79 protein-coding genes (1 of these 79 running past the window's edge) are annotated in these 103,251 nt (G+C 59.4%); 41 read left to right on the plus strand and 38 right to left on the minus strand.

Annotated features, from left to right (window positions below; all coding sequences use genetic code 11):
• Positions 1 to 641, plus strand: the end of a protein-coding gene (locus ACWR1S_RS06705; protein WP_454562902.1) for a DUF58 domain-containing protein. 691 nt of this gene lie to the left of the window's left edge; 641 of the gene's 1,332 nt are visible here — the last part of the coding sequence; the start codon falls outside the window, past its left edge; the stop codon is at positions 639 to 641.
• Here the strand turns inward: ACWR1S_RS06705 and ACWR1S_RS06710 are convergent, their stop codons facing one another.
• From ACWR1S_RS06710 to ACWR1S_RS06735, 6 genes are all read right to left on the minus strand, one after another.
• Positions 642 to 4,670, minus strand: coding sequence for a hypothetical protein (locus tag ACWR1S_RS06710; RefSeq protein WP_454562903.1), 4,029 nt, complete (start codon positions 4,668 to 4,670; stop codon positions 642 to 644). It abuts the gene before it with no gap.
• Positions 4,663 to 8,739, minus strand: coding sequence for a Tc toxin subunit A-related protein (locus tag ACWR1S_RS06715; protein ID WP_454562904.1), 4,077 nt, complete (start codon positions 8,737 to 8,739; stop codon positions 4,663 to 4,665). Before ACWR1S_RS06715 ends, ACWR1S_RS06710 begins: the two co-directional genes overlap by 8 nt.
• A gap of 44 nt (positions 8,740 to 8,783) precedes the next feature.
• Positions 8,784 to 12,350, minus strand: a complete 3,567-nt coding sequence (locus tag ACWR1S_RS06720; protein ID WP_454562905.1) for a Tc toxin subunit A — start codon at positions 12,348 to 12,350, stop codon at positions 8,784 to 8,786.
• A 264-nt stretch (positions 12,351 to 12,614) separates the two neighbouring features.
• On the minus strand, positions 12,615 to 15,743 hold the full coding sequence (locus ACWR1S_RS06725; protein WP_454562906.1) for a hypothetical protein: 3,129 nt from the start codon (positions 15,741 to 15,743) through the stop codon (positions 12,615 to 12,617).
• A gap of 327 nt (positions 15,744 to 16,070) precedes the next feature.
• Positions 16,071 to 16,430, minus strand: a complete 360-nt coding sequence (locus ACWR1S_RS06730; RefSeq protein ID WP_454562907.1) for a PilZ domain-containing protein — start codon at positions 16,428 to 16,430, stop codon at positions 16,071 to 16,073.
• Positions 16,431 to 16,660: 230 nt separating this feature from the next.
• Positions 16,661 to 17,047 carry a tetratricopeptide repeat protein gene (locus ACWR1S_RS06735; protein WP_242208145.1) on the minus strand — a complete coding sequence of 129 codons (387 nt, stop codon included), beginning with the start codon at positions 17,045 to 17,047 and terminating at the stop codon, positions 16,661 to 16,663.
• A gap of 172 nt (positions 17,048 to 17,219) precedes the next feature.
• Between ACWR1S_RS06735 and pyk the strand changes: the two genes are divergently transcribed.
• Complete coding sequence (gene pyk / locus ACWR1S_RS06740) at positions 17,220 to 18,671, plus strand: pyruvate kinase (RefSeq protein ID WP_016983110.1); 1,452 nt, start codon at positions 17,220 to 17,222, stop codon at positions 18,669 to 18,671.
• Between the two features lie 205 nt (positions 18,672 to 18,876).
• On the opposite strand, the gene ACWR1S_RS06745 is transcribed toward pyk, so the two are convergent.
• The 3 genes from ACWR1S_RS06745 to ACWR1S_RS06755 are packed head-to-tail and all read right to left on the minus strand — an operon-like array spanning position 18,877 to position 21,690.
• Positions 18,877 to 19,626 carry an enoyl-CoA hydratase-related protein gene (locus ACWR1S_RS06745; RefSeq protein WP_454562908.1) on the minus strand — a complete coding sequence of 250 codons (750 nt, stop codon included), beginning with the start codon at positions 19,624 to 19,626 and terminating at the stop codon, positions 18,877 to 18,879.
• Between the two features lie 29 nt (positions 19,627 to 19,655).
• On the minus strand, positions 19,656 to 20,591 hold the full coding sequence (locus ACWR1S_RS06750) for an iron-sulfur-binding ferredoxin reductase (RefSeq protein ID WP_454562909.1): 936 nt from the start codon (positions 20,589 to 20,591) through the stop codon (positions 19,656 to 19,658).
• The gene (locus ACWR1S_RS06755) at positions 20,584 to 21,690 is read right to left on the minus strand and encodes a diguanylate cyclase domain-containing protein (protein ID WP_454562910.1); all 1,107 of its coding nucleotides are present in this window, start codon (positions 21,688 to 21,690) and stop codon (positions 20,584 to 20,586) included. The genes ACWR1S_RS06750 and ACWR1S_RS06755 overlap by 8 nt, the downstream gene beginning before the upstream one ends.
• Positions 21,691 to 22,384: 694 nt before the next feature.
• Between ACWR1S_RS06755 and ACWR1S_RS06760 the strand changes: the two genes are divergently transcribed.
• The 7 genes from ACWR1S_RS06760 to ACWR1S_RS06790 all read left to right on the plus strand — a co-directional run bounded on the left by ACWR1S_RS06760 (position 22,385) and on the right by ACWR1S_RS06790 (position 38,949).
• Positions 22,385 to 23,908 carry a fumarate hydratase gene (locus tag ACWR1S_RS06760; RefSeq protein ID WP_454562911.1) on the plus strand — a complete coding sequence of 508 codons (1,524 nt, stop codon included), beginning with the start codon at positions 22,385 to 22,387 and terminating at the stop codon, positions 23,906 to 23,908.
• A gap of 202 nt (positions 23,909 to 24,110) precedes the next feature.
• Entirely contained in the window at positions 24,111 to 28,592 is a 4,482-nt protein-coding gene (locus tag ACWR1S_RS06765; protein ID WP_454562912.1) for a SpvB/TcaC N-terminal domain-containing protein, read from the plus strand.
• A complete protein-coding gene (locus ACWR1S_RS06770; protein ID WP_454562913.1) occupies positions 28,589 to 31,333 on the plus strand; it encodes an RHS repeat domain-containing protein in 2,745 nt (914 codons plus the stop codon). Before ACWR1S_RS06765 ends, ACWR1S_RS06770 begins: the two co-directional genes overlap by 4 nt.
• Entirely contained in the window at positions 31,279 to 34,155 is a 2,877-nt protein-coding gene (locus tag ACWR1S_RS06775) for an RHS repeat-associated core domain-containing protein (protein ID WP_454562914.1), read from the plus strand. Before ACWR1S_RS06770 ends, ACWR1S_RS06775 begins: the two co-directional genes overlap by 55 nt.
• Before the next feature lie 83 nt (positions 34,156 to 34,238).
• Positions 34,239 to 35,999 (plus strand): ATP-binding protein, encoded by a 1,761-nt coding sequence (locus ACWR1S_RS06780; RefSeq protein ID WP_454562915.1) that lies wholly within the window; start codon positions 34,239 to 34,241, stop codon positions 35,997 to 35,999.
• On the plus strand, positions 35,999 to 37,327 hold the full coding sequence (locus ACWR1S_RS06785; protein ID WP_454562916.1) for a sigma-54-dependent transcriptional regulator: 1,329 nt from the start codon (positions 35,999 to 36,001) through the stop codon (positions 37,325 to 37,327). Before ACWR1S_RS06780 ends, ACWR1S_RS06785 begins: the two co-directional genes overlap by 1 nt.
• 302 nt (positions 37,328 to 37,629) lie before the next feature.
• A complete protein-coding gene (locus tag ACWR1S_RS06790; protein WP_454562917.1) occupies positions 37,630 to 38,949 on the plus strand; it encodes an MFS transporter in 1,320 nt (439 codons plus the stop codon).
• A 149-nt stretch (positions 38,950 to 39,098) separates the two neighbouring features.
• On the opposite strand, the gene ACWR1S_RS06795 is transcribed toward ACWR1S_RS06790, so the two are convergent.
• Positions 39,099 to 39,854 (minus strand): COG4705 family protein, encoded by a 756-nt coding sequence (locus ACWR1S_RS06795; protein WP_093430527.1) that lies wholly within the window; start codon positions 39,852 to 39,854, stop codon positions 39,099 to 39,101.
• 341 nt (positions 39,855 to 40,195) lie between these two features.
• On the opposite strand from ACWR1S_RS06795, the gene ACWR1S_RS06800 reads away from it, so the two are divergent.
• The gene (locus ACWR1S_RS06800) at positions 40,196 to 40,471 is read left to right on the plus strand and encodes a hypothetical protein (protein WP_064119044.1); all 276 of its coding nucleotides are present in this window, start codon (positions 40,196 to 40,198) and stop codon (positions 40,469 to 40,471) included.
• 242 nt (positions 40,472 to 40,713) lie between these two features.
• Positions 40,714 to 41,343: a flavin reductase family protein gene (locus tag ACWR1S_RS06805; RefSeq protein ID WP_454562918.1), complete on the plus strand. Its 630-nt coding sequence runs from the start codon at positions 40,714 to 40,716 to the stop codon at positions 41,341 to 41,343.
• Positions 41,344 to 41,347: 4 nt separating this feature from the next.
• On the opposite strand, the gene ACWR1S_RS06810 is transcribed toward ACWR1S_RS06805, so the two are convergent.
• Together ACWR1S_RS06810 and ACWR1S_RS06815 are read right to left on the minus strand one after the other, a co-directional pair.
• On the minus strand, positions 41,348 to 41,590 hold the full coding sequence (locus ACWR1S_RS06810; RefSeq protein WP_093430528.1) for a hypothetical protein: 243 nt from the start codon (positions 41,588 to 41,590) through the stop codon (positions 41,348 to 41,350).
• 43 nt (positions 41,591 to 41,633) lie between these two features.
• Positions 41,634 to 41,987, minus strand: coding sequence for a putative quinol monooxygenase (locus ACWR1S_RS06815; protein WP_093430529.1), 354 nt, complete (start codon positions 41,985 to 41,987; stop codon positions 41,634 to 41,636).
• A gap of 338 nt (positions 41,988 to 42,325) precedes the next feature.
• Here ACWR1S_RS06815 and ACWR1S_RS06820 point away from each other — a divergent pair, with 338 nt between their 5' ends.
• Complete coding sequence (locus ACWR1S_RS06820; protein WP_093430530.1) at positions 42,326 to 43,255, plus strand: AraC family transcriptional regulator; 930 nt, start codon at positions 42,326 to 42,328, stop codon at positions 43,253 to 43,255.
• Between the two features lie 134 nt (positions 43,256 to 43,389).
• On the opposite strand, the gene ACWR1S_RS06825 is transcribed toward ACWR1S_RS06820, so the two are convergent.
• The 6 genes from ACWR1S_RS06825 to ACWR1S_RS06850 all read right to left on the minus strand — a co-directional run bounded on the left by ACWR1S_RS06825 (position 43,390) and on the right by ACWR1S_RS06850 (position 50,809).
• A complete protein-coding gene (locus ACWR1S_RS06825; protein ID WP_454562919.1) occupies positions 43,390 to 44,445 on the minus strand; it encodes an ABC transporter ATP-binding protein in 1,056 nt (351 codons plus the stop codon).
• 13 nt (positions 44,446 to 44,458) lie between these two features.
• Positions 44,459 to 45,307: an ABC transporter permease gene (locus ACWR1S_RS06830; protein WP_064119039.1), complete on the minus strand. Its 849-nt coding sequence runs from the start codon at positions 45,305 to 45,307 to the stop codon at positions 44,459 to 44,461.
• Entirely contained in the window at positions 45,304 to 46,212 is a 909-nt protein-coding gene (locus ACWR1S_RS06835; RefSeq protein ID WP_454562920.1) for an ABC transporter permease, read from the minus strand. Before ACWR1S_RS06835 ends, ACWR1S_RS06830 begins: the two co-directional genes overlap by 4 nt.
• Before the next feature lie 190 nt (positions 46,213 to 46,402).
• Entirely contained in the window at positions 46,403 to 47,506 is a 1,104-nt protein-coding gene (locus ACWR1S_RS06840) for an ABC transporter substrate-binding protein (RefSeq protein ID WP_093430534.1), read from the minus strand.
• A gap of 217 nt (positions 47,507 to 47,723) precedes the next feature.
• Complete coding sequence (locus tag ACWR1S_RS06845) at positions 47,724 to 49,175, minus strand: aldehyde dehydrogenase family protein (RefSeq protein WP_454562921.1); 1,452 nt, start codon at positions 49,173 to 49,175, stop codon at positions 47,724 to 47,726.
• Positions 49,172 to 50,809 carry a 5-guanidino-2-oxopentanoate decarboxylase gene (locus ACWR1S_RS06850; protein WP_454562953.1) on the minus strand — a complete coding sequence of 546 codons (1,638 nt, stop codon included), beginning with the start codon at positions 50,807 to 50,809 and terminating at the stop codon, positions 49,172 to 49,174. The genes ACWR1S_RS06845 and ACWR1S_RS06850 overlap by 4 nt, the downstream gene beginning before the upstream one ends.
• 139 nt (positions 50,810 to 50,948) lie before the next feature.
• Here ACWR1S_RS06850 and ACWR1S_RS06855 point away from each other — a divergent pair, with 139 nt between their 5' ends.
• Complete coding sequence (locus tag ACWR1S_RS06855) at positions 50,949 to 51,830, plus strand: LysR substrate-binding domain-containing protein (RefSeq protein ID WP_454562922.1); 882 nt, start codon at positions 50,949 to 50,951, stop codon at positions 51,828 to 51,830.
• 211 nt (positions 51,831 to 52,041) lie between these two features.
• Here the strand turns inward: ACWR1S_RS06855 and ACWR1S_RS06860 are convergent, their stop codons facing one another.
• Both ACWR1S_RS06860 and ACWR1S_RS06865 read right to left on the minus strand, forming a co-directional pair.
• Positions 52,042 to 52,656: an NAD(P)-dependent oxidoreductase gene (locus tag ACWR1S_RS06860; protein WP_454562923.1), complete on the minus strand. Its 615-nt coding sequence runs from the start codon at positions 52,654 to 52,656 to the stop codon at positions 52,042 to 52,044.
• Between the two features lie 46 nt (positions 52,657 to 52,702).
• On the minus strand, positions 52,703 to 53,581 hold the full coding sequence (locus ACWR1S_RS06865) for an MBL fold metallo-hydrolase (protein ID WP_454562924.1): 879 nt from the start codon (positions 53,579 to 53,581) through the stop codon (positions 52,703 to 52,705).
• Positions 53,582 to 53,695: 114 nt separating this feature from the next.
• Here ACWR1S_RS06865 and ACWR1S_RS06870 point away from each other — a divergent pair, with 114 nt between their 5' ends.
• Together ACWR1S_RS06870 and ACWR1S_RS06875 are read left to right on the plus strand one after the other, a co-directional pair.
• Positions 53,696 to 54,601 carry a LysR family transcriptional regulator gene (locus ACWR1S_RS06870; protein WP_454562925.1) on the plus strand — a complete coding sequence of 302 codons (906 nt, stop codon included), beginning with the start codon at positions 53,696 to 53,698 and terminating at the stop codon, positions 54,599 to 54,601.
• Positions 54,602 to 54,731: 130 nt separating this feature from the next.
• Complete coding sequence (locus ACWR1S_RS06875; protein WP_008085463.1) at positions 54,732 to 54,908, plus strand: hypothetical protein; 177 nt, start codon at positions 54,732 to 54,734, stop codon at positions 54,906 to 54,908.
• 71 nt (positions 54,909 to 54,979) lie between these two features.
• Here the strand turns inward: ACWR1S_RS06875 and ACWR1S_RS06880 are convergent, their stop codons facing one another.
• Positions 54,980 to 55,864 carry a helix-turn-helix domain-containing protein gene (locus ACWR1S_RS06880; RefSeq protein ID WP_454562926.1) on the minus strand — a complete coding sequence of 295 codons (885 nt, stop codon included), beginning with the start codon at positions 55,862 to 55,864 and terminating at the stop codon, positions 54,980 to 54,982.
• A 186-nt stretch (positions 55,865 to 56,050) separates the two neighbouring features.
• Here ACWR1S_RS06880 and pobA point away from each other — a divergent pair, with 186 nt between their 5' ends.
• Positions 56,051 to 57,235: a 4-hydroxybenzoate 3-monooxygenase gene (gene pobA, locus ACWR1S_RS06885; protein WP_454562954.1), complete on the plus strand. Its 1,185-nt coding sequence runs from the start codon at positions 56,051 to 56,053 to the stop codon at positions 57,233 to 57,235.
• Between the two features lie 79 nt (positions 57,236 to 57,314).
• Positions 57,315 to 58,832, plus strand: a complete 1,518-nt coding sequence (locus ACWR1S_RS06890; RefSeq protein ID WP_454562927.1) for an MDR family MFS transporter — start codon at positions 57,315 to 57,317, stop codon at positions 58,830 to 58,832.
• Between the two features lie 170 nt (positions 58,833 to 59,002).
• Here the strand turns inward: ACWR1S_RS06890 and ACWR1S_RS06895 are convergent, their stop codons facing one another.
• The 4 genes from ACWR1S_RS06895 to ACWR1S_RS06910 all read right to left on the minus strand — a co-directional run bounded on the left by ACWR1S_RS06895 (position 59,003) and on the right by ACWR1S_RS06910 (position 62,942).
• Positions 59,003 to 59,851 carry a cache domain-containing protein gene (locus ACWR1S_RS06895; RefSeq protein WP_454562928.1) on the minus strand — a complete coding sequence of 283 codons (849 nt, stop codon included), beginning with the start codon at positions 59,849 to 59,851 and terminating at the stop codon, positions 59,003 to 59,005.
• A 130-nt stretch (positions 59,852 to 59,981) separates the two neighbouring features.
• Positions 59,982 to 60,836 (minus strand): ATPase, encoded by an 855-nt coding sequence (locus ACWR1S_RS06900; protein WP_454562929.1) that lies wholly within the window; start codon positions 60,834 to 60,836, stop codon positions 59,982 to 59,984.
• Between the two features lie 116 nt (positions 60,837 to 60,952).
• Positions 60,953 to 61,945 (minus strand): NAD-dependent epimerase/dehydratase family protein, encoded by a 993-nt coding sequence (locus ACWR1S_RS06905; RefSeq protein ID WP_454562930.1) that lies wholly within the window; start codon positions 61,943 to 61,945, stop codon positions 60,953 to 60,955.
• A 97-nt stretch (positions 61,946 to 62,042) separates the two neighbouring features.
• The gene (locus ACWR1S_RS06910) at positions 62,043 to 62,942 is read right to left on the minus strand and encodes a LysR family transcriptional regulator ArgP (protein WP_454562931.1); all 900 of its coding nucleotides are present in this window, start codon (positions 62,940 to 62,942) and stop codon (positions 62,043 to 62,045) included.
• 96 nt (positions 62,943 to 63,038) lie between these two features.
• Between ACWR1S_RS06910 and ACWR1S_RS06915 the strand changes: the two genes are divergently transcribed.
• The 10 genes from ACWR1S_RS06915 to ACWR1S_RS06960 all read left to right on the plus strand — a co-directional run bounded on the left by ACWR1S_RS06915 (position 63,039) and on the right by ACWR1S_RS06960 (position 77,115).
• The gene (locus tag ACWR1S_RS06915; RefSeq protein ID WP_454562932.1) at positions 63,039 to 63,440 is read left to right on the plus strand and encodes an ACT domain-containing protein; all 402 of its coding nucleotides are present in this window, start codon (positions 63,039 to 63,041) and stop codon (positions 63,438 to 63,440) included.
• A gap of 5 nt (positions 63,441 to 63,445) precedes the next feature.
• Entirely contained in the window at positions 63,446 to 64,048 is a 603-nt protein-coding gene (locus tag ACWR1S_RS06920) for a LysE/ArgO family amino acid transporter (RefSeq protein ID WP_454562933.1), read from the plus strand.
• Positions 64,049 to 64,224: 176 nt separating this feature from the next.
• The gene (locus tag ACWR1S_RS06925; RefSeq protein ID WP_007918933.1) at positions 64,225 to 64,821 is read left to right on the plus strand and encodes a superoxide dismutase; all 597 of its coding nucleotides are present in this window, start codon (positions 64,225 to 64,227) and stop codon (positions 64,819 to 64,821) included.
• A 433-nt stretch (positions 64,822 to 65,254) separates the two neighbouring features.
• Positions 65,255 to 67,306 (plus strand): putative bifunctional diguanylate cyclase/phosphodiesterase, encoded by a 2,052-nt coding sequence (locus tag ACWR1S_RS06930; protein ID WP_137219158.1) that lies wholly within the window; start codon positions 65,255 to 65,257, stop codon positions 67,304 to 67,306.
• Positions 67,307 to 67,512: 206 nt separating this feature from the next.
• Positions 67,513 to 68,859: an imelysin family protein gene (locus ACWR1S_RS06935; protein ID WP_007918935.1), complete on the plus strand. Its 1,347-nt coding sequence runs from the start codon at positions 67,513 to 67,515 to the stop codon at positions 68,857 to 68,859.
• Between the two features lie 317 nt (positions 68,860 to 69,176).
• Positions 69,177 to 70,604 (plus strand): di-heme oxidoreductase family protein, encoded by a 1,428-nt coding sequence (locus ACWR1S_RS06940; protein WP_454562934.1) that lies wholly within the window; start codon positions 69,177 to 69,179, stop codon positions 70,602 to 70,604.
• Positions 70,605 to 70,631: 27 nt separating this feature from the next.
• On the plus strand, positions 70,632 to 71,696 hold the full coding sequence (locus tag ACWR1S_RS06945) for an imelysin family protein (protein WP_454562935.1): 1,065 nt from the start codon (positions 70,632 to 70,634) through the stop codon (positions 71,694 to 71,696).
• Positions 71,697 to 71,710: 14 nt separating this feature from the next.
• Positions 71,711 to 72,811, plus strand: coding sequence for a DUF1513 domain-containing protein (locus ACWR1S_RS06950; protein ID WP_454562936.1), 1,101 nt, complete (start codon positions 71,711 to 71,713; stop codon positions 72,809 to 72,811).
• Between the two features lie 109 nt (positions 72,812 to 72,920).
• Positions 72,921 to 74,069, plus strand: a complete 1,149-nt coding sequence (locus ACWR1S_RS06955) for an efflux RND transporter periplasmic adaptor subunit (protein ID WP_454562937.1) — start codon at positions 72,921 to 72,923, stop codon at positions 74,067 to 74,069.
• A 13-nt stretch (positions 74,070 to 74,082) separates the two neighbouring features.
• Entirely contained in the window at positions 74,083 to 77,115 is a 3,033-nt protein-coding gene (locus tag ACWR1S_RS06960; protein ID WP_454562938.1) for a multidrug efflux RND transporter permease subunit, read from the plus strand.
• 167 nt (positions 77,116 to 77,282) lie between these two features.
• On the opposite strand, the gene ACWR1S_RS06965 is transcribed toward ACWR1S_RS06960, so the two are convergent.
• From ACWR1S_RS06965 to colR, 5 genes are all read right to left on the minus strand, one after another.
• The gene (locus ACWR1S_RS06965; RefSeq protein WP_034153490.1) at positions 77,283 to 77,510 is read right to left on the minus strand and encodes a hypothetical protein; all 228 of its coding nucleotides are present in this window, start codon (positions 77,508 to 77,510) and stop codon (positions 77,283 to 77,285) included.
• 2 nt (positions 77,511 to 77,512) lie between these two features.
• The gene (locus ACWR1S_RS06970) at positions 77,513 to 78,229 is read right to left on the minus strand and encodes a lipopolysaccharide kinase InaA family protein (RefSeq protein WP_007916599.1); all 717 of its coding nucleotides are present in this window, start codon (positions 78,227 to 78,229) and stop codon (positions 77,513 to 77,515) included.
• Positions 78,230 to 78,233: 4 nt separating this feature from the next.
• Positions 78,234 to 78,902, minus strand: coding sequence for a class I SAM-dependent methyltransferase (locus ACWR1S_RS06975; RefSeq protein ID WP_093430559.1), 669 nt, complete (start codon positions 78,900 to 78,902; stop codon positions 78,234 to 78,236).
• A gap of 161 nt (positions 78,903 to 79,063) precedes the next feature.
• The gene (locus ACWR1S_RS06980) at positions 79,064 to 80,338 is read right to left on the minus strand and encodes a sensor histidine kinase (protein WP_454562939.1); all 1,275 of its coding nucleotides are present in this window, start codon (positions 80,336 to 80,338) and stop codon (positions 79,064 to 79,066) included.
• On the minus strand, positions 80,328 to 81,011 hold the full coding sequence (gene colR, locus ACWR1S_RS06985; protein ID WP_007953224.1) for a two-component system response regulator ColR: 684 nt from the start codon (positions 81,009 to 81,011) through the stop codon (positions 80,328 to 80,330). The genes ACWR1S_RS06980 and colR overlap by 11 nt, the downstream gene beginning before the upstream one ends.
• A 202-nt stretch (positions 81,012 to 81,213) precedes the next feature.
• On the opposite strand from colR, the gene ACWR1S_RS06990 reads away from it, so the two are divergent.
• Entirely contained in the window at positions 81,214 to 83,163 is a 1,950-nt protein-coding gene (locus ACWR1S_RS06990) for an LTA synthase family protein (RefSeq protein WP_454562940.1), read from the plus strand.
• Positions 83,164 to 83,217: 54 nt separating this feature from the next.
• Positions 83,218 to 83,961 (plus strand): phosphatase PAP2 family protein, encoded by a 744-nt coding sequence (locus tag ACWR1S_RS06995; RefSeq protein ID WP_454562941.1) that lies wholly within the window; start codon positions 83,218 to 83,220, stop codon positions 83,959 to 83,961.
• 130 nt (positions 83,962 to 84,091) lie between these two features.
• Here the strand turns inward: ACWR1S_RS06995 and groL are convergent, their stop codons facing one another.
• The 4 genes from groL to ACWR1S_RS07015 form a co-directional block, all read right to left on the minus strand.
• Complete coding sequence (gene groL, locus ACWR1S_RS07000) at positions 84,092 to 85,738, minus strand: chaperonin GroEL (protein ID WP_064391926.1); 1,647 nt, start codon at positions 85,736 to 85,738, stop codon at positions 84,092 to 84,094.
• A gap of 50 nt (positions 85,739 to 85,788) precedes the next feature.
• Positions 85,789 to 86,082, minus strand: coding sequence for a co-chaperone GroES (locus ACWR1S_RS07005; protein WP_007916610.1), 294 nt, complete (start codon positions 86,080 to 86,082; stop codon positions 85,789 to 85,791).
• A gap of 248 nt (positions 86,083 to 86,330) precedes the next feature.
• The gene (locus tag ACWR1S_RS07010; protein WP_160059232.1) at positions 86,331 to 86,807 is read right to left on the minus strand and encodes an FxsA family protein; all 477 of its coding nucleotides are present in this window, start codon (positions 86,805 to 86,807) and stop codon (positions 86,331 to 86,333) included.
• A 65-nt stretch (positions 86,808 to 86,872) separates the two neighbouring features.
• Positions 86,873 to 87,604, minus strand: a complete 732-nt coding sequence (locus tag ACWR1S_RS07015) for a HugZ family pyridoxamine 5'-phosphate oxidase (RefSeq protein ID WP_454562942.1) — start codon at positions 87,602 to 87,604, stop codon at positions 86,873 to 86,875.
• 163 nt (positions 87,605 to 87,767) lie between these two features.
• Between ACWR1S_RS07015 and ACWR1S_RS07020 the strand changes: the two genes are divergently transcribed.
• Positions 87,768 to 88,526, plus strand: a complete 759-nt coding sequence (locus ACWR1S_RS07020; RefSeq protein ID WP_454562943.1) for an SDR family oxidoreductase — start codon at positions 87,768 to 87,770, stop codon at positions 88,524 to 88,526.
• A 131-nt stretch (positions 88,527 to 88,657) separates the two neighbouring features.
• Here ACWR1S_RS07020 and apbC read toward each other — a convergent pair whose 3' ends face one another.
• Positions 88,658 to 89,752, minus strand: coding sequence for an iron-sulfur cluster carrier protein ApbC (apbC, locus tag ACWR1S_RS07025; protein WP_095123282.1), 1,095 nt, complete (start codon positions 89,750 to 89,752; stop codon positions 88,658 to 88,660).
• Positions 89,753 to 89,907: 155 nt separating this feature from the next.
• On the opposite strand from apbC, the gene metG reads away from it, so the two are divergent.
• The 8 genes from metG to ACWR1S_RS07065 all read left to right on the plus strand — a co-directional run bounded on the left by metG (position 89,908) and on the right by ACWR1S_RS07065 (position 96,934).
• A complete protein-coding gene (gene metG / locus ACWR1S_RS07030; RefSeq protein WP_454562944.1) occupies positions 89,908 to 91,959 on the plus strand; it encodes a methionine--tRNA ligase in 2,052 nt (683 codons plus the stop codon).
• Between the two features lie 132 nt (positions 91,960 to 92,091).
• Positions 92,092 to 92,661: an electron transport complex protein RnfA gene (locus tag ACWR1S_RS07035; RefSeq protein ID WP_454562945.1), complete on the plus strand. Its 570-nt coding sequence runs from the start codon at positions 92,092 to 92,094 to the stop codon at positions 92,659 to 92,661.
• Positions 92,658 to 93,866, plus strand: a complete 1,209-nt coding sequence (rsxB, locus tag ACWR1S_RS07040; protein ID WP_454562946.1) for an electron transport complex subunit RsxB — start codon at positions 92,658 to 92,660, stop codon at positions 93,864 to 93,866. The genes ACWR1S_RS07035 and rsxB overlap by 4 nt, the downstream gene beginning before the upstream one ends.
• Positions 93,853 to 94,836, plus strand: a complete 984-nt coding sequence (locus ACWR1S_RS07045) for an RnfABCDGE type electron transport complex subunit D (RefSeq protein ID WP_454562947.1) — start codon at positions 93,853 to 93,855, stop codon at positions 94,834 to 94,836. The genes rsxB and ACWR1S_RS07045 overlap by 14 nt, the downstream gene beginning before the upstream one ends.
• Positions 94,833 to 95,438 carry an RnfABCDGE type electron transport complex subunit G gene (locus ACWR1S_RS07050; protein WP_454562948.1) on the plus strand — a complete coding sequence of 202 codons (606 nt, stop codon included), beginning with the start codon at positions 94,833 to 94,835 and terminating at the stop codon, positions 95,436 to 95,438. Before ACWR1S_RS07045 ends, ACWR1S_RS07050 begins: the two co-directional genes overlap by 4 nt.
• Positions 95,435 to 96,016, plus strand: a complete 582-nt coding sequence (locus ACWR1S_RS07055; RefSeq protein WP_454562949.1) for an Rnf-Nqr domain containing protein — start codon at positions 95,435 to 95,437, stop codon at positions 96,014 to 96,016. Before ACWR1S_RS07050 ends, ACWR1S_RS07055 begins: the two co-directional genes overlap by 4 nt.
• Positions 96,013 to 96,651 carry an endonuclease III gene (gene nth, locus ACWR1S_RS07060; RefSeq protein WP_077574364.1) on the plus strand — a complete coding sequence of 213 codons (639 nt, stop codon included), beginning with the start codon at positions 96,013 to 96,015 and terminating at the stop codon, positions 96,649 to 96,651. The genes ACWR1S_RS07055 and nth overlap by 4 nt, the downstream gene beginning before the upstream one ends.
• A gap of 106 nt (positions 96,652 to 96,757) precedes the next feature.
• Positions 96,758 to 96,934, plus strand: coding sequence for a PA3496 family putative envelope integrity protein (locus ACWR1S_RS07065; RefSeq protein ID WP_007916654.1), 177 nt, complete (start codon positions 96,758 to 96,760; stop codon positions 96,932 to 96,934).
• Positions 96,935 to 97,023: 89 nt separating this feature from the next.
• On the opposite strand, the gene ACWR1S_RS07070 is transcribed toward ACWR1S_RS07065, so the two are convergent.
• A complete protein-coding gene (locus ACWR1S_RS07070) occupies positions 97,024 to 97,650 on the minus strand; it encodes a response regulator transcription factor (RefSeq protein WP_007916656.1) in 627 nt (208 codons plus the stop codon).
• 510 nt (positions 97,651 to 98,160) lie between these two features.
• Here ACWR1S_RS07070 and ACWR1S_RS07075 point away from each other — a divergent pair.
• A complete protein-coding gene (locus ACWR1S_RS07075; RefSeq protein ID WP_454562950.1) occupies positions 98,161 to 98,877 on the plus strand; it encodes a hypothetical protein in 717 nt (238 codons plus the stop codon).
• Between the two features lie 133 nt (positions 98,878 to 99,010).
• On the opposite strand, the gene ACWR1S_RS07080 is transcribed toward ACWR1S_RS07075, so the two are convergent.
• Positions 99,011 to 100,228 carry an argininosuccinate synthase gene (locus tag ACWR1S_RS07080; RefSeq protein ID WP_129395322.1) on the minus strand — a complete coding sequence of 406 codons (1,218 nt, stop codon included), beginning with the start codon at positions 100,226 to 100,228 and terminating at the stop codon, positions 99,011 to 99,013.
• A 129-nt stretch (positions 100,229 to 100,357) separates the two neighbouring features.
• Entirely contained in the window at positions 100,358 to 101,269 is a 912-nt protein-coding gene (locus ACWR1S_RS07085) for a flagellar protein MotY (RefSeq protein WP_454562951.1), read from the minus strand.
• Between the two features lie 160 nt (positions 101,270 to 101,429).
• Here ACWR1S_RS07085 and pyrC point away from each other — a divergent pair, with 160 nt between their 5' ends.
• The gene (gene pyrC, locus ACWR1S_RS07090; protein WP_007916661.1) at positions 101,430 to 102,476 is read left to right on the plus strand and encodes a dihydroorotase; all 1,047 of its coding nucleotides are present in this window, start codon (positions 101,430 to 101,432) and stop codon (positions 102,474 to 102,476) included.
• Complete coding sequence (gene rnt, locus ACWR1S_RS07095; RefSeq protein ID WP_007916667.1) at positions 102,473 to 103,150, plus strand: ribonuclease T; 678 nt, start codon at positions 102,473 to 102,475, stop codon at positions 103,148 to 103,150. The genes pyrC and rnt overlap by 4 nt, the downstream gene beginning before the upstream one ends.
• The last annotated feature ends 101 nt before the right edge of the window (positions 103,151 to 103,251 follow it).

A 103,251-nucleotide genomic window follows, 5' to 3' on the forward strand; every position in this document is an offset into this window, starting at 1 on the left:
GTGAATATCAGGACGAGCGCGACCAGCAGATTATCTTCATGCTCGACTGTGGCCGACGCATGCGCAGCCAGGACGATGAACTGTCGCATTTCGACCACGCACTCAATGCCTGCCTGCTACTCAGTTATGTGGCCCTGCGCCAGGGCGATGCGGTGGGTCTGAGTACCTTTGCCTGCGAACAGCCACGCCATCTCGCGCCGGTCAAAGGCAGCGGCCAACTGAACGTGCTGCTGAACACGGTTTATGACCTCGACAGCACCCAGCGCCCTGCCGATTATCAGGCCGCCGCCAATCAACTGCTGACGCGACAGAAGCGTCGGGCCTTGGTGGTGCTGGTGACCAACCTGCGTGACGAGGACGATGAGGAACTGCTGAGCGCGGTCAAACGCCTGAGCGCACAACATCGGGTGCTGGTCGCCAGCCTGCGCGAAGAAGCGCTGGACGCGTTGCGCCAAACCACGGTGCAAACGCTGCCCGAAGCGCTGGCTTACTGCGGCACGGTGAGTTACCTGAATGAGCGGGCAGAACTGCATGAGCGGTTGAGTGCTCATGGCGTTCCGGTGGTGGATGTTCGGCCCGCGGAGTTGGGGGCCGAACTGGTGACGCAGTATCTGAGCTGGAAAAGAAGTGCGGCGCTTTGATCAATTCACCACCTCGACCTGTACGCTGCCAGTGTCCGAAGAGCCGTCAGGATTTTCGACCTTGACCGTCAGGGACATGACTTGCGGTACCTGCACAGGCCTGCCAATGCTGGTGTATTTCCCCTCGCTGTCGGTAAACCCCGCGATAAAGGGCGCGGTGTTGCGTGACACCAGAATTTTTCTGAATGGCATGGGTTTTCGGGATTGCTTGTCGACGATCTGCGCGGTCATCGTCACCAACTGATTGACCGGAACCGGATTGGGTGTAGCGACAACCGACTGGACAGCCGCAACACGTGACTCGACGATATCCAGAATCAACGTCCTGACGTCCCATCCCGCTATCCCTCCCTTCACCGATGCCCACAGTGAACCCTTTTCTGGTTCGCCAAGGACGAAATGCACCTTCGTCTTGCCCTCGGCATCCGTCAGCGTTACCGGTAACGCTGTGTTGTCGTATTCCCACATCACTTCGACATTGGCCAGGGGCTCCCCGGTGTCAGCTGAAACCACCAAGGCCTGCGCTGTCATCTCTTGTCCTGGGTGTCCGGACAAATCATCGCTGACCAGTTCTCTTATTTTCCGGGGTTCATGCAGAAAAAACGGTAGCGAAATCGATTCCGAATACTGCGCATCCCCCACCGTCGCGGTCAGTTGCACCGATCCGGGAGTCTTGGGCACAAACCAAATTCGCGACTCGCCGTAGAAGTTGGTGGTCGTCCTTACCTCGCCGAGATCCGGGCTGCACCAGACAACATTCATCCCCACCATCGGCCTGCCGCTGATGGCCGAGACGATAGTGATCTGTTCCGACAACGCCTCGCCCCAAAGCAAGGTCTGACGGCCCCGCGAACGCTCGGCGATTTTCACCACTTGTGCGCCTTCGCCCAAAGACATCGCGTTGACGGGAGAAAGACTCGCCAATCGTTCAGAGGCAAAACACAGCCCGAAACGGCCATTCTTCAGGTCACCGACCGAATAGGTGTAGGAGAGTCCCTTCTGACTGAAAGGCCGGAATTCGCCGAGCATGGGTTCATCGAAACGAATATCCAGTTCTGCTGGCCCGGTCCCCGTCATCCCCAGTGCCAGGCCGTAATCCAGTAACGCGCTGTTAGCCGGGGCTTTCACCTCGAGCCGATGCTGGCCCTTGCGACGCGGGAAGCAGGTGTTCACACCCCATGTCTGTTCCGGCCTGCCGTCGAAACTGACCCTCAATTCGGTCCACGGATCGGTTACCAGCGATTTGACGGTTACCGTGCGAGTGTCTTCGTAGTTGTCAAAGTAGCTGTCGACCAGTGCCGTCACTGAATGCATGCCGTCAGTGTTCGGTCGAAAACCGAAACCGCTCCAGCCCTCGACGTCGGTCGATGTCGTCGTGCCATTCATACCGTCCCACCATTTCACCGGAACCTGCCCCACCGGTTTGTCGGTGAACTGCGAGTACACCTGAACCCACAACCAGGCCGGTGCCTGACCGACAACCGGATCCACAACTGCTTCGCGCACAGCGTGAATCCTCACTTTGTTATGGCCCAACACCAGTGGTTTGGCGTCGGCGACAAAATCCAGCTCAGGTAAGGCCAAGGTGAGCGCAAATCGACCGGGCTGCTCGCTCTCAGAAAAGTCCAGCGCCCAGACCGCGCCCCCATCGTTCAATGTCTGTGACGTATCCAGCGTGGGTCTGACGCTGGCGTCCAGCTCATCAATCGGATCGCCCGACCAGCTCAGCGTGGCCTGCAATCCCACCAGCGGACTTAACGCATTGGGCAACACATTGAAGGTGTGAATGGCGCCCAGACACGGATAAAGCGCTTGTTCGTCTGGCGCAGCCCGGATCTGATCCAGCAGCAGACTGACCTCCGTACTCAAATCGTCAGACAACAGGCGCCCGGACAACTCTCGAACACTGTCGACACCTTCCAGACGCAGCTCCAGCTCAAACAGACTGCTGATGCTGTCTTCTGCCGCTGAACTCAGCGTCCATTGCACCCCCGTCGTTGCCAAGGGTTTGCGTATTCCCAAATCGGAAGGCTGCAAACCGATGTCCGGATCATCGCCACGCCAGTGCAGGCTGATGTTTTTATTGACCCACGAACTGCCCGCGACGGGCTTGACGTTCAAGGTGTGCGAACGACCTTTTCGGCAAAGCAAGCCGAGCGTATTACGCTCGACGACCTCCCCGTCCAGACTGATCTCGACCTCGGTCTTCCATGGGCTGGTAGCAATCGCACGGACGTCGAACACCCGAACGACGGGAACGGCTTGCGGGTGTGCCTTGACGTAGGCGGTAACCTTCAGATCCCCGGCCTTTACCGGTGTGTGGAACAGGTTCGCCCAACCACCGTAGCCCGTATAGGTAGTGATAACGTCTTCAGGGGTGTGCCATTCGACCAGCGCGTTATGAACCGGATCACCGTCAGCGAATGCCGTCTCATGCAGCACTTGCACGCGCAACAACACGCTTTCCTGCTCATCGACCAGCGGAAATTTGTTGGCTTCGCGGGCCTCGCCGATCCTGACCCGATTGCGCGCCAGCGACATCGGTTTGCCCGGCGATGGCAGCAGCAATTTCGAGCAAACCAGCGACAGCAGGAAATTGCCGTCGAGCTCATCATCACAGCTCAGCGTCCAGTGCATGTCGGGCCGTGTGACCGGCACCCACTCCGCAAGGGGTGGACTGACATCGACGCCCAGTTGTTGATGACTGTCGCCACTCCAATGCAAGGACAGCTCAGTGTCCAGCAATGGACTGTTTTGCGGCAGACGCACCTGCAAGTCATGGATGCCACCGCGATTCGGATAACCGTTCGCCTCCCAGGCTGTCTCGTCAATCCCGACAACGGCGCGCAAGTCCTTCCACGGATCAGTGGCCAGTACGCGCACCGTGAACGGTTCGGTGTAAACCCCACTGGCGTAGTAAGGACTCTCGACCGACGCCACGATAATCACGTCTCCCGTCTTCGTCGGCTCAAAATCAAAGTAAGCCCAACCGTACTCATCGGACACAGAGGCTGCTGTCACCCGCTCTGCCGTCGACCAGTTGACCGTCAGGCCTGCGACACTCTGTTGGGTATAGAAAGACGCCACCTGCACGCCCAGACATACACTTTGCTGATATTCCAGTACCGGGTAGTACGCGGCCTCAAGCCTCTCGCGAAACTTGAGACGGTGGTGTCCCAGCGATACCGCAATCGTATAAGGCGCTGCGTTGTAGCGGTTGATCAGGTTCAGCGTGAATAAATAACGATCTTCGTCACCGACCACCGGACAGTCGAGCGACCATTGCCCTGTCAGCAACTGCTCAACCTCCGGCCCCGGTTTGACGATGATCGCTTGCTGTGGATTATCAATCAGCGTCAGGGCTGCCTCGGTACTCTCCCAGGCATTCTCCGGCTCAGGTTCGAACGTCAAACTGTGTGCGTTGTCAGCCGTTGCCCCCAGACAAAAATACACCGTGCTGTCCTCGTCCAGAACCTGATCATCCAGTTTCAGGGTGTGCAGTTTCAACGGATCCAGGTGCAATTGCAGGTTGATGCGGGCAATACGGACTTTCGAATAATAGTCGCCGTCGGCGTTGTTCGGGCTACTGATCTCTAAACGCAGCGTGTCGCCGGCAGCTAGAGATGAGTTCAGCGCTTGCTTGTATTCAAGCGGGACAAACTCCAAAGGTTGTCCGGCCGCCAATCGGGCCAGGTCCTGTTCATGGTTGCGGCCAATCGCGGGTTTCAGCTCTACCGTCAATATCTCCTCAGTGCCCTTGAAGACGCGCAGCCATCCCGACTGTTGGTGGATCGTCTCGCACAAGAAGCTCAGCCGATATTGCGCATCGCCGGCGGTTTTCCTGGGGACTTCCAACGCCTGGCTGACAGCACTGTTATGAGAGAGGTGCAGCAGCATGATCCGCTCCCCCTCATACCAGTCTTCCGCTATGCCGATCGAAGGACCGCTTTTCTTCCAGCCCTGTGTTCCTTCGCTGAAATCACCATTGAGCAGCAGATTCCGGTTCGCTTGAACGATCGGCTCATTCATGACTGCCCGCTCCTTTAACCCGACTGTTGCGCGCCGCACTTTGAAATTCGTTGACCAGATCCACCACTTTGCTGACAAAGGTCGGCTCGCCAACCTTGGCCGTGTAGCGAATCCGCACGATGCACTCGTTCATGGAGAGCAGCGTGTCTTTTTGCGGTTGATTCAAATGGAAAGGAAAAGACAGCTGCCACTTCGACACGGCGCCGGTGTTCTCGAAGGGATTGAGCAAACCTTCATCGGGTTTCATTGCCGTCAGACCGTTGTCGGCGATCCCTGCCGACAGGACGATCTGCTGGCCACTGCGCAAGTTGATCAACACGTCGCCAGGCGCCACGCTACCGGGATTGTGCAAGTACTGGACTGACTGCGTAGTGGCCCGGGTCGCCGTCTTGCTTGAGACCTGCAGCAGCTTGGCCCGTACATTCTCATACGGTCCGGTCAACACTGGCAGGTCGATTTCCATTGAGTTGATCTGCCGGCAGAAGTGTCCTGGATGATCACGATCGAAGAGCAATTGGGTCAGTTGGAATTCCAGTGTGCCGGTTGTCTGCAGCTGTGCGAGCGCAACGTCCCAGTTGGCGATGCCTGGCTGTGGCTCAACCTGGTCGTTGAACAATTGACGCAGGGAAACGGTTTTTACCAATTCCTGCCGGCGCTCGTAGCGCTGCAGATATTCGCGTTCCATCCGCAGCAAATGCGCGCGCAAATGCTCGCCGGCCGTCAGGCCATGACGCTGTTCCAGAAACACATTGGGCAAGGGGATCTGCGCATCATAATCGCCGGTTTCAGCATTCATCGACGCCTGAGCGCTGAGGCACAGACTGATCACGGCGTCATACGCCTGATAATGCAAAGCCTTGAGCTGGCCCAGCATCCAGCCAAACAGCTCGGCATTGCTTGCGCGCTTTTTCAGGAAGTTGTAAACCGCCAGCGCCTGAGCATTGGCCCGCAGGGTTTGTGCAAGGCCCGTGCGAGCCGCGGTGACCGCATGGCGTTGTGCCTCGATCTGCACAGTGAGGGCGCCGGCCTCGGACTCGGCCTGATCACGTTGCAGCCCCCATTCGTTGCGGCGGCGACGGTAACCTTCGGTAGTGGCCTGATCGTCGGCGTCGATTTGCAACATCGATGAGGCGATTTCCAGGCCGAAACACACTGCATCGATAGCGTTTTCGGGTTTCATCCCGCCATTGGCCACGCCAAAGATTTTTGGCAACGCCGCGATGACCGCTCCGGTGGGTTTGAGGATTTTGGCGGTCAAGGCATTGGTTTTCGACTGCTTCAAGCTCGCCATGACCTGGTATTCAACCGCCGACACGTTCTCGATATAGCGCTGCGCGTAGGCGTTCGCCCGCTGTAGCGCCACGTCCCGGCTCTGCTCCAGCGCCCTGACGCTGGCCTCCAGTTGAGCGATGGACTGCTCCTGCACGGTTCGGGCGTAGTCGCCCACTTCCACCAGATGCGCTTGCTGCATTTCTTCCTGCTCGGCACGCGCGCGTCGTTCGAGCATATCGCGTACCTGGTTGCCGAAATCCTGTAGCACCTGCACCGCACGGGTGGCGATGTCGTGAACGGTGCGCCAGCGAAACGCGCCGACAACCAACCGCCCGCCCATCGGCCGTGGCCCACCGACGCCACCCGAGGCCAGAAATTCCAGCAACGCCTTCGGATCGGACGGGGGGCTGAAAAGCGGGATATCCAGCGGTTTGCCATCGAGGGTGAGGTTGTTGCGCAAGTTGTGCAGACGTTGACCCGGAGCGTCAAACAAATCCCCCAACGCTTGATCGATGGGAATCCTGAACGGCCCGAAAGCCAACAAACCGAGCTTTGGCGCAATATCGGAACCGGACGGGACATCCGCCAGACTGAAGGCGAGCGACTGTTCAAACGCCTCCAGCGCCGGACGGCTACTGCTTGCGCCCAACAGGCTTCCCACAGTAGCGGTTTGCCAGCGATTCACCGCTCGGGCCAGAGGCGGCTTGCCCATCAGGAACTCGGCTTGCACATAACACAATTTGGCCGCCACCAGGCTGTCGCGGGTCAGTTGACGGTAATACCAGTCGCCCCAAGCCATGAGATTTTTCACGTACTCGCAGAAGATCAAAATCCTGAAGTGCTTGGGCGCTGAATAGCCGATGGCATCCGGATCGGCGGGGGCCAGTGCCTCACAGCCGGGATTGCCGGCGTCGTTCGCCAACGGCCGGCAGCGCCAGTACGACACTTTGGGGGCGGGCCTGTCGGGATCGGCGATGGCTTGCGGATCAAACACGTAGTGCAGCCATTTCTGCGCATCGGCAAAACGCTCTTCATCGCGCAGACGCGTGTACACCAGATGCGGCAGATGGAAAAACAACTCCCAGTAGAACAACCCGTTGGCGCCATCGAAAGCACCGTTGGGCTCGTCGAACTCACTGCCGGTTGGCGGTGGCTCCGGGAGAAACTGTGTATCCCAGTCCAGCACAGCTTCGACGGAGATACTGGAACGCAGCACCAGTTCGGGGCCGAAGTGTGAGTTCAGGCGACTGTACTTCAGGTAGGGAGCCGGCAATTCGTAGGAAAGAAACTGCGCGGCATCGGTGGTGTTTTTCAGCAGTTTTGGCGGAGTGAAGTCCGCCAGATTGACGATGTCGAGTTTGAATTCCTTACCGCCAAACCCCGTTTGCGTAGCGTTTAGAGTGAAGGTGGTGCCTCTGGGCCAAGTACCTTTGTCACGTTCGAATTTCAGCGATGCAGTGGCCCAGTCTCCGGCTTGCGAGAACGTCGCTTTTATCGGCCCAGGATCCGTAGCGGCACCGCCGACCAGGGTCAATTCGAACTCTGCTGAAGCGCCGGCGGGCAGCCCCGTAGGCCTGCAAAAACCATTGACGGTCAGCACATCTTTCTCGCCGACACGCTGGGCCGTGGCCCGGAGATCGAGATAACTCGCCATGGAACCGACAGTCTTGACCGCGCTGGTCATCGTCACCTGGAGGTTAAAGGAATGTTGCACCGTCTCGGGCGTTTTAAACCGGTCTTGCGCGACATCCAGCCAGCCACCCGCGTCAGTCATGTCGGGCCGCATCAGCACATCGTAAATCCTGTGAGTCACCTGTTTTACCGAAGTTGATTCGTTGTCCTTCACCGGAATCACCACCCCCAGCTTGCCTTTGGGCGAATCCATATCGATCCACACCGTGGCAATCAGCTGAAAATCCTTGGCATCCTTGGCCTCTGCCTGCGCACTGTACAAAGTCAGCGGCGCCGACCATTGACCGTTCTGCGTCATGAAGGCCAGGTTGACGCTCAGTTGTTCGGGGATGAAGTCGTCATCCGTTTTACCTTCGACCTTGTCACTCCACTCGGCCCATACCAGACACAACCGACCGTTCCAGAATACCGGGCGAATATCCAGCACCCGATACGCTGGCTGGATCCCCACTTCCCGCCATTCGCCCCAGGCCGCCGGATTGACAGCAACACAGGTGGGTGTGAGCTCAATCTCGGCCTTGCGCCAGAAGTACTGGAACGGCGGCACCCGCTGACGACCGACAAAATAGTAATCGGCGCGGTCAGGCGTGTGGCCGTCCATGTAGCAACTGATGACATCCAGATCACAGGTCTGCTCGAAGCCTTGCAGATAGTTCTGCAAGGCCGCCTGCACCGAATCGGCATTCAAGCGGGTCTGGTTCAAGTCGTTTTCGAGGGTCTTGAACAGGCTGCTCTTGCGTTGGCGGACAAACGGGTTGACGTATTTTTCCGGGTAAATCCTGATCAACTGAACGGCAGCCCAGTCAGGGTAGTTGTTGCACAGTTCCCACTCGGCCAGATCACTGGCGGAAAACTGGTGATGGGTATAACCGGGTTCTAGTTTGCGATACACCGCATGAATGTATTGCTGGGCACAACTGGTCGCTTCGGCCACCCAGGAACTTTGCACGGCATAGGTGTCCAGCGGATCCATGCGCAGCAGTTCGAACAAATCTGCCGGGCTTTCCACAAAAGGGTAAGCCACCCGGCTGGCATGGCCGATGCAGTATTCAAGCAACGCAGTACGCCGTTTTTCCTGCAGATCGCCAATGTGATTCAGTGCCATGATGCATGCTCCTTGATGGGGAATAAACGCTGGACGGGGGACTCTCACCTTGTTTGCCCACCCCCCTCGAACGTAATCTCATCGAAGATCGCCTTCTTTTCGCTACGCTGGCTGAGCACGCTTAACTTGAATGTGCCGCCCGTGACGCTGGAAACCACCACCCGCGTGAGTCCTTCCTGATTGGTACGCCCTTGTTTGCCCCGGAAGATCACCTTGTTTTCCTTGCCCTCACCACTTTCGACACTCCAGTCCACCAGCTCGTCTACCCCCAGGTTGCCAAAACCATCCATCAACGTTGCGTAGAGTTCGACTTCCTGGCCCGCTTTCACGACCCCTGATGGCACCGGCGAACTCAACATCGCGACGAAATCCAGCGTCTTCACGTCGGAAATGAGGGAGATGACCTTGGCGTTTTCAGGCTCAAACAGATCCAGCCAGAAAACGGGTGTGTCCACGCCCATTGCGGTGCCGGGTTTATAGGTCGCCTCGAAGGTGCCGTCGGGCTCGGTATGGCCTGACTGGATGTCGCCCAGACTGGCGCGAAAATGCACACGGATACCGCTCAATGCCTGCCCGTCGGGATCTGTGAGCGTAACCGTGTAAGTGGCTGTTTGGGTGGAGCGGGCGATAACCTCGGTGGGGTGCACATCGCAAGTCATGGTCACAAGCTGGCGCAGATCCCCCGCCACTTGCGCAAGCGGTGTACGCGCCTCGGACTGGCTCAGCAAGGCCAATTCGGCGGCCTCGGCGTAGGCTTCCTTGTCCACGGTTTCAGGCAAATGGCCCACCAGGAAAATCGTCAACGCGTCCATCCCCGTTATCGTCGACATCTCACGGACGCGGATAAACAGAGCCAGTTGCCCAAGGTTTCTCAGTAGCGGCCGCTGCGGATCCATGCGATTGATGCATTCGCGCACCTCCTGCACGCTCCAGTCGAAAAACTCGGCCAGTCTGATCGTAGAAGCCTGATGCAAGAGCCACGTGGCATGCTCGCCAAGGGATGCTTCCAGTGCGTTGACTTCGCGCAGGTAGTCGAGCAGCTTCTGCGCCGGTTGCGTGCTCAAGCCAAATGCCCGGTTGAGCGTGGTCAGGTGATAAAGGGTGCTGACGGTAAGGTCTTCCTTTTTGGCCTGCCCCATCCAGGCGTCATAACCGTAATCGAGATAATCCTCTAACAGGGTGGCACTCAGTTCCAGCGTTGAAACCACCTCAGCGCGTCGCCGTACATCGGCCAACAGCGTAAGCCACTCATCGGCATTCGGGTTGCGTCTGGATGGCTCGGTGCTCGGATCGTTACGTGATTTTACCTGGCGCAAAAACTGGTAAACCGTTTTGCCGGCCCAGTTCAGCACCGGTATTGCCTGATCCGGTTCAATCCCGGCATAGGCTGACAGCGTTTCCTTGACCAGTGACATCTGGGCATCCCGGGCCTCCAGCAGCACTTTGAGCAGGATGCCGGCCAAGTGCATGCGCAACCCGGGTTCCAGGGTAACGAGGGCATGATCGACTGCCCACTCAACCCTTTTTTGCGAATCAATCAAGTACTGCTCCGGCGTCCCGGTGGGCGCCAGCACCAGTCCATCGGTATCGATAACAGGCTTCAGTTCTGCACCGGAGTCCATTGGCGCAACATGCGCCACCAGGAAATCCAGCCAGCTAGCCGTACCGGCAGGCGGCAGGCCGGCCATCAACACCGATGCATTGGAGAATTGCGCCGTAGGCAGCAGATTGCGTATTTGCCTGAACAACGGTTCATCCGGCTCGGTGCCTTCACGCGCGGGGGGTAGGGTCGCCGTGTGTTGCAACACCCACAGCACCGGCAAGTTGTTTTGCTCACACCACTGCACGCACGATTGCAGAGCATCGATGATGTTCAGAGCGTCCGGTGTCGCGCTGTCGGTCGAGCCAATTTGTGGAGTGCCCGCCAACTCATTGAGCCAGGCCTCTCCCCCCACCAGTAGCAGCATCAACACGCCTTCGACGGGGGTGATGCTCAGCAATCGGGACAATCGCACCAGTCGATAAAAACTGGAAATGACCGGCAAGCTGCGCTTGAAACTGTTGTCGCTGACGCTGTGCGCCTTGGCCACTTGCACGGCCAGATACTGGTAAGTCTGGGTGTCGATCCCCAGGCCATTGCACAACTGGCTGATGGTCAGGTTGACTTCGCCCGGTGCGGGCGTCACCGGAAATTCACCGTCATCGAGTAACAACGGTTGACGATAGCTGCCTTGACTGTTGAACACCTGATCGAATTGCGATAACGCTTCGCCGCGCCCGTAAATGGCCAACTGATCGATGAATACCGCAAAATCCGCCGCCGTGCAGTTGTAGCGTTCGCGCATGGCCTGGAACAACCCGAGGGCATGCACGACGTTGTCCGTGATCCACCATTTGGTTTTATCCGCACCGCCGCGTACTTCAGCCCTGATTGCGGCAGCCAGCAGGGTGTCGACCTGGTCACTGGGCAGTTCCAGCCAGTTGCACAGACGCACCATTCGGTTCATCCGGTCGAAGGCGGCAAGCCCCTCGACATCGTCGTAAACAACAGACAATCGATGCAGAGACGCAGGGCCTTCATCGGCAACGTTGATGTTCACGCCGGGGTGTGCATTGGCGTTGATGTAGACCGATCCGAAACGCCCGCTTTCTGGCGGCGTCGGGACGGGATCTTCGGCGCTCCTCGCAGGGTTCAAAGGAGGATCCTTGGGGAAACTCACATTGGCCGAACGCACCGGGGCGAAATCACGAATGGACAGCAAACGCTCAATCGCCAGCGTGTCGAGCTTTGTTTGTGCGCCGAAATACGGAACCTGATTCAGATTCTGCGGCCCCGCACCCTGTTCTATGTCTGAGCCATAGTTATCCCGGTAAAACGCGTCAAGGTCTGCCAGCGCTACGGGCGACTCCGTTAACACTTTCCGCTGATAGGGTCCGAATCGCGTCGAATGTGCCAGCGCACGTTCGGCGAAATCAATCCAGGTGCCGGACTGCAAAAAGTAGGGGTAGTCCAAATGAACCGTGTGGGCAAAATCACCCACTGACAGATTGTTGAGTTGCGCAACACCGTCAAGGGTGACCCAGTGATGGTAGTAAGGCAGGCCATTGGGATAACGCGCTTCAATCATCGCGTCTTCGATGGTCTTTTGTGTCTGGTTTTTTATCGGATGCTCATTAATGAAACGTTCCAGAACCGAGACAATGATGTCCACCGAAGACACCAGCCGGAACACTGCACTGAAATCCACAGACAGATCCATCAGATCAGCACGACGCTTATTGAGCGGGTAGCCTGGCGGGTCGAGTTTTACCGATTCGATCCGGTCGCGGATCCAGAGCAACAAAAAGATCAGATAGGCTACCGGAGATATGAGGGACTCCAAAGAATCCGGCAGAGCCAGTTTTTCGAACTCGGTCTGGAAAAGCACCTCATATCGGGGGCCAGTCACCAGCGACAGCAACCCGTCCGCCGGCTCGGCAACGCCACCGCCACCGTGCAGTTGTTGCTCGATGAACTGACGGCTCAGGTAAGTAGCCATGCTGTTGGCACGCCGTAAAAACCGCTGGGCGTCCTGCCTGTTCATCTGATACTTGCTGGCCAGGTACTCCACGCCTTTTTCCACCAGCGGGAAAATCGAGCCGCCGTTTTCCAGGTAGGTTTTGAGCGGTTGCACACTCGCGTTCTGCGCGGTTGGGTCTTCAGGAAACAACTGCGCGTACAGTTGCAGGCCGGGACGGCGCGGATCAGCCATGATCAGATTCCTTGGGTCGAGAGCTGGCCTGAACCGCCCGATGTATTCATCAGGCGGCCCATTTCGTTGTAATCGATTTGGCGCTGGATAGTCTTAAACGTCTACTGTCATAAATGACAGGTTTTATGACCGTTCGTCGGCATTTCCTGACTGAGCGTCGCTGGGCAACCGCTCGACCTCGAAGCGTGCGCTCTCGGCCCAATCGGACAGCCCTGCTTGCGGTGTGAGCGCTTGCCGGAACCGGCACCACGTGCCGCCAGGTCGCAACGACACATCGGATTCACCGCGCCATTGGTTTGCGGCGACGGTCAGCGGCGGCGTCCATTTCAGCTCGGGATTGAACCAGCTCGCGATTTGCCCGACGCCCTCCTCGCCCGTGCCGGCAAAGGCCACCGGATCATGCACCCACCGCCCGGCTGCCGGTTCCGAAAGGAGGGGCAGGTACAGGCCCGCCACGATCTTGCGCGAGGTGGTGTCCGACTCGAAGCCATCCAGCACGGCCTTCACCTCCAGCCCCCCCTCGCCGTCAGCCTGAACCTCAACAGCGATCGACCAGGTGCGGTCCTCCAGCACGACAGTACTTTGCATGGCGCCCCCCAACGTCACCGTCACGGTGTCGCCCGGCACACCGAAACCTGACACCACCAACTGCCGGCCGACCGGTTCGTCCTCGACCGGGGTCTCGACAAAAGGCGCTGCCGGGACCACGTCATAGGTCAAATATTCTGTGAAGGCGGACTCATGTGTGTTGCCTTCGTCCGTGAATATTTGCCGGGCGTGGATGACGCAGGTGCCCACAGGCAACGTCACTTCCTGCTGCCAGTCGCCGCTCGCGGGCACCGCGATTGTGCTCAACCACGGCTCGGCCGCCCCCTTGAACCAGATCTCGACCCGCGCGCGCGGCAGACCAACGCCCTTCAGTGTCCCGGTGCGCGGCAGCTTGCCACCCTCCTGTGGAATGCTGATCTGCGGTGGTGCCACCACCACGTTGAAGCGTCGGTGGTCACTTCTGTCGGACGGACGTCCGTTGCGCTCCTGTTGCGCGAAGATCGTGAGTTCACCGTACTGCAAAGCGGTGAGCGGGATGGCCCATTCGCCGTCCCGGACCAAAGGCAAAGCATCGCCGATTTTTTGTTGAAACTGAGACTCGTACAGTTGCATCGTGGCGCCGCTCACACCGTCGCCGCCCTTGATCAGTACATCCGGCCCCACCTCCCCCCCTTCGGCCGGATACGTGATCACCGGTTTGAGCATGGCCGGGTAAAGCGTGAATTCTCTGGATTGCGGCTCCGAGTTCTGCCCTGCCACTCTCTGGGTAACGCTGATAATTTGGGCAACATCAGCAGGAAACGGCGCTGTTCGCTGGAACGTCCACGTGTCCTTATCCACACTTGCGGCATAGTCGTTGTTGTCGCCGCGAAAGGTAATGCTCACCGTGGCACCCTCTATGCAGGTGCCGCGGAACATCGGTCTCAGGCCTTCCCGGGGTGGTTCCTCCACCGTCGGTGGCAGGGGTGGAATCGAGACCTTCAACTCCACACGGTTGAGTGAACAATGCCCCGCCAGGCACTGCTGAATGTGGACTTGCCGCTCCAGCACCGGCCCCCACTCTTCATTGGCTGTGCTCGACCAGACTCCGCCGCTCACGACCGCATCAGGGGCAGCCTTGAGGTCACCACCAGGATGGTAAAAACTCACGGTGGCGCCGTTATATCCCTTACCACTGAAAACCGGCCGGTAGGCTTTGGTATGGGTCAGGTCGGTGACCTCCGGCATGTTGTTGCGGATTTCGAACTCATAAGGCTGCGACTCGATCCAGCCACTGGCGTTGTCCTGGATCTTCTGCACGACCTCGACTGAATAAACTCCAAACGTCCAGCCTGTGGATGTTGTCGCCCAGGAACCGTCGGCTCGCACAATGACATTGGCCGGCGTGTTCGGCGGCTTGTCGCCCGGGTAACGCTTGAGGGTGAACTGAACCTGCGTTTCGAGGTACTGGTCGTAATGACCGTGACCGGAAAACGTCATGGTTTCTTGATTGAGGGTGTACTCGACCGTCGGTTTGCCCGGGCGTACCCGTATGCCGAAGGGTTCGCTGGTTATTGAGGTTATTCCGGTGACTGTCTGCGTGCCGAAAATCGAATGAGGACCGGGTGTAAGGATGCCTTCCCGGCGCCATACACCCGTGTCGGGAAGTGGCCAGCCCACAGCCACGGCATTGCTCCCCATTTGCTCCGAATACACGTCGACCCTGTTCTGATAGAAACCGGTGGCACCGGTCCCCTCGAACATCGATTTCATTTCCACGATTGGCGGCGACGCGGGATTGGGCTTGGGTGCTGTAAACACGGGAGGGCCAATAACATAAAACTCTTGAGGGTCGCTCCAGTCGGAGTAGCCACCACCCAGATTCTGTCTGGCAATAATGGTGTAACGTGCCCCTCGCGCGAAAGTATGGCTACTGGTTGCGAGCCATTCGCCGTCGGAATCAACTGGATCGGATGTGGCCACAAGCATGGGGGGTTTTGCTATGAAAACACTGATGCGGGATCCCGGCAGCGCCCCGTTGCCCTTGAACACGGGTAGAACACTCTCGACGGGCAGATTGGTGCCCGGGGATGTGATTTTGACTATGCCTAGAACCGTGAACGTTTTCGTCTGGGTATATCGACCCAGTGTCCCATTGACGTCTTCGCGGATTTGTAGTTCATGAACGCCTTGGTAAAGGCCCGTCGACAATGTGACAGTCCAGCGCCTATCAGATTGAGTGGTGTGCGTGGTGCTCATCGTGGCTTTGTCGGCAGGACGCACAAGCCTTATCACACTGCCAGGACTTGCAGTGCCTGATACCCTGACGCCAACCACACTAACGGCATCAAACGCGGCAGGCTTCCTCACTTCAACATGCTGGGAAGTCCACGGAGCCCACTCGTCACCTCGCCTCCAGACACCATCAAATTTGGCCTTCCCTTCTACAAGTCCATTGACCTGAATAGTGTTCCAATGAACTGCCTGGAACCAATCTCCATCAAGAATCTTCCTGCTCGAGTTTGCGGAATGAAATTCCATCCACGCCTGATTATGTTCACCGGCATACGATGGAATACTGAATGTAATCGGCGTATCAGGGCCGACAAGAATCGTGCTGTTTTCGTATAGAAACTGGAGAGGCTTCCAAGCCTGAACATCTGAACTCCCGTCATCCTCGTTCGAAGCATGCTCAACCTCAGGAATAAAAGTACTCTCCGACATGATCGCTCTCCGTTGGCCAGGGGTCTGGCAGCCAGGTCTTGTTTTTACAGAACTCGTGAATACACAGGCACCTGTAAAACCTGACAGTCCCGACGAGCGGTAATAGCTACACTAGAGCAGGCTGAAAGCGCCCTGCACCGGCTAACGCCGCTTGGTCATATGCAGGGAAAACACTGGATGACGAGTGAACGATTGCAATGATTTGACGCTTGTGCGGGGGTACCCGAAAGGGTGCTTTCGCGGGCAAGCCTGCTCCCACGGGTTTCGTGCCCACCACAAATCGAAGGTGGGAACGAACCGGCTCGCGAAGCTTTTAGCGGGTTTGAATCAGGCAGACGCCGGCATCGGCTGAAAACTGAAATACTGCTGCAACGCCTGCACCAGTTGCCCGAATTCCGGCGGCGGTCGCTGCACGATGAAGCCGGCGTCGTAATGCAGCGGCGTGGCGTCTTCATGGCACCACACGCAACACGCGGTGAAGTCGATGACTTGCTGACAGCCATCGCTGGCAGGGATTTTCAGGCGTAACTGGAAGTCCACCCCGATCATCATCGGCAACTGACTGATCAGCATCAGCCCGTCTGCGGAGACGTTGCCGAGAAAACCGATGGGCTTGTCGGTGACGCTGTTGAACACTCTGAGGAAGTACGGCAATTGATGCCGTTCGATCCGGCGGTCGGTAAACATGCGCAGTTCGCCATGCAAGGCTCCGTCACAGAGCCGCACCTTTGCTTCGGAACGCGCCGGTATCGCCGGCACGCTCTCCCCGCTTCCGGTGTGACAGTCGCTACCTCGCTGTCACGTGACCACTTGCCAGTCGCAGGTGTTGCCCCGGATTAGAAACAATGCTCTAAACCCGGATCATTCGACTATAGCTCAGCCTGTACACAGGGCCAGATTTTGTATGACAACTGTCATCAGAAACGGGTCGGGCGCACCACGGCAGCAGCACTGCGCGTCGGGTAATGGCCCAGGCTCTGCAAGGTTTCCAGACGCGCGCGGGCGCGGAAGGCGTATTCGCTGTTCGGGTAAGACGCAATGATGAACTGGTAGGTCTGCGCGGCATCGACAAACATTTTCTGCCGTTCCAGGCACTGGCCGCGCATCATCGACACTTCCGGCCACACGTACGGGCGGGCACGGCTGGCGCGTTCGACCTTGGACAGCTCGAGCATGACCTGCTCGCAATTGCCGCGGTCATAGGCGCTGTAGGCGTTGTTCAAATGATGGTTCATCGACCAACGGGTGCAGCCCGTGACGGCGAGGACGCTGAGGGCAAGGGCGGCAATGGGTACGAATCGCATGAGGGTTCTCCTGTCTTGAGCAATGTATCGACCCAGAGTCGGAAATCTTCAGGCGCGTTTGTCCCAAAGTTGCCGCGTTCAATAAAGAAAACAGAAAGTAGTGCAAACGAACAATGACTACACCCTCCGAGCATAGTAGCCTTCGCTAGCGCTTGAACTCAGGAGTCTTTGCATGTCCGTCCGTCGTACCAAAATCGTCGCTACCCTTGGCCCGGCCAGTAACTCGCCGGAAGTTCTCGAACAGCTGATTCTGGCTGGTCTGGACGTTGCCCGTCTGAACTTCTCCCACGGCACCCCCGACGAGCACAAGGCTCGCGCGAAGCTGGTGCGTGACCTCGCTGCCAAGCACGGCCGCTTCGTCGCCCTGCTCGGTGACCTGCAAGGCCCGAAAATCCGTATCGCCAAATTCGCCAACAAGAAGATCGAGCTGAAGATCGGTGACAAGTTCACCTTCTCCACCAGCCATCCGTTGACCGAAGGCAACCAGCAAGTGGTCGGCATCGACTACCCGGATCTGGTCAAGGACTGCGGCGTAGGCGACGAGCTGCTGCTCGACGATGGCCGCGTGGTGATGCGCGTTGATACCGCCACCGCAACAGAATTGCATTGCACCGTGACCATCGGCGGCCCGCTGTCCGATCACAAAGGCATCAACCGTCGCGGTGGTGGCCTGACCGCACCGGCCCTGACTGAAAAAGACAAGGCCGACATCAAGCTCGCCGCTGAAATGGAAGTCGACTACCTCGCGGTGTCCTTCCCGCGTGACGCTGCCGACATGGAATACGCCCGTCAACTGCGCGACGAAGCCGGCGGCACTGCCTGGCTGGTGGCGAAGATCGAACGCGCCGAAGCCGTGGCCGACGACGAAACCCTCGACGGCCTGATCAAGGCCTCCGATGCGGTGATGGTTGCCCGTGGTGACCTCGGTGTGGAAATCGGCGACGCCGAGCTGGTAGGCATCCAGAAGAAAATCATTCTGCACGCACGCCGCCACAACAAAGCTGTGATCGTCGCGACCCAGATGATGGAGTCGATGATCCAGAACCCGATGCCAACCCGCGCCGAAGTGTCCGACGTGGCCAACGCCGTGCTCGACTACACCGACGCCGTGATGCTGTCTGCTGAATCCGCTGCCGGTCTGTACCCGCTGGAAGCTGTTCAGGCCATGGCGCGCATCTGCGTCGGCGCTGAAAAGCACCCGACCGGTAAAACCTCCAGCCACCGCATCGGCAAGGAATTCACCCGCTGCGACGAAAGCATCGCACTGGCGACCATGTACACCGCCAACCACTTCCCGGGCGTCAAAGCGATCATCGCGCTGACTGAAAGTGGCTACACCCCGCTGATCATGTCGCGTATCCGTTCTTCGGTGCCGATCTACGCGTTCTCGCCGCACCGCGAAACGCAGGCACGCGCAGCGATGTTCCGTGGCGTGTACACCGTACCGTTCGATCCGGCTTCGCTGGAACCGCACGAAGTCAGCCAGAAGGCAATTGACGAACTGGTCAAGCGCGGCGTTGTGGAAAAAGGCGACTGGGTCATCCTGACCAAGGGCGACAGCTACCACACCACCGGCGGCACCAACGGCATGAAGATCCTGCACGTGGGCGACCCGCAGGTCTGAGTGACGCGCTGAAAAACACGAGCCCCGCCATGTGAGTGCCGGGGCTTTTTGTTTTCTGATCTCGAAGCCGTGTTGACTGACCTGACCCCTTCGCGAGCAGGCTCGCTCCCACAGGGGTTTGCGCTGATCACAAAAATGACGGTTCGCTCAAATCAACTGTGGGAGCGAGCCTGCTCGCGAAGGGGCCAGTGCCGACGGCGATATTTCAGTGCCGTTTGATAAACCCGGTCAACGCCGCCAACGCTTCCTGCGAGCGCAGTCTTTGAGTGAACAATACGCCCTCCTCCTCGATCACCTTACGGATCAACGCGCGATCCGGCGCTTTCATCAATTGCTTGCTGATACGCACCGCCTCCGCCGGCAGCTCGTCAAAACGCAACGCCATTTCCCGCGCCTTGCGCAACGCCGCATCACCACTGCCCAACGCCTCAGTGGCAATCCCCCACTGCGCAGCCTGTTCACCGCTAAATCCTTCGCCGAGCAACAACAGCTCCGCCGCTTTGGCCTGCCCGAGCAAACGCGGCAAGATCAGGCTGGAGCCAAATTCCGGGCATAACCCAAGATTGACGAACGGCATGCGCAACCGAGCATCGCGGCTGACATAAACCAGATCGCAATGCAGCAACAGCGTGGTGCCGATGCCCACTGCGGCGCCAGCCACAGCGGCAATCACCGGTTTGCGACACTCGAGCAAGTTGAGCATGAAGTGAAACACCGGACTGTCGAGGTCGCTCGGGGGTTGCTGGATGAAGTCGGCGATGTCGTTGCCGGCGGTGAAGCATTCGGCGCTGCCGGTGATCAGCACGGCGTTGATCTCAGGATCGTCATCAGCCTGCTTCAGCGCCTCGGCGAGGCGGCTGTACATGGCCCGGGTCAGGGCGTTTTTCTTGTCCGGGCGGTTGAGGCGCAGGGTCAGTAAACCGCGTTCGCGTTCCAGCAGGATGGCATCAGTCATGGCGTGTCTCGCGTCTGAAAACTCAGCGCTCAACCACGGGACAGAAACACATCGGCCAGCAGTTGATTACGCGGTAATCCAGCCAGGTACAGACGTCGGGCAAAGGCGTCGACACTGGCCGTCGAGCCGCAGACTAAGGCCAGGGTTTGCCGGGAAACAAGGCGCAGTTGCGCCAAAGCGGCGGCTGACTCGGCCGCCGTCCACAGCTCGACGCTGAGGTTTTGGCGCTGCGCGGCCAGTGCGGCAAGGGGTTTGGCCAGATAATGCTCGCCAGCATCATGGGCTACGTGAATGACACGGATCGCGCCTTGGTGATCCTGGCGCAAGGCTTCACGCAGCACGCCGAACAACGGGCCTAAACCCGTGCCGGCGGCCAGCAGCCACAGCGGCCGGTTGTGCCAGTCCGGGTCGTAGTGCAAGGCGCCACCGCGCAGTTCACCGAGGCGGATCGCGTCGCCGATCTGCAAACGTCGGGCCGCATCACTGAATTCGCCGGGCTGGCGGCAATCGAGGTGGAATTCAAGCACGCGGTCTTCTTCCGGCAGGCTTGCCAGCGAATACGGCCGCGCAATGTGATTGATCCACAACACCAGATGTTGCCCGGCGCTGTAGCGCAAGGGCCGCTGCGGGGTCAGACGCAAACGCAGGACGCTGTCGCTGAGCCAGTCCAGCGCCTCGACCACTGCCGGGCGACCGTCGGTGATCGGGTCGAAGGTGTGCACCTGCAAGTCTTCGACAACCTGACACTGACAGGCCAGACGCCAACCTTGCTGACGCTGTTCGGCGCTCAAGGCGTCTGGGCGATTGTCGGCGGGCAGGCCTTGCACGCATTGCACCAGGCAGGCATGGCAACTGCCGGCGCGGCAGCTGTAAGGCACGGCCACGCCATTCTGATTGAGGGCATCGAGCAGATTGCTGCCCGTGGTCACTGACCATTGTCGTTCACCGACGCGAAGTTCAGGCATCGACGTTCTCCCACGCGGCCGCACAACGATTGCGCCCGTCACGCTTGGCCCGATACAAGGCCTGATCGGCGCGCTGCAAGGCATCGTCCAGATCATCGCCCAATGCCAGCAAGGTCATCCCCGCCGAGAGACTGAGATTGCGCACATTCAGGCCGACCAGTTCGACATCGGTGAAGGCAATGCGCAGACGCTCGCAGCACGCGGTCAGCCGTTCGGCATCGCAATCGGGCAACAGCACGACGAATTCCTCACCACCATAGCGCGCCAGCACATCGCCGTCGCGCAGACACGCCTGAGCAACGCCGGCGAAGGCCTGCAACACCTGATCACCGGCGGCATGCCCGTGCAGGTCATTGATGCGTTTGAAGTGGTCGAGGTCGATCAGCGCCAGGCCGTGCACGACATCGTCGTCCATTTCATTCAGCTCTCGCGTGGCCAGCCGCAGAAAGTGCCGACGATTGAACAGCCCGGTCAATTCATCGGTGGCGACCAGATCTTCCAACTGCCGCATCATCCCGCGCAGGGTGTCCTGATGCGCCTGCAAGGCAAACCGGCGCTGACGCTGGCGTTGCCGCGACACCTGGACGAAGCGTGCATAAAGCACCAGCCACGCCAGCACCATCGCCAGAATGCACACCTGCAAGGCGGCCAGCGCCGGCTCGCGCAAGCGGAAGTAGTAGCCGTCCCACAGCGTGATCGCGCAGAAACTGAAGAACACCAGCAGGGCACAGCGGATGAACGCCCGTCGACTGAGATGGAACAGGCCGAACAGCAGGATCAACACATAGAACACCAGAAAGGCGCCGCGGGCTTCATCCAGATGGGCGATCAGCCAGGTCTGCCAGCCGAGGCCGATCAATACCTGCGCTTCGGTCAGGCTGGGATCGGCAAAGCGCAGGTTGCGCCCGCTCCAGAACAGCACGAACAACACCGACTGGCTGATCACCACCAGCGCACTGCCGACGGCCACAGAAGTCAGGGACTGCTCGTAATGACCGGTGAAAAACGCCAGCCACAGCAGCAGCAAAGCCAATCCATAGGTGGCCGCAGCGAGGGCAAAGCGTTTGAGCAAAAGACGTTGAATGGCGTTATGGGTCAATCGTTGACTCACCGTGCGATAAGAGGCTGACCGAGTGTCCTACTCTACAGACCGGCTGCCACTTTAGAGGCGTAGTCGATAAATGACCACCGATTTTCGGGCTCGAAATTTGACGTCAAAAGTGTGGCCTGCGTATACCGCCAAAAGCCCCTCACCCTAGCCCTCTCCCGGAGGGAGAGGGGACTGACCGAGTTGTTTGTTGGCAATACGCCGACCTGAAATACCGAGCCGAACTCAGGTTAGAACAACATAAGATCAGCTCCCGCTCCTGAGCCGAACTCAGGTCTGAACAGCATGAAATTCGGCTCCCTTTCCCGAGCCGAACTCAGGTCTGAACAGCACGAAGATCGGCTCCCTTCCCCCCTCGCCCCTTGGGGGCGGTCCGACGTTTCGGGAGGGCTGGGGTGAGGGGGTAGATCCTGAAGTGCCAACCCGCTGGCCGATATTCGCCCAGCCATGCGACCAACGAATGACTGCCGGCGCGTGTACGCCCCACCGAGGCGCGGTATACTGCCGCGCCTTTTTAGCGTCGCGCCAGCAGCCCCGGCGTGCCCGGCCCAAAGGGCCAGCTTCAAGTTGCAAGCTCCAAGCCGCAAGCTCGAACAGTCCGCGTACTGCTCCAACTTGCCGCTCGAAGCTAGAAGCTCAAAGCTGCCCTATTAAAATGTTCCCGTCTTTTAGAGGAGCGCGACTCATGACCGTGATCAAGCAAGACGACCTGATTCAGAGCGTTGCCGACGCCCTGCAGTTCATTTCCTATTACCACCCCGTGGATTTCATCCAGGCGATGCACGAAGCCTACCTGCGCGAAGAATCGCCAGCGGCCCGTGACTCGATGGCGCAGATCCTGATCAACTCGCGCATGTGCGCCACCGGCCACCGCCCGATCTGCCAGGACACCGGTATCGTTACCGTGTTCGTGCGCGTCGGCATGGGCGTGCGTTGGGATGGCGCCACCATGGGCCTGGACGACATGATCAACGAAGGCGTACGTCGCGCCTACAACCTGCCGGAAAACGTCCTGCGTGCCTCGATCCTCGCCGACCCGGCGGGTGCTCGGAAAAACACCAAGGACAATACCCCTGCGGTGATTCACTACTCCATCGTTCCGGGCAACACCGTGGAAGTGGACGTAGCGGCCAAGGGCGGCGGTTCCGAGAACAAGTCGAAAATGGCCATGCTCAACCCGTCCGACTCGATCGTTGACTGGGTACTCAAGACCGTTCCGACCATGGGCGCCGGCTGGTGCCCACCGGGCATGCTCGGCATTGGCATCGGCGGCACCGCCGAGAAAGCTGCGGTCATGGCCAAGGAAGTGTTGATGGAATCCATCGACATTCACGAGCTGAAGGCCCGTGGCCCACAGAACCGCATCGAAGAAATGCGTCTGGAGCTGTTCGAGAAGGTCAACCAGTTGGGCATCGGCGCCCAGGGCCTCGGTGGTCTGACCACCGTGCTCGACGTAAAAATCATGGACTACCCGACCCACGCTGCCTCGCTGCCGGTGTGCATGATCCCGAACTGCGCCGCCACCCGACACGCGCATTTCGTGCTCGACGGTTCCGGCCCAGCCTCGCTGGAAGCGCCACCGCTGGACGCCTACCCGGAAATCGTCTGGGAAGCCGGCCCGTCGGCTCGTCGCGTCAACCTCGACACCCTGACCCCGGAAGACGTGCAGAGCTGGAAGCCGGGCGAAACCGTCCTGCTCAACGGCAAAATGCTCACCGGTCGTGACGCTGCGCACAAGCGCATGGTCGAGATGCTTAACAAGGGTGAAACCCTGCCGGTCGACCTCAAAGGTCGCTTCATCTACTACGTCGGCCCGGTTGATCCGGTCGGTGACGAAGTGGTTGGCCCGGCGGGTCCGACCACCGCGACGCGGATGGACAAGTTCACCCGGCAGATCCTTGAGCAAACCGGCCTGTTGGGCATGATCGGAAAATCCGAGCGCGGTCCGACCGCCATCGAAGCGATCAAGGACAACAAAGCCGTGTACCTGATGGCCGTTGGCGGCGCGGCTTACCTGGTTGCTCAGGCCATCAAGAAGTCGAAAGTGCTGGCGTTTGCCGAACTGGGCATGGAAGCGATCTACGAGTTCGAGGTCAAGGACATGCCGGTCACCGTTGCGGTGGACAGCAAAGGCGAGTCGGTGCACATCACCGGCCCGGCGATCTGGCAACAGAAGATCAGCGAAAGCCTGGCGGTAGAAGTGCAGTAAGCCCTTCGCCTCAATGAAAACGGCCGGTTCATCCTCTGTGATGAACCGGCCGTTTTTGTTTGTGCAAACCGATCGCGATAAAAAACCTGCCCAAGCACAGAAAATGATCTTGCGCACCTGTCAGATCTGACAGGTTCGCTTCCAGCCTTTTCTTGTTAGCGTCAATCCATACACGCCCACGTCAAGCGCGATGGATTTCCCTATGCCCGATCAAGACTTGAGCATTACTGCTCCTTCCATCGCCAAAAGCTCATCAATCGCCACCATTGGCAACAGTTGGAGCGCGGTCGGCCCGACCGGTACGGCTGGATTCGAACTGCCCGTCCCGACGACTCCCGGACGCGGCTATGATCCGCAACTGACCCTGCGTCACAACAGCAACAGCGGCAACAGCCCCTTCGGTGTGGGGTGGGACATCGCCACCAGCCGGATCAGCCGCCGCACCAACAAGGGTGTGCCGCGCTACACCGTTCACGATGAAATCGTCAATCAGAATGGCGAAGTGTGCATGGCCGAGCTGGATGAAAACGGCGATCTCAAATACCGTTTGGAGAGCACATACAACGGCCAGGACATTGGCCCACATAATGTGGTCCGGTACTGGCCGCGAATTGAAAGCGATTTCGCCCTGTGCGAGTGCTGGCAACGGCAGACCGGGAAAGCCGATGAACCGGTGTTCTGGCTGGTGCATGGCGCTGACGGCTCATTGCACGTCTACGGCATGACTGCCGCCTCACGCCTCGCCGCCCCCGACGATGCATCTAGCGTCAGCGCCTGGCTGCTGTGCGAAAGCATGAACGCGCGCGGCCAGCACATCTGCTACGAATATAAAGCTGACGATGCTGAGCCTGATCCGGTTCATGACTATCGCGCCCAGCGCTATCTGCGCCGGGTGTGCTACGGCAACGTCGTGGCAAGCAACCAGCTATTGAGTTGGACCTCCGATGACCCGGCGGCCACTGCGCGATGGTATTTCCAGTTGCTGTTCGATTATGGCGAGCGCGGAACATTGCTCACCGATAAGCCGGAATATGCCAGCACCAAGCCCTGGCCCGTGCGTGACGACTTTTTTCTGACCCACGGACAAGGATTTGAACTGGGCACCCGCAGACGGTGCCACCAGGTGCTGATGTTTCATCACTTTCCTGACGGTGCAGTCGCAAACGCCAAACTCGCGCGCCGGCTGCTGCTGGAATATGGACCGCTATCAGACGAGCAGCCCTACAGCCTGATCCGCGCGGCGTACTATCAAGGGTTCAATGCCGACGGTAGCGCCGAAAACTCACCGCCAGTAGAGTTCGAGTACTCGGCGTTCAACATCAATAAAGTCCCGCAGCGCTTTCTCGAATCCGACCAGCAAAATGGCATCGAGGACGGCCGTTTCTACAGCTGTATCGATCTGTGGGGCGAAGGCCTGCCGGGTTTGCTCTACCGCTCTGACCAGGCCTGGTATTACCGCCCCCCCAAGCGCGCGAAGCCCAACACCGACCAGGTCGATTATGAGCAATGGCAGTTGCTGGAAAAGATCCCGGTCGCCAACCGTAATGGCACCGTGCTGCAAATGCTCACCGACCAGATCGGTAGCGGACGCCTGCAATGGGTCACCGCACAACCGGGCTTCAGTGGTTTTCGTGAACTGACCGAGCAGCGTGATTTCTCTGACTTCATGTGCTTCGACGCCTGGCCGACGGAGTTTTTCTCCCCGCAGGCAGTCGTCGGCGACTTCGGCGGCGACGGTTTGCCTTCCATGGCGATCATCGCCAGAGACTACGTCCGCTACTACCAGAATCTCCGTGAAACAGGCTTCGCACCGGCTGAGGAGGTTGCTCATGACGACGATGACCCCTTGCCGGTGTTCAGCAATTCACGCAGTGAACTGGTCCTGCTGGGCAATCTGACCGGCAGTGATATTCCCGGGTTGTGCCGCATCCGCCATGACCGGGTGGATTATTGGCCAAGTCTCGGTCATGGCAAATTCGGCAGAGGTCGCAAGATCAGCGAGTTGCCGTTCAACTATGGAGAGTTCGACTCGTCGCGTGTGCGCCTTGCCGACCTTGACGGCTCCGGCGCACCGGCACTGATTTATCTGAAATCCGATGCTTTCGAGATCTATCTGAACTGCGCGGGTAACGGTTTCAGACAAACGCCCGTGATTGTCCCCTGGCCGGCTGGCGTGCGGTACGACTCGTTGTGCCACGTTATCTTCGCCGATCTGCAGGGGCTGGGTTGCGCCACGCTGATCCTGACCGTGACACACATGAAGCCGCAGCATTGGCGCTACGACTTCGTCTCGGCCAAACCCTATCAACTGATCGCCAGCAATAACAACATGGGTTGCAGCACCCGTGTGACCTATCGAAGTTCGGCACAGGAATGGCTGGATGAAAAGCGTGCCTTGCTCAAACGCCGACGCCAGGCAGATTGCGGTTTGCCGTTTGCGATGTCGGTGGTCAAGCAACAGCAGCAACTCGATGAGATCACCGGTAACTGCTTGACCCGGTTTTTTACCTGGCAGGAGGGGTATTACGATCCCAAGGAGCGCGAATTCCGCGGTTTTGGTCACGTGCAGCAGACCGACAGCGAAGCGGCCACGATCAATCCAGACCCAGGCTTCAGCCAGCCGGTACGGGTACTGACCTGGTACCACATGGGCCGCGCGATGAATCGCTCCCGCCTGCCCTATTTCAACAGAGATGAGCAGGCTATCGCGCTGGGAAAAACCTTGTTTACCCGTTTTGAGCACAAAGAAGGCGTCGATAAAATCGTCAAAACAACGCTCGATGCCGAAAGCGAATACCAGATTGCGCGGGCCTTGGTCGGCTCGGTTTTGCGCATCGAGACGTACGCCGACACGCCGCGCCTCACCACCCCGTACTCGGTCGTAGAGAGGCGTTTTCTGGTGCGCGAAGTTCGGCCCCAGAATCAGTATGCCGCCGCAGTTCTGCTGCCGCTGCTCGCAGAGGAAATCAACTATCAATACGACGGTTTCGTCAATGACCCGCGTTGTCAGCACAGCATCAGCCTGCTTTGGAACGACTTCGGACAATTGATCCATGGGTTCAACGTGAGTTACGCCCGCAGGCTGACGGCCGACAGTCCCCCTCCCTACGCCGATGAAGATGAAAACGATTTTTGGCGCGACGCCCACGACGAGGCACAGCAATCGTTCTATTTGAAGGAATTGTGTGCCCGATTCATTGATCTGCACACTCCACAAATATGGCGACTGGGCCTGCCCTTCCAACAACGTGAAAATGCGCTGGTGTTGCGCAAAGGCACGCTGCCTGCCGGGCTCGATCCGGCGCAGGCGTCCTACGAGAACTTTACGCAACATCAGGATTCGAAAACCTGGCACGACCTGCGCGTACTGACGACACAATCCGTGCAGCGCTATGTGGGCACAGACGGCAAGCCACTCAATGATGGTGAAGCCGGTTTCGAAGCCTTGTCAGGCCGGGTGGAAGTGGCGCTGCTGGACAAAACCGCACTGGAGGCCTACAGCCTGCCCGGCGTGGATATTGACGTGCGGGCTGAACTGGAAAAAATCGGTTACACCCCAATGCCGTTTCTGTTCGGGATAATCCCGCGAGGCAGCACAAATCAGGACTTGTGGTCTGCGAACTTCAATGATGTCGAATACCACGATAGCGACCACTTCCATCACGTCCGCCGTTATCGCGAAACACTCAGCCACGGTTGGACCAGCGCCGACTATGATTCCTTTGCACTGAGGATTATCCGCGTTGAACTGCCCGACGGTTGTGTGACGCAAACCCGCTACGATGATCACCATCTACTTCCCCGGGAAATCCTCGACGCCAATGAAAACGTCGAGGAAGTGGATTACGACGCCTTCGGGCAACCCACGAGGATCAGTTTTTACGGCAGCGAACGGGGGGAGTACGTCGGCTTCCGCCCACTGAGCGAATATAACCCTCTGCCGGATACCCACCCTGAATGGGCCATCGCCCATCCCGAGGACGCCGTGCAAAGTGCGGCGAGTACGCTGCATAAAGATCTGTTCAGCTGGATGGGACAGATTCCGCCCCGGGCGGCATTGTACTCAAAATGGATAGACCAGCGACTCCTGTTGCCCAGCGGGCATATTCGCGCCAGCACCCGCCATCGGCTGACCCACGGCAAAGACCTGACGGCTGATGAACTGGCATTGCTTGAGGCGATAAAAAAAGTCTGGCGCGGGCCGGTGCACACGCTGACTCTCAGCGTCGATCGCTACCCCTGCGACGTAATCAAGCCACAGATCCAGATGGTCAAGGCCTGTGTCGACGGTTTTGGCCGGCCGTTGCAATCCCAGCAACGGGTCGATCCGGGCGAGGCGTACGAGGTGGACCCGACAGACTGCTCGCTGCTCATTGATAAAGGTCAGTCGCCTGCCGATCCGCGCTGGCGCATCAGCGAACGCGTCGAGTACAACAACAAGGGGTTGCCGACGCGCCAGTACCGGCCGTTTTTTGCCAACAGGCATTGCTACGTCAACGATCAATCACTGCACAAACTCGGACTGTACGATCAGCTGTTTTATGACCCATTGGGTCGCGTGGTTAAAGTGCTCAACGCCAAAGGCTACTTTTCCCGAGAGACTTACCATCCCTGGTATCGCGCCTCCTACGATTTCAACGACACCGCCGAAGAAGCGCCGCCTTCCAAGGTGCCGAAACAATGAACGCCAGTGTGCATTCGCGCACGCCCTCGCTGTCGGTGATCGATGGCCGTGGCCTGCCGATTCGTCAGGTCGCCTACCTGCGCACGGTGGCTGGCGAGCCCCCTAGAGCACTCGTGACGCGCCAACAACACGATGTGGCCGGCCGTCTGGTGGCGCAACACGATCCTCGCTTGCCCATAGCGAACACCACAACCGTTTACGCGCTGGACGGCACGGCGGTGCTCACCGACAGCGTCGATAGCGGCAGGCGCCATGTGCTCGCCGGCCTGGGCGGCGAGCCGCTGCAACGTTGGGACGAGCGCGGCCATCACTGGCGCTCGACCTTCGACAGCCAACTGCGCGTGGTGGCGATGGAGGTCACGGGCAACGGTGAGAATCAGCTCGATACCTTCACCTATGCCGATGGGGCCGAGAGCGCAACCCACAACCGGCGCGGCAAACTGATCCAGCAGGTCGACCCCTCAGGTTCACTGGACATCCCCCGCTATGCCTTCACCGGCCAGCCACTGGACGAAACCCGTACGTTCCATGATGGCGCAGCGTTCATCAGCCAGCATGTGTTCAGCCCCCTCGGCGTTGTGCTGGAGCAGACCGATGCCGGCGGACATTGCCGACGGTTACGCTACGGCCTCGCCGGGCAACTCAGACAGGTGGACCTGTGGATAAACGGCACAGAATTGCAATCCGTGTTACTCGATGCGCAATACAACGCCAATGATCAGATCATCGAGCAACGGGCCGGCAACGGCGTGCTCAACCAATGGACCTACGATCCGGCCGACGGGCGCCTGCACACCCAAGGCAGCCGGGCAGGCGAAAAGTTACTGCAGAGTTTTGTGTATTTTTACGACCGGGTCGGCAATGTTGTCCGCATCGAAGACCCCATCTTTAAGCCCGTCTGGTTTGCCAATCAACTGATCGACGGTCACCGCGATTTCAGCTACGACTCGACGTACCGGTTGATCCGCGGCACCGGCTACGACGACGCTGCGCCTTCGGATATTCCCGGCTGGCCGACACCGACCGACCCGAAAAACCGCCTCAATTACATCCAGAGCTATACATACGACGACGGCGGCAACCTGATCGAACTCAGCCATGTACGAGAGGGCAAAACCTTCACTCGGCAGATGTACATCGACCCCCACAGCAACCGCGGCGTGCGCTGGAAAACCGGCGACGCGCCGCCGGATTTCGACACGTTATTTGACCCTCACGGCAATCAACGGGCTCTGAAGCCGGGTCCGACGTTGCAATGGAACGCGCGCGACGAACTGGAAAGCGTGCCTCTGGTGAGCCGAAAAAACAGCAACAGCGACGCCGAGCATTACCGTTACAGCCAGGGCCAGCGAGTCTTCAAATGCCATGAATGGTTTACCGACAAGACCCGCCACTTTCATCAGGTGCGTTACCTGCCCGGCCTGGAAATCCGCACCAAAGACGACGGCGAAGAACTGCACATCATCAGCCTCGGCAATGCGCGGTGCCTGCACTGGATCACCGGGCGTCCCGGCAGCATCGAAAACAATCAAATGCGCTACAGCCAGAAAGACCACCTCGGCTCCTGTGTCAGGGAACTTGATCAACAGGCAGACCTGATCAGCGAGGAAGGTTATTACCCCTTCGGCGAAACGGCGTGGATGGCGGCACGACACGAAGTGGAAGTGCGCTACAAATTTATCCGTTATTCAGGCAAGGAAATGGACGTCAGCGGGTTGTATTACTACGGTGCACGGTATTACGCGCCGTGGTTGCAGCGCTGGGTCAGCCCCGATCCGGCAAGTGATGTGGATGGACTGAATCTGTATGGGTTTGTGGGAAACAACCCGGTCTCTTTTATCGATGTGCATGGCAACAGCGGAGACAAATTCGATATCGTCAATTTCTCAAACTTCGTCACCGAGCTCAGTGATTACGCCGCTACTACGCAGGACAAGATGCAGAAGATATCAAAGAAACAGTACGGGACCGAGCTGCTGGGGAATGTTGTTGCAGAATCACTTACTGGCGTTGCCGGCTTCTTCGCTGGTTATTTCGGCGGCGGGTTCGCAGGCTCAACACTTACCGCCGGTATGCCCTCCTTCGTCGGCTACTTGTCCGAGATGATTGCCATGCACGTCAGCGGCGATATCGGCGAGTCGATCGCCGGCAAATACACGTCCGTTGCAAATATGACAACCCCATTGATTCCACAAACTTCGGTAATGAGCGTCGCAGCCATTGATCAAAAGGTCGGCATCACAGAGAGTTCATCGAGTTTTACGCCGGCCGATGCCGCCAACACCTTACTGACCCGCGGCGTCGGATCCTATCTTCCAGGCGTGGGCGCGGCACTTAATATCGGTGCGCGGGTGCAGGAAGTGGAGGACATTAAACAGGGTCTGGATCCGGTCAAGATTGAAAAAATCGAAACGATGCTCGCCGAATGGAAACAAGCCGTCACTTCGCGAATGGCCGATATGGAGAAAGCCTTCAGACGTTTAGGACAAGATACGGTCAATTCCGCTGATGTGCTACCTGCGAGCCGCCTGACGGCTGCCAAGACCATTCGGCTCGATACCTTGCGAGAGCAGACCCGTGCGACCGTGGGATTTATCGAAAGCAGCCAGACCATCATGCAGTGGTACAAAGAGGACATGCTCACAGACAACAGGTTTTTGCGCAAACAGGCGAAACCAGAGTCGCAATGGCAGAAGTTTCAGAAATTTGTCCTGCCCTTCACCAAACACAAATTCAAATGAAATACGACCCCGTTCACGGGCACACTCCAACGTTGACGGTGATCGACGGCCGTGGCCTGCCGATTCGTCAGGTCGCCTACTTGCGCACAGTGGCTGGCGAGCCCCCTAGAGCACTCGTGACGCGCCAACAACACGATGTGGCCGGCCGTCTGGTGGCGCAACACGATCCTCGCTTGCCCATAGCGAACACCACAACCGTTTACGCGCTGGACGGCACGGCGGTGCTCACCGACAGCGTCGATAGCGGCAGGCGCCATGTGCTCGCCGGCCTGGGCGGCGAGCCGCTGCAACGTTGGGACGAGCGCGGCCATCACTGGCGCTCGACCTTCGACAGCCAACTGCGCGTGGTGGCGATGGAGGTCACGGGCAACGGTGAGAATCAGCTCGATACCTTCACCTATGCCGATGGGGCCGAGAGCGCAACCCACAACCGGCGCGGCAAACTGATCCAGCAGGTCGACCCCTCAGGTTCACTGGACATCCCCCGCTATGCCTTCACCGGCCAGCCACTGGACGAAACCCGTACGTTCCATGATGGCGCAGCGTTCATCAGCCAGCATGTGTTCAGCCCCCTCGGCGTTGTGCTGGAGCAGACCGATGCCGGCGGACATCGTCAGCAATCGTGTTATGGCCTGGCCGGGCACCTGCGGCAGGTACAACTATTGATCAGCGGCCAGAGCCAATGGCAGCCCGTGATGCTTGATGCGCAGTACAACGCCGCCGACCAGATCATCGAGCAGCAGGCCGGTAATCTTGTCCTCAGTCGCTGGACTTACGACCCGGCCGATGGTCGTCTGCACACTCAGTCCAGTCGCAAAGACACCGGCGCAGTGCTGCAAGATCTCGAATATTTCTACGACCCCGTCGGCAACATTACCCGCATCGAAGACCACGCCTTCCAGCCGGTTTATTTCGCCAACCAGCGGGTCGACGGTCACCGTGATTTCAGCTACGACTCGCTGTACCGACTGGTCAGCGCCAGCGGCTACGACGACGGCCCGCTCTCGGACATTCCCGACCTGCCGAAGCCCACCGACCCTAACAATCGCCTCAACTACACCCAGACCTACACTTACGACACCAGCGGCAATTTGGAGAAACTGGTGCATGTACGGGCCGGCGCCAACCGCACCATGCAGATGCGCATTGATTCAGTCAGCAATCGCGGCGTGCGCTGGAAACCGGATGATCCGGAGCCTGACTTCGACAGACTGTTCGACCGCCACGGCAACCAGCAGAACCTGCAACCGGGACAGGCCGTGCAATGGAATGCACGGGATGAGCTGAAACGCGTGACGCTGATTGCCCGAGACAGCATTGACGAGGACGCCGAACTCTACCGTTACAGCCAGGGTGTGCGGGTGTTCAAACGCCATGAAACGTACACCGACAGCGCTGCGCATTTTCATCAGGTGCGCTACCTGCCGGGTCTGGAAATCCGCAGCAAGGACAACGGCGAAGAACTGCACGTCATCTCCGTAGGCGGTGCGCGTTGCCTGCATTGGGCAAAAAAACCACCCGAAGACATCGAAGACAATCAACTGCGCTACAGCCTCGGTGACCATCTGGGTTCATGCACGATAGAACTGGATCAACGTGCCCGGATCATCAGCCAAGAAGGCTACTACCCGTTCGGTGCCACCGCATGGATGGCGGCCGACTCTGTGGTTGAAGTCAGTTACCGGTTTATCCGTTACTCCGGCAAGGAAATGGATATCAGCGGTGTGTACTGCTTCGGCTCGCGCTATTACGCGCCGTGGTTGCAACGCTGGATCAGTGCGGACCCGGCAGGCGACGTGGATGGGCTGAATCTTTACGCCTTCGTCGGCAACGATCCGATTGGCCATGTCGACGTCAACGGGGAAACCAGGGTCCCGTTTTTGGACGATATTAATGCCGGAATGGATCGCATCATTGCTTCGGAAAACAAGAGCTATGCCAAAAATGCGCAACGCCTTGCAGAAAAGCGTATGGCCCGCCAAATGAATGACCAGATGATGCAGCACATTGAAATCCTGGGGATCACCCAGCGCCGCGCAAGCGATGCCGCCAAGCAACTCGCCAGAATGGGTTCAGGCAGCGACATTGCCTTGGCGACAACACGCAGAACGCTGGTATTGGTCGCAAGCAAAGCCCTCAGTTATGGCGTCGGTCTAACGGTCGGTGTCGGTGCTCAGGCACTGGGCGCCGCGGCACCCGGTGTCGGCAACGTGGTAGGCGGAGCGATGGGCTACGCCGCAAAAGTCGGGGTCAGCGCGCTCATCGACTATGCGGCCGAAAGAACCGGACTGAGCGCGTCGGTCAATTTGAAAACTTCCAAAGTGTCAGCGGACACTATTATTGAGAAAGCCCAACACAAACAACTGCAACCGCTTGAGTATTTGAACGCCAAACTCCAGGGCATGATTCCCCACGACAAAAAATCCGGACTCAAGTTGGTGAAGGAGGCCGGCGGTCAACTTACGGCGGCGGGTGTGAAGGGAACTCTCAATTCACTACCTCCCGCAGCGGCCGGCGCCATCGCTAGCGGAGCCGCGGCGTTATGGAGCTTGCCGGAAATTGTCAATGAAACGGCTAAGGCCATCGCTGGAAAATCCAGCGAAAAAATGCTTGCATTCGAAGGGGAAATTCTCGGACTTGCACAGGCTATCGAAGCGAGTAACGACACGGTCCATGAGTATGCTCACGCACTTGGCAGAACCAGCATGAACGGCGTCGACCTCAACGATCTAGACCAGGAAACAGCCCGAATCACCGACATGCTCCACGGTCTGGCGTTAACGGTGCAAAAGCATAGAACTGCTCACAACGCCGCCGCGTAAATGGGCGGCTTTCCAAGCGGGGACAATGTTCCCGCCTGCCGACATGCTATCGTGCCCGCCCGACTGCCATCCGTTTGCCCAGCATGCTGCCGACTTCCCGTACCTTGCGTCTGTCGTTGTATACCCTGCTGATCATCGCCGGCGCAGCGCTTGCCGCCACGCTTGCGATCCGCCACGCCGAACGTCAGGCGCTGGAAGAAGACGCCGCCCGCGCCAACCAGCAGCTGGCGTTGTACGCCAACTCCCTGCACACCCTGATCGACCGCTACCGCGCCCTGCCCGCCGTGCTGGCGCTGGACCCGCAATTGCGCTCGGCGCTGGCGGGACCGGTCGATGCCGACGAACAAACGGCGTTGAACCTGAAGCTGGAAAAGATCAACGGCGCGGCGCAATCCTCGACCCTTGAACTGCTCGATCACACCGGCCTCGCCGTGGCGGCGAGCAACTGGCGCTTGCCCAGCAGTTACGTTGGCCACAACTACGGTTTTCGCCCCTACTTCAGCCAGACCCGCACCCAGGGCACCGGGCGCTTTTACGCGGTGGGCGTGACCAGCGGAATTCCCGGCTACTTCCTCTCCAGCGCGGTGCTTGGCGACAACGACGAGTTCCTTGGCGCAATGGTCGTCAAGCTGGAGTTCCCCGAGCTGGAACGCGAGTGGAGTCAGGGCAATGACACGCTGCTGGTCAGCGATGCGCGCGGGATCATCTTCATCGCCAACCAACCCGGCTGGCGCTACCGCGCGTTGCGGCCGTTGAGCGCCAGCGACATGGCCGAGATCAAAGCCACGCGCCAGTACGACAAACAGTCGCTGCTGCCCTTGACCCACTTGTCGCTGCGCCGCTTCGATGACAACAGTGATCTGCGCCGTGTTGAAGGCCCCGAGGGCACGGCGGATTATCTGTGGGAATCGCTGCCACTGAGCGCCGAAGGCTGGACTCTGCATCTGCTGCGTCATCCGCAAGTGGCCTTCGAAGACCTGCGCAACGCCGGCCTCGCCGCCGCCGGCGTGTGGCTGGCGCTGGTGTTTCTGTTGCTGTTTCTCAACCAGCGCTGGCGCCTGTCGAAGATTCGCCAGCGTAACCGCGAAGAGCTTGAACAATTGGTGGAAGAACGCACCCGCGACTTGCGCACTGCGCAGGACGGTCTGGTGCAATCGGCCAAACTCGCCGCGCTCGGGCAGATGTCCGCCGCGCTGGCCCATGAAATCAATCAGCCGCTGACCGCTCAGCGCATGCAACTGGCAACCCTGCGCCTGCTGCTCGACCATGGCCGGGTCGACGATGCCTATAAAGCGCTGAAACCGGTCGACGACATGCTCACGCGCATGGCCGCCCTCACCGGCCACCTCAAGACCTTCGCGCGCAAAAGCCCCAGCGGTTTGCGTGAGCGGCTGGATCTGGCGACGGTGGTCGATCAATCCTTGCAGTTGCTCGATGCGCGGTTGCGTGACGAACAGGTCAGTCTGGTGTTGCACCTGACGCGTCCGGCGTGGGTGCGCGGTGATGCGATTCGTCTCGAACAGGTGCTGATCAACCTGCTGCGCAACGCCCTCGATGCGATGCAGGGCAAAACGTGCAAGCGCCTCGAAATTCGTCTGGAAGCCGATGAGCAACTGTGGCGCCTGAGCGTCAGCGACAATGGCGGCGGGATTGCCGAAGACCATTTGGGCCAGGTCTTTGATCCGTTCTTCACCACCAAACCGGTGGGTGATGGCCTCGGCCTCGGCCTGGCGGTATCCTTCGCCATCGTGCATGAATCCGGCGGCCGTCTGAGCGCCGAAAATGGCGACAGCGGCGCGGTGTTCAGCCTGACTTTGCCAATCGATCTGGAGGCACACATCTGATGCTCAATTCAGTGATGGTGGTCGATGACGAAAGCAGCATTCGCAGCGCCGTCGAGCAATGGCTGAGCCTGTCCGGCTTCGAGGTGCAGTTGTTCAGCCGCGCCGAAGAATGCCTCGCCGCCCTGCCCGCACATTTTGCCGGGGTGATCCTCAGCGATGTGCGCATGCCCGGCATGGGCGGGCTGGCGTTGTTGGCCGAAGTGCAGAAGCGCGACGCTGATCTACCGGTGATTCTGCTCACCGGCCATGGCGATGTACCGATGGCCGTCGAGGCAATGCGCGACGGCGCCTATGACTTTCTGGAAAAACCGTTCAGCCCGGAAACCCTGCTCGGCAGCTTGCGCCGGGCGTTGGACAAACGCCGTCTGATACTGGAAAACCGTGCCCTGCACAAGCAGGCCGACAACCGCGCCAAACTCGACGCGACGTTGCTCGGCGTGTCCCGTGGTTTGCAGACCTTGCGCCGGCAGGTGCTGGACCTGGCGACGCTGCCGGTCAACGTGTTGATCCGTGGTGAAACCGGCAGCGGCAAGGAACTGGTCGCGCGTTGCCTGCATGATTTCGGCCCGCGCGCGGCCAAGCCGTTCGTCGCGCTGAACTGCGCGGCGATTCCTGAGCAGTTGTTCGAGGCCGAGTTGTTCGGTCACGAGAGCGGCGCATTTACCGGCGCCTCGGGCAAGCGCATCGGCAAGCTGGAGTACGCCGATGGCGGCACCTTGTTTCTCGATGAAATCGAAAGCATGCCGCTGGCCCAACAGGTGAAACTGCTGCGCGTGCTGCAGGAGCAGAAGCTTGAACGGCTGGGTTCGAACCAGAGCATTCGTGTCGATCTGCGCATTGTCGCGGCGACCAAACCCGACCTGCTCGATGAAGCCCGGGCCGGACGTTTTCGCGAGGATCTGGCGTATCGCCTGAACGTTGCCGAACTGCGCTTGCCGCCGCTGCGTGATCGCCGCGAAGACATTCCATTGCTGTTCGAAACCTTCGCCCAACAATCCGCTGAACGTTTGGGCCGTACCTTTCCGCCTTTGAGTGGCGCGCAATTGAGCCATCTGCTCAGCCATGACTGGCCGGGCAACGTGCGTGAACTGGCGAACGTCGCCGAACGTCAGGTGTTGGGGCTGGATGAGCCGGCGCCGGGGATTGATCCGGGGCAATCGCTGGCGGCGCAGCAGGAGGCGTTTGAAGCACAGTGTTTGCGTGCGGCGCTGACCCGGCACAAGGGTGATGTGAAAGCGGTGCTTGAAGAGCTGCAACTGCCGCGCCGCACGTTCAATGAAAAGCTGCAGCGGCATGGGTTGAGTCGGGAGATGTTTCTGCCTGAGTGAGGCTGACTCGAGATTTTTGATCGTTCCCACGCTCCGCGTGGGAATGCAGCCTGGGACGCTCCGCGTCCACTCTAGAGCCGAACGCGGAGCGTCCGTTGAGGCATTCCCACGCAGAGCGTGGGAACGATCGGAGTAAGCGATATTTCGCTCATCGATACTCTGCGATAAGCGGATTTCCGCCCACCCAATCCCGTCACCCCCCTCTAAACCGGCCCTCCCCCCGTTGGCACACCTCCTGCTATAGCCCTCGCAGGCTGCGTTCCAACGCGCTCCACAAAAACAATTAAACGAAGGATCCTTCAATGGATAACTCCAACGCCCTGCCACTTGGGTCGGCTGCCGTGCCCACCAAAGAAAGAACCACCGCTAGCCGGATCAAATCGATCTTCAGCGGTTCCGTCGGCAACATGGTCGAGTGGTACGACTGGTATGTGTATGCCGCCTTCTCGCTGTACTTCGCGAAAACCTTCTTCCCCGCCGGTTCCACCACCGCCCAACTGATGAACACCGCCGCGATCTTCGCCGTCGGCTTTCTGATGCGTCCGATTGGTGGCTGGCTGATGGGCATGTACGCCGACAAGGTCGGCCGTAAAAAAGCCCTGATGGCCTCGGTCTACCTGATGTGCTTCGGCTCGCTGCTGATCGCCCTCAGCCCGAACTACGAAACCATCGGCATCGGCGCGCCGATCCTGCTGGTGTTCGCGCGCTTGCTGCAAGGCCTGTCGGTCGGCGGCGAATACGGCACCTCGGCGACCTATCTGTCGGAGATGGCGACCAAGGAACGTCGCGGCTTCTTCTCCAGCTTCCAGTACGTGACCCTGATCTCCGGCCAGCTCATCGCGCTGGGCGTCCTGATCGTGCTGCAGAACGTGCTGACCACTGAACAACTGTACGCGTGGGGCTGGCGTATTCCGTTCGCCATCGGCGCGCTGTGTGCGGTCGTGGCGCTGTACCTGCGTCGCGGCATGGAAGAAACCGAGTCGTTCACCAAGAAAGAGAAGTCCAAGGAAAGCGCCATGCGCACCTTGATGCGCCATCCCAAAGAACTGTTGACCGTGGTCGGCCTGACCATGGGCGGCACCCTGGCGTTCTACACCTACACCACCTACATGCAGAAATACCTGGTGAACACCGTCGGCATGAGCATCTCCGACTCGACCACCATTTCTGCCGCCACGCTGTTCCTGTTCATGTGCCTGCAACCGATCATCGGCGGCCTCTCGGACAAGATCGGTCGTCGTCCGATCCTGATCGCCTTCGGCGTGCTGGGGACGATCTTCACCGTGCCGATCCTGATGACCCTGCACACCGTTCAGACCTGGTGGGGCGCGTTCTTCCTGATCATGGCAGCGCTGATCATCGTCAGCGGCTACACCTCGATCAACGCGGTGGTCAAAGCCGAACTGTTCCCGACCGAGATCCGCGCCCTGGGCGTTGGCCTGCCGTATGCACTGACCGTGTCGATCTTCGGCGGCACCGCTGAATACATCGCGCTGTGGTTCAAGAGCATCGGCATGGAAACCGGTTACTACTGGTATGTGACGGCGTGCATCGCGGTGTCGTTGCTGGTGTACATAACCATGAAGGACACCCAGAAGCATTCGCGGATCGTGACTGACTGATCGGGTTTTCACAGCCACTGCAACGGTGGCTGTTCTGGCCCCTTCGCGAGCAGGCTCGCTCCCACAGTGGTCGGTGGTGTTCACATATTCTGTGGGCACCCCATTACCCTGTGGGAGCGAGCTTGCTCGCGAATGAGGTCAACTCGGTATTAAGTCAACTCGGCAACCTGCGGCTTGCCATAACGTTTCTGCGCATACGAAGCGCCGACAATCATCACCAGCAGAATCCCCGCCAGCACCGCCGACGAACCGATGGTGCCAAAGTCCAGCCCGCCCTTCTCATGGGGCTTGGTCATCAAGTCACCCAACGTCGCGCCAAACGGACGGGTCAGCACGAACGCCACCCAGAACAGCACCACCGTGGAAATCTTCGTGAAGTATTTCAGCAGCACGACCACGGCAATCGTCGAGCCGATCAGTAACGCACCACCGGCAAATCCCAGGCCCGAGTCGTCGGCCAGGTAATCGCCCAGCGCGGTGCCGAGGGTGTTGGAGAACAGAATCGCCATCCAGTAGAACATCTCGCCACGGAAGGTCTGCACCTTGCTGACGTTGAGCGAATCACCGCTCAGGCGCCAAGCGGCGAAGATCGCCAGCAGGATCGCGATAAGGATCATCGAGCCGGTGGCGTAACCGAGTCCGAGGGTGCGGTCCATGAAGTCCGACATGGTCGTGCCGGCGGTGCTGGTGGACAGGATCACGATCCAGTACAGCAGCGGCTTGTAGGTCTTGGCCATCAACTGCGTGATCAGCGTCAGCACAAACACGCTGATCAGGATCAGCGAGCTCATGGCGTAGCCGACGTTGAGGGTCATCGACAACAAATCGCCCGCGGTTTCCCCCAGGGTCGTCGCGCAGATTTTCATGACCCAGAAGGCCAAGGTGATTTGAGGCAGTTTATTCATCGCAGGCAACGCTCCAGTGTGTGACGGCCGGTTCTTGGTTTTCTGGCCACGGGCAGACTGGCGTTGCAACGGTGAAAAAGCGGTCGGCAAAGTATGAAAAATCTGTCATGCCGCACAAAACAGCGATTAATCGCTAATTAATGCTGCCCCCTCATTCTGCAATCACCTGATCGATGACCTGCGCGACGCTCGCTCCGACGACGAAAGCGAATTCAACGTGCCGCCCTTAACATCAAGTTAATCGATTGTTTTTAGCATTATTTTGCGCTTTTTAATCAATTTATTTGGCGTAGCATTAGACCCATGCAACACACATCGCCAACGAATCTGGAGTAACCGACATGAAAACCAAACTGATCCTCGCCCTGACCCTGTCCGTACTGGCTGCCAACACTTTCGCTGCCGATGGCTCGGACAAAACCAAATCCGCTGACTTCATCAACGGTGCCAGCGCCGCCATCGAAACCAGCCACACCGGCACTTACGCTGCTGATGGATTTGATAAAACCAACATCGGCAAAGCTGTTGCTGCCGATGGCTTCGATAAAACCAACCTGGGTAAAACGGTCGCTGCTGACGGCTTCGACAAAACCGGCACCGCCGCTGCCATCAGCTAAGTATCAGCAGTCCTCCCACAGCCCGGCTTTGGCCGGGCTTAGTCATTTCTGAATCCCACACAAACCCCTTGTAGGAGTGAGCCTGCTCGCGATAGCAGTGGGTCAGTCAAACATCTATCAACTGACACACCGCTATCGCGAGCAGGCTCACTCCTACAGGGGTTTTGCGTCTGGCTGGAAATATGCGGGGCGTCCTTGCACTATGGCTGCATCCGAAACTCAGCCTCAGGAATTCACCCGCCATGCCCGATGACATCCATTTCTACGAACCCGCCAACGGCCACGGTCTGCCCCACGATCCGTTCAACGCCATCGTCGGCCCGCGCCCGATCGGCTGGATTTCTTCGCAGGATGCCAACGGCCAGCTCAACCTGGCGCCGTACAGCTTTTTCAACGCCTTCAACTACATTCCGCCGATCATTGGTTTTTCCAGCGTCGGGCGCAAAGACAGCCTGAACAACATCGAGCAGAACGGCGAGTTCGTCTGGAACCTCGCCACCCGGCCGCTGGCCGAGCAGATGAACCAGAGCTGCGCGATGGTCGCGCCTGAGGTCAACGAGTTTGAATTGGCGGGTTTGACGACAGTGGCATCAAAAGTGATTTCAGTACCACGGGTCGCAGAAAGTCCGGTGTCCTTCGAATGCAAGGTCACGCAGATCATTCAATTGCAGCGCGCTGATGGCGAGACGGTGCCGAGCTGGCTGATCCTCGGCGAAGTGGTCGCCGTGCATATCGCCAAGTGGCTGTTGAAGGATGGAATCTACGACACCGCCGCGGCAGAACCGATTCTGCGCGGCGGCGGGCCGGCGGATTATTTCCAGTTGGGGCCTGAGGCCCTGTTCAAGATGTGGCGTCCGGGCGCCAACAAGTAACGCGTTACCAGATCAACTCGGCGTCTTCAGTGACGCCTTTGAGGTTATCCAGCTCCTTGATGGCCGCTTCATCAGCGGCAATGGCGCCGGGGAAGATCTGGTCATTCAACAGTTTGTGAAAGCGTGGTGCACCGCCATCGACCAGGGCCTTGACCGCGATTGCCGCGTGATAGCCCTTGTTGCCGCCCAACTCGACGGGGACGACTGCGGAAACTGCTTCGAAGTGTTCGAACTCTTTACGTGCCATGTCACATATCCCGGCTCAGACAAACAAGCCGGACATTAAACCCTCAACCGACGAGTTTGTGTACCGGCGCCGGGCATTGACCGAGGGCTTGCGCCGCCGACACGTCCTTGAACGTGTGGAAGTCGAGGCTGTTGACCACCAGTTCCTGCACCAGCTCGGCGAAGATTTCCATCGATGGGCTGTTGAAATAGTTGGTCATCATTTGCTGGCTGCTCCAGAAGCCGGAGACCAGCCACAACTCGGGATCACACTGCGAATGCTGCAAGGCAAAGCTCAGGCAACCGGGGGCGGCGCGGGACGGCTCGATCAACGCGCTCAGGCGTACACCGAGTTCCGCCGAACGCCCGGCGCGCGCTCGAACGAAGGCCATATGACTGACGGGAATCTGCTTGGACATGTTCAACCCTCCCAGGGAGTCGCGTGGCAGCCGGGGGACGGGCTGCGACAGGATCAAAGGTTAAGGGCCGCACGCCAGCCGCCGTTAGTCGATTCCTGTCGCTGCGTTGCACAATCCTGCGAGACTGCGCAGAAGACCTGTAACAACCTGTAAAACTGCGTCACACGGTTGTCATACGGCGTATCAAGCAACTTTGCCGCCCTACAACCTGCTATGGCTGAGCCCGCCCACAATCCCATGCAGGATCAGGCAAGCATTTCGCAGGATGTGTCTACCGCTGGCGCTTGCACAAACATATGCTCTGCTCCATTCCACCTCCCCTGCCGAGGATGCCGTGCATGACGTCATTCGATCGTTTTCAAGCCGAACCCACCGCTGACATGGAAAAACAGCGCGCGGAACTGGCGGCGATCATCCGCCGCAACACCACCGACGATGGCAGCTACGAGACCGCCATCGGCTCGCTGTTCATGTCGCGTCACACCCGATCCCACGACTTTGCCCCGGTGCTCGCGCAACCGGCGCTGTGCATCATGGCGCAGGGACGCAAAGAGGTGCGGCTGGCCGACGAGTTCTTCAATTACGATCCGCTGAATTACCTGGTGGTGTCGGTTTCGATGCCGTTGAGCGGGCGCGTGGTGAATGTCTCGCCAGAAGAACCGATCCTCGCCGTGCGCCTGGATATCGACCCGACCGAAATCACTGCATTGATCGCTGACGCCGGCCCCATGGGCGTACCGACCCGGCCGACCGGGCGGGGTTTGTATGTCGAGCAGATCGACAGTTCGATGCTCGATGCCGTGCTGCGTCTGGCCCGCTTGCTCGATGCACCGAAAGACATCGCCATGCTCGCGCCGCTGATTCGTCGGGAGATTCTTTATCGCCTGTTGCGCAGCCCGCAGGGCCATCGTTTGTATGAAATCGCGATCGCCAATAGCCAGAGCCATCGCATCAGTCAGGCGATCAAATGGTTGAACGGCAACTTCGAACAGCCGCTGCGCATTGATGATTTGGCGAAAGAAGTGAACCTCAGCGTCTCGACCTTGCATCACCGTTTCAAGGCGATGACGGCGATGAGCCCGTTGCAGTATCAGAAGCAGTTGCGCCTGCAAGAGGCGCGGCGCTTGATGCTGGCCGAAGGGCTGGAAGCGTCGGCGGCGGGGTATCGCGTCGGGTATGAAAGTCCGTCGCAGTTCAGCCGTGAGTACAGCCGTTTGTTTGGTGCGCCGCCGTTAAGGGATTTGGCGCGGTTGCGGCTTTCTGTCTGATCCGGACTTTGTGTCAAGACTGATGGCCTCTTCGCGAGCAAGCTCGCTCCCACAGGGGTTAGTGTCAATCACACATCCCCTGTGGGAGCGAGCTTGCTCGCGAAGAGGCCGGAATGATCAGCGAAAAATCCGGATCATTCCCCCAACACCCGACAAGCCTCTGCCGGCAACGTCACCGACACCGGATGCCCGATCGCCAAGCCGATCCCCTGACACGGCGTACTCAGCGCGGTAAACGTCACCCCGGAACACTCCACCGTGGTCTCGATCGTCGCGCCGATATCGCGCACAAACGTCACCTTGCCGAGCAGGCGATTGCCCGCCGTCGCTTGCGCTGCGGACAGTTGCAAGTCTTCCGGACGAATCAGCATCTTCACTTTCTGACCGACGACAATGCTGCTGCAGATCGGCACTTGCAGCGCATCGCCGCCCGGCAGGCTGACCTTGCCGTTGCCCAGTGCCGTGGCCGGAAAGATGTTGCCCGAGCCGATGAAGTCAGCGACGAATTCGTTGGCCGGATGCCGATAGATTTCGATCGGCGTACCGACCTGCTGCACCTTGTGCTCGCCCAATACCACAACGATATCGGCCATGGTCATCGCTTCGCGCTGATCGTGGGTGACCATGATCGTGGTGATGTTCAAGCGCTGTTGCAGTTGGCGAATTTCCACCTGCATCGACTCACGCAGCTTGGCGTCGAGCGCCGACAGCGGCTCATCGAGCAGAAGGATTTTCGGGTGCGAGGCAATCGCCCGGGCAATCGCCACGCGTTGCCTTTGCCCACCAGAGAGTTTCGCCACCGGGCGATCGATCATCGCCTGCAACTGGATCAGCTCCAGCAACTCGGCCACCCGTTTCTGCTGATCAACCTTGCTGACGCCGCGCAGTTTCAGCGGATAGGCGATGTTCTCGCCGACGGTCATGTGCGGGAACAGCGCCAGCGACTGAAAGACCATGCCGAAGTTGCGCAGGTGCGCCGGGGTCTGGCCGATGTCCTCGCCGTCCAGGCGAATCTCGCCGCCAGTGAGGGTTTCCAGCCCGGCGATCATCCGCAGCAAAGTGGTTTTGCCGCAGCCGGAAGGGCCGAGGAAACACACCAGTTTGCCTTCCGGCAAATGCAGATTGACGTCTTGTACCGCACACGCCGAGCCGTAGAATTTCTCGACGTTTTCCAGAATCAGACCAGTCATGTTGCACCTCAAATCAAAAGGAAACGCCGCCCTCGCCCACCAGCTTCTCCAGCGCCCAGATCAGGACGAAGTCGATCAGCACGATCAGCACGGCAAACGAGAACACGGTAGGGTCGAGCGATGACACGGTGCGGCTGTACATCCAGATCGGCACGGTCATGACGTCGATGGTGTAGAGGAAATAGGTCACGGTGAATTCGTTGAACGAGACGATGAACGCCAGCAGCATGCCGGCCAGAATCCCCGACTTCATCAACGGTACTACCACATCGACAATCGCACGCAATGGTGAGGCGCCGAGCATCCGCGCCGCTTCTTCGACTTCACTGCCGATCGAAAGCATCGCGGCGGTGCAGTTCTTCACCACAAACGGCAGCGCCAGAATCACGTGGGCAATCACCAGCCGCGAGGTGGTCATATGGAACGGCAGACTGTCGAACACCAGCAACAAGGCCAAGCCCAAGACCACCATCGGAAACACCAGTGGCAGCGACATCAGTTGCAATGCCACGGCTTTGCCACGGAACTCGCAACGGGTCAGCGCGTAAGCGGCGGGCACTGCGATCAGCGTGGCAAAAACCATGGTCAGGCACGACACCAACAAACTGGTGGCCATGGCCTGGCCGAGACTGAGCACATCACTGGCGTCCGGCGAAACGAAGGTGTGCCAGGCCGCTTTGTACCATTGCAGGCTGTAGCTGCTCGGAGGGAAGTCGAGGTTCGACGCACCGCTGAACGACATGACGATCATGGTCAGGATCGGCAACACCGCCAACAGCAGAATGAAGCCGGAAAGGATGCCGGCAAACTTGCCGGTTTCGCCGGGTAACAGGGCCATGCGTTTTTTGGTCAGGGCACTCATTGCGAAGCCTCCAGCAGACGCCGACGACGGCCGGTGATGTATTCGGACAAGGTCATGATCGCCAGCGTGGTGATGATCAGCACCACGCCGGCAGCGGACGCAGCAGGCCAGTTCATCAGCGGCGCGATCTGGTCATGCACCATCACCGCGAGCATCGGCACGCGCCGGCCACCGAGCAGCAACGGCACGACGAAGCTGCTGGCGTTGTAAGCGAACACCAGCGTTGCGCCAGTGATGATCCCCGGCAAACTCATCGGCAACACCACTTGGCGGAACACCTGAAAACGGCTGGCGCCGAGGGTCGCAGCGGCCTCTTCATAAGTGCGGGCGACACCGCGCATGGCACTGGCGATCGGCAACACGGCGAGTGGAAACGCTGTTTGCACCAAGCCCATCAGGACGCCGTTCTGGTTGTACAGCAACATGATCGGCCGCTTGATCAGACCGAGGCCCATCAGCGCCTGATTGAGCATGCCGCCGGGCCCGAGAATCACCAGCCAGCCATAGCTTTGCAGCAGCAGATTGACCAGCAACGGCAGCAGCACCGCTGCGAGGAAAATTCGCCGCAGAAACGGCGAGGTCAGCCGCGACATGGTGTACGCCACCGGGATCGCCAGCACCACGGCAATCACCGCGCTGATCAGTGCCAGACGCAAGGTCAGCAGCAAGGATTTCAAGTAATAGGGTTCGAGCAACTGGGCATAACTGGCCAGGCTGAAACCGCTCCACTCCGCGCCTTTGGTGCCGACGCTCATGCGCAGCACCAGCAGGCTGGCGGCGATCAGCACGCCGAGAAACAGCATCGACGGCGTGAGGAAAAACCACGCCCGCGCGGTGGGCGAAACACCGCGCATCGGGCGCACGGCAGCAGCGCCGACCGCTTGGGTCAGGGATTGATGTTCCATAGCAATAATCTCGTCAATGGAAAAACAACTGACGAACACAACTCTCCAAACCACCCCCGCCCCCTTGTAGGAGTGAGCCTGCTCGCGATAGCGGTGTGTCAGCCACCTAATAGGTTGACTGGTATGACGCTATCGCGAGCAGGCTCACTCCTACAGGGGGTTTGCGGTGTTCCGAAGACTGGTGTTCGGCTCAGGAAGAAAAGATTTCCGTATAGCGACGAATCCATTGGTCATGCACGGTGGCCAGGAAGGCGTTGTCGTGCATGATCGCCTTCTCGGCAATCTGCTCCGGCGTAAGGATGAACGGGCTCTTGCGTGCTTCGGCGGAGATGATCGCCTTGGCGTTGACCGGGCCGTTGAAGATGTCCTCGGCCATCTTGCCCTGCACCAGCGGGTCGAGGGAGTGGTCGATAAAGGCGTAGGCCAGATCGGTATCGCCGGGACGATTCTTCGGCATCACCGAGAGCATCAGGTCGGTGTAGAACCCTTCCTTCATGCCGAAGGTCGCGCCGAGACCGTAGTTCGGATCGCGAATCTGCTTGGGGAAAAATGCCGGCGCGTACAAGCCGCCCATGTCCAGTGAACCGGTGCGAAACAGCTCGGCAATCTGGTTCGGGTTTTCACCCAACGTCACTACGCGGTCTTTTAGCTCGGCGAGTTTCTTGAAGCCCGGTTCGATGTTGTGTTCGTCACCGCCGGCCAGTTTCGCGGCGATGATGATCAGGTCCATCGCTTCGGTCCAGTTCGGCGGCGGCAGGAAAATGTTCGGCGCCAGATCGGCGTCCCACAGCGCGGCGTAACTGCTCGGCGCTTCTTTCTGCGTGCGGGTGCTGTAGACCAGACTGTTGCACCACAACAGGTAACCGATGCCGTGGCCATTGGCGCCAGTGCGGTATTTTTCCGGGACGTCGACGAGGTTGGGAATGCGGTTGAGGTCGGGTTTTTCCAGCAGCCCGGCAGCGGCCAGACCTTCGGCCCCCACCCCTGCCAATGTGATGATGTCGTACTGCGGACGGTCACCACCGGCCTTGAGTTTGGCGACCATTTCCGAGGTGCTGCCGGTGCGGTCGGCGATGACCTTGGCGCCGGTCTTGGCTTCGAACGTGGCGGCGATATTGCGCAGTGCGGCGAGGCCGGTGTCATCCGACCACGTCAGCAAGCGCAGGGTCTTGCCGGCGAACCGCGTGTCGCTGGCACTCGCCCGGATGAAGGGCATGCTCAGGGCGGCCGCCGCCACCGAGGCGACGCCGACGGTTTTAATGAATTGACGCCTGTTCAGATCGTGCTCGCCCATGACGGACTCCCTTTGTTCTTTTAAGTATGAGGTTGGTCGCAACCGTTGCATCCGCGCGGCCGGATCCGCGCAAAGCCCCGTTTTACAAGGGCTTGAGCGCTGCCGACGGGTTCATCCTGAGGTCGTGCAAAACACCTGACTATCGATAAAAACTCATTGAAGCCATGACGCCGACGCATGCCTCGTTGCGAGGCATGCGCTGACCTTTTTCGGGCGTTCAGAGCGCCCGGATCACGTGTTTGATTTCCTGAAACGCGGCCAGCCCCCACGGCCCCAATTCGCGGCCGATGCTGCTCTGCTTGTAACCGCCCCACGCCGTTTGCGGGAAGATCACTTGCGGCGCGTTGAGCCACACCAGCCCGGCCTGCAGGGCATTCGCGAGACGTTCAGCGGTCTCGGCGTTACGCGTCACCACACTGGCGACGAGGCCGAACTGACTGTCGTTGGCCAGGGCGATCGCTTCGGCTTCGCTGCTGAAACGGCGCACGCACAGCACCGGGCCAAAAATCTCTTCGCACCACAGCGCACTGTCGAGGGGCACGTCGGTGAACACCGTCGGCTGCAAAAAATAGCCGCGCGGCAAATCCGCCGGACGATTGCCGCCGCACACCAACTTCGCGCCAGCGCTCAGACCACGATCGATGTGCCCGAGCACACGCTGGTATTGCGCCTGATTGACCAGTGCGCCCATCTCCACGTCAGGGTCGAACGGATCAGCCACGCGGATCGCCTGCGCACGCTTTTGCAACCGCACGAGGAATTCGTCCGCCAGTTCCTCGGCCACCAGCACACGGCTGGTGGCCGAGCACATTTGTCCGGCGTTGAAGAAACCGCCACCGCAGGCCAGCTCTACCGCCAGTTCCAGATCGGCATCTTCGAGCACCAGCAGCGAAGATTTTCCGCCCAACTCCAGACTCACGCCCTTCACCGTTTCGGCGGCGCGCTGCATGACCTGGACACCGACGGCGTTGCTGCCGGTGAAAGAAATCTTGGCGACACGCGGATCCGCCGACAGCGGCGCGCCTACCGCCAGACCGGTGCCGCAGACGACGTTGAACACACCGTTGGGCAGACCGGCTTCGGCGATGATTGCCGCCAGTTCCAGCTCCGGCAGCGGCGTGACTTCCGACGGTTTCAACACCACGCAGCAACCGGCGGCGAGGGCCGGCGCGAGTTTCCACGCGGTGGTGACCATGGGGAAATTCCACGGCACGATCAGCCCGACCACACCGCACGGCTCGCGGCGCAGGCGTGCGTTGAAATCATCGCTGGGCAGCGGCACGTTGCTGTCTTGTCTGGCGTCGAGGCCGTCGGCGAGTTCGGCGTAGTACTCGAATGTGGCGATCACATCGTCGACGTCGATGGCCGCTTCGAACTGCGGTTTGCCGTTGTTGCTCGACTGCAGTTTCATCAAGTGCTCGCGACCGTTGCGCACACCGTTGGCGATGTTGCGCAGGATCGCGCCGCGCTCGGCACCGCTGGTTTGCGACCAGTCCTTGAACGCTGCTGTGGCCGCGGCAACGGCCTGATCGACCGCGTGCTCGTCACCGCCATTGACCGTGGTCAGCAGCGCTTCGGTGGCCGGGTTGATCACCCGCAGGTGTTCGCGGCCGGCCGACCATTGGCCGTTGATGTAGAGGCCGTCGAGTGTGGTGGGGAAACTGATCATTGGGCCACCGCCTGCATCCACTGGTTCTGGTCGATTTCGATCACGCTCGGGCCTTGGCGATCGGTGGCGGCACGCAGCGCACTGCGCAGTTGTTCCACCGAGCTGATCGCTTCGGCGGCGCAGCCGAGGGCCTTGGCCACGCCAATGAAGTCCGGGGTGTAGATGTCGACGCCGACCGGCTCGATGGCGCGGTTGACCATGTATTTCTTGATCTCTTCGTAGCCCTGGTTATTCCACAGCAGGACGATCACCGGCGTGCGCGCTTCGACGGCGCTGGCCAGTTCCGGCAGGGTGAATTGCAGGCCGCCGTCGCCGATCAGGCACACCACCGGTGGCCGTGCGCCTTTGTCGAGTTGACCACCGAGCCATGCGCCAATCGCTGCCGGCAACGCATAGCCGAGGGTGCCGTAACCGGTCGACGAGTTGAACCAGCGACGCGGACGCTCCGGGTTGAACGTGAGGTTGCCGGTGTACACCGGTTGCGTGGAGTCGCCGACGAACACCGCATCGGGCAATTCGTGCAGCACGGTTTCGAGGAAACGGGTTTGCGCCAGCGTCGGTGCATCCCAGGTCGCCGCCAGATCATCACGCAGACGCGCGGCGCGCACCTGGCCCCAATCGTTGCGGCGCTCGGCCAGCGGCTTGTGCGACAAGGCGCTGAGCAGCGCTTGAGCGGCGTTGCGCGAATCGGCAACCAGGGCGACGTGTGGCGGATAGTGACGCACGGTCTGATCGGCGTCGATGTCGATGCGCAGCAGTTTGCCGGGAATCTCGAAGCCGCCAGCGAAGGTCACGTCGTAATCGGTTTCCGCCAGTTCGGTGCCGATCGCCAGCACCACATCGGCATCAGCGACCAATGCACGGGTGGCGACCAGACTTTGCGTCGAACCGATCAACAGCGGATGCGTCGACGGCAGCAGGCCTTTGGCGTTGATGGTCAGCGCCACCGGAGCATCAAGCAGTTCCGCCAGTTCGGTGAGTTCGGCAGCGGCATCGATCGCACCGCCACCGGCGAGAATCAAGGGCCGTTGAGCGCCGGCCAGCAGTTCGCTCATGCGGCTGACGGCGGCGGGTGCGGCACCGGCGCGGTCGATGTGGACCGGGACGCTGGCGAGCAGCTCATCGGCGTCTTCGATCAATACGTCCAGCGGAATTTCGATGTGCACCGGGCGCGGACGACCGGCCTGGAACAAGGCGAATGCGCGAGCGAGCACGCCAGGCAATTCCGACGCCGACATCAGGGTGTGGGAGAACGCCGCAACGCCAGCGACCAATGCGCTCTGGTTCGGCAACTCGTGCAACTTGCCGCGACCACCGCCCAACTGGTTGCGGCTCTGCACGCTGGAGATCACCAGCATCGGGATCGAGTCGGCGTAAGCCTGGCCCATGGCGGTGGTGATGTTGGTCATGCCCGGGCCGGTGATGATGAAGCACACCCCCGGTTTGCCGCTGGTGCGTGCATAACCGTCGGCCATGAAACCGGCGCCCTGCTCATGCCGTGGGGTGACGTGGTTGATGCTCGAACGGGCCAGCCCGCGATACAGCTCCACGGTGTGCACGCCGGGAATGCCGAACACCTGCTCGACCCCATAACCTTCGAGTAACTTGACCAGTACTTCGCCACACGTCGCCATGTCATTGCCCTTCTTGTTCGTTTGAGACACAAGGCCTTTTGCAGGCCATGGAATGGGCTCATTGAACGGTCGGCAGGTAGCGGCAACAATCGATTAAAAGTCATACTAGCCATGTCCTCACGTCATACCTTGGATCCCCATGAAACGACTGCCTCCCCTGCCCGCGCTGCATACGTTTCTGATCACCGCGCAGTGCTGCAACTTCACCCGCGCCGCCGAGCAGTTGCACATCACCCAAGGCGCGGTGAGCCGGCAGATCGCCGGGCTGGAGGATCATCTGGGGTATGAATTGTTCATCCGCCTGGCCCGTGGTCTGGAGCTGACGGCCGAAGGGCGTGAGTGGTTGCCGCGAGTGGAGAAGGTCTTCGGCCTGATCAGCGAGGCGACCGAGCAGATCGGCCTCAAGCGCGAAACCCTGCAACTCAAGGCACCCAGTTGCGTGATGCGCTGGCTGGTGCCGCGTCTGCTGCAATGGCAAAAGGAGCGCCCGGATGTGCCGGTCAAACTGACCACCACTCTGGCCCATGGCGTGGATTTTCAGCGCGAGCAGTTCGATGCGGCGGTGATCTATGGAACGCCACCGGACAACTCCTCGACTGCGCTGCATCTGTTCGATGAACAACTGACCCCGGTCTGCTCACCGGCCCTGTTGAAAGGCCCACCGGCACTGTCTGACCCGGCGGATCTGCAACAGCATCTGTTGTTGCATCCGACCCGCGATATCCACGACTGGACGGTGTGGCTGACGGCAGCCGAGCTGCAATTGAACAATGTGAACATGGGCCAGCATTTCGAGACGCTGGATCAGGCGATGTCGATGGCGTCTCACGGGACGGGGGTGGCGATTGGTGATTGGTCGTTGATCGGCGATGACCTGCGCGCGGGGCGGCTGGTGATGCCGTTTGCGTTGAAGGTGAAGACGGGGCTGGCGTATTACGTGGTTTTGCCTGCGGGAACCGAGCCTTCGTCGCAGTTGGAAGAACTGATGATCTGGCTGGTGGAGCAGGCGCATTTGCGGTGAGGCTTTTTTCCCTCACCCTAACCCTCCCGAAACGTCGGACCGCCCAGAGGGAGAGGGGACTGACCGGGGGATATTGAAGAGGTTCAGCGACCTGAACGATTGGCTTTGAATCCATAATCGACTGGATTTTTCAGGTCGATGTACAGCGCCAGACACCTCGGTCGGCTCCCTCTCCCTCGGGAGAGGGCTGGGGTGAGGGTAAAGCTGTATATCAATACCCGACAGTAAACCGCTGACGAGAATGCTTCGGCGTTTCCACTTCGTCGATCAGCGCAATCGCGTAATCAGCAAAAGTAATCCAGCTACGCCCCTCGGCACTCACCAGCAAGTGATCCTCGCCGACACGGAAACTCCCCGTGCGCTTACCTTCAACGAATTCCGCCGACGGCGACAGAAAGGTCCAGTCCAGATCCTGCTCCTGACGCAACGCCTCGAGAAACGCCGCACCGGCACTGGCTTCAGCTTTGTACTCCGCCGGGAAACCCGCACTGTCGATCACTCGCGTATCGTCCGGCAGCAACAGCGAACCGGCACCGCCCACCACCAGCAAACGCTTGACGCCCGCCTGCTTCACCGGCCCGACAATCGCCGCCGCCGGGACGGTGGCGAAATGCGCAGCGGTGATCACCACATCGTGACCGGCCACCGCGTCTTGCAACGCTGTGGCATCCAGCACATCGACATTCTTGCTGACCACACCGGCACGGGCGCCGATCTTCGAGGTGTCGCGGGCGATAGCGGTAACGCTATGGCCGCGACGCAGGGCTTCTTCCAGCAGTTGGCTACCGGCGCGGCCGGTGGCACCAATGATTGCGATCTTGCTCATGACATTCTCCAGTTGGCTTGAGAGTGCTGCGTTTTTCAGAATCGGCTTACCACTGCATTTCGCCCTTGGCGACTTTCGCGCTCAGCTCCAGCGAACTTTCTTCGCCCAGTTTTGGGTAACGCTTTTTCATCGCGGCGATCAGTGCGGTGGAGTCTTTGGCCTTGGCGGTTTCCGCGTCGAAAGCTTTAATGTAGTCGGCGGTGAATTTCACGCTGGCCAGCGAACGGCTGCTGTCACCCAAGTAGTGACCCGGCACCACGGTGTTCGGTTTCAGGGTTTCAATCGAGTGCAACGTTTCCAGCCAGTCGGCATGGGATTGCGCGGTCTGGGTGTCGGCCATCCAGACGTGAATGTTCTCGGCGACGACCACGCCACCGACCACGGCTTTGAGCGACGGGATCCACACGAAACTGCGATCCGGCTGTTTGCCGTCAAGGCCGACCACCTGCAATTTCTGCCCTTCGAGCACCAGGCTGTCGCCCTTGAGTACGCCCGGCACGATGGTTTTCACCGGAACGTCAGCGCCCATTTTCGGGCCCCAGAAAGCCAGTTTGCCGGCGACGGTTTTGTTGATGTGATCAACGGTCGGTTGCGAAGCCAGCACCTTGGCGTCAGGGAAGGCCTGGGTCAGGGTATCGAGGCCGAAGTAGTAATCCGGGTCACCATGGCTGATGTAGATAGTGGTCAGATGTTTGCCGCTGGCGCGGATCTTTTCCACGACGTGTTCAGCCTGAGACTTGCCGAATTGCGCATCGACGAGGATCGCGTCTTTCTCGCCGCTGACCAGCACCGAGGTCACCGGGAAAATCGCGTTTGTCCCCGGGTTGTAGACATCGAGGGTCAGGTTGGCTGCCGTTGCATGCGCGGCAAAACCCAGGGATGCGGTGGCGAGCAAAACGCGTTTGAGTGTGGTGAAGCCGATCATCTGTTGCTCCGGTGTCCGAATGCCGTGTTTGGCGATGGGACAGAGCTTAGTTGCCTGACTCGGTACAAAAAATGCGATGCTTGAACATAGTTTGTTTCTGAAAGCGGGCAAATCATGGATCGTCTCCAAGCAATGCGGGTGTTTGTCACCGTGGTGGATCTGGGCAGTCAGTCGGCAGCGGCCGATCATCTGGACCTTTCGCGGCCGGTGGTTTCACGTTATTTGGCGGAGCTGGAAGATTGGGTTGGCGCCCGCCTGATGCACCGCACCACGCGCAAATTGAGCCTGACCGCCGCCGGCAGTGAAATCCTGCCGCGTTGCCGACAGATGATCGAACTGTCGACGGACATGCAGGCCGCCGTCAGCGAACCCCACGACGCCCCGCGCGGGCTGCTGCGGATCAGCGTCAGCACCTCGTTCGGCCAGGCGCAACTGGCCGATGCAATGGCCGCTTACGTCAAACGTTATCCCGGTGTCAGCATCGACATGCAAATGCTCGATCGCACGGTGAACCTGGTGGATGAGCGTATTGATCTGGCGATTCGCACCAGCAACGATCTCGACCCCAACCTGATCGCCCGGCGCCTGACCGTTTGTCGTTCGGTGGTGTGTGCCGCGCCGGCTTATCTAAAGGAGCATCCGGCGCCGTTACGGGTCGACGAGTTGAGTCGACACAACTGCCTGACGCACTCGTATTTCGGCAAAAGCCTGTGGCATTTCGAGGAGGATGGCGAACCGGTTTCGGTGCCGGTGCAGGGCAACATCAGCGCCAACGAGGCCAGCACATTATTGCGCGCAACACTGGCCGGCGCGGGGGTGGCGATGCTGCCGACGTATCAGGCCGGGGTGCATATCCACAGCGGCGAACTGGTCCGCCTGCTGCCCCATGCCGAGCCGCGACAGATGAGCATCTATGCGGTGTACGCCTCGCGCAAACACATGCCGGCGGCGCTGCGCAGCATGCTGGATTTTCTGGTGCTCAGATTTCCCGAAAACCCCGAGTGGGATACTGGATTCTAAAAATCAAAAGATCGCAGCCTTCGGCAGCTCCTACACCGATCCATGTAGGAGCTGCCGAAGGCTGCGATCTTTTGATCTTGTTCTATGCTGAAAGTAATACCGCAGGGTATGTCGTTCAGAGGTCAACGCCATGAACATCAAAACAAGAAGGTACTTCGCGATTTTCATTACCTGCGCCGCCACCCTGGCGCTGTACGGCACCGCGGCCTGGCGGGTCGAACAGCTGCGACAGCTGCCGCGCGAGTATGCGAGCTGCAACTTTGAGCGGTGCATTCCGCACAATGCGACGCTGAATGCATTGCGCTGATTTAGCTGCCTGGAATGTAATCCTGTGGGAGCGAGCCTGCTCGCTCCCACAAAGGTTTGTGGTGTCAGTGATTACTGCTCGGCCTTGAGGCTGTCGCGGAAAGCCTTTGGTGATATCCCCACCCGGCGCCGGAACAGGCGCGTGAAGTTGGTCGGATCGGAAAACCCCAACAACTCCGACATCTCATAAATCGTCATGCTGGTGTACGTCAGCAAGCGCTTGGCTTCCAGTAACTGGCGTTCATGCATGATCTGCAACGCCGGCTGCCCCGCCAGCTCACGGCAGGTGCCGTTGAGGTGCGACACCGAAATTCCTAGGCGATGGGCCAGGTCCTCGACCTTCACGTGCTGACGATAAGTCTCCTCGACCAATTGAATGAAACCATTGAGGTATTCGCGCTGACGCTGCGGCCGCTGGCTGGCTTTGTGCCGCACGATCGCCTGACGACTGACCCAGACCATGATCACGCTGACCAGCGAATGCATGAGCATTTCCCGCGCCGGTTGATGGCCGTTGTACTCGGCTTGCAACGCCGAAAACAGGCTGTTGAGGTAATCACCGTCCGTGCCGGCCGGGTAGTGTTCCGCCTGGGCCAAGGCATGCACCGCCTCACCCAACTGCGCCTGCAGGTGAGTGATCAGTGGTGTGGCAAGGGTAACGATGAACCCTTCAACGTCTTCGGAAAAACGAAAGCCGTGCACCGATAACGGTGGCAGCACCTGAATGGCCGGGGTTTGGAGTTGCGTGCGCTGCCCTTCGATCTCAAGCTCTGCCTGACCTTTGAAGACGAAGAGTAACTGGCACAAATCAGCATGGCGATGGGGTTTGATTTCCCATTCATGTTCGCGACTGCGGGAGGAAATGGTTTCACAGTGCAGCAAGTCAGGGGTCGGCCAGTCCAGGCTTTCACCGTAGAGCTTGAACACTGGAATCGAAGGCAGCTCAGGCTTGTTCATCACTTCAATCCAGGCCTCGGGGTTGTGGGCGATAATCGCACCGATTGGCAGAATGTACAGGTATCGGCTCAGTTTTCACCTTCAATTGACAGACCCGCAAGGGAAAAATGCAAGCACTCGATCCATAAAAATCATTCACCGGTCTTCGCCGCGTGAAGCTTGCGAGTCATAAAAACAATGAAAACGCTGAAAACCCAAGTCGCCATCATCGGCGCCGGTCCGTCCGGATTGCTCCTCGGCCAGTTATTGCACAACGCTGGCATCGATACCCTTATCCTCGAACGTCAGACACCCGATTATGTCCTCGGCCGCATCCGCGCCGGTGTGCTTGAACAAGGCATGGTAGAGCTGTTGCGTCAGGCTGGCGTGAGTCAGCGCATGGACGCCGAAGGGTTGGTGCATGGCGGTTTCGATCTGGCCCTGGACGGGCGTCAGGTGCACATTGATCTGCACGCGTTGACCGGCGGCAAGACCGTCATGATCTACGGCCAGACCGAAGTCACCCGCGACCTGATGGCCGCTCGTCGGGAGGCTGGGGCCCAGACGATTTATCAGGCAAGCCATGTCGTTCCTCACGGCATGAAAAGCGACGAGGCATTTGTCACCTTTGAAAAGGACGGCGAAATCTTTCGCGTCGATTGCGATTACATCGCCGGTTGCGACGGTTTCCACGGTGTGGCTCGACAGGCGATTCCGGCCGATTGTCTGAAAGTGTTCGAGCGGGTTTATCCGTTTGGCTGGCTCGGGATTCTGGCCGACACCCCGCCGGTGCATGACGAGTTGGTCTACGCCCGCCATGAACGCGGCTTTGCCCTGTGCAGCATGCGTTCGGCCACCCGCACCCGCTATTACTTGCAAGTCCCGGCGGATGAAAACGTCGATGACTGGAGCGACCAGCGCTTTTGGGATGAGTTGAAAAATCGCCTGCCGGTAGAGCTTGCCGAGAAACTGGTCACCGGCCCGTCGATTGAAAAAAGCATCGCGCCGCTGCGCAGTTTCGTCGTCGAGCCCATGCAATACGGACGGATGTTTCTGGTCGGCGACGCCGCGCATATCGTCCCGCCGACCGGCGCCAAGGGTTTGAACCTGGCAGCCAGTGACGTCAGCACGCTGTTCAATATTCTGCTGAAGGTTTACCGCGACGGACGCACCGAGCTGCTGGAGAAGTACTCGGAAATCTGTCTGCGCCGAGTGTGGAAGGCCGAGCGCTTCTCCTGGTGGATGACATCGATGCTGCACCGCTTCGACGATCATGATGACTTCAGCCAGCGCATCAGCGCCTCGGAACTCGACTACTTTGTCAGTTCAGAAGCGGGGCGAAAAACCATTGCAGAAAATTACGTCGGACTTCCGTACGAGGCTATCGAATAGCTTCCTATCGACTTACACTGGCGAGCATCCCCGCTCGCCTGACGATCTGCGGGACTCTCACTGCCCGCAGGTTTTGCCCGTGACCAATCTCAATCACCCCGAAACGCCCAAACCGGCCATTCGCAGCGTGCTGGTTGCGCTGATGATGGCGATCTTTCTCGGCGCGCTCGACCAGACCATCGTCGCCGTGTCGATGCCGGCCATCTCTGCGCAGTTCAAGGACGTCAGCCTGCTGGCCTGGGTGATTTCCGGGTACATGGTGGCGATGACCGTGGCGGTGCCGATCTACGGCAAGCTCGGCGACTTGTACGGGCGGCGCAAACTGATGCTGTTCGGCATGGGCCTGTTCACCCTGGCCTCGCTGTTTTGCGGCATGGCGCAGAGCATGGAACAACTGGTGCTGGCGCGGATCCTTCAGGGCATCGGCGCCGGCGGGATGATTTCGGTGAGCCAGGCGATCATCGGCGACATCGTGCCGCCGCGTGAGCGCGGGCGCTATCAGGGTTACTTCAGCAGCATGTACGCGGTGGCCAGTGTCGCAGGTCCCGTTTTGGGCGGTTATATGACCGAGTACCTGTCCTGGCGCTGGGTGTTTCTGATCAATCTGCCGCTGGGCCTCGGTGCCTATTGGGTGGCGCGGCGCAACTTGCGCGGGCTGCCGATTCCGCAGCGCAAACCGATCATCGATTACCTTGGCACCTTGCTGATGATCATCGGCCTGACCGCCCTGCTGCTGGGCATCACCCAGGTCGGTCAGGGTCATTTATGGCGAAGCGCTGAAGTGCTTGGCTTGTTCGCTTGTGCGGTGGTGGTGCTGGCAGTGTTTGTCTGGCACGAACGCCGCGCGCGGGAGCCGTTGCTGCCGATGCACCTGTTCGCCAATCGCAACGCCCTGCTGTGCTGGTGCACGATTTTCTTCACCAGTTTCCAGGCGATCTCGCTGATCGTGCTGATGCCGCTGCGCTTTCAAAGCGTCACCGGCGCCGGGGCCGACAGCGCCGCTTTGCACTTGTTGCCATTGGCGATGGGGTTGCCGATTGGTGCATTTTTCGCCGGCCGGCGCACATCGATCACCGGGCGTTACAAGCCGCAGATTCTAACCGGCGCTCTGCTGATGCCCATCGCGATTCTCGGCATGGCGTTCAGCCCGCCCGAGGCGACACTGGTCAGTGGTCTGTTCATGTTGCTCTGCGGTATTTCCAGCGGCATGCAGTTCCCGACTTCGCTGGTCGGTACACAAAATTCGGTGGAGCAACGCGACATCGGTGTGGCCACCAGTACCACCAACCTGTTTCGTTCCCTCGGCGGCGCGGTGGGTGTGGCGTTGATGTCGGCGCTGTTGTTGGCGTTGTTGCAGGATTCCAGTTTCGCCCATCTGGCGAGCAGCTCACTGATGAGCGAGGGCCATTCGGGCAATGTCCTGCTCGATGGTTTGAACGCCGCACCGGGGGATGCGCAGAACGCCTTGCGTGCGGAATTGCTGGTGACGTTTCGGCATTTGCTGTGGGTAAGTGCGGCGGTGTCGTTGCTCGGGTTGGCGGCAGCGATTGCGATGCCGAACAACCTGCTGCGCGGACGCGAGCATGGCGCCAAATAACCGCAACACCACCACCCCCTGTGGGAGCGAGCCTGCTCGCGAAAGCGGTGTGTTGATCGTTCCCACGCTCTGCGTGGGAATGCCTCAACGGACGCTCTGCGTTCGGCTTTGGATGGGACGCAGAGCGTCCCGGGCTGCATTCCCACGCGGAGCGTGGGAACGATCATCCTTCAAGGGCTGTAGTAACCCACGGCGACGAGGAAATGCCCGGCCTTCTTCAGGTAGGCATGCTTGTCCTCGACCTTGCCGGTCACCGGGTTTTTCCAGCGATATTCGTACTCACCTTCATCCTGCTTGCCGATCAGCGCCAGAATCGGCTCGCCCACCGGTTTGCCTTCGGGATCCTTGACCTTGCCGAAGTCGGTGTTGATCAAGCGCAGATTCGTACCGTGGGCAACGTAACGCTGGGTGTTCAGATCGACCACGAACACGTACAGGTCATCCTGCAAATAACCACCCTTGAGCGAGTTGATTGCTGTCAACGTGCCTTTCTCGTCTTTTCCCAAATCAGTCGCCGCTTTGTCGAGCAATGCCTTGGCCTGCTCCGCCGAGGCTCGCGGCAAGTAATAACCGACCGCCAGAATTCGCTGGCCGATGCGTTGATAAAACACATGCTTGCGCTCGACCTTGCCGTCGGACCAGTTCTGCCAACGATACTCTGCCTGCTGGATGCCATTGCCTTCCGGCACTTTCAACGCGTCCTTGAAGGTTTTCTGCAAATCCGGGCCGAGCACTTCACTGACGTCACGGCCGATCAAAGCCGAGGAAGGCCCGCCACTGGCGAGCATCACGCCCTTGGTGTCGACCACAAATACATAGCGATCCTTGTCGACGAACTCGCCCTGACGGCTGAACGCGGCAAACGCCTTGTCGCCATTGTCGTGGTAATAGGCCAGGGCTTTTTCCAGCAAAGCGATGGCGGCCTGACTGTCATCCTTGGCGGCAGTAGCGGCGCTGGCCTGGCCAAAACCGGCCAGTAACATCACGCCGAACCAGGCCACTTTATGCAAAAACCCCATAGCGCATCCCTCGTTCTTGTTGGTGTTTCAAGAGCGTAGACGGCTTGGGGTGATGTATGGATATTCAGAGGGTTTCTGAACGTGTCGCGAAGCCGCTGGTGAAGAAAACCTCACCAGCGTTGTTAAGGCCTTACGGGCGGGCGTTGATCTGTTGCTGCAAATTCTGGATCTGCGCCTGCAGCGTATTGATATTGCGGGTCATCTGCCCACGGAAGGCGTCGAACTCGGCGGTATTGCCGCCACCCTGCGCGGCTGCCGGGCGGTTGTCCTGTTCGCTTTTGAGCACGACGATTTCCTGTTCGAGGCGATCGATCGCCGCGCTCGGGTTGCCCTGCTTCTTCAATGCAGCGATATCGGCACCGAGGCTTTTGAACTGAGCGTCAAAGGCCTTCAACTGCGTGTCGACCTTGCTGGTGTCAGCCGGTGTGCTTTTCACCGTCGCCAGTTCTGCACTCAAGGCTTTGACCTGCGCTTGCAACTGGGTATTGGCGTTCTGTTGTTCGGTGGTCTGCGCGGTCATCTGCGCCAGGCGCTTGTCCAGATCACTGGCCTGCCCCGCTACGCCTTGCTGCTGTTTGCTCTGGTCGAGCAGTTTGCCTTCGAGCTGTTTGATCTGCAGCTTCAGCGCTTCGCTGTCGCTGGTAACGTTGGACTGACTGGCGACGACCTTGCCGGAAATGTCCTGCAGGCGTCCGGCCGCTTCTTCGCTGATCCGCGCGAAGCTTTCCTGGGTCGCGACCAGTTGCTGCTCCATCAGCGAGATCTGCTGAAAACTCCACCAGGCGAGGCCGACGAAGGCAAAGAACAGTGCGCCGACCAAGGCCCACAACGGCCCGGTACTGGCCGTCTTGACCTTGACCACGGGCGGCGTGCGCGAGTGTACGGAGGTGCGGGCGGTGGTCGGAATGTCATCGTCGTCGAAGGTGTCGGCACGCAGGCTCGGGACATCATCGAAATCGTCGTGGGCATCATTACGCATGGACATTGAGGCAACCTTTGGGAAACGCGGTGATGGCTAAATGCTGCGAAGTATAACCGCCGCAGCCGCAGGGATTGACCCCCAAGCGGCTACACGGTTCAGTGCCGCCCGGCCGAATCGTTTCAACGGATGTCCTGAGCTTTCCACCACGCGCAGAACTCATCCAGCGCCGACCACAGGCTGACTTTCGGATCGTAGTCCAGATAATGCCGGGCGCGGCTGATGTCGAGGGTGAAACTTTTTTTCATCACCTGCATGCCCAGACGCGACAGGGTTGGCTCCGGACGTCCGGGCCAGAGCTTGCACGCCCCTTCGTTGAGCGCCGCGACGCTATAGGCCAGACCATACGAACGGTACTTGGTGACCTGCGGCACTTCCATCTTGCGCATCACGTAATTGACCACATCCCACAACGGCACCGGCGTGCCATTGCTGATGTTGTAGGCCTTGCCCAGCGCAGAACCGGCGGCCAGCAAACTACTGAGCAGCGCTTCATTGAGGTTCTGCACGCTGGTGAAATCGACTTTGTTCAGGCCATTGCCGATGATCGCCAGGCGGCTCTTGCGCTGCATATTAAGCAGGCGCGGGAAGATGCTCATGTCGCCGGCGCCGGTAACGAAGCGCGGGCGCAGGGCGATGGTTTCCAGGCCGAATTCCTGGGCACCGAAAACCTTTTGCTCGGCCAGATACTTGGTCGCGGCGTAGTGATGTTTGAAGCGCTTGGGCACTTGCTCTTCGGTCAGATTGAAGTGATCGCGGCCATCGAAATAAATCGACGGCGACGACAGATGCACCAAACGCCGGACGCGCTGCTTCAGGCAGGCTTCGACGACGTTTTCGGTGACCTGCACGTTGCCTTGGTGGAAGTCCTGATAGCGGCCCCACAGCCCGACGGTGCCGGCGCAATGCACCACGGCTTCAACGTCGGAACACAACTCACGTACGAGATCGGGATCGGTCAGATCGCCGGGGACAAAATCGGCACCCCGGCGCACCAGATGCTCGACGCTTTCGGCCCGGCGACCGTTGACCCGCACGTCCAGGCCCTGCTCCAAAGCGAAACGCGCGAAGCGTCCGCCAATGAAGCCGCTTGCGCCGGTGACCAGAATTCTCATGCAAAACTCCAACAAAAAAGCAGCCTCAAGCGTCAAGCTTCCAGCTGCAAGTTTAAAACGGTGCGCAGCGCTTGACTTGCCGCTTGCAGCTTGACGCTTATGGCTGTTTTAAAGGCACCAGCCATTGCGCCGATGAGCGCACCAATTGCTCGGTCAACAAGCCCAGCAGTTGACCGCCATTGCGCCAATGATGCCAGTACAACGGCACGTCGATCGGTTTATCTGGCAACAGTTCGCGCAACTCACCGCGTTGCAACTGATCGCGCACTTGCAGTTCCGGCACCAGCCCCCAGCCCAATCCCACTTCGGTCAGGCGAATAAAGCCCTCCGAGGACGGGCACAAATGGTGCTCGAAACCGCCATCAACGCCCAGCGAGGCGAGGTAGCGATGCTGGAGAAAATCATCCGGGCCGAACACCAACGCTGGCGTGCGCGGTAATTGTTCGGCACGTACGCCGTCGGGGAAATGCCGCTCGATGAACGCCGGGCTGGCCAGCGCGCGATAACGCATCGCGCCGAGCAACACACTGCGCGCACCGGCCACCGGTCGTTCGCTGGCGCAAAGGCACGCGGCGACTTCACCGGCGCGCATGCGTTTGAGGCCCACGGTCTGGTCTTCGACGATCAGGTCGAGCAACAAATGTTGTTCGGCACAAAAATCGCCAACCGCTTCGGCCCACCAGGTGGCGAGGCTGTCGGCATTCAATGCAATGCGCAGGCGTTCCGGCAGGCCCTCTTCGTCCAGCGCGGGCACCAGCGTCTGCAAGTCGCGCTCCAGCAACCGGACTTGCTGCACATGGTTGAGCAGGCGCCGGCCAATCTCGGTCGGCGATGGCGGCGTGCCGCGAATCAGCACCGGTTGGCCGACCCGCGCTTCGAGCAGTTTGATCCGCTGCGAAATCGCCGATTGCGACAAGCCGAGCACCTGCGCGGCCCGTTCGAAACCAGCTTGCTCGACCACAGCGGCCAGAGCGGACAGCAATTTATAGTCGAACATCAGTTTTCCTAATGAGCGATCAGCACTATTGGTTTTTCTTATACAGGTTTCGACCGGAGAATAGCCAGCAAGCACTCTTTATCAAGGAACCCACGCATGGCTGGCGAGACCTCACTTTCGACTTTATTGCGCAGCATGAGCCCGCAACTCAACGCCGGCGAATACGTGTTCTGCACCCTGCGCAACGGTGCACTGCCAAGCGGTCTGGAGATTGTCGGCAGCTTCCGTGAACAGGAAGGCCTGACGGTGATTCTCGAACGCTCCCACGCCGAACAGGCCGGTTTCAGCTTCGACTATGTCGCCGCGTGGATCACCCTCAACGTGCATTCGGCGCTGCAAGCGGTGGGCCTCACCGCCGCGTTTGCCGCGGCATTGGGCAATGCCGGGATCAGTTGCAACGTGATTGCCGGCTATTACCACGACCATTTGTTCGTCGGTCAGGCCGACGCCGAACGCGCCATGCAAGTGCTGCGCGACCTCGCAGCCAACGCGGAGTAATTTTTATGTGGCAAAGCTATGTGAACGGCTTGCTGGTGGCGTTCGGGCTGATCATGGCGATCGGCACGCAGAATGCGTTTGTGTTGGCGCAGAGTCTGCGCCGTGAACATCACCTGCCGGTGGCGGCGCTGTGCGTGGTCTGCGATGCGCTGCTGGTCGCCGCCGGCGTGTTCGGGCTGGCGACGATTCTGGCGCAGAACCCGACGCTGCTGGCGATTGCCCGTTGGGGCGGCGCGACGTTTCTGATCTGGTACGGCAGCCAGGCGCTGCGTCGGGCCTGTTCGAAACAAAGCATGGATCAAGGCGAAAACCAGACCGCGCGTTCCCTGCGCGCGGTGATGCTCAGTGCTTTGGCGGTCACGCTGCTGAACCCCCACGTTTATCTGGATACGGTGTTGTTGATCGGCTCTCTTGGCGCGCAACAATCGGTGCCGGGGGCTTACGTGGTCGGTGCTGCGAGTGCTTCGCTGTTATGGTTTTTCACGCTTGCGCTAGGCGCGGCATGGCTGGCGCCATGGTTGGCCCGGCCGAGTACCTGGCGGATTCTTGATCTAGTGGTAGCGCTAATGATGTTTACCGTGGCTGGGCAATTAATTTTCGCCAGCTGATTTATTCCAAAAGGCTCTGGAACCTCTATTCCACACAGTTGTTGCGTGGTTATGCCGCAACCCCGGTGCTATGATCGAAACCCTGCGCCGCAAAGAGTAAAAACTCGCCGGTGCATTTCTGGCCGCCCGTGATCGGCCTTGCGCTCACCGCAACAGACCTGATTAGGAGAATCATCATGGCTTTCGAATTGCCGCCGCTGCCTTACGCACACGATGCCCTGCAGCCGCACATTTCCAAGGAAACCCTGGAATACCACCACGACAAGCACCACAACACCTATGTCGTGAACCTGAACAACCTGGTGCCAGGCACCGAGTTCGAAGGCAAGACCCTGGAAGAAATCGTCAAGACTTCCTCGGGCGGTATCTTCAACAACGCCGCTCAGGTCTGGAACCACACTTTCTACTGGAACTGCCTGGCGCCAAACGCCGGCGGTCAACCAACCGGCGCGCTGGCTGAAGCCATCAACGCTGCTTTCGGTTCGTTCGACAAGTTCAAGGAAGAATTCAGCAAAACCTCGATCGGCACCTTCGGTTCCGGCTGGGGCTGGCTGGTGAAAAAGGCTGACGGTTCCCTGGCCCTGGCCAGCACCATCGGCGCCGGCAACCCGCTGACCAGCGGCGACACCCCGCTGCTGACCTGCGACGTCTGGGAACACGCTTACTACATCGACTACCGCAACGTTCGTCCTAAATATGTCGAAGCGTTCTGGAACCTGGTCAACTGGAAGTTCGTTGCCGAGCAGTTCGAAGGTAAAACCTTCACCGCTTAAGCTGCGCGCCAGTCAAAAAACCCGGCTTTTGCCGGGTTTTTTTATGCCCGGATAAACCCCGTACGATGATCGTTCCCACGCTCCGCGTGGGAATGCAGCCCGTGACGCTCCGCGTCACTGGACGCAGAGCGTCCCTGGAGGCGTTCCCACGCGGAGCGTGGGAACGATCAAACAGAAAATGCAGCCTCAGGCCGCTTGCCGCCGTGCCACAGCGGGCTAACATCAAATCAGGCGAAAAATTGTGCCGAACCGCTCAAGTTGCGGGCCGAAACTACCGACATAGTACAAATAGGGCTAATACTCCAGACAGCCGCATTTCGGCCAAGGCCACGGGCAAATCATCTCGGGCCTGATTGTCCCTTTGACTGCCAACACGGGATTGCCAATACTCATGGCAACTTGACGCTACCCGCACGGAACAAGGAATAACCCTTTGAAGCTGGAACTCAAGAACAGCTTGTCGGTGAAGTTGCTCCGGGTCGTGCTCCTGTCGGCATTGATCGTCGGCGTAGTCTTGAGCTGCGCGCAGATTGTTTTCGATGCTTACAAAACCCGTCAGGCCGTTGCTGGCGACGCCGAACGCATCCTCGACATGTTCCGTGATCCCTCGACCCAGGCCGTTTACAGTCTGGACCGGGAAATGGGCATGCAGGTGATCGAAGGGCTGTTCCAGGACGATGCCGTGCGTCAGGCCTCCATCGGCCATCCCAACGAAGCCATGCTCGCGCAGAAGTCCCGCGAGTTACAGCATTCCAACAGCCGCTGGCTGACGGACCTGATCCTCGGCCAGGAGCGCACGTTTACCACGCAACTGGTGGGGCGTGGCCCGTACAGCGAGTATTACGGCGACCTGAGCATCACCCTCGACACCGCCACCTATGGCGAGGGCTTTATCGTCAGTTCGGTGATCATCTTCATTTCCGGGGTTCTGCGCGCATTGGCCATGGGCCTGGTGCTGTATCTGGTCTATCACTGGCTGCTGACCAAACCGCTGTCGCGGATCATCGAGCACCTCACCGAGATCAACCCGGATCGTCCGAGCGAACACAAGATTCCGCAGCTCAAGGGCCACGAGAAAAACGAACTGGGCATCTGGATCAACACCGCCAACCAGTTGCTCGAATCGATCGAACGCAACACCCATCTGCGCCACGAAGCCGAAAACAGTCTGCTGCGCATGGCCCAGTACGACTTCCTCACCGGCCTGCCCAATCGCCAGCAATTGCAGCAGCAACTGGACAAGATTCTGGTCGACGCCGGCAAACTGCAACGCCGGGTCGCGGTGTTGTGCGTCGGGCTGGATGATTTCAAAGGCATCAACGAACAATTCAGCTACCAGACTGGCGACCAATTGTTGCTGGCCCTCGCCGATCGCCTGCGCGCCCACAGCGGCCGCCTCGGCGCCCTCGCCCGTTTGGGTGGCGATCAGTTCGCACTGGTCCAGGCTGACATCGAACAGCCTTATGAAGCGGCGGAACTGGCGCAAAGCATTCTCGATGATCTGGAAGCGGCATTCGCCCTCGATCATCAGGAAATCCGCCTGCGCGCGACCATCGGTATCACCCTGTTCCCGGAGGACGGCGACAGCACCGAGAAGCTGTTGCAGAAGGCCGAGCAGACCATGACCCTGGCCAAGACCCGCTCGCGCAACCGTTATCAGTTCTATATCGCCAGCGTCGACAGCGAGATGCGTCGTCGTCGCGAACTGGAAAAAGACCTGCGCGATGCCTTGCTGCGCGATCAGTTCTACCTGGTTTATCAGCCGCAAATCAGCTATCGCGATCACCGTGTGGTCGGCGTCGAAGCGCTGATCCGCTGGCAGCATCCGGAACACGGTCTGGTGCCGCCAGACCTGTTCATTCCGCTGGCCGAGCAAAACGGCACGATCATCGCCATCGGCGAATGGGTGCTCGATCAGGCCTGCAAACAATTGCGCGAATGGCACGATATGGGTTTCGCCGACCTGCGTATGGCAGTGAATCTATCGACCGTGCAACTGCACCATGCCGAGTTGCCGCGCGTGGTGAATAACCTGCTGCAAATGTACCGTCTGCCACCGCGCAGTCTGGAACTGGAAGTCACCGAAACCGGCCTGATGGAAGACATCAGCACCGCCGCGCAGCACTTGCTCAGCCTGCGCCGCTCCGGCGCTTTGATCGCCATCGATGACTTCGGCACCGGGTATTCATCGCTGAGCTATCTGAAAAGCCTGCCGCTGGACAAGATCAAGATCGACAAGAGCTTCGTCCAGGATCTGCTCGATGACGACGACGATGCGACCATCGTTCGCGCGATCATTCAACTGGGTAAAAGCCTCGGCATGCAGGTGATTGCCGAGGGCGTGGAAACCGCCGAACAGGAAAGCTACATCATTTCCGAAGGCTGCCACGAAGGTCAGGGTTACCACTACAGCAAACCGCTGCCGGCCCGGGAACTGGGCGCCTATCTCAAACAGGCACAACGCACTAACGCGGCCATTTTATAAAAGCAAAAGATCGCAGCCTGCGGCAGCTCCTACAGGGAACGCATTCCAAATGTAGGAGCTGCCGCAGGTTGCGATCTTTTGATCTGCGTAAATAAGAAATATTTCCAGCCACAACCCTTTACACATAATGCGAAAGATTTGCATTATGTCGCAGTTTTGCGCACCCCCGCGCCAGTCCAATCAACTACCGAAGCAGGATGTTCGCCATGATTCGTATGCCTCTGGCTACCGCCAGTCTGCTGGCCATCGCTATTTCCCTCGCCGGTTGCGGCGAAGGCAAAGACAAGGCCGCCGCTCCGGCTGCACCGACGCCAGCCGCCAGCACCACCGCACCTGCGGCGGCGCCAGCCGCTGCCGGTAAAGTCGATGAAGCCGCCGCCAAGGCTGTGGTTGCGCACTACGCCGACATGGTCTTCGCCGTTTACAGCGATGCCGAATCCACTGCGAAAACCCTGCAGACCGCCGTCGATGCCTTCCTCGCCAAGCCGAACGCCGACACCCTGAAAGCCGCCAAGGCTGCCTGGGTCGCCGCACGCGTTCCGTACCTGCAGAGTGAAGTATTCCGCTTCGGCAACACCATCATCGACGACTGGGAAGGTCAGGTTAACGCCTGGCCACTGGACGAGGGTCTGATCGACTACGTCGACAAATCCTACGAGCACGCGCTGGGTAACCCGGGCGCTACCGCCAACATCATCGCCAACACCGAAGTTCAGGTCGGCGAAGACAAGGTCGATGTCAAAGACATCACCCCGGAAAAACTCGCCAGCCTCAATGAGCTGGGCGGCTCCGAAGCCAACGTTGCCACCGGCTACCACGCCATCGAATTCCTGCTCTGGGGCCAGGACCTCAACGGCACCGGCCCTGGCGCTGGCAACCGTCCGGCGTCCGATTACCTGGAAGGCGCCGGCGCTACTGGCGGTCACAACGATCGTCGTCGTGCTTACCTGAAGTCGGTGACCCAACTGCTGGTCAGCGACCTCGAAGAAATGGTCGGCAACTGGAAGCCGAACGTGGCTGACAACTACCGCGCCACTCTGGAAGCCGAACCGGGCGAAACCGGTCTGCGCAAAATGCTCTTCGGCATGGGCAGCCTGTCGCTGGGCGAACTGGCGGGCGAGCGCATGAAGGTCTCCCTGGAAGCCAACTCCCCTGAAGACGAGCAGGACTGCTTCAGCGACAACACCCACAACTCGCACTTCTACGATGCCAAAGGCATTCGTAACGTGTACCTGGGCGAGTACACCCGTGTTGACGGCACCAAAATGACCGGCGCCAGCCTGTCGTCGCTGGTGGCCAAGGCCGACCCGGCTGCCGACACCGCACTGAAAGCCGATCTGGCGGCTACCGAAGCCAAGATCCAGGTCATGGTCGATCACGCCAACAAGGGTGAGCACTACGACCAGTTGATCGCTGCCGGCAACACCGCTGGCAACCAGATCGTTCGCGACGCCATCGCGTCCTTGGTCAAGCAGACCGGTTCGATCGAAGCCGCTGCCGGCAAACTGGGCATCAGCGACCTGAACCCGGACAACGCTGATCACGAGTTCTGATCAACCGCGTCTGACTGAAAAAGGCGACCTTAGGGTCGCCTTTTTCATGTCTGCCAAACACAAAACCCTGCTTCAAGGTGTACCCAATATCAAGTGCACCACCAATCCCTGTGGGAGCGAGCTTGCTCGCGAAGGCGGCATTTGGCGCAACACCTGCAGAGCGACGAACTCCGCTTTCGCGAGCAAGCTCGCTCCCACAAGGTTTGCACTGGCCTTTAGGTTTGCTTCATATCAAGCAAACGATAATTCCTCTTATTCAAACCCACTCGCCCTGTTAGACTTTGCGCCTTTATTTTTGCCCGTCCGCAGGATGTCTGATGCCCTCGCTGCCTCTTCGCTTGTCCGCACTGTTGCTGGCCCTGGGCCTGAGTGCCTGCGATGACGCCCCGCGTTTCACCAAGGCCGAGCCCGGTGAAGCACGCTCGGGCGGTGCAGCGACCGTGCGCAAGACCGATCAGAATGCGTTCTCTCTGCCCTCGGCCAATCTGCCGCCGTCACGCCGGGTGGATTTCAGCGTCGGCAACAGCTTCTTCCGCAGCCCGTGGGTGATCGCCCCGTCGACGACCACCGCCCGCGATGGTCTTGGGCCAATGTTCAATACCAATGCCTGTCAGGGCTGCCACATCAAGGACGGTCGCGGTCATCCGCCACCGCCGGATGCGCCTAACGCGGTGTCCATGCTCGTGCGCCTGTCGATTCCCGACACGCCGGAATTTGCCAAGGTCATCGAGCAGGTCGGCGTGGTGCCGGAGCCGGTCTACGGCGGACAGTTTCAGGACATGGCGGTGCCCGGTGTCGCCCCCGAAGGCAAAGTGCGCGTCGACTACACGCCAGTGCCCGTGCGCTTCCGGGACGGCAGCGAAGTCGAACTGCGCAAACCGGTGTTGCAGATCACTCAACTCGGCTACGGGCCGATGCACCCGGACACGCGTTTCTCAGCCCGCGTTGCCCCGCCAATGATCGGCCTCGGCCTGCTGGAAGCGATCCCCGAAGAAGCCATCCTCGCCAACGCCGCTGCGCAAGCCAAAGCGAAAAACGGCATCCATGGCCGCCCCAATCAGGTCTGGGATGACTCGCTGCAGAAAACCGTCATGGGCCGATTTGGCTGGAAAGCCGGGCAACCGAACCTCAATCAACAAAATGTTCACGCGTTTTCCGGTGATATGGGCCTCACGACCAGCCTGAGACCCTTTGATGACTGCACCGATGCCCAAACGGCCTGCAAACAGGCACCGAACGGTAATGGCCCGAACGGCGAACCGGAAGTCAGCGATAACATCCTGCGTCTGGTGCTGTTCTACAGCCGCAACCTCGCCGTACCTGCACGCCGTGGCGTCAACGACGCAGAAGTGCTGGCCGGCAAGAACCTGTTTTTCCAGGCCGGTTGCGATTCGTGCCACACCCCGAAATACACCACCGCCGCCAACGCCGCCGAACCTGAACTGGCCAATCAGGTGATTCGCCCGTACAGCGATCTGCTGCTGCATGACATGGGCGACGGTCTGGCCGACCGCCGCACGGAATTCCAGGCCTCCGGCCGCGACTGGCGCACGCCGCCGTTGTGGGGCATCGGCCTGACGCAAGCGGTCAGTGGCCACACACAGTTTTTGCATGACGGTCGCGCACGCAATCTGCTCGAAGCGGTGCTTTGGCACGGCGGCGAGGCGAAAGCGGCGCAGCAACAGGTTTTGTCTTTCAATGCCGAGCAGCGTGCCGCGCTGCTGGCGTTTTTGAACTCACTTTAAACACTGATAAAGAATCGGGAGCCCGACATGTTCCGTCCCAAGCTACTGTTCACCAGCCTTGCCGCGCTCGCCCTCGGCGCCTGCTCGCCGCAGGATCCGCAGGCTGTTACCTCGGCGGCCATCGCCAAATCGGTGATCCTGCCGACCTACACCCGCTGGGTCGAGGCCGACAAGCAACTGGCCGTCAGCGCCCTCGCCTACTGCCAGGGCAAAGAAACCCTGGAGACCGCCCGCGCCGACTTCCTCCACGCGCAGAAAGCCTGGGCCGAACTGCAACCGCTGCTGATCGGCCCATTGGCCGAGGGCAACCGTTCGTGGCAGGTGCAATTCTGGCCGGACAAGAAGAACCTCGTTGGTCGTCAGGTCGAACAACTGGTCGTCGCGCAGCCACAAATCGACGCCGCCGCACTGGCCAAGTCGAGCGTGGTCGTGCAAGGCCTGTCGGCTTACGAATACATCCTCTTCGACGCCAAGCCTGACGTGGCCAACGCCGATCAGAAAGCCAAGTACTGCCCGCTGCTGATCGCCATCGGCGAGCGTCAGAAGCAACTGGCTGAAGAGATTTTGCAGAACTGGAACAACACCGACGGCATGCTCGCGCAGATGACCAAGTTCCCCAACCAGCGCTACGCCGACTCCCACGAAGCGATCGCCGATCTGCTGCGTGTGCAGGTCACCGCGCTGGACACCCTGAAGAAAAAACTCGGCACGCCAATGGGCCGCCAGAGCAAGGGCGTGCCACAGCCATTCCAGGCCGATGCATGGCGTAGCCAGTCTTCGCTGACTGCACTTGAAGCCAGCCTCGCCGCTGCCAAAACCGTGTGGGAAGGCGTCGACAACAAAGGCCTGCGCGGTCTGTTGCCGGCTGAGCAAAAGCCTTTGGCGGACAAGATCGATGCTGCCTACGCTGCTTCGCTGAAACTGTTCGACAGCACCCAGCGTTCGCTCGGCGAAATGCTTGAAGACGACGCCGGTCGTCAGCAACTCAACGACATCTACGACAGCCTCAACGTCGTCCATCGCCTGCACGAAGGCGAACTGGCCAAGGCGCTGGGCATCCAACTGGGCTTCAACGCCAACGACGGTGACTGATGAGGGCAACTGCCATGCTGCGACGCCAGGCTCTGACTTTAGGAAGTGTGCTGCTGGGAGCAGTGACGCTGGGCGGCTGGACGCTGTTCAAACGCAAGGATCAGAGCCCGCTGTTGCTGTCGGCGCGCGACGACACCGATGGCAGGCACTACGCCGTCGGTTATCGCCTGGACGGCACCCGCGTGTTCGCCACCGAAGTCGGCCAGCGTTGCCACGACATCATCAACCACCCGACGCAGCCGATCGCGCTGTTCGTCGCGCGTCGCCCGGGCACCGAGAGTTACCTGATCGACCTGCGCGACGGTAGGTTGCTGCAGACGGTGACCTCGCAGCCGAACCGGCACTTCTACGGGCACGCCGTGGTGCACAAGGACGGCGAATACCTGTACGCCACCGAGAACGACACCACCGACCCCGGTCGCGGTTTGCTCGGCGTGTACAAGTTCGAAGGGCAGCGACTGGTGCACAGCGGCGAGATGTCCACCCACGGCCTCGGCCCGCATCAGGTGTCGTGGATGCCCGATGGCGAGACCCTGGTGGTGGCCAATGGCGGGATTCGCACCGAGGCGGAAAGCCGCGTCGACATGAACCTCAACGCCATGGAACCAAGCCTGGTCTTGATGCAACGCGACGGCACACTGCTGAGCAAGGAAACCCTCGCCCAGCAGATGAACAGCGTGCGTCACCTGGGCATCGCCAGTGACGGCACCATCGTCGCCGGTCAGCAGTTCATGGGCGCGTCGCATGAGCGTTCGGAGCTGCTGGCGATCAAGCGTCCGGGGCAGCCATTCGTGGCGTTCCCGGTGCCGGAACATCAGTTGCAGTCTATGGGGCATTACACCGCCAGCGTTGCCGTGCACAGCGACTTGCGTCTGGTCGCGCTGACGGCGCCGCGTGGCAACCGTTTCTTTATCTGGAATCTGGACAGCGGCGAAGTGCGCCTCGATGCGCCGTTGCCCGATTGCGCGGGTGTCGGTGCGGTGAAGGACGGTTTTGTCGTGACCTCCGGTCAAGGGCGTTGCCGTTACTACGATTGCCGTCAGGATGAGTTGCTGGCCAAGCCGCTGGAGTTGCCGGCGGGGCTCTGGGACAACCATCTACACCTGATGGCCTGAACCCACCGCAAAAGATCGTCCCCCTGTAAGAACTGCCAGTTGGAATCCCCCCTGTACTCGGAGTAATGTGCCCGCCTGTCTCACCTGATTTATCCAAGGAACTGGAAATATGCTGCGTCGCCGCATGCTGATCATGTTGGGTGTTGTTTTGCTGATCGTCCTGGTGCTGGGCGGGTACAAAGCCTTTTCGATCTACACGATGATCCAGGGCTTTTCCAAGCCGAAACCGCCGATCAGCGTCGCCGTGGCCAACGCCACCGAGCAGCCATGGCAGATGCGTTTGCCCACCGTCGGCACGCTCAAGGCATTGCAAGGTGTCGAGCTGAGCCTGGAAGTCGCCGGCACCGTCACCGAACTCAAGTTTGAATCCGGACAGAAGGTCAAGGCCGGACAGCCGTTGCTGCAACTCGACAGTGCTGTCGAGACCGCCCTCCTCGAAACCGCCAAGGCTGATCTGGGTCTGGCGCAACTGGACTTCGGCCGTGGCGCGCAACTGGTCGACAGCCGCGCCATCTCCAAAGGCGAATACGACCGGCTCTCCGCCGTGCTGCAAAAGAACAAGGCCACGGTCAATCAGCTCAACGCTTCGCTGGCGAAAAAACGCATCCTCGCGCCGTTCAGCGGCACCATCGGTATCCGTCAGGTCGACATCGGTGACTACCTCGCCAGCGGCAGCAAGATCGCCACGCTGCAGGACCTGAGCAGTCTCTACGCCGACTTCTATCTGCCCGAGCAATCGGTGCCGAAACTGGCCATCGGTCAACCGGTGCAAATCTCGGTCTCCGCTTATCCCGGGCAAAACTTCGCCGGCAAGATCAGCGCGATCAACCCGATCGTTGAAAGCACCACGCGCAATATTCTGATCCGCGCCACGCTGGCCAACCCCGACGGCAAACTGTTGCCGGGCATGTTCACCAGCCTCGACGTGCTGCTGCCGGACCCGCAAAAACACATCGTCGTACCGGAAAGCGCGATCACCTACACCCTCTACGGCAACTCGATCTACGTGGTCGGGCAGAAGAAAGCCGAGGACGGCAGCGTCGAAAAGGATGACAAAGGCCAGCCGGTGCTGATCGCCGAACGCCGCTTTATCGAAACGGGTGAGCGCCGCGATGGTTTGGTGATGATCAACAAGGGCGTGCAGAGCGGCGAACAAGTGGTGACGGCTGGCCAGATCAAACTGGACAACGGCGCGCACATCGCCATCAGCGACGACAAGACCCTCGGCGAGCAGAACAGTCCGCCTCGCGCCGACTGATCAAGGAATCCCCATGGCTTTTACCGATCCGTTCATCCGCCGCCCGGTGCTCGCCACTGTGGTCAGCCTGTTGATTGTGCTGCTGGGTTTCCAGGCCTGGAGCAAGCTGCCGCTGCGCCAATACCCGCAAATGGAAAACGCCCTGATCACGGTGACCACCGCTTACCCCGGGGCCAACGCCGAAACCATTCAGGGCTACATCACCCAGCCGATGCAGCAGAGCCTGGCCAGCGCCGAGGGCATCGACTACATGACCTCGGTCAGTCGGCAGAACTTCTCGGTGATTTCGATTTACGCGCGCATCGGCTCCAACACCGACCGTTTGTTCACCGAGTTGCTGGCCAAGGCCAACGAAGTAAAAAACAAGTTGCCGCAGGACGCTGAAGACCCGGTGCTGAGCAAGGAATCCGCCGACGCCTCGGCGCTGATGTACATCAGCTTCTTCAGCAAGGATTTGAGCAACCCGCAAATCACCGACTACCTGTCGCGGGTGATCCAGCCCAAACTGGCAACGCTGCCGGGCATGGCCGAAGCGGAAATCCTCGGCAATCAGGTGTTCGCCATGCGCCTGTGGCTCGACCCGGTGAAACTCGCCGGTTTCGGCCTCAGCGCCAGTGATGTGACAAACGCCGTGCGCCAGTACAACTTCCTCTCCGCTGCCGGCGAGGTGAAAGGCGAGTACGTGGTCACGAGCATCAACGCCAACACCGAACTGAAATCCGCCGAAGCCTTCGCAGCGATTCCGCTCAAGGTCAGTGGTGACAGCCGCGTGCTGCTCAGCGATGTCGCACGGGTGGAAATGGGCGCGGAAAACTACGACTCGATCAGCTCCTTCGGCGGTACGCCGTCGGTGTACATCGGCATCAAAGCCACGCCGGGCGCCAATCCGCTGGACGTGATCAAGGAAGTGCGCAAGCTGATGCCCGAGCTGGAAGCGCAGCTGCCGCCGAACCTGAAAAGCGAGATCGCCTACGACGCCACATTATTCATTCAGGCCTCGATCGACGAAGTGGTGAAAACCCTGTTCGAAGCGGTGCTGATCGTCATCGTCGTGGTGTTCCTGTTCCTCGGCGCATTGCGTTCGGTGGTAATCCCGGTGGTGACCATTCCGCTGTCGATGATCGGCGTGATGTTCTTCATGCAGATGATGGGCTACTCGATGAACCTGCTGACGCTGCTGGCGATGGTGCTGGCCATCGGTCTGGTGGTCGACGATGCGATTGTCGTGGTGGAAAACATCCATCGCCACATCGAGGAAGGCAAGACGCCGTTTGATGCGGCGCTGGAAGGCGCGCGGGAAATTGCCATGCCGGTGGTGTCGATGACCATCACCCTGGCGGCGGTGTATGCGCCGATCGGTTTCCTCACCGGGCTGACCGGGGCGCTGTTCAAGGAGTTTGCGCTGACCCTGGCCGGCGCGGTGGTGATCTCCGGGATCGTCGCCCTGACCCTGTCGCCGATGATGTGCGCGTTTTTGCTGCGTCACGAGGAAAACCCCAGCGGCCTCGCGCATCGGCTCGATCGTATCTTCGAGAGCCTCAAGCGCCGCTATCAGAGCATGCTGCACGGCACGCTGAACACGCGCCCGGTGGTGCTGGTATTTGCGGTGATCGTGCTGTGCCTGATCCCGGTGTTCCTCAAGTTCACCAAGTCGGAGCTGGCCCCGGACGAGGATCAGGGCATCATTTTCATGATGGCCAACGCGCCGCAGCCGACCAACCTCGACTATCTCAGCACCTACACCGACGAATTCATCAAGATCTTCAAGGAGTTCCCGGAGTACTACTCCTCGTTCCAGATCAACGGCTACAACGGCGTGCAGGCGGGCATCGGCGGCTTCCTGCTCAAGCCGTGGAACGAACGCAGCCGCACGCAGATGCAGATCCTCCCCGAAGTGCAAGGCAAACTGGGCGCCATCCCGGGCCTGCAGATTTTCGGCTTCAACCTGCCCTCCTTGCCCGGCACTGGCGAAGGCTTGCCGTTCGAGTTTGTGGTCAACACCGCCAACGACTATGAACTGCTGCAGGTGGCAGACCGGATCAAGAAACGCGCGATGGAGTCGGGCAAGTTCGCTTTCGTCGATCTCGATCTGGCGTTCGACAAACCTGAAGTGGTGGTCGATATCGACCGCGCCAAAGCCGCGCAGATGGGCGTGTCGATGCAGGACCTCGGTGGCACCCTCGCCACCCTGCTGGGCGAGGCGGAAATCAACCGGTTCACCATCGAAGGCCGCAGCTACAAGGTGATTGCTCAGGTTGAACGGCCCTATCGCGATAACCCGGACTGGCTGAACAACTACTACGTGAAAAACACTCAGGGTGAGTTGCTGCCACTGTCGACGCTGATCAAGGTCAGCGACCGCGCGCGACCGCGTCAGCTCAATCAGTTTCAGCAGCTCAACGCGGCGAAGATTTCCGGTTTCCCGTTGGTCAGCATGGGCGAAGCCATCGACACGGTCTTGCAGATTGCCCGCGAAGAAGCGCCGGCCGGGTTTGCCTTCGACTATGGCGGCGCCTCACGCCAATTCGTCCAGGAAGGCAGTGCCTTGTGGATGACGTTTGCCTTGGCCCTGGCGATTATCTTTCTGGTGCTGGCGGCGCAGTTCGAGAGCTTCCGCGATCCGTTGGTGATTCTGGTGACGGTGCCGTTGTCGATCTGCGGGGCGCTGATTCCGCTGTTCCTCGGCTGGTCGAGCATGAACATCTACACCCAGGTCGGGTTGGTGACGCTGATCGGGCTGATCAGTAAACACGGGATTCTGATCGTCGAATTCGCCAACCAGTTGCGCAAGGACAAAGGCTTGACGGCGCGTGAAGCCGTTGAGGAAGCGGCAGCGATTCGCTTGCGCCCGGTGCTGATGACCACGGCGGCGATGGTGTTTGGCATGGTGCCATTGATTCTCGCCACGGGTGCGGGGGCGGTCAGCCGTTTCGATATCGGCATGGTGATTGCCACAGGGATGTCGATCGGCACGTTGTTTACGCTGTTTGTCTTGCCGTGCGTGTACACCCTGCTGGCGAAACCTGATCCCAAGCCAACCGCATAACCCCCTGTAGGAGTGAGCCTGCTCGCGATAGCGGTGTGCCATTCAAATCATTATTAACTGACAGGCCGCTATCGCGAGCAGGCTCACTCCTACACGGGATCTGTGTCGTCTCGGGCATAAAAAAAGGCCTCGCAACTGCGAGGCCTTTTATGTGGGCTTTGATCGGTTCAACTCTGCGGCCTCATCCCTTGAGAAAGTCCGAACATGAACAGCAACAAATCATGATCGGGTTTGGTCGCCACGGAGGCTTTCGCCACCCGTGGGACTGCGCAGTGGGCGTCGTCTACCGACGCGCCAACCACTTGCATGCGGGGCTGCTCCCAGGCAGCCACCGCCAATGAAGCAACTGCCAAGGCTCCAACCAAAAACAAACCTCGTGCAATTTCTAGTTTCATCGCTATAAACCTTTGATAGCGCTGCCAAACGCCGTCTCATAAAAGTAGACGAGTTTTTTCCAGTCCGCGTCGCGGAACGACGAATGGCGGCGCAATTGCTTCATGTCGTGGGAAGCGGCGCGATAGGCGGTCAGACGCTGGCGGCATTTCTCCAGATCGATCAAGGCCACCTCGACCTTGGCCGACTCGCCTTCGCCCGTCACGCGCACAAACACGTGTTTGATGTAGATGCAGCTGTGCTGCCAACGGCCCTTGTGCATGCGCGCCAGATTCTCGGCGAGGTCCTTGAGCACACGCTCGTAAACCACGTCGCCACACTGATCGCGACCACCGGCAGCCGCCAGCCAGTGTTCCAGTTCCTGGAAACCGTCCAGGGACTTGGTCACCAGCAGCGCGCGCCATTTGTGCTGTGGATCAGGCTGGGCGCCGCAGAAAACGATTTCTGGCACGCGCACACCAAGCTTGCTGACGCCGGTCAGCGCGTCGAGCTCACGCAGCACAGTGGGACGGCCAAAAGGGTGCAACCAACTGCGATAGATATGACCGGTCTGGCGCTTGGCATACAGCAGTTGACCATCGCGCCCCACGACCCTTTGCACGCCACTTTCGCCACCGCGTCGAACGTTGGGTTCTTCCACCCACTCGCCACGCTGGTTCCAGTAAAAGTCAAAGCGATCTTGCGGAGCGACATCCGTTTCTGCTGCAAATTGCACTGCCATCCTGTTACCTCTTGCGTAATACGTAAACCCGCCACATGGCGTAGAGCGGAATAAAGTCCAGTTGTTCCTGAATCCGAAAACCTGCCTCCTCGAATTCCTTTTCCACCGTAGCGGCCGGTAACACAAAGCGATTCTGATACTCGCGTTTGTCACGGTTGCGCTCGGCTCGCTGGCGTTTCCAGGCTTTGAAATTGCCATCTACCCACAGCGAAACGATCACACTGTCGCGGGTGACGCGCTCGAATTCGCGCAGAATCGCCCGGCGATGCTCGGCTTCACCGATGTGGTGGAGCAGACGCATGCAGAAAATGCTGTCGACGGCGTTGTCAGGCAAGGCAATGTCGAAGGCAGATGTGTGCAAGGGTTGTACCCGTTTCACCACATCGGCCGGTTGCGACTGCATGGCCGTCTTGATCATCGACTCGGAATTGTCCGCGCCGATAATCACCCGGTTGGCCTTTTCGCCCAACAAGGGCCAGAAACGCCCGGCACCGCAAGGCAGATCCAGCACCAGTCCCGGCTCACCCACCGACGCCAGCGCCTTGCGGGCCAGTTGTTCGTCACGCCAATGAGAGAGACGCCGTCCAAGGCTTTCTTTGTGCTTGCGCAGGTATTTCTGCGCGTGTTGATCGTCGTACTTCTCGGAAAAATCGAGTTTGATCGGACCGGCCATCACCTGGACTCCTGAATTGCTGATGTCACCACCTTAAGGAGCGGCGTGTCAGCGTCAGGTCATCCATTTGTGAAAAAAATGTCCGGTAAACAGACAAATTATTACAGCGTTATACAGGATTTAGACAGGAAGGAGGGAGTAGCATCGAGCCACCCCGTGCGTCAGATTTTGCCCAGATCCACCTCGAAGCGGCAGCCATTGGGTTCCATCGTGCTCAAGCTGACAGTCCAGCCCTGGTTCTCGCAGATCCGCTGAACCAGCGATAACCCCAGCCCCAGACCTTCGCCGCGTTTCTCGCTGCCACGTACGAAAGGCTCGAACATGGCTTCGCGTTTTTCTTCCGGAATGCCGACACCGGAGTCCTCCACCACGAAACCGTTGCCGTTGAGCGTCAGGCGAATAAAGCCCTTCTCGGTGTAGTGGCAAGCGTTGCGCAACAGGTTGCCCATCACCGCGGTCAACAACGTTGCGTTGTAGCAGGTGGTCGGTGGATTACCCGGCGCGAACTGCAAGGTCAACCCTTTGCTTTCGATCGGCTCACGCCACACGCACAACAGACTGTCCGCCACTTGCGCAAGATTCTGTTGCGGCGCCGAACCGGCATCTTCGCGCTGGGAGCGGGCGAGCATCAGGAAGGTCTGCACCAGTTCGCGCATTTCCTCACTGGCCCGGGCAATGCGCTCGACCTGATTGCGCCCCCGCTGATCGATGGCCGGGTTTTCCATCAGCAGTTCGCAGGAACTGGCCAGCACCATCAACGGCGTGCGCAATTCGTGACTGACATCGCTGGTGAACAATCTTTCACGGGTCAGCGCCTGACGCAGGCGTCCCAGCGTGGCATCGAACGCCACGGCCAGCTCGCCGACTTCGTCTGCCGCATAATCCGGCGCCAGCGGCGGTGCCAAGCCGAGCAACTGGTCGCGATGGCGCACTTGCCGGGCCAGCCGCACCACCGGTGCCATCACCTTGCGCGCCAGCACCCAGCCGAGGAACACCGCCAGCGCCAGACTGAGCACAAAGCCCACCAGCACCACGGCAAACAGCACGCGCTCACGCTCTTCGAAATCGCTTTGATCCTGCAGCAGCACATAGCGCCGACCGTCGACGATCTCGACCATCGCGTGATACGACAGCTGCTCGCGGAACACTTCATGGAAACCCGCATCGAGGTGACGCAGATCCTTGGGCAGTTCGAAATCCCCCGGGCCACCGCTGAAATAGAACAACTGATCCGGTTCCGGGCGATGGCTCCAGTCCGAGACGTTGTCCATCAGCAGCAGGCGCTGCAAATCGCCGCCCAGCCCCGCCGAAATCAGTTTTTCTTCCACAAGGTGCACGGTCGCGACGATGCCCATGGCAAAGGCGCCGGCCACCAGTGCGCTCATCAGTGCAAAGGCAATGATGATCCGCTGGGAAAGGCTTTGCTTAAACTCCATCACGCCCCTCGGCCAAGCGATAACCGACGCCGTGCACGGTGTGCAGCAGTGGCTTGGCGAACGGTTTGTCGATCACCTGACGCAATTGGTGCACGTGGCTGCGCAAGCTGTCGCTGTCCGGGCAATCATCCCCCCACAGTGCCTCTTCGAGAATTTCCCGACGCAGCACGTGCGGACTCTTCTGCATCAACACTGCCAGCAGCTTGAGGCCGACCGGGTTGAGCTTGAGCAACTTGCCTTCGCGGGTGACTTCCAGCGTGTCGAGGTCATAGCTCAGATCTCCGACCTGCAACGCCCGGCGTCCGCCACCCTGGGTACGCCGCATCACCGCTTCGACGCGCGCGGCCAGCTCGGACAAGGCGAAGGGTTTGACCAGGTAGTCGTCAGCCCCGGACTTGAAGCCCTGCAGACGATCGTCGAGTTGATCGCGGGCGGTCAACATGATCACCGGCGTGTCCCGACGAGCGTCTTCGCGCAGGCGTTTGCACAGGGTATAGCCGTCGATGCCCGGCAACATGATGTCGAGCACGATCAGGTCGTAATGCTCGGTGGCCGCCAGATGCAGGCCCGACAGACCGTCCTGGGCGCAATCGACGGTATAGCCCTTGAGACCCAGATAATCGGCCAGGTTGGCCAGGATATCGCGGTTGTCTTCGACCAATAGAATTCGCATGGGCACTCCTCCGTACACAGTAACGGCCGTCATGGCCCGCGCAGCTTAAGGCCAGATTCAGCTCAGAGCTAGGGCTGAAAGCCTCGTCAATCAACTCTCTCGAGCAAATTCAAACCTTAACGAGTTTTTCACTATTGGTTCACAACCTGACTACAGTGGCAACGCGAAACTCTCGCGCCATTAGATATAAGGAATGTAGACAATGGACTTTTTCAAGACGGCGCCCATGCGCCTTCTGCTGTTGGTCACTGGCGTCTGGCTGGTGCTGTTCTTCCTGACTCGAACCGTCCTGCTGCTGACTCACCTTGATGAGGCCGGCGGCATTGCGCTTTCCGTGTTCGGCATCGGTCTGTTGTATGACCTGGGTTTCCTCGCCTACGCCGCATTGCCAATGGGCCTGTACCTGTTGCTGTGCCCGCCGGCGCTGTGGCGTCGCCGTGGTCATCGCTGGTTCCTGCAAGGGCTGCTGACCGTCAGTCTGTTTGCCATGCTGTTCGTCTCGGTGGCCGAGTGGCTGTTCTGGGATGAGTTCGGTGTGCGCTTCAACTTCATCGCCGTCGACTATCTGGTGTATTCCGACGAAGTGCTGAACAACGTGCTGGAGTCGTACCCGATCGGTACGCTGCTGAGCATTCTCGCGCTACTGGCCGTTGCTCTCAGCTTCGCCCTGCGCAAGCCGTTCAATGCGGCGCTGGACGCTCCGCTGCCGCCGTTGCGTGGGCGTTTGCTCAATGCGCTGGCGTTGCTGGTGGTCGCCGCTCTGAGCCTGCAACTGCTCAGCCAGGATGCGCCACGTGCTCAGGGCGGCAATGCCTATCAGAACGAACTGGCGAGCAACGGTCCTTATCAGTTCTTCGCCGCGTTCCGGAACAACGAACTGGACTACACGCAGTTTTACGGCAGCCTGGCGCCGGAAAAAGTCGCCCAGCAGATTCGTGCCGAACTGAATGAACCCAACGCGCAGTTCATCGGCAAGGACCCGCAGGACATCCGCCGGATGATCGACAACCCCGGCACCCCACGCAAACCCAACATCGTATTGGTCACCATCGAAAGCCTCAGCGCCAAGTACCTGGGCAGCAATGGCGACGAGCGTAACCTGACACCGAATCTGGATGCCTTGCGCAAACAGAGCCTGTACTTCAACAACTTCTACGCCACCGGAACGCGTACCGACCGAGGCCTGGAAGCCATCACCCTGGCCATTCCACCGACTCCGGGGCGTTCGATCGTCAAGCGCATCGGCCGCGAAAGCGGTTTCGCCAGCCTCGGTCAGCAACTGAGCGCAGTGGGTTACGACAGCGTGTTTGTCTACGGCGGGCGCGGCTACTTCGACAACATGAATGCGTTCTTCAGTGGCAACGGCTATCGCGTGGTCGACCAGAGCAGCGTTGACGAAGCGGAGATTCACTTCAAGAACGCCTGGGGCATGGCCGATGAGGATCTGTACAAGCAAACGCTGAAACTGGCCGATGCGGATTACGCCAAACAGCAGCCGTTCCTGCTGCAGTTGATGACCACCTCCAACCATCGCCCTTACACCTACCCGGACAACCGGATCGACATCAAATCCGGTAACGGTCGCGATGGTGCGGTGAAGTACACCGACTACGCCATCGGCCAGTTCCTTGAGCAGGCGCGCCAGAAACCGTGGTTCGACAACACGATCTTCATCTTCGTCGCCGACCACACGGCCGGTAGTGCCGGCAAAGAAGATTTACCGATCGCCAACTATCAAATCCCACTGTTTATCTATGCGCCGAAACTGGTCGAGCCGCGTGAAAGTGGCCAACTGGCCAGCCAGATCGACCTCGCGCCGACGCTGCTGGGCCTGTTGAACATGGATTACCAGTCGACGTTCTTCGGCCGCAACCTGTTGCAGGACAACCCGCTGCCACCACGTGTGGTGGTCGGCAACTACCAGCATCTGGGCCTGTTCGACGGCAAGGATCTGGCGATCCTCAGCCCGCGTCAGGGCTTGCGTCGGCATGACGATGCGCTGACCGAGAGCCGCGAATCCCGAGCGACCCGTGATGATCCACTGATCAGCCGCGCGATCACTTATTACCAAACCGCCAGTTATGGCTTCAAGCAACAGCTGCTTGCCTGGAAAGCACCCAAGGAGGGTGTTCCGCAAGTCAGCGAACGTTAATCGAAGCGCCCCGGGCTGATGCCCCGGGGCGTTTTCCTTTATTCAGGAACCAACATGTCATCAACGGTTGTACGCGCCACCCCTCGCCCGATGAATCTGTGGCTGTATCTGGGCATTCCCGTCGTTGCAGCGATCTCTCTGATCCTGCTGGAAATGACCGATCTGGACATGGTCCTGGCGCGGTTATTCTATGACCCGGTTGCAGGCGACTTCATTGGCCGCCACAGTTTTTTCCTTGAAGACATCCTGCACGATCGCGCCAAACAGGTAGTGATCGCGTTTTCGGTGTTTGCAGTATTGGGTTTTATCGGCTCGTTTTTTCTCGCCAGACTTAAGCCGTTCAAGCGCGAACTGGGCTGCCTGGTGCTGTCGCTGGGCCTGGCGACCTCGTTCGTCACCCCGGTAAAAGCGGTGACAGCGGTGCAGTGCCCGTGGAGCCTGGAGCAATTCGGTGGGCACGAAACCTACAGCAAACTGATGGAGCACCGCCCACAGACCAACAAACCCGGCCGTTGCTGGCCCGGCGGTCACGCGGCGACGGGGTTCACTTTGTTTGCGTTGTTCTTTGTGCTGCGGGATCGTCGTCCGCGTCTGGCGCGTCAGGCGTTCATTTTTGCCTTCGCGCTGGGTTCGGTGTTTTCGATCAGCCGGATGATGCAGGGCGCGCACTTCTTCTCGCACAACGTGTGGACGGCGATTTTCTGCTGGCTGATTTGTCTGGGGTCGTATTACTGGGTGCTGTATCGCCCGGCGGTGAAAACCGAGGCCGTGGTCAGGGCACAACCGGTCAGCGCCTGAAATATAGATCCCATTGTGGGGGCGAGCCTGCTCGCTCCCACAGGGGATTGGTATAACGCTGAAATTTGGGCAATAAAAAACCCCGCTGACTTTCATCAGCGGGGTTTTGCGTTACAGGGACAAGGCTGGCTTACATCATGCCGCCCATGCCACCCATGCCGCCCATGTCTGGCATACCGCCGCCAGCGCCGCCGTCTTTCTTCGGCGCGTCAGCTACAGCGGCTTCGGTGGTCAGAATCAGACCGCCGATGGACGATGCCGCTTGCAGGGCGGAACGGGTTACCTTGGTTGGGTCCAGGATGCCCATTTCGATCATGTCGCCGTATTCGCCAGTCGCAGCGTTGTAACCGAAGTTACCTTTGCCGTTCTTGACTTCGTTGACCACAACGCTTGGCTCGTCGCCGCTGTTGGCAGCGATCTGACGCAGCGGAGCTTCGATGGCACGGCGCAGAACAGCGATACCTACGTCCTGATCGGCGTTGTCGCCTTTCAGGTCAAGGATGGCTTCCAGTGCACGGATCAGCGCAACGCCACCGCCAGGTACCACGCCTTCTTCAACGGCTGCACGGGTAGCGTGCAGAGCGTCTTCAACGCGGGCTTTCTTCTCTTTCATTTCAACTTCGGAACCAGCGCCAACCTTGATCACTGCAACGCCGCCGGACAGTTTGGCCAGACGCTCTTGCAGTTTTTCACGGTCGTAGTCCGAGGAAGTCTCGGCAACCTGAGCACGGATCTGAGCGATACGCGACTCGATGTCACCTGCAACGCCAGCACCGTCAACGATGATGGTGTTTTCCTTGGAAATGGTCACGCGCTTGGCGCTACCGAGGTTTTCCAGGGTGGCTGCTTCCAGGCTCAGACCGATCTCTTCGGAGATAACGGTACCGCCGGTCAGAACGGCGATGTCCTGCAGCATGGCCTTGCGACGGTCGCCGAAGCCTGGAGCCTTGACGGCTGCAACCTTGACGATGCCACGCATGTTGTTCACAACCAGAGTCGCCAGGGCTTCGCCTTCAACGTCTTCGGAAACGATCAGCAGTGGACGGCCGGCTTTGGCAACGGCTTCCAGCACTGGCAGCATTTCGCGGATGTTCGAGATCTTTTTGTCGACCAGCAGCACCAGTGGGTTGTCCAGTTCGGCAACCATGGTTTCCGGCTTGTTGACGAAGTACGGGGACAGGTAGCCACGGTCGAACTGCATGCCTTCTACAACCGACAGTTCGTTTTCCAGGCCAGTGCCTTCTTCAACGGTGATCACGCCTTCTTTACCGACTTTTTCCATGGCTTCGGCAATGATGTCGCCGATGGAGTTGTCGGAGTTGGCCGAGATGGTGCCTACCTGAGCGATTGCCTTGGTGTCAGCGCATGGCTTGGACAGGTTTTTCAGCTCTTTGACGATGGCGATGGTCGCCTTGTCGATGCCGCGCTTCAGGTCCATCGGGTTCATGCCGGCAGCGACGGCTTTCAGGCCTTCGTTGACGATCGACTGAGCCAGAACGGTAGCGGTGGTAGTACCGTCGCCTGCGTCATCGTTGGCACGGGAGGCAACGTCTTTGACCAGCTGCGCGCCCATGTTTTCGAAGCGATCTTCGAGTTCGATTTCTTTGGCGACGGAAACGCCGTCCTTGGTGATGGTCGGAGCGCCGAAGCTCTTCTCGAGGATCACGTTACGGCCTTTCGGGCCCAGGGTCGCTTTTACTGCGTCAGCCAGAACGTTGACACCAACGAGCATTTTCTTGCGGGCGGAATCGCCGAATTTAACTTCTTTAGCAGCCATGATCGATATTCCTTAAATACTTTGTAGTAGCGGGAAAATGAACGGGGGTATCAGCCTTCGATAACAGCGAGGATTTCGTTCTCGCTCATTACCAACAGGTCTTCGCCGTCGACTTTCACAGTGTTGCTGCCGGAGTAAGGACCGAACACAACCTTGTCGCCTTCCTTAACGGACAGTGCGCGCACTTCGCCGTTTTCCAGAGCCTTGCCCGGGCCTACAGCGAGAATCACACCGTGGTTGGCTTTTTCAGCAGCCGAACCTGGCAGGACGATACCGCCAGCGGTTTTCTTTTCTTCTTCGCTGCGACGGATTACGACGCGGTCATGCAGAGGACGAAGCTTCATTGTCGATCTCTCCTAATTGTGGTTTTCATCGGCCGGTGTAGTCCCGGCGGGTTTAACAAATCCGGCCTTCGCCGGTTGCGCCTCGTCGAGCGAGACGCGGAAGACTGACTGGCGCAAATGCCAGAAACCTTTCGGTGACCGATACATAAGGGCGCATAAGCTTATTACAAGGGCGAACCCAGAAAATTTTTCACTCTGGAGGTCCACAAACGAACACGGCACCCGAAGGTGCCGTGTCGATAACGCAGTTACTTGCTGTCGCGGTGTTCGAACTCGCCTTCGATCACATCACCCTCGCGGCCCAGAGGCTGACGCGGTGCAGGACCGCCACGGGGTTGCAGGTCGTCGGCGAACGCACGCTGGCGCATCGCCTGCTCTTCGGCGCGCTGACGCATTTTGTTTGCCAGCAGTCGACGGCTGAACGGCAGCAGCATGACCAGACCGACCACGTCACTGATAAAGCCCGGCAGGATCAACAGACCACCGGCCAGCGCCAGCATCAGGCCTTCGAGCATGGTTTGCGCAGGCAGTTCGCCGCGGTTCAGGCTTTCACGGGCACGCAGGGCGGTGGCCAGACCGGCGACGCGCAGCACGAACACACCGAACATCGAGCCGACAATGATCAGCAGCAGGGCCGGGAAAAACCCGATAGCCCCTGCCACTTTGACGAATACGAACAGCTCCAGCACCGGAAACAGCAGAAAGAGCAACAGAAAAGGGCGCATCAAAGTTTCCTCAACGCAAGAAATGCCTTGCAGTAAGCCTTAGATGACGTCGCCCTTTCGTGAATTCAAGCGCCGACCCCCTCATTTTTTGGCCAGACCTCGGCGTGAGCCAATGAAACCAGGGCTTCGCGCACTTGTGTCGGCGTATTACAGGGTGCCGGGAACGGCAGCCAGTACAGCGCCTGCCCGATGCGCAAGTGCATGCCTTCGGTGTCGATGCCGGCCAATTGCGCCGGCACGCTTTTCGGCAGCCCGGCGAGGTCGACGTAGTGTGCGATGGCTTTGGCGTGGTCGCTGTTCATGTGCTCGACCATGCTGATTTCGGCTTTGCCGGCAAACGGGTTGGCCAGGGTCAGTTGATCGACCCAGTGGATCGCGCCGAAACCGCCGATGTAGCGATGACGTACCGGGGTCAGCACCCAGAAATCGAAATCGTGGGCCTTGTGGTAGTTCTGCGAATCGGGGAAATAGCGGTAATAACGCTCGGCAGCGGCTTCGATGGCAGCGGCGTCTTCAAGCTTTTGCGCTTCGGCCAGATAGGTCAGGCGACCAACGGCTTGAACGTCGTCGGCTTCGCGCTCACCCACCAACAACGAGCATTTCGGATCTTTTTGCAGGTTATGGGTGTGCTGGGCGATACGGCTGATCAGGATCAGCGGGCGCCCCTGCTCGTCCAGGCAGTACGGCACCACGGAGCCAAAGGGAAAACCGGGCATCGATTTAGAGTGGGTCGACAGCACTCCACGGTATTCCTTGAGAAGCAATTCTCGGGCATTCTTCGCCACTTCAACGCTCAATTTATGACTCCTTAAATAGAATCCGTCGAAAAAACGGACGGGCGCCCGGGATCAAGTCCCGTCACGCCAGCGGGCAATTCTGATGTGCAACCCAGCCACGGCCGGGGCAGATCGAGCGTCGCTGAAAACAAAAACTACTCAGACCTGCTATCGGGGCATGCGAATGCAACTCAACGACAAAGTAATCATTATCACTGGCGGTTGCCAGGGTTTGGGCCGTTCGATGGCCGAGTATTTCGCCGGCAAAGGCGCGAAGCTCGCGCTGGTCGACCTCAATCAGGAAAAACTCGACGACGCGGTGGCGGCTTGCAAGGCAAAAGGCGTCGAGGCGCGCAGCTACCTGTGCAACGTGGCCAATGAAGAACAGGTCGAGCACACGGTTGCTCAGGTTGCCGCCGACTTCGGCGCGATCCACGGCCTGATCAACAACGCCGGGATCCTGCGCGATGGCCTGCTGCTCAAGGTCAAGGACGGCGAAATGACCAAAATGAGCCTGGCACAATGGCAGGCCGTCATCGACGTCAACCTGACCGGCGTATTCCTCTGCACCCGTGAAGTGGCGGCGAAAATGGTCGAGCTGAAGAACACTGGCGCGATCATCAACATTTCGTCGATCTCGCGTGCGGGCAACGTTGGCCAGACCAACTATTCCGCGGCCAAGGCTGGCGTTGCCGCGGCGACGGTGACGTGGGCCAAGGAGCTGGCGCGTTACGGCATTCGTGTCGCCGGCATTGCGCCAGGCTTCATCGAAACCGAGATGACCCTGGGCATGAAACCCGAAGCGCTGGAGAAAATGACCTCGGGGATTCCGCTCAAGCGCATGGGCAAGCCGGAAGAGATCGCCCATTCGGCGGCGTACATTTTCGAAAACGACTACTACACCGGGCGGATTCTGGAGATGGATGGCGGCTTGCGGATCTAACTGCCAACACAAAACAAATGTAGGAGTGAGCCTGCTCGCGATTGCGGTCATTCATTCAACAAATCTGTTGAATGTTATTCCGCTATCGCGAGCAGGCTCACTCCTACAGGGTTATCGGTGTTGCGGATGCATCAATCGTCGCTGATGGTGATGTTCGGCATCGCCGGTGTCGCCGCTTCCTGCAACACAATGCGCGCGCCGACGTGGCGGGCCAGTTCCTGATAGACCATGGCAATCTGGCTGTCCGGCTCGGCGATCACCGTCGGCTTGCCGCCATCGGCCTGTTCGCGGATCAGCATCGACAACGGCAGCGAGGCCAGCAGCTCCACACCGTACTGGGTTGCCAGTTTCTCACCACCGCCCTCACCGAACAGATGCTCGGCGTGCCCGCAATTCGAGCAGATGTGCACAGCCATGTTTTCCACCACGCCCAGCACCGGAATGTTGACCTTGCGGAACATTTCCACGCCTTTGCGCGCGTCCAGTAATGCCAGATCCTGCGGAGTAGTGACGATCACCGCGCCGGCCACCGGGACTTTCTGCGCCAGGGTCAACTGAATGTCGCCAGTGCCCGGCGGCATATCGATCACCAGATAATCCAGATCGCCCCATGCGGTTTGCGTGACCAGTTGCAGCAGCGCGCCGGACACCATCGGCCCGCGCCAGACCATCGGCGTGTTGTCGTCGGTCAGGAACGCCATCGACATGACTTCCACGCCATGCGCCTTGAGCGGCACGAACCACTTCTGATCCTTGACCTCGGGACGGGTGCGCTCGGGGATGCCGAACATGATGCCTTGGCTCGGGCCGTAGATATCAGCGTCGAGAATGCCGACCTTGGCGCCTTCGCGGGCCAGGGCCAGCGCGAGGTTGGCGGCGGTGGTCGACTTGCCCACACCGCCCTTGCCGGAGGCCACGGCGACCACGTTCTTGACGTTGGCCAGCCCCGGAATCTGCGCCTGCGCCTTGTGCGCGGCGATCACGCTGTTCACTTCAACCTTGGCGATCACCACGCCGTCGAGGTTTTCGATGGCCAGTTGCAGCAATTGCGCCCAGCCGCTCTTGAACAGACCGGCGGCGTAACCGATTTCCAGCTGCACGTTGACGCGATCACCGACGATCTCGATGTGCTTCACGCAACCGGCGCTGACCGGATCCTGGTTCAGGTAAGGGTCGGTGTATTGGCTGAGGACGGCTTCCACCGCTGCGCGAGTGACGGCGCTCATGGGCAACTCCGATAACAAGACTGGGAAAAGATGGCGGCTATCCTACCCCTTCTATCCTCCGGACGGCACGCCCGGCAACGATTTGCAGGGGTGAAATATCTTGCCCGGCGCTTTATAGTGGCCGACCTCCGTTTCATCAAGTAGCGAAGCCCCACATGTCCGAACCACGCAAGATCCTCGTCACCAGCGCCCTGCCCTACGCCAACGGTTCGATTCACCTTGGCCATATGCTGGAATATATCCAGACCGATATGTGGGTGCGCTTCCAGAAGCATCGTGGCAATCAATGCATCTACGTCTGCGCCGACGACGCCCACGGTTCGGCGATCATGCTGCGCGCGGAAAAGGAAGGCATCACCCCGGAACAACTGATCGCCAATGTGCAGGCTGAACACAGCGCCGACTTTGCCGAGTTCCTCGTTGATTTCGACAACTTCCACTCCACTCACGCTGAAGAAAACCGTGAGCTGTCGAGCCAGATCTACATCAAGCTGCGTGACGCCGGACACATTGCCCAGCGCTCGATCACTCAGTATTTCGACCCGGAAAAGAAAATGTTCCTGGCCGACCGCTTCATTAAAGGCACCTGCCCGAAATGCGGCACTGAAGACCAGTATGGCGACAACTGCGAAAAATGCGGTGCGACCTACGCCCCGACTGACCTGAAGGATCCGAAGTCGGCAATCTCCGGCGCCACCCCGGTGCTCAAGGATTCCCAGCACTTCTTCTTCAAACTGCCGGACTTCCAGGCAATGCTGCAAGCCTGGACCCGCAGCGGCACCCTGCAGGACGCCGTTGCCAACAAGATCGCCGAATGGCTGGATGCCGGCCTGCAACAGTGGGATATCTCCCGCGATGCGCCGTACTTCGGCTTCGAGATCCCGGGCGAGCCGGGCAAATATTTCTACGTGTGGCTGGACGCGCCGATCGGCTACATGGCCAGCTTCAAGAACCTTTGCGACCGCACGCCGGAGCTGGATTTCGACGCGTTCTGGGGCAAAGACTCCACTGCCGAGCTGTACCACTTCATCGGCAAGGACATCGTCAACTTCCATGCGCTGTTCTGGCCAGCGATGCTCGAAGGCGCGGGTTACCGCAAGCCGACCGGCATCAACGTGCACGGCTACCTGACCGTCAACGGCCAGAAAATGTCCAAGTCGCGCGGCACCTTCATCAAGGCCCGTACGTACCTGGATCACCTGTCGCCGGAATACCTGCGCTACTACTACGCGGCCAAGCTGGGCCGCGGTGTCGATGACCTCGACCTGAACCTCGAAGACTTCGTGCAGAAGGTCAACTCCGACCTGGTCGGCAAAGTGGTCAACATCGCCAGCCGTTGCGCCGGCTTCATTCAAAAAGGCAACGCCGGCCTGCTGGTCGACACCAATGCTGCGCCTGAGCTGACCGAGGCTTTCCTCGCTGCCGCGCCAAGCATTGCTGACGCCTACGAAGCCCGCGACTTCGCCCGCGCCATGCGGGAAACCATGGCCCTGGCCGACCGCGCCAACGCCTGGATCGCCGACAAGGCGCCATGGTCGTTGAACAAGCAGGAAGGCAAGCAGGATGAAGTCCAGGCGATCTGCGCCACCGCCATCAACCTGTTCCGCCAACTGGTGATCTTCCTCAAACCGGTGCTGCCGTTGCTGGCCGCCGATGCCGAAGCGTTCCTCAACGTCGCCCCGCTGACCTGGAACGACCACACCACGCTGCTGGCCAACCACCAGTTGAACGAATTCAAGCCGTTGATGACCCGCATCGACCCGGTAAAAGTACAAGCCATGAGCGACGCCTCGAAAGAAGACCTGACCGCCAGCCAGACCGACACCGGCGCCGCCGCCCCGGCCGGCAATGGCGAACTGGCCAAGGATCCGCTGTCGCCGGAAATCGACTTCGATGCCTTTGCCGCGATCGACCTGCGCGTCGCGCTGATCGTCAAGGCCGAACACGTGGAAGGCGCCGACAAGCTGCTGCGCCTGACCCTCGATATCGGTGACGAGCAACGCAACGTGTTCTCCGGCATCAAGAGCGCTTACCCGGATCCGTCCAAACTCGACGGTCGCCTGACCATGATGATCGCCAACCTCAAGCCACGGAAAATGAAGTTCGGTATCTCCGAAGGCATGGTGATGGCCGCCGGCCCTGGCGGTGAAGAGATTTACCTGCTGAGTCCCGACAGCGGTGCCAAACCGGGTCAACGCATCAAGTAATGCGACTGCGGTAAATCGATCCCACCGGCGTGCCCCGCATGCCGGTGGGATTTTTCATATCTGGCCCAGCCGTCATGGCTGCCGGATAATGCCTAACCTTATGAGACATCCGCCCGTTTCTCTGGCAAAACCATGACCGAACTCGTGCTTACGCTGATCAGCGCCGCCCTGCTCAACAACTTCGTGTTGCACTGGCCGCTGGGCGTCGATCCGCTGCTGGCGGGCAGTCGTCGTCAGGTACACGCGCTGGGATTGGCGACGCTGTGTCTGATGTTGATCGTCGGCGTCAGCGGTTACGCGATCTGGCATTGGCTGCTGGTGCCGCTGCAGCTGCAAGGCCTGCGCTTGTTCGTGTTTCTGCCGTTGAGTGTGTTGCTGATTGCGCCATTGTTGAAGCTGCTGGCGCGCAAGCTGCCGAATCTGCCCTTCGAAGGTTTGTGGCCATTGTTGCTGGGCAATGCCGGTGTGCTCGGGCTGGCACTGCTCAACGCGCAAAACGATCGAGGCCTGCTGCAGGCGACAGCGCTGAGTCTCGGTGCCGGGCTGGGTTTCTGGCTGGTGCTGAGCCTGTTCCAGGATTTGCGTGAACGCACGGCCGACAACGATATTCCCCTGCCCTTTCGCGGCCTGCCGATCGATCTGATTGGCGCCGGACTGATCGCAGTGATTTTTCTCGGATTCAGTGGACTGATCAAAACATGAGTCTGATTCAACGCATCGACGCCCTTCTGCCGCAGACCCAATGCGGCAAATGCGGCCATCCCGGATGCAAACCGTATGCACAAGGCATCGCCGAGGGCGAGCCGATCAACAAGTGCCCGCCAGGCGGTGACGAAACCATCGCCGCGCTGGCTGAACTGCTGAAAGTGCCAGTGCTGGAACTGGACATCAGTCGCGGCGCAGCGCCGCCGCAAGTGGCGTTCATCCGCGAAGCCGAATGTATTGGCTGCACCAAGTGCATTCAGGCCTGCCCGATCGACGCGATTGTCGGCGCGGCGAAACTGATGCACACGGTGATCATTGACGAATGCACCGGTTGCGATCTGTGTGTTGCGCCGTGCCCGGTAGATTGCATTGAAATGCATCCATTGCCATCGAACACGTTGCCGGTGGTTGGCGGGCTGGCCTTCAGTCTTGAAGAACAGCGCGCACGGGCGGCCAAACGCGATCACGCACGCCAACGTTTCGAGCGTCGAAACGAGCGCTTGCAACGCGAAGAACAACAGAAGCAGGCAGAGCGTGAAGCGCGGGCGAAACGGGCGGCGCAACCTGAAGTAAGCGCAACCGATCCGGTGCAGGCAGCGCTTGAGCGGGTGCGTGCACAGAAAGCGGCGACCGCGGATGCGGCGCTGAAGAAAGCCAAAATCGATGTGGCCATGAGCCGCGCGCAACTGCACAAATCGCTGAAGGCCTTTGGCCATCCGCCGACGTTCGAGCAGCAGGTGCAATTGATCGTGTTGCAGCAGCAGTTCGAAGCGGCCGAACAGACTCTGGCAACCGTTGAAAGCAGCGCTGCGCCAGCGCCCGTTGTGCCTGCCCCAGCCAAAGACGCCGATCTGAAACGGGCGAAAATCCAGTTGGCCATGCGCCGCGCCGAACTGAAAAAAGCCCAAACCGCCGAAGTGGCGCCGGAGCTGATCGCCGCGCTTGAACAAGCATTAAGCGATGCTGAGCAGGCCCTGCACGCCGCCGAAGCCACAAGCGATCAGCCGTTGCCTGACCTGGTGCGCGTCGAAAAACGCCCGATCGACAGCCAGCTTCGCCAGTTGAAAACCGAATTGGCCTACGCCCGGGCAGACTTCAACAAACTCGAACGACGCGCCGATACACCGACTGAAATGCTCGACAAGGCCCGCGCTCGCCTGCAAGACGCCGAGCGCCAGGTGCAAGATCATGTCGCCCCTTGAGACGCCCGACAATCGCCTGCAACAGGCGATGAGGCTGGTGCTGCTGGCGACATTGCCGGGGCTGCTGGCGCTGTTCTGGCTGTACGGTTGGGGGGTATTGATCAATTTGCTGCTGACGATCGTCACCGCGCTGATGGTCGAGGCCGGCGTCGCACGACTGCGTCGACAGCCAATGCAGCCGACACTAAGCGACGGCAGTGCGCTGGTCAGCGCGACATTGCTGGCTGCCGCCCTGCCACCTTATTGCCCGTGGTGGCTGACAGTGACAGCGATTGCCTCGGGTCTTTTGTTTGGCAAGCACGTGTACGGCGGCGTCGGTAGAAATCCGTTCAATCCGGCGATGCTCGGGTTTGCCTTGGCCATGGTGCTGTTCCCGCAGCCGATGACCCAATGGCCGGCCCATGGCCTGGATCTGACGGCCGCGTTTCAACAGGTGTTTGGCGCCGGCCAGTCCCCTGACGCCTGGGCGCAGGCTACCGTGCTGGACAGCCTGCGCATCAACAAAAGCCTGACCATGGACGAGCTGTTCGCCAGCAATCCGGCGTTCGGTCGCTTTGGCGGACACGGTGTGGAATGGGTGAATCTGGCGTTTCTGGCCGGCGGGCTGTTTTTGCTGCAACGCCGGGTCTTCGGCTGGCACGCACCGGCAGGCATGCTCGGCAGCCTGTTTGTTGTCAGCCTGCTGTTCTGGAATGGTTCCGGGTCGGACTCGCAGGGTTCGCCGCTGTTCCACTTGTTCAGTGGCGCGACCATGCTGGGCGCGTTCTTCATCATCACTGAACCGGTCTCCGGGGCCAAAGCCGCGCTCGCCCGCCTGCTGTTCGGTGCCGGCGTCGGGCTGCTGACTTATGCTATTCGCACTTGGGGTGGGTATCCGGATGGCGTGGCGTTTGCGGTGCTGCTGATGAACCTTTGCGTGCCGGCGCTGGAGCGATTTGCCGCTGACCGTCAAGCACAGGTGAATCCATGAACCGCACGGGCAGCGCGCTGCTTGTGTTGATGCTGGCGGTCATCGGCATCGGTGCGACGTACTCCTTACAGCGCATTAACGCAGCGCAGATTGCCGCCGAACAGCGCTTGATCGAAAGCCGCAAACTGCTTGATCTACTCCCGATCGAAGCCTACGACAACCAACCGCTGGACCAGCCTTTGGCCTTGGCAGACACAGCCTTGAACCACAGCACCCTGACTGGCGGTTATCGCGCAACACGAGGCGGGCAGACCGTAGCGATCTTGCTGCGCAGTCAAACCCGAGGTTATGCGGGCGCCATCGAACTGTTGATTGCCATCGATGCCAACGGCAAATTGTTGGGGGTGAAAACCCTCAAACAAACCGAAACGCCAGCACTCGGTGGGCACCTGGGAGATTGGCCGAATACCTGGCTGCAAACGTTTACCGGCCAATCGGCCAGCGCGCCGACCGATGCAGGCTGGGCGCTGAAAAAGGATCAAGGACAATTTGATCAAATCGCCGGTGCGACCATCACCTCTCGCGCAGCCATCGGCGCAATACATGATGCGCTGCGCTACTTCGATGAACATCGGTCGGCACTGCTGGGGAGCGGAACATGAATCGCTCGCCAGCCCTTTCGAAGGCTTTGATGCTGACACTGCTGCTTGGCACCAGTGACTCCTTGGCAGGCGCACTGGGGGCATTATTGATATTCGCCAGTGTCGTGGGCCTGTATGGCGTGTGCATGCCTGTTTTACGATCTCGCCTCACTGGCACAAGCGCATTGCTGGCCAGCGTGCTGCTCGCCGCGACCTTCGCCAGTTGTGCAGACCTGTTGGCGCAACGCTGGTTTCTGCCCTGGCAGCAAACATTCGGTCTCTATGCCGGCCTGATCGCCTTGCAATGCGTGGTACTGGAACACAATGGCTTCTGGCGCTCATCGCTGGTCGAGCGCTTGAAACTCTGCGGCATGTTCGGTGGATTGATGTTGCTGCTCGCCGGGCTGCGTGAACTCATCGGTCACGGTAGTCTCGGCCGGGGGCTGTCCGAAGACTGGCCAGGTCTTGTTGTATTTAGCGAAGGGCTGCACCTGATCACCTTGATCCCCGGTGCTTTTATTTTGTTGGCGCTGCTGCTGGCGGCGCGTCAGGCGTTGACTCGCCCGCACTCGATATCCAAGGAAACGCATCGCCCATGAATGCTGCAAAACGTCTGGAGATCTTCCGCCGCCTGCACGAAGACAATCCCGAGCCGAAGACTGAGCTGGCCTACTCCTCGCCGTTCGAACTGCTGATCGCCGTGATTCTTTCAGCACAGTCGACCGACGTCGGCGTCAACAAGGCCACGGCAAAGCTGTTTCCGGTCGCCAATACGCCAGCGGCCATCCACGCTTTGGGTGTCGAAGGTCTATCCGAATACATCAAGACAATCGGCCTCTACAACAGCAAGGCCAAGAACGTCATCGAAACCTGCCGCCTGCTGGTCGAGCGCCATGGGAGCGTGGTTCCGCAAACCCGTGAAGAGCTCGAAGCCTTGCCGGGAGTGGGCCGTAAAACCGCTAACGTCGTACTCAACACAGCTTTCCGGCAACTGACCATGGCCGTCGACACCCACATTTTTCGTGTCAGCAACCGCACCGGCATTGCACCGGGCAAAAATGTCGTCGAGGTGGAAAAGAAGCTGATGAAGTTTGTGCCCAAGGAATTCCTGCTCGATTCTCATCACTGGCTGATTCTTCACGGCCGCTATGTGTGTCTGGCCCGCAAGCCGCGCTGCGGCAGTTGCCGCATTGAGGACTTGTGCGAGTACAAAGACAAAACTTCTGACGATTGACCGGCTATTGGAATAATTGATAAGTCGATTGAAAAAATCTTTTTTACCCGCCGCAGAAATGTCGATATAAGGGGCGCCAAAGGCATTCTTAGCCGGGAGTTAGCTGATGAGTAGCGACAAAGAGCCACTGGATGTAGATGACGATATCGCTGCAGAAACTGATGACGCCGAACCTGTGGTCGAAGTCGCCAAAACCAATCTCAGCAAGCGCCGCACCATCGATAATCTGCTTGAGGAGCGCCGACTGCAAAAACAATTGGCCGATTACGATTTTGATGACTGATATTTGAAAGCCTCCCGAACCGGAGGCTTTTCACTTTCTGCGACCCGCTGAGTTCGATCGGCCCATGACCCTGTCAGCCATCGATACATTCACACCAGACCGTTGCGCTGCGCCAACTCGATCAGATCAACCAGAGAACGCGCATTGAGTTTCAACAACAGGCGCGTCTTATAGGTGCTCACGGTTTTGTTACTCAAAAACATGCCATCGGCGATTTCCTTGTTGGTCTTCCCGCGTGCCAACTGCTGCAACACCATCATTTCCCGTCCGGACAGACGATCCACCATGTCTGCTTCACTGGCATTACCCAGACTGGTGCGCACTGTATGCAAAGCCTGGTTGGGAAAATAGCTGTAGCCGGACAATACGGCCTTGATTGCGCTGAGCAACTCGGTCAGATCCTGCTGTTTACAGACATAACCGGCCGCCCCCGATTGCATGCAGCGCATTGAGAAATGCCCAGGAGCCTGGGAAGTCAGTACCAGCACTTTAATCGGCATGGCCGTTGAAGTCAGGCGCGCGATAACTTCCAGACCATCAAGTTTTGGTATTCCAATGTCCAGAATGACAATATCCGGCATTTGTTCTCGAGCAAGTTGCAACGCATCCACACCATTATCAGTTTCTGCGATGACTTCGTAGCCATGACGTTCCATCAGCATACGTACCGCAAGACGAATGACAGGGTGATCATCCACGATCAGCACTTTATTCATGGGCAAGTCCAGTTTCGCTGTTCGAATTTTTAGAACACGCACAATAGCCCAGTGACTTGCCCTATGGCATGCCAGGGTTAACACGCACTTGCATCGAGAGACATGCCCTACAGTCATCGCGGATTAATCCTACAAAAAGCCTCTACCCTTCTAAACATCCGACGCCGTTTCTCTCTTCGCCGAGGCAGTATTCCTCTTTTCAACTTGTTACAAATCACGACTAATCGCGCAAAAATCACCATCCTCGCGGAGGTCCATCACGCCTGAATGATGCTGACATCTCTTGACCCGCGGACGGCCAAAAACACTAACAGATAATTAGAAACACAAAGTCACAGCCGCGACTCCGGTCGCTCTAACTCAAAGCAGAACATAAACACTTGAAACAAGATATTTATACCCGAACAAATACTTTTGCTATAAAGATAAATATCTAAACCACCACAACCAGACACTACAACTCACACAAACTGATTAATCATGAGAAAGACCAGACAAAAGAGTAAAAACATGCTGAAGATAAAAAGCAAAATCACCAACCCAATGACAGTGATTGCCATATTCGCCGCCATCTCGGAAACATCAGCAGCCGTGTCCCTGCCATTTCTGGACAATAAGGACAGGGAGATTTACGTGTGGTTCCTGATCAGCTTCCCGTTCTACTTGTTATTTCTTTTCTTTATCACTCTAAACTTCAACTACCGTTCTCTCTATTCACCTTCAGACTTTGGCAAAGACAAGAACTTTCTAAGAACAATCGACAGCAATATTCGCGAGAACAAACGAAGCACGCCGACGGTGGATTCATCCGCGCAAGGCACATTTGGACTGTCCAGTTGTGTCGTCCCGAGCGAGTCAGGCGCGGGCGAATGCAAAGACTCGTGCAAAGTCCACAACGCACCTGATCCGCCGTCGGACATCAACACAAAATCGAGCCTGATTGTTCAGCACAACATTCAGTTGCCGGCATGGATCAGCGACCTGCACCTCATCGATGCACGGGATATCGATGCTTCGAGAGAATTAGCCACCATTCTGGAAAATATCCGCAACCTCGACAGAAAAACTGCGCGGATAGTTGTGTTTCTTTCCAATCACGTATCGGACGTCGTACTGACGCAGCATGCACTTGTGCAGATCAAACACGTCAAGAAAGGCTCAGGCAAAACGCTTTGTATCGTTTACAACCTGTGCTCACAAGCCGTGACGCTACTGGGGCGGGCATGAACGATGAGTTGAAGCCACACAGGCGAAGAACAGCACCTGGGTGCAAGCTGAGGTTGACAAAGAATTATGCAAAAAGGGCGACCTTGTCTCGATGACAGGGCCGCCCTTTTCATTACGCATCAGACCGAAACGCTTAGAACAGCTTGCGGCCCTTGTTGGCCGCAATGCGCATGCGCAGCGCGTTGAGCTTGATGAAGCCCGCCGCGTCAGCCTGGTTGTAAGCACCGCCATCTTCTTCGAAGGTCGCGATGTTGGCATCGAACAGCGAATCGTCGGACTTGCGGCCGGTCACGATCACGTTGCCTTTGTACAGTTTCAGCCGCACAACACCGTTCACGTTGACCTGCGAAGCATCGATCATCTGTTGCAGCATCAGACGCTCAGGGCTCCACCAGTAACCGGTGTAGATCAGGCTGGCGTATTTCGGCATCAGCTCGTCTTTGAGGTGAGCGACTTCGCGGTCCAGGGTGATCGATTCGATGGCGCGGTGAGCGCGCAGCATGATGGTGCCGCCCGGAGTTTCGTAGCAGCCACGGGACTTCATGCCGACGTAACGGTTTTCAACGATGTCGAGACGGCCGATACCGTGAGCACCACCGATCTTGTTCAGCGTCGCCAGTACGGTGGCCGGGGTCATTTCGACGCCGTCCAGCGCAACGATGTCGCCGTTACGGTAGGTCAGTTCCAGGTATTGTGGTTTGTCAGGCGCGTTCTCCGGGGAGACGGTCCATTTCCACATGTCTTCTTCGTGCTCGGTCCAGGTGTCTTCCAGTACGCCGCCTTCATAGGAGATGTGCAGCAGGTTGGCGTCCATCGAGTACGGAGACTTCTTCTTGCCGTGGCGCTCGATCGGGATTGCGTGCTTCTCGGCGTAGTCCATCAGCTTCTCGCGGGACAACAGGTCCCACTCGCGCCAAGGGGCAATCACTTTTACGCCTGGCTTGAGCGCGTAGGCACCCAGTTCGAAACGCACCTGGTCGTTGCCCTTGCCGGTAGCGCCATGGGAAATGGCGTCAGCGCCAGTTTCGTTGGCGATTTCGATCAGACGTTTGGCGATCAGCGGACGTGCGATGGAAGTACCCAGCAGGTACTCGCCCTCGTAAACGGTGTTGGCGCGGAACATCGGGAACACGAAATCACGCACGAATTCTTCGCGCAGATCGTCGATGTAGATTTCTTTGACGCCCATGGCCTGGGCCTTGGCGCGGGCCGGCTCGACCTCTTCGCCTTGACCGAGATCAGCGGTGAAGGTCACCACTTCACAGTTATAAGTATCCTGCAGCCACTTGAGGATCACCGAAGTGTCCAGGCCGCCGGAATACGCCAGAACGACCTTGTTTACGTCCGCCATGCCATCACTCCACGGGGTTCTACGGAAAGCCGAGGAGTCTACCGCTCAAACGCGATAATTTACAGAGGCGCGACAGCTTAAGACGACAAAGCGACAGAATCTGTCGAGAGCGCGACGATGACCGGCGGGTCAGGAAGTCGCTGCAGTGCTGGCTGGCGTGCTCGCTTGAGGCGCAGGTGCGGGGCTGACAGGCGCCACGCGCGCCAGTTTCACATTAACCCGACGGTTCTTCGCGCGATTGGCCGCATTGGTGTTCGGCACAATGGGATATTGCTCGCCGTGGAAACGTACAGTGATCTGCGACTCCTGAATGCCGTTGGCCTTGAAGAAATCGACCACCGCCAGCGCCCGGCGGCGTGATAGTTCACGGTTGGTCAGGCGATTGCCGCTGTTGTCGGAATGGCCATCCAGCTCGATGTGATTGACCGTCGGGTCGGCCTTCATGAATTCGAGCATCACTTGCAGCTTGGCCTTGGCGGCGGCGTCCAGATCAACGCCCTCGCCGGGGAAGCCGATCTGCGATTGCTTGATCTGGTCGAAACTCTGCGGCAGCAACTTCGCCACGCAGGTTTGATAGTCGTTGAAAGCCTTGCTGAACTTGACCGGCAGCAAGCGGACTTCCGAGACGCGGCCATCTCCAGATGCGCGACGTACTACCGGGCTGCGACCGTCCAGCAATCCGCTGATCAGACCACCGGCCTGCGACTGCGAGCTGCTGAACAGCACGTTGCCACTGCCCAGCCTCACAGAGCCCAGGTTGATGTCACCACGGCCCGGCTGCCAAGGGGCAGCCGCTGCCAGCAAGGTCGCCGAACCGCCGCCGAGCATGGCGTTGTAGGCATTCAGTCGGAATATCGCCTGCTCGCCCGCCTTGCGCACGAACTCACCCGAGCCGAAATCGGTGATCGGCTGGGTCAGACGACATTCGAACTTGTCGCCGGCGACCGTCCACTCAATGTTCTCCAGACGGGTCTGGTACGTGAGCGCCATCGCGGGGAGGCTGGCAAACACACTGAGCAAGGCTAAATAACGCTGGCGCACGGGAGGCTCCATTGGCTTCTGAAACACAAAGACCGATTCACACTATGTTTACGGCATACCTACGGGATATCGGAAGCTTCCGGCAAAACTTGATAGCGAGTGCCTGCAAGAGTCTTTTCCGGTAGCATTCGCCTCAGTTTGACCCGCCTGGAATCCCCTCATGTCCGACCGCCTGACCCTGCTGCGTCCCGACGACTGGCACATTCATCTTCGCGATGGTGCCGTGTTGACCAATACCGTTGCCGATGTTGCGCGCACTTTTGGCCGCGCGATCATCATGCCCAACCTGGTACCTCCGGTGCGCAACGCCGCTGAAGCCGACGGCTATCGCCAGCGGATTCTCGCTGCCCGCCCGGCTGGCAGTCGCTTTGAGCCGCTGATGGTGCTGTACCTCACCGACCGCACCCAGCCCGAAGAAATTCGTGAGGCCAAGGCCAGCGGTTTCGTGTACGCCGCCAAGCTGTACCCGGCCGGCGCGACCACCAATTCCGATTCCGGCGTGACCAGTATCGACAAGATTCTGCCAGCGATCGAAGCCATGGCCGAAGTCGGCATGCCGCTGTTGATCCACGGTGAAGTCACCCGTGGCGACGTCGATGTGTTCGACCGCGAAAAAATCTTCATTGATGAGCACATGCGCCGTGTGGTCGAGCGTTTCCCGACGCTGAAAGTGGTGTTCGAACACATCACCACCGGCGACGCCGTGCAGTTCGTCAACGAGGCTTCGGCCAACGTTGGCGCGACCATCACCGCGCATCACCTGCTGTACAACCGCAACCACATGCTGGTGGGCGGGATTCGGCCGCACTTCTATTGCCTGCCGATCCTCAAGCGTAATACCCACCAGGAAGCCCTGCTCGACGCCGCCACCAGTGGCAGCGCGAAGTTCTTCCTCGGCACCGATTCGGCACCGCACGCCCAGCACGCCAAGGAAGCTGCTTGCGGCTGCGCCGGCTGCTACACCGCGTACGCTGCCATCGAAATGTATGCCGAAGCCTTCGAACAGCGTAACGCGCTGGACAAGCTCGAAGCCTTCGCCAGCCTCAACGGCCCGCGTTTCTACGGCCTGCCGGCGAACACCGATCGCATCACCCTGGTTCGTGAAGAATGGACTGCCCCGACCAGCCTGCCATTTGGCGAGCTGACCGTTATCCCGCTGCGCGCCGGTGAAAAACTGCGCTGGCGCCTGCTGGAGGAACACGCGTGAGTGAAGACCATTTCGACGACGAACTGGACGGTCAAAGTGGCGGCGGCGGTTCCCGTCACCCGATGGCAGCACGCTTTCGCGGCTACCTGCCGGTGGTCGTCGACGTAGAAACCGGCGGCTTCAACTCGGCCACCGATGCGTTGCTGGAGATCGCTGCGACCACCATCGCCATGGATGAAAAGGGTTTCGTTTACCCCGATCACACCTACTTCTTCCGCGTTGAGCCTTTCGAAGGCGCCAACATTGAAGCAGCGGCGCTGGAGTTCACCGGGATCAAGCTGGATCACCCACTGCGCATGGCGGTCAGCGAAGAAACCGCGCTGACCGACATCTTCCGTGGCATTCGCAAGGCGCTGAAGGCCAATGGCTGCAAGCGCGCGATTCTGGTTGGCCACAACAGCAGCTTCGACCTTGGCTTCCTCAATGCCGCCGTCGCGCGACTGGACATGAAGCGCAACCCGTTTCACCCGTTCTCCAGTTTCGACACCGCAACGCTGGCCGGTCTTGCCTACGGTCAAACCGTACTGGCAAAAGCCTGCCAGGCCGCCGACATCGATTTCGACGGCCGTGAAGCGCACTCCGCGCGTTACGACACCGAGAAAACCGCTGAGCTGTTCTGCGGCATCGTCAATCGCTGGAAACAGATGGGCGGCTGGGAAGATTTCGACGACTGATGCTCGTCAAGTAAATCCCGCACATAAAAAAACCGGCCACGTGGGCTAATGCCGATCAGTTAAGACTCTTTGCTTGACCTTTGGCCGCAAGAAATCAAAAT

Source organism: Pseudomonas sp. AIG (assembly GCF_977020205.1).

Bases quoted from the DNA above. Each gene is read 5' to 3' on its own strand.
- ACWR1S_RS06800 (WP_064119044.1), top strand. From the start codon at position 40,196: ATGAAAACCAAACTGATCCTCGCCCTGACCCTGTCCGTACTGGCTGCC.
- nth (WP_077574364.1), top strand. From the start codon at position 96,013: ATGAATGCTGCAAAACGTCTGGAGATCTTCCGCCGCCTGCACGAAGAC.
- ACWR1S_RS06895 (WP_454562928.1), bottom strand. From the start codon at position 59,851: ATGGGGTTTTTGCATAAAGTGGCCTGGTTCGGCGTGATGTTACTGGCC.
- ACWR1S_RS06950 (WP_454562936.1), top strand. From the start codon at position 71,711: ATGCTGCGACGCCAGGCTCTGACTTTAGGAAGTGTGCTGCTGGGAGCA.
- ACWR1S_RS06845 (WP_454562921.1), bottom strand. From the start codon at position 49,175: ATGATCAGTTTCCCCACCACACTCGACGGCCTCTACATCAACGGCCAA.
- ACWR1S_RS06865 (WP_454562924.1), bottom strand. From the start codon at position 53,581: ATGATCGGCTTCACCACACTCAAACGCGTTTTGCTCGCCACCGCATCC.
- ACWR1S_RS07045 (WP_454562947.1), top strand. From the start codon at position 93,853: ATGTCGCCCCTTGAGACGCCCGACAATCGCCTGCAACAGGCGATGAGG.
- ACWR1S_RS06850 (WP_454562953.1), bottom strand. From the start codon at position 50,809: ATGGCGACGTGTGGCGAAGTACTGGTCAAGTTACTCGAAGGTTATGGG.
- ACWR1S_RS06745 (WP_454562908.1), bottom strand. From the start codon at position 19,626: ATGACTGATGCCATCCTGCTGGAACGCGAACGCGGTTTACTGACCCTG.
- ACWR1S_RS06790 (WP_454562917.1), top strand. From the start codon at position 37,630: ATGGATAACTCCAACGCCCTGCCACTTGGGTCGGCTGCCGTGCCCACC.
- ACWR1S_RS07010 (WP_160059232.1), bottom strand. From the start codon at position 86,807: ATGCGCCCTTTTCTGTTGCTCTTTCTGCTGTTTCCGGTGCTGGAGCTG.
- ACWR1S_RS06830 (WP_064119039.1), bottom strand. From the start codon at position 45,307: ATGAGTGCCCTGACCAAAAAACGCATGGCCCTGTTACCCGGCGAAACC.
- ACWR1S_RS06920 (WP_454562933.1), top strand. From the start codon at position 63,446: ATGTGGCAAAGCTATGTGAACGGCTTGCTGGTGGCGTTCGGGCTGATC.
- ACWR1S_RS06775 (WP_454562914.1), top strand. From the start codon at position 31,279: ATGGCAGAAGTTTCAGAAATTTGTCCTGCCCTTCACCAAACACAAATT.
- ACWR1S_RS06810 (WP_093430528.1), bottom strand. From the start codon at position 41,590: ATGGCACGTAAAGAGTTCGAACACTTCGAAGCAGTTTCCGCAGTCGTC.
- ACWR1S_RS06870 (WP_454562925.1), top strand. From the start codon at position 53,696: ATGGATCGTCTCCAAGCAATGCGGGTGTTTGTCACCGTGGTGGATCTG.
- ACWR1S_RS06915 (WP_454562932.1), top strand. From the start codon at position 63,039: ATGGCTGGCGAGACCTCACTTTCGACTTTATTGCGCAGCATGAGCCCG.
- ACWR1S_RS06760 (WP_454562911.1), top strand. From the start codon at position 22,385: ATGACCGTGATCAAGCAAGACGACCTGATTCAGAGCGTTGCCGACGCC.
- ACWR1S_RS06710 (WP_454562903.1), bottom strand. From the start codon at position 4,670: ATGAATGAGCCGATCGTTCAAGCGAACCGGAATCTGCTGCTCAATGGT.
- ACWR1S_RS06840 (WP_093430534.1), bottom strand. From the start codon at position 47,506: ATGGGCGAGCACGATCTGAACAGGCGTCAATTCATTAAAACCGTCGGC.
- ACWR1S_RS06965 (WP_034153490.1), bottom strand. From the start codon at position 77,510: ATGAAACTAGAAATTGCACGAGGTTTGTTTTTGGTTGGAGCCTTGGCA.
- ACWR1S_RS06805 (WP_454562918.1), top strand. From the start codon at position 40,714: ATGCCCGATGACATCCATTTCTACGAACCCGCCAACGGCCACGGTCTG.
- ACWR1S_RS06900 (WP_454562929.1), bottom strand. From the start codon at position 60,836: ATGTCCATGCGTAATGATGCCCACGACGATTTCGATGATGTCCCGAGC.
- ACWR1S_RS06955 (WP_454562937.1), top strand. From the start codon at position 72,921: ATGCTGCGTCGCCGCATGCTGATCATGTTGGGTGTTGTTTTGCTGATC.
- ACWR1S_RS06980 (WP_454562939.1), bottom strand. From the start codon at position 80,338: ATGGAGTTTAAGCAAAGCCTTTCCCAGCGGATCATCATTGCCTTTGCA.
- ACWR1S_RS06905 (WP_454562930.1), bottom strand. From the start codon at position 61,945: ATGAGAATTCTGGTCACCGGCGCAAGCGGCTTCATTGGCGGACGCTTC.
- ACWR1S_RS06940 (WP_454562934.1), top strand. From the start codon at position 69,177: ATGCCCTCGCTGCCTCTTCGCTTGTCCGCACTGTTGCTGGCCCTGGGC.
- ACWR1S_RS06995 (WP_454562941.1), top strand. From the start codon at position 83,218: ATGTCATCAACGGTTGTACGCGCCACCCCTCGCCCGATGAATCTGTGG.
- ACWR1S_RS06880 (WP_454562926.1), bottom strand. From the start codon at position 55,864: ATGAACAAGCCTGAGCTGCCTTCGATTCCAGTGTTCAAGCTCTACGGT.
- ACWR1S_RS06945 (WP_454562935.1), top strand. From the start codon at position 70,632: ATGTTCCGTCCCAAGCTACTGTTCACCAGCCTTGCCGCGCTCGCCCTC.
- ACWR1S_RS07065 (WP_007916654.1), top strand. From the start codon at position 96,758: ATGAGTAGCGACAAAGAGCCACTGGATGTAGATGACGATATCGCTGCA.
- ACWR1S_RS06960 (WP_454562938.1), top strand. From the start codon at position 74,083: ATGGCTTTTACCGATCCGTTCATCCGCCGCCCGGTGCTCGCCACTGTG.
- ACWR1S_RS07055 (WP_454562949.1), top strand. From the start codon at position 95,435: ATGAATCGCTCGCCAGCCCTTTCGAAGGCTTTGATGCTGACACTGCTG.
- ACWR1S_RS06825 (WP_454562919.1), bottom strand. From the start codon at position 44,445: ATGACTGGTCTGATTCTGGAAAACGTCGAGAAATTCTACGGCTCGGCG.
- ACWR1S_RS06785 (WP_454562916.1), top strand. From the start codon at position 35,999: ATGCTCAATTCAGTGATGGTGGTCGATGACGAAAGCAGCATTCGCAGC.
- ACWR1S_RS06925 (WP_007918933.1), top strand. From the start codon at position 64,225: ATGGCTTTCGAATTGCCGCCGCTGCCTTACGCACACGATGCCCTGCAG.
- ACWR1S_RS07005 (WP_007916610.1), bottom strand. From the start codon at position 86,082: ATGAAGCTTCGTCCTCTGCATGACCGCGTCGTAATCCGTCGCAGCGAA.
- rsxB (WP_454562946.1), top strand. From the start codon at position 92,658: ATGAGTCTGATTCAACGCATCGACGCCCTTCTGCCGCAGACCCAATGC.
- ACWR1S_RS07020 (WP_454562943.1), top strand. From the start codon at position 87,768: ATGCAACTCAACGACAAAGTAATCATTATCACTGGCGGTTGCCAGGGT.
- ACWR1S_RS06750 (WP_454562909.1), bottom strand. From the start codon at position 20,591: ATGCCTGAACTTCGCGTCGGTGAACGACAATGGTCAGTGACCACGGGC.
- apbC (WP_095123282.1), bottom strand. From the start codon at position 89,752: ATGAGCGCCGTCACTCGCGCAGCGGTGGAAGCCGTCCTCAGCCAATAC.
- metG (WP_454562944.1), top strand. From the start codon at position 89,908: ATGTCCGAACCACGCAAGATCCTCGTCACCAGCGCCCTGCCCTACGCC.
- ACWR1S_RS07070 (WP_007916656.1), bottom strand. From the start codon at position 97,650: ATGAATAAAGTGCTGATCGTGGATGATCACCCTGTCATTCGTCTTGCG.
- ACWR1S_RS06975 (WP_093430559.1), bottom strand. From the start codon at position 78,902: ATGGCCGGTCCGATCAAACTCGATTTTTCCGAGAAGTACGACGATCAA.
- ACWR1S_RS07035 (WP_454562945.1), top strand. From the start codon at position 92,092: ATGACCGAACTCGTGCTTACGCTGATCAGCGCCGCCCTGCTCAACAAC.
- ACWR1S_RS06770 (WP_454562913.1), top strand. From the start codon at position 28,589: ATGAACGCCAGTGTGCATTCGCGCACGCCCTCGCTGTCGGTGATCGAT.
- ACWR1S_RS06835 (WP_454562920.1), bottom strand. From the start codon at position 46,212: ATGGAACATCAATCCCTGACCCAAGCGGTCGGCGCTGCTGCCGTGCGC.
- ACWR1S_RS06725 (WP_454562906.1), bottom strand. From the start codon at position 15,743: ATGTCGGAGAGTACTTTTATTCCTGAGGTTGAGCATGCTTCGAACGAG.
- ACWR1S_RS07050 (WP_454562948.1), top strand. From the start codon at position 94,833: ATGAACCGCACGGGCAGCGCGCTGCTTGTGTTGATGCTGGCGGTCATC.
- ACWR1S_RS06935 (WP_007918935.1), top strand. From the start codon at position 67,513: ATGATTCGTATGCCTCTGGCTACCGCCAGTCTGCTGGCCATCGCTATT.
- groL (WP_064391926.1), bottom strand. From the start codon at position 85,738: ATGGCTGCTAAAGAAGTTAAATTCGGCGATTCCGCCCGCAAGAAAATG.
- ACWR1S_RS06795 (WP_093430527.1), bottom strand. From the start codon at position 39,854: ATGAATAAACTGCCTCAAATCACCTTGGCCTTCTGGGTCATGAAAATC.
- pyk (WP_016983110.1), top strand. From the start codon at position 17,220: ATGTCCGTCCGTCGTACCAAAATCGTCGCTACCCTTGGCCCGGCCAGT.
- ACWR1S_RS06990 (WP_454562940.1), top strand. From the start codon at position 81,214: ATGGACTTTTTCAAGACGGCGCCCATGCGCCTTCTGCTGTTGGTCACT.
- ACWR1S_RS06910 (WP_454562931.1), bottom strand. From the start codon at position 62,942: ATGTTCGACTATAAATTGCTGTCCGCTCTGGCCGCTGTGGTCGAGCAA.
- ACWR1S_RS06855 (WP_454562922.1), top strand. From the start codon at position 50,949: ATGAAACGACTGCCTCCCCTGCCCGCGCTGCATACGTTTCTGATCACC.
- ACWR1S_RS06875 (WP_008085463.1), top strand. From the start codon at position 54,732: ATGAACATCAAAACAAGAAGGTACTTCGCGATTTTCATTACCTGCGCC.
- ACWR1S_RS07075 (WP_454562950.1), top strand. From the start codon at position 98,161: ATGCTGAAGATAAAAAGCAAAATCACCAACCCAATGACAGTGATTGCC.
- ACWR1S_RS06780 (WP_454562915.1), top strand. From the start codon at position 34,239: ATGCTGCCGACTTCCCGTACCTTGCGTCTGTCGTTGTATACCCTGCTG.
- ACWR1S_RS07080 (WP_129395322.1), bottom strand. From the start codon at position 100,228: ATGGCGGACGTAAACAAGGTCGTTCTGGCGTATTCCGGCGGCCTGGAC.
- pyrC (WP_007916661.1), top strand. From the start codon at position 101,430: ATGTCCGACCGCCTGACCCTGCTGCGTCCCGACGACTGGCACATTCAT.
- ACWR1S_RS06815 (WP_093430529.1), bottom strand. From the start codon at position 41,987: ATGTCCAAGCAGATTCCCGTCAGTCATATGGCCTTCGTTCGAGCGCGC.
- ACWR1S_RS06820 (WP_093430530.1), top strand. From the start codon at position 42,326: ATGACGTCATTCGATCGTTTTCAAGCCGAACCCACCGCTGACATGGAA.
- ACWR1S_RS06860 (WP_454562923.1), bottom strand. From the start codon at position 52,656: ATGAGCAAGATCGCAATCATTGGTGCCACCGGCCGCGCCGGTAGCCAA.
- ACWR1S_RS06735 (WP_242208145.1), bottom strand. From the start codon at position 17,047: ATGCGATTCGTACCCATTGCCGCCCTTGCCCTCAGCGTCCTCGCCGTC.
- colR (WP_007953224.1), bottom strand. From the start codon at position 81,011: ATGCGAATTCTATTGGTCGAAGACAACCGCGATATCCTGGCCAACCTG.
- ACWR1S_RS06970 (WP_007916599.1), bottom strand. From the start codon at position 78,229: ATGGCAGTGCAATTTGCAGCAGAAACGGATGTCGCTCCGCAAGATCGC.
- ACWR1S_RS06730 (WP_454562907.1), bottom strand. From the start codon at position 16,430: ATGTTTACCGACCGCCGGATCGAACGGCATCAATTGCCGTACTTCCTC.
- ACWR1S_RS06765 (WP_454562912.1), top strand. From the start codon at position 24,111: ATGCCCGATCAAGACTTGAGCATTACTGCTCCTTCCATCGCCAAAAGC.
- ACWR1S_RS06715 (WP_454562904.1), bottom strand. From the start codon at position 8,739: ATGGCACTGAATCACATTGGCGATCTGCAGGAAAAACGGCGTACTGCG.